Below are 115,343 nucleotides of genomic sequence, written 5' to 3'. Positions count from 1 at the left end.
ACCGCGCCACAGCCGGGCCTCGGCCGCCTGGAGGAGCTCGTCGACACCACGCGCTCCGCCGGGCTCGACGTGACGCTCAAACTCGTCGGCGACCTGGCCGGGCTCCCCACGGCGGTGAGCCTGTCCGCCTACCGGATCGCCCAGGAGTCGCTCAGCAACGCCATGCGGCACGCCCCCGGCTCGGCCGTCTCGCTGAAGATCGCCCGGTACGGCGCCGAGCTGCACGTCCAGGTGACGAACGGCGCCGGGCAACGCTCCCCCGAGGAACCGGGACACATGGGACACGGCCTGATCGGGATGCGCGAACGGGTGTCGGTGCTCGGCGGGAGACTCTGGGTCGGCCCGACCGGGACGGGCTTCGCGGTCACCGCCATACTGCCGATCACCGAGGACGCATGACCCCCTCCCCGTTCAAGGAGCTTCGATGACGATCCGGGTGCTCATCGCCGACGACCAGGGCATGGTACGAACCGGTTTCACCGTCTTCCTGAGCTCGCAGCCCGACATCGAGGTCGTCGGCGAGGCCGCCAACGGCGCCGAGGCCGTGGCGCGGGTGGCCGAGCTGCGGCCCGACGTGGTGCTGATGGACGTGCGCATGCCGGTCATGAACGGCCTCGCGGCGACACGGGAGATCGTGAAGTCCGCCGACCCCGCGCCCAGGATCCTGATCCTGACGACGTTCGACCTCGACGACTACGTGTACGAGGCGCTGCGGGCCGGGGCGAGCGGGTTCCTGCTCAAGGACGCCTCGGCGCAGCAGCTCGCCGAGGCGGTCCGGGTGGTGGCGGCCGGGGAGGCGCTGCTCGCCCCCTCGGTGACCAGGCGGCTGATCGCGGAGTTCGCCCGCATCGGCCCGAGCCGCCCGCGCGGGCGGCTGGACGACATCACCGAGCGGGAGACCGAGGTGCTCGCCCTCATCGCGCGCGGCAGGTCCAACCAGGAGATCGCCGAGGAGCTCGTCCTGTCGGAGCAGACCGTCAAGACCCACGTGGGCCGGATCCTCGCGAAACTGAACCTGCGCGACCGCGCCCAGGCGATCGTCCACGCCTACGAGACGGGGCTGGTCCGTCCGGGCGAGTAAGCCCGGGGGCGCTCGCCGCTACGGTCGCCCGAGCCGGTACAGGACGTGGGAGCGCACCGGGTGGCCTCGGGGCACCGCCGGGTGGTCGAAGTCGTCGGCCGGGTCGCGGGTCATGCCCAGCCGTTCCATCACCGCGCGCGAGCGCGTGTTGAGCCGGGTCGTCATGGAGACGATCTCGTCCACCCCGGCCACCGCGAAGCCCTCGGCGACGGCCCGTCCGGCCGCCTCTACGGCGTACCCGTGCCCCCAGGCGTGCCTGGCCAGCCGCCAGCCGACCTCCAGGGCGGGGGTGAAGGGCGCGTCGAACCGCTGCCACATCAGGCCGGTGAAGCCGATGAACCGGCCCGTCTCCCTGACCTCCAGCGCCCAGAGGCCGTAGCCCTGCTCGTCGAAGGACCGCTCGATCTTGTCGACCATCGTGTCGCTCTGCGGCCTGGTCAGCGGGGCCGGGAAGTGCTCCATCACCTCGGGGTCGGCGTTCAGGTCGGCGAACGGCTCCCGGTCGTCATCCCGCCATCTGCGCATGATCAGCCGTTCCGTCTCCATACGGCGGAGTTTATCGCCGGGTCCGTACGGGGCGGCGGCCCTCGGCCCGAGGCCGGCGCGGGACCGGCCCAGGACCGGCGCGAGAGCCGACCCGCACCGGCGCGGGAGCCGGCCCGCACCGGCGCGGGGCACCCGGGGTCGCCTTCCTCGCGCCCGGGAGGGACGGGGAAGGTGACCGCCTCGGGGTGACGCGGGTTACGGGCCGTGATTCCTAGCGTTCTGTCCGGTTCCTCAGATCGGACAGGAGACTCGCATGATCCCTCGTACGCTCGCCGTGGTCGCCGCCGCGACGCTCGCCTACGTGACGGTCCCGCCGCCCGCCGGCGACCGGGTGGTGCGGGTCTACGGGGACCTCGGCACGGCGGAGCACGTCGCGGTCGTCGTTCCCGGCTCCGACACCACGGCCGCCACCTTCGACGGCGGCAGGGCCAAGCCGTACAGCACGCCGGGGGGCGGGGCGCGGGCGCTGCTGGCCCAGGCTCGGGCGCTGGATCCGGGGGCGAGGCTGGCGGTGGTCGCCTGGCTCGGCTACGACAGCCCGGCGACGCTCAGCCTCGGTGTGCTGACCGGCGGAGCCGCGGAAAGGGGGGCCTCCGACCTGCGGCGGTACGTCACCGGGACGCTCGGGGGGAAACGGGTCAGCCTGCTGTGCCACAGCTACGGCTCGGTGGTGTGCGCCGGGGCGGTGCCCGGTTCCGGGGTGGCCGACACGGCCGTCCTCGGCAGCCCGGGGCTGGGCGTCCCGTCGGCCGCCGAGCTGGGCGGCACCCGGTTGTGGGCGGGCAGCGGCGCCCGCGACTGGATGCGCGAGGTGCCCAAGCTCAGGATCGGGCCGCTCGGATTCGGTCCCGACCCCGCCGCCCCCGCCTTCGGGGCCCGCCTGTTCGGCACCGGTTCCGCCGGGCACAGCGACTACTTCGAACCGGGTGGCGAGTCCCTGCGCAACCTGACCCTGATCGCGCTCGGCCGTGGCGGCGAGGTGTCCCGTGGCTAGCCTCGCGGCCGGGATCGAGGCGGCCACGCCGGAGAGCAGGGACCGCGGGGTGGACGCGCTGCGGGCGCTGGCGATCGTGGGCGTGGTGCTGGGGCACTGGCTGGTGACGGCGTGGGACCGGGGCGCGGCGGGGGCGGTCCATCTGTCCAGCCCGCTCGCCCACCTGCCCGGCCTCACGCCGCTGTCATGGGTGTTCCAGACGCTGGCGGTGTTCTTCCTCGTCGGCGGCTACGCGGCGGCGCGCGGCTTCCGCTCGGCGGCGACGCGCGCCTCGCGAACCCGCGAATCCTCAGAGACCCGCGAACTCTCAGAGATCCACGAACCCTCAGAGACCCGCGAACCCTCGGAAACCCGCGAACCCTCAGAGACCCGCGAACCCTCGGAAACCCGCGAGGCGGGCTCCACGGTTCCTCTCACCCTGTCGCGCGGTACGGACCTCGCGGCGGCGCCCGGTTCGCGTCTCCCCCGCCGGGAGACCGGGGGCGGCGCGAACCGGGCCGGAATCTGGGTGCGGGCCAGGATGGGAAGGCTGCTGGGACCGGTGGTGCCGTTGCTCCTGGTCTGGGCGGGGATCGCGGTGGGGATGGCGCTGCGCGGGACCCCCGCGGGAACGATCAGGGTGATGGCGCTCCCGGCGATCGGGCCGCTGTGGTTCCTGGCCGTCTTCGCCGCCCTGACCGCGGCCACCCCTCTCCTCCTGCGCGCGCACCCGGTCGTCACGGCCGCCGTGGCGTTCGCGGTCGTGCTCGGGGTGGACCTGGCCAGGTTCGGGCTCGGGGCCCCCGCCTGGACGGGGTGGGCGAACCTTGTGGCCGGTTGGCTGGTCCCGTACGCGCTGGGGATCGCCTGGGCGCGCGGGCTGCTCGGCTCGCGCCGGGTGGCGGCGGGCCTGCTGGCCGGCGGGGCGGCCGGGGCGGCGCTGCTGGTCGCCGGGTTCGGCTATCCGGCGAGCATGGTGGGCGTGACCGGGGACCCGGTCTCCAACCTCAGCCCGCCCAGCCTGGCCGTGGTCTGCTTCGGGCTCGCCCAGGTGGGACTGGCGCTGCTCGTACGCGCGCCGCTGGCCCGGCTGATGCGGCGTCCCCGGCTGTGGGCGGTGGTCGCGTCGGCCAATCTGTCGGCGATGACGCTCTTCCTGTGGCACCAGAGCGCGGTGGCCGTGCTCGCCGTCGCCGCCCTGCGCCTCGGTGACGTGCCCGGTCTGCTCGCGGAGCCGGGCGAGCCGATCTGGCTGCTGCACCGGCTGGCCTGGTTCCCGGTGTTCGCGGCCGTTCTCGCGCTCGTGTGCCTTCCGGGATCGATGCGCGGGCGATTAAATGACAGGGTGTCGTCATCGGCTTGACGAGGTGGCCCGGCTTTTGTGACACTGCGTCATAAAAGGTTTCCTCGTCGCGGAGTGATCATGAGCGAATCGCCCTTCTCCGAAGTCCTCAGGAACGCCACCTGGGGTGACCACGAGTCCGCCGAGGACGAGAGCTACCTCAAGGCGCTGATGGCGGGCAGCCTCAGCACCGAGGCCTACGGCGAGATGGTCGCCCAGCACTACTTCGCCTACGTGGCCCTGGAGAGCGCCTCCCGCTCGCTGGCCTCCGACCCCGTCGCCGCGCCGTTCGTCATCCCCGAGCTCTATCGGGAGGAGGCGCTGGTCCGCGACCTGGAGACGATCTACGGGTCCGGCTGGAAATCCAGGATCGAGCCCTCCAAGCCGACCCTGACCCTGGTGGCCCGCATCAACCAGGTGGCCACCTGGCCGGGCGGCTACATCGCCCACCACTACACCCGCTACATGGGCGACCTGTCCGGCGGGCAGTTCATCCGGATGGAGCTGCAGAAGATCTACGGCTACCAGCCGGGCGGCGGCGTCGACTTCTACCTCTTCGACGGGATCGGCAGCCTGCCCCGCTTCAAGAACGAGTACCGGGCCCGGCTGGACGCGCTCCCCCTGAACGAGGCGGAGAAGGGGCGGCTGATCCGCGAGACCAGGCTGGCGTACCTGCTCAACACCGAGGTCCTGGGTGAGCTCGGCCGGGTGGCCCGCTCCGAGTTCGCCGCCTGACCCCGCCTCACGGACACGTTCGAGAACTCTTTCACCGAAACGCGGAAACGCTCCGGCACGGGATCCCGTGCCGGAGCGTTTCCGCGTTCGGTCGCCCCGAACGCCGGAGCGCGAGGGGTGCGACAGGAGGGCGCCGTCCCCCGGGACCCTCGGCGGCCTCAGAAGGAGTAGGGACCGAAGCGGCCCCAGGCCACGAAGGCGGAGAGCACGAGAAGCACCACGTTGACCACGATCCCCGGGTACTCCTTGCGCCGGAGGTGCACGACGAGGGCGCCGATCATCGTGACCACCAGGCCCGCGGCGGCGATCGGGGTGAGGATGGGCAGGATGCCGGTGACGGCGGGCAGGATGAGGCCGATCCCGGCCAGCACCTCAAGGATCCCGATGATCTTGACCTGGCCGTCCGAGAAGTCCTCCACCCAGGGCATCTGGCCCGACAGGCTCTCGCGGGACTTGGTGGCCTTGATGAAACCGGCGCCGATGAAGGCCAAGGCGAGCAGGATCTGCACGACCCAGAGGGCGATGTTCATGGTGTTCTCCGAGGGGATAAGTGAAGGCAGCCCTTCGCTTGGGGGGCTACCGTAGCATAAACGCAGGATGGCCTTCGCTTTGTAGAATCGGCTCATGAACGCGTGCAAAGGGCGGGGACTGCGCAAGGACGCCGAGCTCAACCGGGAGCGGATCGTGGCGGCGGCGCGGATCGCGTTCCGCGAGGGCGGCCTCGACGTGCCCCTGGAGGAGATCGCCCGCCGGGCCGAGGTGAACATCGCCACGCTCTACCGGCGCTTCCCCGACCGCGAGGCGCTCATCGAGGCGATCCTGGCCGACCGCATGGCCGAGTTCGTCGAGGCCGCCGAGGCCGCGGAACTCGCCGACGACCCCTGGGAGGGGTTCGCCGGGCTGGTCGGGCACATCTGCGGCATGCAGGCCGCCGACCAGGGGGTGACCGAAGGTCTCACCTCCTGCTTCCCCGGGGCGGCGCTGGAGGCGCCGAGGGCACGGGCGCTGGCGGCGGTCGACCGGGTGATCGAGCGGGCCCGTCGCTCCGGGACGCTGCGCGCCGACTTCACCGGCCAGGACCTGATGCTGATCATGATGGCGAACGCCGGGGTGCTCGGCTCCACGCGCTGCGCCGCCCCTGAGGCGTGGCGGCGGCTGGTCGGCCTGATCCTCGACGCGTGCCGCACCGGCCGCGCCGACCGGGTCGCTCCCCCGCTCCCCCCGCCCCCCAGCGCCGAGGACATGCGCAACGCGATGCTCACGGCCCGCCTTCATCGCTGATCGCCGCCGGCCCCGTGGTCGCACGGCCACGGGCCACCTGACGGGGTGCCGGGGCTGTGCGACCATGGGGCCATGCCCCGGATTTCGGCCGCGACCATCGGCGAGCACCGCGTCCAGACCCAGGATCGCATCCTGCGCGCCGTCTCGCGTCTCTCGCGGGACCAGGGCATCGACGCCATCTCCATGACCGACGTGGCGAACGAGGCCGAGATCACCCGCACCGTCCTGTACAACTACTTCCCCGACAAGGCCGCGCTGCTGCTCGCCTTCACCGAGCGGGTGACGCACTACTTCATCGACAGCTACGAGCGGGAGCTGCCCGACCGAGCCTCGCCCGCCGAGCGGCTGCGGGTCTTCGTCAGGCTCCAGCTCGACGGGCTGCTCGCCCACCCCCACCCCGGCCCCGCCGACCTGTCGGCGGCGCTGGGCCCGGACGCCTACCAGCGCCTGGCCGACCACGTCGAGCCGATGCAGCGCATCCTGACGGGCATCATCGACAGCGGCGTGTCGTCGGGCGACTTCCAGGTCCCCGACGTGGCCGCCGCCGCCCGGATCATCCTCACCGTCATCGGCGCCGAGCGGGTGCCGCTGCTCGGCGGCGAGGTGACGCCCGAGGAGGCCGAGAGGATCGTCTCCGGCTTCGTGCTCCGCGGCCTGGGCTCCCGGAGCGTCCCGGACGGGATCTGAGCCCGGCCGGGGAAGCGGGCCGCCGGGTGAGCGGAGGCCGACGGCCAGGTGTCGCGCGGGCGCACCGTGGGCGACCATCGGGCCAACAGCCGCCCGATCGCCGTTCCCCGCTGTTACGGTCCGCCCATGTCAGCAGTCAAGCCAGTGTCAGCGGTGAAGGTAGAGATCACCCCGAAGTCGCTCGACCGGATCCCCGGCTGGTTCTGGGGCACCGACCAGCGGCTCTTCGAATGGATCCTGTCCGGGCAGGCCACGGAGGACTCCCCCGGCGACCTGCTGGAGATGGGAACCTACCTCGGCAAGAGCGCGGTCATGATCGGGGCGCACGCGCGTCCCGGCGAGGTGTTCACGGTCTGCGACCTCTTCGAGTCCGAGGCGCCCGAGGCCGCCAACGACGCCGAGACGAGCCGGTCCTACTCCGCGCTCACCCGGGACAGGTTCGAGGAGAACTACCTGACCTTCCACGACGCGCTCCCGCGGATCGTGCACGGCCCGACCTCGATCGTTCTCGACCACGTCGCGGCTGAATCGTGCAGGTTCGTCCATGTGGACGCCTCGCACCTGTACGTCCACGTACGGCAGGACGTCCTGTCGGCCAGGAAGGTCCTGCGCCCCGACGGGATCGTCGTCTTCGACGACTACCGGAGCGTGCACACGCCCGGGGTGGCGATGGCCGTCTGGGAGGCGGTGTCGAAGCTGGGCCTCGCGCCGATATGCGTCAGCACGCAGAAGCTCTACGCGACCTGGGGGGACGCGGCCCCGATCCGGGAGCGGCTGCTGCGCTGGCTGGAGTCACGCGAGGACCTGTGGCACACCACGGACGCGTTCGACGGCTGGGAGCTCGTCCGGGTCAACCAGGTCAAGAAGCCCGCGCCTCCCGCGGGCGACGCCGCCACGTTGAGGAAGCTCGGCGAGGACCTCCGGCGCACCGCGGCGGATCTGAAGAAGGCGACGGCGGAGTCACGGGCGGCGACCCAGGCCCTGAGAAAGGCCACCTCGGAGATCAGCCTGGCCGGTCCCGTGGTGCGGCGCGCCGTGCGGTGGACCCGCAGGATCACCCGGCGCGCACGCGCCTGACCCGATGACGGCCCGGGGTCCGTCCGGGCCGGGGAGGGCGGCGGGGATCCGTTCCAGGATCCCCCCGGCGAAGACGTCGTAGAGGCCGGTCGTCTCCAGGTGCACGTAGCCGATGTGGCAGTCGCACATCGCCGCCGGACACGCCGTGGCCCTGGGGCCGAACGTGCCGTCGTAGAGGTTGCCGAGCACGGCCGGGACGAAGTGGCAGCGCCGCACGGTGCCGTCGCCGTCGACGGAGACCACGCTGTTCCCCGTACGGCAGGGCAGGCCCGCGCTGCGGTGCGGCGTCCGGCTGTGGTGGAACAGCGGGTCGATCGCCGTCCAGGCGTCCGCCTCGTCGTCGGTGTAGAGAACGCCCTCCGCGGCGTTCACCCAGAGGTACACCTCCTCCGGCAGGTCGGCCCGGAGGCGGCGGGCCTGGCCGAGGTGGCCGGGCAGGCCGACGACGCCGACGCTGAAGCGGACCCCGCGCGCGACGAGGTCACGGCAACGGCCGAGGAAGCGGTCGTAGGGGACCTGGCCGGGGTGGTAGGTCACCCAGAGGGCGAGCGTGTCCAGGTCGGCCTCGGCCAGCCAGCCGGGGCGGCAGCTGAGGTTGGTCTGGATGGCGACCCGGCGCACGTGGGGCAGGTGGCTCAGCTCGACCATCGCCCGGCGGTACCAGGACCGGACGAGGCCCTCGCCCCAGGGGGTGAACAGCACCGAGACCGGATGGTCGCGCCCGGCCACCCACGCGGTGAACCGCTCCAGCGCCGCCCGGTCCCTCGCCAGCTGCTCTCGGTCGTCGCGCCGCTTGGCGAACGGGCAGTAGGGGCAGTCGTAGTCGCAGCTCGCCAGCGGCCCCCGGTAGAGGATCGTGAGGTGGCCGCGATCACGGCCACCGGCGGGTGCCGCCCCGGGGTCCTCCTGACGCGCGCCCGATTCGCCCGCCTCCCGGAGGCCGCCCGGCCCGCCCCGCGACGCCGTCACCGGTCCTCGTAACGGGCCATCAGCGCACGGACCCCGCCGGAGAACAGCGCGGGGCCGATCGCGTCGGAGCGGGCCAGGCCCTCGGCGGTGAGCCGGAGCCGTCCGGGCCCGCCGCTCCCGCCCTCGCCGCTTCCACCCTCGCCGCTTCCACCCCTGGGCGGCGGCGGGGCGTCGCGCTCCAGCAGGCCCCGCGCGGCCAGGCGCTCCAGCTCCGCGCCGAAGTGGGCCTCGGGACCGGCCCCGAAGCGGGCGCGGTAGGCCTCGGTATCGAGGCCGTCGGCCTGGAGCAGCGACTGGATGAGATGGCGGCGGCGCCGGTCGTCGTCGTCCAGCCGGAACCCCACGTTGGCGACCGCGAACTCCCCGGGGGCCAGGCGCACGTAGTCGTCGATGATCGCGCGCACCTGGCCGGCGGCGACCGCGTACTCGTAGGAGTAGTGCAGGCCGGAGGTGTAGGAGCGGGCGCCGCAGCCGAGGCCGACCATGCCGTCGCTCTGGCAGGTGTACTCGGCCGGGCTCGCGCGGCCGGGAAGCCGGAACATCCGCATCGAGACCTGCTCGTACCCGGCGGCGAGCAGGTGGTCGCGGCCCTGGCGGTAGAGGGTGAGGCGGTGGTCGTCCCAGTCGCGGGCGCGGCGCCCGAGGCCGGTGAGCGGGCGGACGTACAGGGGGTAGAGGTAGATCTCCTCGGGCTTCCAGGCGAGCGCGGCGTCCAGCGAGTGACGCCAGGACGCCTCCGTCTGCCCGTCGATGCCGTAGATCAGGTCGATGTTGAGCGCCTCGAACCCCGCCTCGCGGATCCGGCCGAGCGCCGTCTCGACCTCCCGCCGCCGCTGCGGCCTGACCGCCGCGCGGGCCTCGGCGTCGACGAAGCTCTGCACGCCGATCGAGACGCGGGTCGCGCCCCGCTCGGCGAGGACGGCGAGCCGGTCGGCCGTCGCGGTCGCCGGGGAGGTCTCCACCGACATCGGGACGGCCCGCAGGTCGGCGCCCGTGATCCGCTCGGTGAGGTCGAACATCCGGGTGAGCTCGGCGGCGCTCAGGTAGGTCGGCGTGCCGCCGCCGACGGCCGCCGCCGCGAAGCGGGGATCGCCCAGCGCCTCCCGTACGGCGCCCGCCTGGCGTTCCAGCGCGTCGAGGTAGGCCGCGACGAGCTCCTCTGGGGCACCGGTCCTGGTGAACAGGTTGCAGAATCCGCAGCGCATCTCGCAGAACGGGATGTGCAGGTAGAGGAAGAGGCGTTCGACGGGCTCCCCCGCCCACACCTCCGCCAGCGACGGCCGCGGGTCCAGCGGCCGGTAGGCCGTCTTGTGGGGGTACGCGTAGACGTAGCCCTGGTACGGGCTCTCCTCGGCCGGGGCGTCGGCGAGGGGGAGCGCGGGGCGCCCCACATCCGCCGCCCGCGGCGTCCGGCCGGAACCCGCGCTCATCGCCACTGCCCCCGCTCCATCGTGAACTCCCCGTAGGGCACGGTCCAGACGACCTCGTGACCGATCCTGTGCCCGACATATCCGTCTTCACCGTAAGCGGTGCCGTGATCGGAACAGACGATCGCGAATCCCGGCCGCCGGTCGCTCATCAGCGCGAACAGCCTGCCGATGTGCCGGTCGACGTATTCGAGCGCGGCGGCCTGGCTCCGTCGGCTGTCGCCGTGCTCGCGGGTGGCCCCGGGCAGGTGGAACCAGTTGGGCTGGTGCAGCGCCGAGACGTTGACGAACAGGAAGACCGGCCGGTCGGCTCCCGCCACCGCCCGCTCCGCGCGGGCGATCTGCGCCTCGAACGAGGCGGGGGCGGTCACCCCGAACCCCGGCTCCCAGTGGCTCTCGGCGAACATCCCCGGCAGCGCGGACCCGAGCGGGGTCAGCTTGTTGAAGAACCCGACTCCCCCGACGCAGACCGTGTGGTAACCCTCCTTCGCCAGCCCGGCGGGCAGGTCGGCGGCGTCGAACACCCAGGTGCCCGGGGCCGTGGTCTCGCTCCCCGGGAACGCGGCGGCGAACGGGCGCCGGTGCGGCCCCGGCGCGGCGGGCGTCGGCAGGAAACCGGCGAGGAACGCGGCGTGCGCGGCGTAGGTGAAGCTTCCCGGGCTGTGCCGCCGCTCCCAGCGCCCGCCGGGCAGCGCCCGCGCCAGGGTGGGCAGCCGCCCGGCCGCCATCAGCTCCTCCGCCACGTCGTAGCGGAGGGTGTCGAGCGTCACCAGCAGCAGGTCGTGGCTGCCCACCACCTCGTTCATGTCGCGCACCGGACCTCCCCCTTCACTCTCTCACCGGGGCGTACCGGGGCTTGCCGATGATCGTCGGGGTGTATCAGGCCTTGCCCTGCCATGCCCGGCCCCGCCGGGGCGTGGCGGGCGAGGATCGCGCGGACCTGGGCGTCGTAGGTGCCGAGGCCCTCGGCCCCGCCACCGGGCAGGCCCTCCAGCCGGGGGAGCAGGTCTCCGAACGCGTTGACCTCGGCCACCGCGAACTCCCGCCAGTCGACCCCGATCATCAGATCGACCCCGACGGCGAGGCTCCCGGGGAAGCGGGCCGCCGCCCGCGCGCAGATCTCCAGGGCCCGCTCCCACCCCCGGGTGCCCAGGCCGGCGATGACCGCGCTCAGATCACCCCGTACGCCACCGAGGTGGAGGTTGGTCATCGGCCCGCGGCTCGCGCGGACGACCGCGTGGGTGGGCGTGCCGTCCACGACGACCACCCTCAGGTCGATCGCGCGCCCGCCGACGCTCGCCTTGGGAAACCAGCGCTCGACGTGGAGGCCGTCCCGGGCCAGCAGGCCGACGATCGCCGCCAGGTCGGCCTCGTCCTCGTAACACCTGAGCCGCAGGGAGTTGTACAGCTCGCCTGCGGCCAGCTCCGCCGAGGTCACCGCCCTGACCCGGCGGCCCGACGCGTGCAGGGCGATGATCCCGGAGGCCGACGAGCCGTGGGCCGGTTTGACGAACACCCGGCCCCAGCGGGCCTCGCCCATCCGCTCGCGCAGCTCGGCGTAGCCGCCGACCGGCCCCGCGAGGGCCGGCGGCACCGGCACCCCGGCCGCCGACAGCCTGGCATGGCACGACCGCTTGTCGAACATCACCGAGACGTCCTCGACGTCGGCGAGCAGCACGGCCCCCGGCGTCGCGGCCACGGCCCGGCCGACCCGGGCCGCCCCGGCGACGAACCCGGCGTGCCAGCGGGCGCCGCCACCGACCCTGGACGGCTCGCCGGGGCCGCGCAGCAGCGCGTCCGCCTCGGCGTCCTCCCCGGGCGAGTCGATCCGTACCAGCGTCTCCGGCTCGATCCCGATCTCCTCGCCGCGCAGCACGGACGTCCACGGCACGACGGCGGGCTCGTCCAGCCCCTGCCGGGCGCAGGCGTCGGCGAACATGGTCACCCGCCGGTCTCCCGGCGTGCCCACGACGGCGATCGGGGGGACTCGACGGTCGCCGTCGGTGCCACCGACGGCAGTCGCGGGCACCCGCCGATCGCCCGGCCCGCCACCGGCGGCGATCGTGGTCACTCGGCGACCGCGACGTAGCGCCACTCGCCGTCGGCCTCCTTCCGGTCGGACACGTCGAGCTCGACGCCGGGGAGCGCCGCCTCGACGCGCTCGACCATGGCGTCGGTCAGGTAGTGGTGGTGCAGGTCCAGGCGCTTGAGGTGGGTCAGGGGCTGCCCCGACAGCAGGGCCTCGGCGCCCTCGTCGGTGAGCACGCCCATCGACTGGGCGAGCGACTCCAGCCGGGCCACGACGGGCGCGGTGGCGACGAGACCGGCGACCTCGTCCTGGATCTCGCTGTTCTGCAGCCCCAGGTGCCTGAGCGCGGGCAGCCGCTCGCCGGACAGGATGTTCTCCAGGTCGGCCGCGGTGGTCTCGCCGCCGTACTCGCTCGTGCCGAGCCAGGCCTCCAGGTGTTCGAGCGCGGGGAGCTCGCTCATGCCGACGCCCCTGACCACGGAGGCGGGCAGCCCGCCTGCCTCGAAGCGCAGCACCCTGAGGTGCTCGTGCCGGACCGGCCGCAGCTCCAGGCCCGTCCCGCCCCGGACCTCCAGCCGCTCCAGCAGCGGGAAGGACTCCAGCAGCGGCGTGACGTCGCTCTGCTGTATCCAGGAGATCTCGCACTCCTCCTGCGGCATCGCGGCGAAGAAGAGCGAGCGCAGGGCGGGGAAGCGCTCCGCGCTCTCCGCCAGCAGCCGGACGGGAGCCGACGCCTCCTTCTCGTAGGCGTCCTCCCAGCCTCCGATGATGAGCGCCTTGACCTCGGCGGTGTCGACGGTCTCGACGAAGCGCGCGAAGTGCTCCTCGAAGGTCTCCTTGGCGTTGTAGACGCGCACCGAGACACGCCACGCCGCCTCGCCGGCCGGGGGATGGGGGGCGCCGGGGGGACGCAGGCTCACGATGGGCAGGCCCGCGTAGTCTCCCCGGTAGAGGCCGTCGACATCGTCGTTGAACTCGGTGTGGTCCATCGGATGCTCCCCGTGATGCTCGGCTGCGACAGGAACGTCCTACCAGAGGTAAGCGACACTTTCCGGCTGTATTCCCTGGACGGCTGCCCTGCCCTTCCCAGAGCGCTTCCCGGATCCCGCGTGATCACTTATGGAAGCGCTCGCGGGATTCTTCCATGATCGTCCCCATGAGCGCTTCCGTGAGCGCTTCCGTGAGCGATCCCGGGGTCCTTCCGTGACCGCCCCCGGCCGCACTTTCAAGACCGCTCGCGCGGCCCCTTCCGCGACCGTCCCCGAAAACGCTTCCAAGACCGCTCACGGGCTCCTTTCGGGAGCACTCGGCGTCCCCTTCGCGAGCGTGGACGCCGGTCGAACGGGTGTCCGGGGTCGGCGATGATGAACGGCATGGACAACGGGCACATCCGCTTCACCTCCACGACGGGCCGCTGGGTTCTCCTGACCACCGTGCTCGGCTCCGGCATGGCCATGCTGGACGGCACGGTCGTCAACGTGGCCCTGCCCGCGCTCGGTGCCGACCTCGGCGCCGACATGGCGGGGCTGCAGTGGACGGTCAACGCCTACACCCTCACCCTGGCGGGCCTGATCCTGCTCGGCGGATCGCTCGGCGACCGGTACGGCAGGCGCAGGATCTTCCTGATCGGCGTCGTCTGGTTCGCCCTCGCGTCGGCCCTGTGCGGCCTGGCTCCCAACGTGGAGACGCTGATCGCGGCCCGCGCCCTGCAGGGCGTCGGCGGCGCGCTGCTCACCCCCGGATCCCTGGCCATTATCCAGGCCTCCTTCGACAGCGAGGACCGGCCCAGGGCGATCGGGGCGTGGTCGGGCCTGGGCGGGGTGGCCGCGGCCATCGGCCCGCTGCTCGGCGGGTGGCTGGTGGAGACGGCCGGATGGCGCTGGGTGTTCCTGATCAACCTGCCGCTCGCGGCGCTCGTCGTGGCGGTCGCCGTACGGCACGTCCCGGAGAGCAGGAACGCCTCGGCGGGCGGCCGGTTCGACGTCCTGGGCGCGGTGCTGGCGGCGCTGGCGCTGGCCGGGATCACCTACGGCCTGATCGACCTGCAGGTCGTCCCGATCACGGTGGGCGTGCTGCTGGGCGCCGCGTTCGTCTGGCTGGAGATCAGGCGCTCGCCCAATGCGCTCATACCGGTCGAGGTCTTCTCGTCGCGGGTGTTCACCGCGGTCAACGTCGTCACCTTCGTCATGTACGCCGCGATGGGCGTGGTGTTCTTCCTCCTGGTCGTCCAGCTGCAGGTGTCGGCGGGCTTCTCCCCGCTGGTGGCCGGGACCTCGATGATCCCGGTGACGGTCCTGATGCTGCTGCTGTCGTCGCGCGCGGGCGAGCTGGCCAGGCGCTTCGGGCCCCGGCTGCCGATGACGGGCGGCATCCTGGTCTGCGCCGGGGCCCTGCTGCTGATGTCGCGGATCGGCCCCGGCTCGTCGTACGTGGTGGACGTGCTGCTTCCCACGACCCTGTTCGGGCTGGGCCTGTCGGCGGCGGTCGCGCCGCTCACCGCGACGGTGCTGGCCACCGCCGCCGAGCGTCACGCCGGGGTGGCCAGCGGCGTCAACAACGCCGTCGCCAGGACCGGCGGGCTGCTCGCGGTGGCCGCGATCCCCCCGCTGGCCGGGCTGACCGGCGACGCCTTCGACTCCCCCGAGATCTTCACCGCCGGGTTCCACACGACGATGCTGATCAGCGCGGCGATGCTGGGCGCCGCGGCGCTGCTCACCTTCGTCACCATCCGGGAGAACGTCCTGATCCCGTCGGAGCCGAAGGTGGGCTGCCCGGTGACGGCCCCCCAGCCGGGCAAATGACCGTCGGGACCGTCAGAAGGTGAACGCCTGGCTGCGGACGCTGTTGTCGAAGTTGGACACCAGCAGCTCCGGCTCGCCGACCGAGCGGATCTCCGGCAGCCGGGTGAACAGCGCGCGGAACATCGCCTTGATCTCCTGCCTGGCCAGGTTCGCGCCCAGGCAGAAGTGCGGCCCGGGACCGCCGAAGCCCACGTGGGGCTTGGTGTCGCGGGTGATGTCGAACCGGTCGGCGTCGGGGAAGACCGTCTCGTCGCGGTTGGCCGAACCGTAGAAGAGCACGACCTTGTCGCCCGCCTTCAGGTGCAGGCCGCGCAGGTCGTAGTCCTCGGTGACGGTGCGGCGGAACTGCATGATGGGCGAGACGTAACGGACCATCTCCTCGATCGCGCCGCCGATGTGGGCGTCGAAGTCGCCGGCGAGCAGGCGCCGCTGGTCGGGGTTGTCGGTCAGCAGCTTGATGCCGTGCGCCATGGTGTTGCGGGCCGTCTCGTTGCCCGCCACGAGCAGCAGCGTGAAGAACGACCCCAGCTCGCGGTCGGTCAGCCTCTCGCCGTCGACGTTGGCGGTGACGAGCGCCGAGACGAGATCGTTGCGCGGCGCCTGCGCGCGCTCCTTGCCCAGGTTGATCACCAGACGCTGCAGGGCGAGCAGCGCGAGCGTGTTCTGGGCGGCCATCCTGACGGTGTGCGCCAGGCTGGGCCGTACGCCGGAGTAGGCGGTGGAGATGTCGACGTGCTGGTGGACCTTGGCCCGCACGTCGTCGGGGACGCCCATCATGTCGCAGATGACGTGGATGGGCAGCTTGGCGGCCACCTGGCCGACGAAGTCGCCGGGCCCCGAGGCCGTCACGTCGTCGACGATCCGCGCGCACGCGGCGTCGATGTCGCCCTGCAGGCCGCCCAGCATCTTCGGGCTGAACGCGCGGGAGACGATGCGGCGGAGCCGGGCGTGCCGGGGGTCGTCCATGTTGACCATGGACTCGCCGAACACGTGCTTGACCCAGCCGGGCGGCTCGGGGCTGGTCACGCCGGGCTCGCTGGAGAACACCTTGGCGTTGCGGCTGGCCTCCACCACGTCGGCGTGCCGGACCAGCGCGTAGAAACCCTTGCCCGAGCGGAGCAGCGGGACCCGCTTCTCCTCGAAGAACACCGGCTTGTCGAGATCCCGAAGCCGCGCGAACGCCTCATGCCGCTCCTTGAGCGGCCGCCGCCAGAACCCCAGGTCGGCCAGGTCGATTTCCATGGCGTCAATCCTGGCATGCTCTCTACGCGTACCGGCCACGTGGATTTCATGTCCCGGTGGGCCGCGTGTCCGAATCACCGGAAACCATCGCGGGTATGAGAGCCGCGCTCCTCACTTCCGCAGTCCTCGCCTCCCTGCTGGTCCCCGCCTCCCCCGCCTCCCCCGCCTCCGCCGTCTCCGCCGTCTCCGCCGTCTCAGCCTCCCCGGCCGCCTGCTCCGACGTGCCCTCCGACTTCGACGGCGACGGGCGGGCCGATCTCGCGGTCGCCGCGCCCTACGCCCGCTCCGGCGGCCACGCCCGCGCGGGGTCGGTCACCGTGCTGTACGGCATGCGCACCGCGAGGGAGCTGACCCAGGACGACCCCGGGGTGCCCGGCGAGGCCGAGACCGGCGACTCGTTCGGTTCGGCGCTGGCGACCGGCGACTTCGACGGCGACCGCTGCGCCGACCTGGCCGTGGGCGTCTCCGAGGAGGACCGCTCCCGGCCGGGAGAGGACGGCGACGGCGCCGTGCAGCTGTTCCACGGCTCGCCCGGCGGCCTGCGGCCCGGCAAGGTGATCGACGCCGGGGACCTGGGCCGCGAGCGCGGTCCCGGCAGGTTCGGCGCCGCGCTCGCCGCGGGGGACCTGGACGGCGACGGGGACGACGAGCTCGTGATCGGCGCCCCCGGGCTGGGCGGCGGCGCGGTCGGGGTGTACGGGCTCAAGGGGCGCGAGCCGTACATGATCACGCAGGAGACCGGCTGGGTGGGGCAGCGCGAGCGGGAGACCGACCAGTTCGGCGCGGTGCTCGCCACCGGGGACTTCGACGGGAACGGCCGGGCCGAGATCGCGGTGGGCGCGCCCGCGGACACGGTGCTGAGGAACGGCCAGGGCTCGGTCACCGTCCTCGACGTCCGGCGGCGCAGGGCGACCATGCTCACCCAGGACAGCCCCTGGATCACCGGCGTCGCCGAGGTCTGGGACTTCTTCGGCAACGCCCTGGCCAGTGGTGACTTCGACGCCGACGGCCGCGACGACCTGGCGATCGGCGTACCGGGCGAGGGGCTGAGCGCCAACCAGCGGGCGATGGACTACGGCGACGGCACCGTGCACGTCGTCTACGGCTCCCGCTCCGGGCTGCGTACGGCGACCTCCGAGGCCTGGTCGCAGCGCTCCCTGAAGGGGGAGCCGCGCTACTTCGACCGCTTCGGCGCCGCCCTCGCGGCCGGGGACCTCAACGGCGACGGCGACGACGAGCTGGCGATCGGGGTACCGGGCGAGAACGCCGTCCAGGTGCTCGCGGGAACCCGCTCCGGCGGCCTCACCAGGAACCACAACCTGCTGGTCACCGGGAAGGGCGGCGACTTCGGCGGCGCCCTGGCCGCGGTCTCGGGCCGCGGCCTGGTCGTCGCCGCCCCGGGCGACGGCAGGCTCACCCTGCTGCGCGGGAGCGTGCGGAAGGGCTCCTACCCGGGCATCCGCCCGTCGACGGCGAGGACCCTGGGCAGCGCTCCCGGCGACACCCTGTTCGGCTACACCTTCGCGGGCCCGTCCTCCACGCGGTAGAGGCTGGTAACGGCGAAGGACCGCGATGGCCAAAGAGCCGGGAGCGAGGTGCCCCGGATGCCCAGGACTACCTTGCCCGGGCGGCTCGGCGGTCCGCCCCGGACGGCCGCCGACCGTGACGGTCGGCGGAGGTGCGCGGGAAAAGGCCCGGACCAGCTTGATCGACATAAGCCTCCACCTGCGGCGGGAAATGACGGCCACTTAATTCACGCCGCTACCTAAGATGTTGGGCATGTTCGACGTACAGCAGAGGACCGTTCGCGATCTGCGCCGGGGCAATCGGGCGATCGTGCTGCGCGCCCTCTACTTCGGGGGGCCCGCCAGCCGCCAGGAGCTCAGCGAGACCATCGGGCTCAGCGCCGCCACCGTGAGCAACGTGACGGGAGACCTGCTCACGAGCGGGATCATCGTCGAGGCCGGTCTGGCGGACTCCGACGGAGGCAGGCCCCGGGTGCTGCTGCGGGTCAACACCACCCACGGCTACGCCGTCGGCGTCGACGTCGGCGAGACGCACGTGCGCGTCGAGCTCTTCGACCTGGACATGAACCGGCAGGCCAGGGCCGAGTACGCGCTGCGCCCCACCGGGCACGACGTCGACCAGGTCGTCCGCCACATCCTCGCGGGCATCGACGTGGTCCTCGGCGAGAGCGGCGTGCCCAGGGACCGGGTGCTCGGCGTGGGGGTGGGCGTCCCGGGGGTCGTCGAAACGGGGCCCGACGCCCTGATCCACGCCCCGACCTTCGGGTGGGACGCGGTCCCGCTCGGCAGGCTGCTGCGGGCGGGCACCGACCTGCCGCTCTTCGTGGACAACGGCGCCAAGTCGATGGGGCAGGCCGAGCTGTGGTTCGGCGTCGGGCGCAGGGCCAGGCACGCGGTGGTGGTGCTGATCGGCTCGGGGGTCGGCGCGAGCATCATCACCGACGGGGCCACCTACCTGGGGGCCAACAGCAGCGCCGGCGAGTGGGGCCACACGAAGATCATGGTCGGCGGGCACCGGTGCCGCTGCGGCGGGGCGGGCTGCCTGGAGGCGTACGTGGGCGCCAGGGGCATCCTGGAACGTGCCGGGGTCTGGACCGAGACCGTCGACGAGCAGGCCGAGCTGGCCGCGCTGGTGGCCGGGGGCTCCCCGGTCATCGACGAGACCGTCACCTACCTCGGCGTCGGGCTCGCCAACCTGATCAACCTGTTCAACCCCGAGCGGATCATCATCGGCGGCTGGGCCGGGGTGCTGCTCGGCGAGCACCTGCTGACGAGGATCAGGAAGGTCGTCGCGGACAACTGCCTGGCGCAGCCGTACAAGACGGTCTCCATCGGGCTGGGCCGCCTCGGCGTCGACTCGGTGGCGCTGGGCGCCGCCACCCTCGTGATCGAGGATCTCCTGCAGGCGAACCCGGCCCCGAGGACGAACGGCGCCTCCCCGCGCCCCCGGAACCGGGCCGGGATCTGATCCCCGGATCCCGGCCTGCCCCTCGACGGGTCGTCACTGGAAGATGGTGAGGACGGGGGAGATCACCAGCTGGCCGGTACGGGGATCCCAGTGCCTGATCTTGCCGAGGCAGCGCGCGGGGAAGGGGTCGTCGGGCACGTCGCGGCGCAGCCGGCCGGTCTCGCAGGTGACGGTCACCCTCGGCAGGTCGTCGGAGAACTCGGCGGGGTCGCCGTAGGGGGCCGAGAACGTGGTCGTCGTCTCGGATCTGGCGGTGACCCTGAACCGCCCCATGACCGAGACGAAGGTGAAGGGGTCGAGTTCGTGCAGCTGGGCCGCACGTACCCGCTTGGCTCGCTTGCCGTGGGTCCGCTCCAGCGCGTGGTCCAGGCCGACGCTGGGGGCGAGCGTACAGTTGAAGAGGTCGACGTACACGATGTCGTTCGCGTCGTCGAGCGCACGGGTGATGCGCCCGATGACTGTGATCGGCCCCTCGTCCTTGATGGATTTGATGAGCTGCTCTCTCTGGTTCGCGGCCGTCACCTCCGTACCCACCTGAGAGAAGCCGCCCTTCACCTTCCCGCCGAGGTTGCGGCGGATCGTCTCCTGGACCGAGCGCTGCAGGTCCGGATACTTGTCCTCCTGCAGGTAGAGGTCCATGGCGGTGTCCTCGTCGAGGTAGAAGCAGCTCCCCGGCCTGTGCCTCCTCCCCCAGGCCGACCGGTGGCGGCGTGCGGTGATCAGGTACGCCGCCCAGGACCCCACCGCGACGAGGACGGCCCCGCCGGTGATCAGTTGCCACAACGACATCCATGCCTCCAGAGCTCATCGGCAGCCACGGGTCTCCTTGAAGGCCCGGTCCAGCGAGGACGCGCCGGCGTCCACCATGCGCCCGCCGGTCGCCTTGGCCACCCGGTCCAGTTCGGCCGGGTCGGCCTCGCCGAAGCGGATGGTGTACGTACGCACGGCCTTGGTCTCCGGCGGCAGGTTCTCGTGCCGGCTGAGGAACTCCTTCAGCCCGATGCCGGCGTTGTTCAGGCCGTCGGTCATCAGCACGATGGTGACCGGCCGTCCCGGGTCGGCGCGCCTCAGTTCGCCGGCGCGCCCGTAGGCGTGGTCCAGCGCGGACCACACGGCGGTGTGCCGGTCGAACCTCTCGGTGGCGAGGAACCCGCGGATGGCGTCGACGTCGTGCGGGCCGGCGATGGTGAAGCCTCGTTCCGCCTGGACGTCCTCGCCGAAGCGCATCAGGATGAACCTCTCGCCCCGGTAGAAGCGCACGAACTTGCCGATGGACGAGCGGTCGTCACCGCCGAGCCCCTCGAAGGTGGATCGCAACGCCTTGATCCGCGTGCCCTTCATGGAGCCGGAGTAGTCGAGCACGAAGATGACCTGGCCCGCCGGCCTGGCGCCCGGTTCGTAGTCGGCCAGCAGCCGGTCGATGACCTTGGGGCGATCCGGGAAGTACAGCGCGTTGCCGATCTCCGCATCCAACCGCACGTCCCGGGTCACGGCAGGGTCGACGGGGCGGCGCAGCGTGCGCTGCATGATCTTCCGCTGCGTGTCCGCGCGGGTCAGCCACGCCACGACCCTGTCGTAGGCGGCGCGGCGCGCCGGATTGAACAGGAGCAGCGGGTACTTGGACAGCACGATGCCGTCCTCGGGATAGACGATCTCCAGCGGCTCGCGCAGCCTCCCGCTCGCGTTGAGGGACAGCAGCGTCGACTCGTACTCGATCAGCGCGTCGGCCTTGCCCTGGTCCGCGACGAACGTGTCGACGAGCCCGTCCGACGACGCCGCGGTGAGCGTCTGGCCGAAGAACAGCCCGCGCAACCGGTCGCAGGTGACGTCCTGCGGACGCAGCGCGCTGCCGGTGCCGGCGGCGGCGGTGGCCACGCCGACCAGGGCGGCCAGCCCGCTGTTGGCGTGGCGCGGGTCGGCCATGCCGAAGCGCACCAGCCCTTCGGCCGCGCCGTCCGCGATGTCCGCCCAGGACAGCTTCGGGTCCGGCGCGCTGCGGCGGAGCCGTTCCGCGGTCCGCGGCCGTACGCCGAAGACCACAGGTGACATCATGATCTCGGTGGACAGGGGTCGCAGCCGCCTGCCCGACTCCTGCAGCTTGAGCTGCAGGTAGCGGTCGTCGGACAGCCAGGCCAGGTCGTGGTCGGCGTCGCCCTTGGCGAGCGAGTCGGAGGCGTCCACGGTGCCCCGGTGGTCGAGGACGACCTCGATCCCGGTGTCGCGCCGGAGCTCGTCGAGCAGCGGGCGCATGTCGGCGAGCTCGGAGCTCGCCAGCACCCGCAGCCTCGTGTCCGGCTCGTCCGGGGCGCAGCCGGTGCCCACGATCAGCATCGCGCAGGCCACGAGACCGGCGAACGCGCGCGGACGTCGTCTCGTCATTCGCACCCGCCGACGTCTTCGAGCAGGTCCTCCAGAAGGTTCAGCTCCGGCAGTTCCGCCCGGGTGTAGTCGGTGCGCTCGTCGGGCCTGGGCACGACGCGGTTGTCGAGCAGCTGGAAGAGCCGTTTGGTCCCGGTGGTGTCGGTGTCGTCGATGACGCGGAAGCCGAGCTCCGCCATGCGCCGGCGCAGCGCGGAGTCGGTGAGCAGCAGCCAGCCGAGCCGGTCACCGGCGCCCGGTTTAAGCGAGATGTATCCCGGATCGGTCTGGAACTCCTGCTTCGGGTAGAGCAGCACCCGCTCGTTGTCCGGACGCCCGGTACGGCGCCGGTGGGCCTGCTGGTAGGCGAAGAACTGGTGCTCGTACACCACGACGATCGGCCCCTGGCTCTTGCCTTCCGGTGTGATGTAGATCAGCCAGAGGTCCGACTCCGGCATGCCGGTCGCGACGATGAGCGGCTTGACTTTCTCCGCGATCCGTTTCACCTCGGCCTTGGTCTGCGCCGGCTGGTTGTCGTTCTCCACGAAGGCGACCAGGCCGAGGTAGGTGGCACCGGAGTTGGACCGGCACACCCCGGCGGTCTGGGCGAGTACGCGGTTGCCGTTGGTGATGCTCCTGCCGTCCGGGTCCGTGTACCTGTCGATCCCGATGTCGTTCCAGGTGTTTCCGCGCTTGCCCAGCTCGACGAATTTCGCCGTGTCCAGGGTGTAGTAGAGCGCCTGGTCGGGCCCGCCCGAGTGGCGATCCGCGACGCCGTTCCCGACCAGGGTCTCGGCGTACTCGCGGTAGCTGGCGAGCACGATCGGGCTGCTGAAAAGACGCGTCGTGCGGGCGTACAGACCCTCCTTGCGGCGGTGGCTGTTTATCCGATCCGCCGCCGGCTGCCCGGACGGGAAGGCGAAGTCGTAGTACTGGATCTTTTGACTGGTTACCTCGTCCACGACTTCACTCGAGCCGCGCGCGGTGACCTCGACCCGCATGTTGTGCTTCAGCAATAATCGCTGGACTTCCTCGTCGTTGAAGAAGTCCTGCTTCGAGGCCATGATGCCGCGGACCGTGACGACCGGAGTGCCCGCGACGAGCAGATTCACCACGCCGAGCAGGGCGACGCAGGCGGCGATCACCGACAACCAGCCCAGGGGCGAATGCCAAAAGGGAAGCTGGCGGGGAACGGTGAGTGAAGGTTCTTCAAAGACGTGCGAGAAATCGGCTGTCATCGCAGCTCCTTGCACCACTTTCGCCTACATCCCAAGCATATGCGCCAACACCCGACAAAGGGGGCAATTTCAAAGGCTGTTGCCGAATTGAATGTTCAGCGGCGAAATGAAGCGGCCCGGATCCGATGAAGGCCGTATGCGGGCGGAAACAGAACCCGGGCTTCAAATCCGGCCTCCGGGTCCCGGTGACCCGCGGGTTCCGGTCCGATCCACGAATTCCGTTCCCGGTCCCCGCACCGGTCCCCGTTCCCGGCCCCTGTCCCGGTTTCCGGGACAGGGGGCGTCGGGGATGTCGGGGATGTCGGGAACAGGGTCAGCGGATGCGCGTACTGGCCTTGATCTTGCGCTTGATCTCCTTGCGGAGCTCGCGAATGCCGGCGTCCGCGTCGGACGTGGCGATCACCCCGAACGAGGCGGTGGCGGTGCCCCGGCGCGAGCCGGCCCAGGCCCGGATCCGCACGGTCGTCGAGTCCCCCTTGTCCAGGGAGGTGATCCAGCACGACAGGCTACGGCCCTTGACGGAGCACTTGACGCTGCGCGGCTTGGAGATCACCCGGATCTTGCGGAAGCGTTTCGAGAAGTCCCCGACGAGCGCCACGTAGTGCTGGCCGCGGGCCTTCCTGTTGCGGACCTTGACGGAGTAGACGAGGGATCCGCCCCGGTGGACGTGCTTGGGAAAAGTGATCACGTACCCGAAGTCGGCGAGCGCCGCGGCGGCGGGCGCGACCGCGGGTGCGGCGGATAAAGCGGATGGAGTGAATAAAGCGGATGGAGCAGATGGAGCGGATAAGGCGGATCCGGCGGCTGTGGCGGGGGTCGGGGAAAGAAGGGTGCCGCCCAGCGCCGCGGCGAGAGCCGCGGCGGTGAGCCTCGTGGCGAGGGGACTCATAAGCGGCATCATCCAATAAATCTATTGAAATTCCTCTCACGTTTCAGGTGAGTGCCGCCTGTCCTGACGGCACGTTCCAGGTCAGGGCCGCATGTCCTGACGGCATGCTTCATATCGATACCGCATGTCCTGGTCCGCACGCCTCGGATCGATGCCATCTGTCCTGACCGGCACGCATCAGGTGAGGGCCGCGTGTCCTGACCGCACGCCTCAGGTGAGGGTCGCGTGTCCTGACGGCACGCCTCAGGTGAGGGCCGCGTGTCCTGACGGCACGGTGAAGCGGGCGCCGGTCTTGGCGGGGGCGCCGCGCCTGCTGATGTAGTCGAGCGTGCGGAAGTCCGCGCGCAGTTCCTCCTGGGTGACCCGGCAGACGATGTAGCCGCGCCGCTGGTCGAGATAGGAGATGTGCGGGTTTTCTGCGACCGTCTCGGCGATCCGTCCCTCGTCCCGGTAGCCGTCGCCGTCGCTGGCGATCGAGGAGGTGACGAGTTCCACGGCCACGCGGGGCGAGTCAGGGTCGTCGAAGTCGAGCCTCAGGTCCGCCGCGTGGTGCATGTGCGCGTCGCCGGTCAGCACGACCGGATTGGCGGCGCCCGAGTCGCGGAAACCGGTCAGCAGGCGGGTGCGCTCGGCGGCGTAGCCGTCCCAGGAGTCCATGTTGACCTCGGTCCCCGGCCCGACCTTGGAGTCGCGCTGGGCCATCAGGATCTGCTGGCCGACCAGGTTCCAGTGGGCGTCCGAGCTCGCGAGGCCGTCCAGCAGCCAGCGCCGCTGGTCCTCGCCGAGCAGGGTGCGGCCGGTCGCGAGCCGGTCGTCGCAGCCGGACCGAAGCCCGTCCTCGCACGCCTGGTCGTCGCGGAACTGCCGGGTGTCAAGCAGGTGGAAACGGGCCAGCGGCCCCCAGTCGACCCGGCGGTGGACCCGCATCGCCGCCCCTCCGGGCACGCTCGTCCTGCGCAGCGGCATGTTCTCGTAGTACGCCTGGAAGGCGTTGGCCCTGCGCCGGGCGAACGCGGGGGCGCCGGAGCTGGAGACGTCCCCCGCCCAGTTGTTCTCGATCTCGTGGTCGTCGAAGGCCACCAGCCACGGCGCGACCGCGTGCGCCGCCTGCAGGTCGGGGTCGCTCTTGTACTGCGCGTGGCGCATCCGGTAGTCGGCCAGCGTGGCGCACTTGCCCCAGGTGTGCTGCCGGACGCTCCCGCCCAGCGCGGTGTACCCCTGGGGGCCGTACTCGTACATGTAGTCGCCCAGGTGCACGACCAGCTCCGGGTCCTGCTCGGCCAGCCTGCGGTACGCCGTGTAGAAGCCGTGCTCGTAGTGGGCGCAGGCGGCGACGGCGAAGGTCAGCGCGGACGACACGGACACTGCGGACGCGGCGGACGGGGCCGTACGGGTGCGGCCGGTCGGCGACAGGTGGCCCTCGGCGCGGAAGCGGTAGAAGTACTCCCGGCCGGGCTCCAGGCCGTCGACCTCGACGTGGACGCTGTGCGCCCGTTTCCAGCGCGCGCTCTCGGTTCCCTTGCGGACCACCTTGGAGAACCGCTCGTCGGTGGCGAGCTGCCATTCGACGTCCACGTCCCTGACCGGCATGCCACCCCGGCCGTTCAGGCCGAGCGGGTCGAGGGCGAGCCTGGTCCACAGCACGACGCCGTCCTGCGACGGGTCGCCGGAGGCGATGCCGAGGGTGAACGGGTCGCGGGCCAGGGCCCGGGAGGGCATCCGGGACGGGCCGAGCCCCGCCCCGGTCAGCAACAGGCCGCCCGTACCCGCGGCGGCGACGGAAAGGAACACTCTGCGTGACGGCTTCTGCTCCACGCCATCAGTGCACCCGCTCCAGCTTTCCCCGTCGTGACCTGCGAATCAAGGCGAGGTGAACAGCCGCCGCACAGACGAGTGCCTTACCCACGGTGATTGAACAACGGCCGACCTGCGGGCGACATCACGGCGAAGGACCGGCCTCCCGCCGGTGGCCGCGGCACCGGAGCGTGTGGTCGCGGAAGGTCAGCTCAGGTAGGGCTTGAGGTGGGGGGTGAGGGCTCCGCAGCCCAGGTATTTCTCCACGGTGTGGAAGTCGATCCAGTCGAGGTCGACCATGGACTCCTGGTCGATCCCGGTGAAGCAGGCCCTCAGCCCCGGCGGGATCGCCGCGATGTCGTCCTTGTCGGCGATGTTGACCCACCGCTTGACCTTGCGGGGACGCTCGCCCCAGCCGTTGACCGGGGCGGGCGCCAGCCGCTCGAAGATCACGTTGCGCATGCCGAGCGGGCTGCCGAGGGTGATCAGCAGGTCGACCTCCAGGTCGGGGTTGGCCCAGAGCGTCTCGTACGTCACCACGCTGCCCAGCGAGTGCGCGATCACCACCTTGGGGCGGTTCCGCCTGATCACCTCGGCCACGGCCGCCCGGCACCTGGCGCGCGTCTCGCCTCCCGCGGTCATGTAGGCGGCGACCTCGGGGCAGAAGAACGCGGCGAAGTCGGCGGCGTTGACCTCCAGCCGGTCCAGCAGCCAGCCGGTCATCCGGTGCAGGGCGCCGGTCAGCCCCTCCCCCACCGTGTCGAGCTGCTTGGCCCAGGCGACGAAGACCTCCTGGGCGCCGGCGTCCATGCTCCGCACCGCGCGTACGGAGTCGTCCTTGCGCTCGCCCAGCAGGTGGGCGTAGTAGGCGATCTCGGTGACGTAGCGCTCCTTGGCGTGCGGCCTGCCGCCGGTCAGGCCCTTGTGCAGGTAGCGGTCCCACTTGTCGCGCATCGCGAGGGCGGCGCCGCCGACCGAGTTGCCCGCGTCGCGGTAGTAGCGGTACTTGCCGATACCGTGCACGCCGACGATCGTGTTCATACGCCCCCGCCTCCTGCTTCGGATGCCCTGTTCTCGCGGATGTTTGGCCACATGTGCTTCCGGGCAAATGTGTGCCCCCGGGCAACTGTGGCGGAAGGGAACCCCGCGCCACAAGGCCGGGACGGCTCAGGTGGCGGCTCGAAAATCATCAATAACCACAAACTGGGCATAAAACCATTTGATCCGCGCTTGTGGCTCCTCGGTACGCTGGAAACCCGCACACCCCCGTGAGAAGGAAGTCATCGCCATGCCCGGTCCGCTCCAGATCAGCGGTTCGGTCTCGGTCCCCGAGGCCGAGCTCGGCTGGCGGTTCTCCCGTTCCTCCGGCCCCGGCGGCCAGGGGGTCAACACCACCGACAGCCGGGTCGAGCTCAGCTTCGACCTGGCCGCCACCGAGGCGCTGGGCCCGGTCTTCAAGGCCCGCGCCCTCGAACGCCTCGGCCCCCGCCTGGTGAACGGTGTGATCACCATCGCCGCCTCGGAGTTCCGCTCCCAGCTGCGCAACCGCGAGGCCGCCGAGATGCGCCTGGCCCAGATCCTGCGCGAGGCGATCGCCCCGCCGCCCAAGAAGCGCCGCCCGACCAAGCCGAGCAGGGGCGCGGTCGAGCGGCGGATCGCCGCCAAGAAGCAGCGCTCCGACCTCAAGCGCCTGCGCAGGGACCACCACTAGAGCCCGCCGCCCACCGCCTCCGCGAGGTGGCGGGCCGACAGTCCCGTACGGGAATCCCGGGGCCCGGATGCGGGTCGTGCCCCCGGGGCGGTGACACAATGGCCCCATGTCCGCCGTGCCGAGTGTCCGCGCCGTCCTCCTCGACGACGACCAGCTGGTGGTGTTCCGGCGCACGGTCCCCGGCAAGGAGCTCTACTGGTCCATTCCCGGCGGCCACGTCGAGCCCGAGGACGCCTCGCTGGAACACACCCTGCACCGCGAGGTGATGGAGGAGCTGGGCGCCGTCGTCTCCGGTGTCACCCCGCTGACCACCCTGGAGTGCCTGCGCGACGAGGGGGTCAAGACCCAGCACGTCTACGGCTGCCGCCTGGTCTCCATGGACCCAGCGCTGCGCTGCGGCCCGGAGTTCGACGACCCGGCCCGCGGTGAGTACGAGGTGGTGCGGCTCCCGCTCGACCCGGACGAGATCTCCGCCATCAACATCGTCCCCCCGGAGCTCGGCGCCTACCTCGCCGGCGCCGTCACCAGGCTGCCCGGCCTGATCGCCTGAGGGCCCCGGACCGGGATCAGCGCCGCTCGCGGACGTAGAGGCCGAACCACGAGTAGCCGAAGTCGTCGGTGGACCGCAGGGTGAAGTCCCGGTTGGCCATCAGGGCCAGATAGCGCTCGTCGTCCTCCACGAAGTCCCTGCTCTTGTGCTTCCTGCCACCGGTGACCAGCCAGACGCGCTCGACACCGTCCAGGGCGGCGGTGAACTGCGCGGCGGTCCTCGGCGCGCGCCGGCCGGGGGCGTGGGTGAGGTCGCGCAGGTTCCGGTACGCCTCCCCGTACACGGCGACGAACAGGCGCCGGTTCTCCCCCACGTAGAGCACGGCGTCACCGGGACGCTGTCTGGCCAGCAGCGTGGCCGCCATGTCGCGCAGGTTGTCGGGCCGCCTGTCCGGCTCGCGGATCGTCAGGTGCGCCGGGACGGTCAGCGCCGCGACGAGGACCAGCCCGGCCCAGCCCAGTGCCCGGGGGCGCACGGCGTTCAGGCCCGCTCCCGCCAGCAGCGCCACGGCGGGGACGGCGAAGAGCACGTATCTCGGGTTGAAGACGGGATGGACGGTGGAGATCGCCATGGACACGAACGGCAGCAGCGCCCAGGGCAGCGCGACCGCCGCCGACCTCCTCCCGGCGAACACCCCGAGGAGCGCGAGGGCCACCAGGAGCAGCGCCACCCCCACGGTGCCCGCCACCTCCTCCCCGAACCAGGCGACGTCGGTGAGCTTCGACGGCTTCAGCCACGACAGCTGCGCCTCGCGCTGACCGGCCGCCAGGAGCGCGAGCGGGGCGACCCCGGCCGCGGCCACGACCAGCCCCGCGGCGAACCACACCACGTCGGGCCGGGCCGACGACGACGGCGGCGACGACGACGGCGGCGGCGCGGACGATGACGACACGCGCCACCACAGCACCGTCACCACGTGCGCGACGACCAGGAGCAGCGCGTAGACGTGGAACCAGCCGAGCAGCATCAGGCAGGCCCCGTAGGCCACGTACCACCGGCGGCTCGATCGACGCGTCGCCTCGACCAGCACCCAGGTGGCCAGGACGGCCACCGCCGTCACGATCGCGTAGCTGCGCGCCTCCTGGGCGTACCGGCTCACCATCGGCAGCGCGACGTAGAGCAGTCCCGCGAGGAGGCCCGCCCCCTGGGTGGCGAGCTTCCTGCCCAGGACCGTGACGCCGTACGCGGCGGCGGCCGTGGCGACGACCGAGGGCAGGCGCATGGCCAGCTCGCCGGTCGAGAACGCGGCGACCGGCCGGAGCAGGAGGTAGTAGAGCGCGTGCACCCGGTCGATGCTGTCGAGCAGGTGCCACAGATCGTCGACGGGCATCGCGGCGGCCATCGCGCTGACCGACTCGTCGCGCCAGAAGGAGGGCGTGGTGATGCCCCAGAGCCCGGTCGGCAGGGCCGCCACCGCCGGGATCGCCTCCGGCAGGCGGGAGCGGACCCGGCCCTTCTCCTCGACCTCCACGACATCCGTCACATCGCGCTATTTCACACCATGAACGCGACCGACGCGATGGCCCGGCGGAATCCTCCCGGCCGGGGAGGGGGCAGGGCCGGGAGGGGCGGAAAGGGGCCGGGAGGGGTCGCCTCGGTGCGGAGCCCCTCCGGAACTCTCCTGGCCTGGACCTCGCCCGCCGGTGGTCAGTCGGGACGGGACAGGAACGTCAGGACCTCGTCCACATCCTGGTAGATGGCGTTCGACGGCAGCTTGGGGTTGGTAATCGTCTTGGACAGCATCTCGATCCGCTGCTCCAGCCCGCTGTGCCCGGGACTCTCCCTCAGCATTTCCTCCAGCCGGGTGAGCAGCGCCTCGGCCTCCCGCAGCGCGTCCGGCCGGAACAGGCCCTTGGCCTCTCCTCCGGCGAGGAAGGCGTGCTTCTCCATGGGCTGCTCCTGGTAGACGGCGAGGGCCAGCGTCTGGGTCAGGTAGGACTCACCGCCCTCTATGTATCCGTGATCCTGGTTCAGCGCGAACAGCGTGGCCTGGAAGTAGCGCGGGTCGTCCTTCTCCATCGGCGGGAGGGCGGACAGCTGGGAGATCAGCCAGTACTGGTAGTTGTGCGTGTTCTCGTGCACCAGGCTGTCGATCACTTCGTCGAAGTCCTGCCACGCGGGGCAACCTTTGTTGATGTAGATGGTGCCTTCCTGGCGTTTGAAGAAGGCCAGGGTCACGGCCCATCCGTTCGGCGTGTGCTGGTTCAACTCGTTCGCCAGGACGATCTCCGGCTTCCCGCCGGGGATGCCACGTTCGGCGCACTGGATGTCGCGGGCCTTCTTGAGGGCGGCGAGCCTCTCGTCCGAGTTCAGCGTGGACCACTTCCGGCACTCGTCCTTGAGTTCGCTTTTCAGCCTCGCCAGGATCCGGGCCCGGACCTCAAGGTCGTGCTGGGCGAACCTCGGGTCGAGATCGAGCGACAGGTACAGCTTGCACAGGGCCCTGCCGAAGGAGGCGGCGGCCTGGCCGGTCAACGCGGGGTAGTTGGCGACGATGTAAACGATCAGTTCCTGCATCCTGGCCGGGCTCAGGCCCTCGGCGCCCTCTTTCTCGATCTTCTCTACGGCACTCAGGTCGTCCTGGAAGCTGGCCACATCGTCAATGGTGAACCCGTAGGTCTGTTTGATCCTGTCGGTGAGGTCTCCGCTCGCGACGGCCTCCTGAAACTTGTCGAGGATGTCGCGCCTGCGCAGCGGATACAGCTTGAGCGCGTTCATGACGGACAGCACCAGTTCCGCGATGGATTCCTGCTCCTTCTCGAGCTTCGCCCGCGCGATCAGGTAGTCGGCGTCGCTCAGACCTTCCCGGCTGTCGAGAGCGTCCATCCCGTCTCTCAACGGTTTCAGGACGTCGCCCGCGGGAAACTTCGCGAACTCCTCAAGGACCTCGCTCAACACTTTGACCGCGACGGCCCTGTCCGTCTCGGACTGGAGGACGGGCGCCGGACCACTGCCCCGCTTGGTCTTGTTCGACAGGGACAGCAACAGCTCCTCGAAGGACTCCTCGCTGTTCTCCTCCTCGGACTGGAGGACGGGCGCCGGACCACTGCCCCGCTTGGTCCTGTTCGACAGGGACAGCAACAGCTCCTCGAAGGACTCCTCGCTGTTCTCCTCCGCCGTGTCGCGCGGGCTTCCCGGCGGGCTTTCCGGAATCTGGGGCACGTCGCCGAAGGAAGGGGGCCGCCCGGGGGAGCCGTCGACGGACGTCTCGGGCTTCGTGCCGGTCGATTCGGGCTGGGGCCGGGGCAGCCCCGAGGGGCCGTTGGGCGAGTTGCGGCGGATCGACTTCTGCGGCGGTTGCAACGTGTCGGTTCCTTCGTGTGCGACGCGGTGATCCGACGCCCCGGTCACGGCGGGTGTCGGCTCGGTGGGCCGATCGGTTTCGGGGCGGCGTCGCGCGGAGCCCGCTCGTCACCCTCGGCGCCGAGGTGGCCGTCGAGGACCAGGTGGTCGTACGGCTCGGCCCGCCCGGCGAGGGCCGGTCGACGCGAACCGGCCGCGCGGGGTTTCGAGATGGGGCGACTCGGTGGAAGCGGTGACCGCGTTCCCTGGAACGTTCCGGATCCCGGGCCGACGGGAGGTGCCGTCGATACGTGCGTACCCCTGTCAGCGGTTGGATCAACAGGAAAGAAGCGTGATGCCATTTGTATGACTATGAGCGGCAGTAGCGTATCAACTGCAAATAAATCCGACCATAGAACTGGGCCGAACACGAAAGGGCTCAACGCCCGGCGCCCAAAGGGACCGAGGCGTCAGTCGATCATCCCGATCAGGTCCGCGACCGAGTCGACCACCATGGACGGGCGGAACGGGTAGCGATCGACCTGGTCCCTGCTGACGACCCCGCTGAGCACCAGGATCGTGTGCAGCCCGGCCTCCATGCCGGAGACGATGTCGGTGTCCATCCGGTCACCGATCATGGCGGTGCTCTCGCTGTGGCCGTCGATGGCCCGCAGCGCGCTGCGCATCATCATCGGGTTGGGCTTGCCCACGAAGTAGGGCTCCACCCCGGTCGCCTTGGTGATCATCGCGGCGACCGCGCCGCAGGCGGGCAGGGACCCCTCGTTCGACGGGCCGACCGGGTCGGGGTTGGTGGCGATGAACCGGGCACCGCCCTCGATCAGCCTGATCGCCCGGGTGATCTGCGTGAAGCTGTACGTGCGGGTCTCGCCGAGGACCACGTAGTCGGGGGCGATGTCGGTCAGGACGTAGCCGATCTCGTGCAGGGCGGTGGTCAGACCCGCCTCCCCCACCACGTACGCCGAGCCGCCGGGGCGCTGGCCGTCCAGGAACTTCGCCGTGGCCAGCGCGGAGGTCCAGATCGACTCCGGCGGGATCTCCAGACCGGCCGCGCGCAGCCGTACGGCCAGGTCGCGCGGGGTGTATATCGAGTTGTTGGTCAGCACCAGGAACCGTTTGCCCGACTCGCGCAGGCGCCGGATGAACTCGTCCGCACCTGGCACGGGGTGCCCCTCGTGAACGAGGACACCGTCCATGTCCGACAGCCAGCACTCGATCGGCTTGCGCTCGTCCACCGTTCTCCTCTGTTCCGGCCGGGTACGTACCGAAACAAGGATGACAGGGCCGGACGGTTCGCGCGTCACCAGACCCGCACATCGGGACGTCGCGGAGGTGAACGGTCGCGCGCGCGGGGGCCCCGGGTCCACCTCGCGGCCCGCCGGCCGGTTCGCCGCGTGCCGCGGCCCGGGTGCCGGTCAGGGGGCGAGACCCTCCAGCGCCGCCTCCGCCCGGCGCATCGACTCCTCGGGGTCGGCGTCGGGCGACCCGATCTCCGGGTCGAAGTTGAGGTCGTGGAAGACGTCGGTGACCCCCCTGGCCGCGAGCTCGCCGACGTCGCGCCGGATCTCCTCGAACGAGCCGGTCAGCGGGGTGCGCCCGGCCGCGCCCGGGGCCCGGACGCGGGTGACGCCCCGGGTGACGAAGCGCAGCGCCTCGGGGTCGCGCCCGGCGGCACGGGCCGCCTCCTTCACGATGGAGATCCTCTCTCCGATGCCGTCGAGGTCCTCGCGGCTCGAACTGATCCAGCCGTCCGCCAGCCGCCCCGCGCGCCTCAGCGCCACCTCGGCGGAACCGCCCAGCAGGATCGGCGGCACGACCCTCGGCTTGGGATCCTGGTGCACGGGGGGCAGCTCGTAGAACTCGCCCTTGTGTTCCACGGTCTCCTCCGTCCACAGGCGCCGCAGCAGCGGGACGTACTCCTCAGCGCGCCGCCCGCGCCGCTCGAACGACACCCCGGAGGCGGTGAACTCCTCGGGCAGCCACCCCAGGCCGAGCCCCACGTCCAGCCGCCCGCCGGAGACCTCCTGCAGGCTCGCCAGCTGCTTGGCCATCAGCGCGGGCGAGGCGAACGGCATGTTGAGCACCGCCACCCCCAGCCGGACGCGGCTCGTCAGGCCCGCCAGGTAGGCGAGCGTGACCACCGGGTCGTGCACGCTGCGGTAGGTCGGGCCCATGGCGTGCCCCTGCGGGTAGAGCAGGCGCTGGAAGGTCCACAGCCCGTGGTAGCCGAGCTCCTCGGCCCTCCGGGCGACCCGCGCCATGTTCTCCGGCGTCGCCCAGGACCCCGACACCGGCACCGCGAAACCGATCCTCATGCCTCGCACTTTATGCCTCCGGTCGGCCGGGGCCGCGGCCGGTGGTTCACTTACCGGATGGACAGCGAGGACCTGATCGACGAACTGCGCCGGATCGGCGCCCGGTACGGCGGCGCGCCCGGCACGGTGCTGCCGACCAGGCCGGACGTGATCATCGTGCGGGCCGGTTCCGTCGTGGTCAAGGCGCACGCGCCGGGGGCGGAGCGGGAACCGCTGGTGGAGCGGATGCGGGCCACCGCGCACCCGGCGCTGCGCGGGATCATGCTCGAACCGGTGACCGAGGAGGTCATGACCGCCGGGGACCGGCTGGTCACCGTCTGGCCGGCCGGGACTCCGGTGGACCACGCGGACCCGGACGCGGCGCCCTGGGAGGCCGCCGCCCGGCTGCTGGCACGGCTGCACGCCGTGCCGGCGCGGGCGCTGCCCCCACTGCGGGCCGCGGGGGGACCCGCACGGGTGGCCGCGACCGTCGCCCGCCTGGGCGACCGCTCCGCCGCCGAGCTGGCGGTACGCCGGGCCTTCACCTGCCTGCCCTCCTCCCCTCCCCCTTTCCCCTCCCCTCCCCCCTCCCCCGGCACGAATCCCGGTGACTCCTCCGGTACGGCTCCCGGCGGCGCTTCCGGCGGTGCTTCCGGCGGCACTTTCGGCAGTGCTTCCGGCGGTGCTTCCGGTGGCGTGACGCACGGCGACTGGCACATGGGACAGATGGTCCGCGCGCCCGGCGAGTGGATCCTCATCGACATCGACGACCTGGGCGTCGGCGACCAGGCCTGGGATCTGTCCAGGCCCGCCGCCTGGTTCGCGGCCGGGCTGCTGGAGCCCGAGGTGTGGCACCGCTTCCTGGGGGCCTACCGCGCCGCGGGCGGGGTCGCCGTCCCGCCGGACGGTGACCCGTGGGGACGGCTGGAGGTTCCCGCGCAGGCGATGACCGTGCAGCTCGCGGCGGCGGCGGTGGCCGCGGCGGGGCGGGAGGGGCGCCCGCTGGACGAGGTGGAGGAGGTCCTCGTCGAGTCCTGCCTCAGGATTGTCCGGCATCGAAGCGCCTGCCATAGTGTGCCCACGCAGTAGGTTGTGGTTACTCGGTTACCACGCCAGAACAAGGAGACCAGCCAGATGCAGTGCCCCAAGTGTCGGGGCGCCATGCGCACCTATGAGCGCAACGGCGTCCACATCGACCAGTGTGAGAGCTGTCGCGGAATCTTCCTGGACTACGGCGAGCTCGAGACGCTGACCCGCATGGAGAGCCAGTGGTCGCAGCAGTCCCACGCAGCTCCGCCCCCGCCCCCGCCGCCGCCCGTGCACGGCGCTCCCGGCTACGGCGCTCCCGCCTGGGGTGCACAGCACCACGGTGGCCACTACGGGCACCACCGCCAGCGCAGCTGGGTCGGAATGCTCTTCTCGACCTGATCCGCCGGGCGAACACCGAGACCGCGACCTCGTCACGAGGTCGCGGTCTTCGCGTTCACGGAGCCGACGGAGCTCACGAAGCCTTCCGGGACGCGTTCGAGGCGCTTTCAGGACGCGTCGGCGGCGTCTTCGGACCACGTGCGCGGGCGCTTTCACGGAGGCTCCGGGACGCCTTCGCGGCCCGTTCCGCGCGTTCCGCGGGTCAGGTGGGGAAGTCGCCCGGCTTGACCTTCTTCGGCTTCACGGTGCCTCCGGTCACGGCGTGCAGGGTGATCGTCCAGTCGGTCCAGCGGATCTGGGTCGCGGTGTGGACGGTCCTGAACCGCACGGTCTTGCCGAACTGCTCGAAGGCGCACGACCGGGTGAAGGTGCGCGCCTTCTTGTCCCAGTCCTGCCCGAGGGTGTAGTAGATCTTGTAGCTGCCGTCCCGCACACCCCGGATCTTGAACTTCGACTTCTTGCGGACGTACACGGTGACGGCCTTCTTCTTGCCGCGCACCAGGACGACGACGGCGTCCTGCCTGGTGCCGTTGCGCAGTTCGAGGTAGGCGCGGCCCGTTCGTCCCTCGGAGGCGATGAAACTGCCGTTGGACAGCCGGCGGTCGCGCTTCTTGGCCGCCTTGACTGGGATGACGCTCGCCGGATACCCGCTCAGCGTCTTGGCGACGTCTTCCACGTCGGACAGCTGGTCGGCCTCGGCCATGCCGGTCAGCACGGCCGGGCCGGTGCACACCCGCTGCTCCTCGGCGTCCTGGCGGGCGGTGTCGAAGGAGGTCCGCAGCCGGCCCAGAGCCTCGACGTAGCTGTCGTGCTGGGTCTTCACCTCGGCGGGCGGTGCCAGGGCGGACAGCCGGGTCACCGCGCCCTCCACCGCGCCGGAGGTCTTCTTCAGCTGCTTGTCCAGGGTCTTCAGCCCGCCGGTCGAGGCCAGCTTCTTCACCGCGTCGCGCACCGGGCCGCGCGCCTCCTCCAGCTCCGCCCGGTACTCGTCGGGCGTCAGCGTCACGGCGGCGGGCGAGCTGACGGGGGGCGAGGAGGGCGGGCCGCCGGATCCCTGTCCCACTCCCACCGTGCCGCCCGCGGTGGCCGGGCCGACCACGGGGTCACTCGGAGACGGGGTGCAGGCGGTCAGGGCCACCAGGGTGACCACGGCACAGGCGAGCGAACGGGGGGTAGTCACCTGAACAACTATCGCCGGATCGATCACTGGGCGTCAAACAACGCCCGGTAATCGGCAATCTCTGACAGGGCGGCCGGACAGCGGGGCCGGGACTCCCCCGCAGCTCAGCCCGCGGGCCGGATCACGAGGAGCGACCTCGGGCGCTTGGTGAACTCCACCTCGCCCGTGACCGTGAACGTCTCGCCGTCGCGCGCCAGCGACAGCCTTCCCGAGGGCGCCGAGACGCGCAGTGTGTCGGCCTGCCACTGCTGGTAGTGACGCGACAGCTTCATCCGTCCCGCCAGGAGGCTGAGGAACACCCGCAGCCGGGGCAGCCGGTCGGCGGCGGCGAGCACGCGGATGTCCAGCAGGCCGTCCTCCAGGCGCTGCCGTCTGGAGGGGGCTCCGCCGCGCGCCTCGTAGCGGCAGTTGCCGACGAACACCATCCAGACGCGCCGGGGCACCCCGTCCACGACGAGGTCGACGGGTTGCGCGCCTCCGGGGCCGAGCACCTCGGCCATGGCCCAGAACAGCGCGGGCCACTTGCCGATCCGGCCCTGCCTGCGCTCCCTGCGTTCCACCAGCGCCGGGTAGACGCCCACGCTGGCGGTGTTGACGAACGTCCGGCCCGCGACCTCGCCGACGTCGACGGCCACGAGGTCGCCGCTGTGGTAGGCCGTCACGGCCTCCTCCGGTGTCTCCATCCCGAGCGCGCGGGCGAACTGGCCGTGGACGCTCGCGGGGACGACCAGCAGCGGGGTCGCCCCGCCCGCCGTCTCCTGGGCCGCCAGGTTGACCACCGCGTCTCCCCCGGCCACCGCGAGCACCTTGGCCCGCTCGGCGGCGTCCCGTACGGCGGCCCCGAGGTCGGCGCCCGGCGCCACCTCGACGACCTCGGCCCGGGGCAGGGCCTCGCGCAGCGCCTCGACCGTTCCCGCGACGGTGTCGGCGGAGCCGTCGACCACGGCGACCGTTCCCTCGCCCTCCGGGTCGAGCCGCACGGACGGCGCCGTGAGGGCGGCGCGCGCCTGCCCCGCCTCACCGGCGTCGGGCCAGATGCGACGGGTGATCAGCCCCGCCGCCACGCCGATCCCGGCTCCGGCGAGCACGTCGCCGGGATAGTGCACGCCGGTGTAGACGCGGGAGAAGCAGACGGCCGCCGCCAGGAGCGCGACGGGGACCGCGACCGCCCGGGGCGCCTCCAGCGCCACGGCCGCGGCGAACGCGCCGGCCGAGGCGGAGTGGCCCGAGGGGAACGACGCCGACGCGGGCATCTTGATCAGCCGGGCGAGCGGGAGCCCCTCGGCCGACGGCCTGTTCCTGCGGAAGGCCTGCTTGCCGACCAGGTTGACCAGCGGGCTGGCGAGGCTGACCGCGAGCAGCCCCCTGGTCGCGGCCCGGCGCAGCGGCCGCCGGCCGCTGACCGCCAGCGCCCCGGCCACCCCGGCCCACAGGAGCGAGTTGTCGGCCGCGCGCGACAGCGCGGGTACGACGCGTTCGAGACCGGGCAACCTCGCGCCCGCCACCATGGCGAACACCCGCCGGTCCAGCCTGCTCAGCCGCGACCCCAACCGCATGCGCCGCACCCTCCTGCGATGAAGAAAAGCAATGACGAACCGCCCACGACGAACGGACGGCGATTCGATTCTGCCGCGTGTCCGGGGGCCCGGGGCGTTTCCGCCGCTCCCGTACTTCTCACCGGAACGAACGGACGGCACCGGACGGCACCGGCCAGTACCGCCGGCGCCGGCCGGAGTCGCCCCGGTCCGGCGGCGGGCGCCGGGCCACCGTCCTTTCGCCCCGGTCACCCGCGCGAGGGCCCGGTCCTCGGCGGCCCGGGACGGCGAGGCCGCCGAGTCGCCGGGTTCGACCAGCACGAAGCCCGCTAAACCAGCCGCAGCACCTGCGACAGCTCGCGGCGGGGCTTCTGCCGCCAGTTCCCCGGGGCGGCGAAACCGATCGCGAGAAGCATCACCGGGAACTCGTCCGCGGCCAGCTCGAACTCCTCGGCGACGGCCTCCACGTCGAAACCGCTCATCGGCCCGGAGGCCAGGCCCATCGCGTGGGCCGCGAACATCAGCGTGCTCGCGCCGAAGGTCGCCGACCGGACCGCCTCGTCGCGCTGACGCTGCGGCTGCTCGAAGTAGAGCGCCTTCGCCCCGCCCTCCCACGCCGCGGCGACGTCGGCCGGCATGATCCCGGCGTCGACCGCCGGGCGCAACCGATCGGCCACCGACTCGTGGTCGGCCGGCCGTCCGACCACGACGAAGGTCACCGCCGCATCGGTGATCTTGGGCTGGTCCCAGCCGATCGCGCGCAGCCGCGCTTTCGCCTCGGGCGTCCTGACGGCGATGAAGCGCCAGTTCTGCAGGTTGAAGGACGACGGCGCCTTCGTCGCCAGACGGACCAGCTCGTTGATCGACTCGTCGCTGAGGCCTCGCGTGGGGTCGAAGAGGTTGACGGTCCGGCGCTCTTCGATCGCCTCGATGATCGGATGCATTGCGTGTTTTCCCTTCCAACTGGCACGCACGGTCCTCCGCCGGCGGTCACCGGCGGTGGGTTCGAGATTTCGGGAGGCCCGGAATGCCCGGGCACGGCCGGGCACGGCCATGCACGGCCGGACATGACTTGACACGACCGGACAGACCGGGCACGGCCGGGCACGGCCGTCAGGCGATGGTGTCGACCACGCCGCCGTCGACCCGCAGGGCCGCACCGGTGGTCGCCGAGGCCTGCTCCGAGCTGACATAGATGATCATGTTTGCCACCTCGTCGACGGTGGCGGCCCGGCGGATGATCGACGAACCGCGGTGCGCGGCGACGAAGTCCGCCGCCACCTTCTCCGGGCTGTCACCGGTGCGGTCCACGTCGGCCTGGAGCATGCCTGCCACCCCCTCGGAGAGGGTGGGCCCCGGCAGCACGGCGTTGACGGTCACGCCCGTTCCGGCGAGACGCTTGGCCAGCCCTCGCGATATCGCGAGCTGGGCCGTCTTCGTGAAGCCGTAGTGGATCATGTCCGCGGGGATGTTGAGAGCCGACTCCGAGGAGACGAAGACGACACGCCCCCAGCCTCGTTCGGCCATGGCCGGCGCGTAGGCCCTCGCCAGGCGGACCCCGGACATGACGTTGGTGCGGAAGAACCGGTCCCACTCGCCGTCGGGGATGTCGAAGAAGTCCCGCGGCTCGTAGACCCCCAGATTGTTGACGACGATGTCGAAACTCGGATGCTCGGCGACCAGCCGTGAGCAGGCGGGCTCCGTGCCCAGATCGCCGGCGAAACCCGCGACCCCCGCCCGGGGGCCGCCCAGCCTCGCCACCGCGGCGGCGACGCCCTCCTCGCTGCGGCCGTTGACGACGACGTCGGCGCCCGCGGCCAGGAACCCCTGAGCGGCGGCGAATCCGATGCCGTTGGTGGACCCGGTGACGAGGACCCGGCGGCCGGTGAAATCGATGATCACGTTGAGACCCTGCTTGTCGGTGGACGCGCGGCTCACGTCGTCTCGGAGCGGTACGGCTCCGGAGGCGGCGTCGGCGGCGTCGGCGGTCTGGTCATCGCTCCGCTCGAAGGGCGGAGCGGGGGACGGGACCGAGGCGCGCGGCCGCGGCGCGCAGGCCTGCGACCAGGTCCCGCGAGTCCTCTGTCGAGGCACCGTCGCGCACCACGGCGCGGCCGGCCCGGTAGACCCTGTCGATATGGCGGCGGTCCATCTGCAGCACGACCGCGCCGGCCGGGTCGAGCGCCGGCGAGACGTCGAGATCGTCGGCCCGCAGAACGACCAGGTCCGCGTCCTTCCCGGGCGTCAGGGAGCCCGTTCGCGCGTCGAGACCCAGCACCGCGGCGCCCTCCCGGGTGGCCAGCGCGAGGACGTCGGCCGCGGTCAGCTCCCGCCCGGAGTGGGCCCCGCGGCCGAACGCGCGGCCGATCTGCAGTGCCGCGCGCATCTGGGTGAAGAAGTCGGCGGCCACGGTGACCTCGGCGGAGGTGCTCAGGCTCAGCGGCAGGCCGGGTGGGGTCCGGCCCAGCATCGGCACGCCGTGCCCCATCATGAGCTCGATCGCCGGCGCGACGGACAGGGTGCCGCCGCTGTCGGCGATGATCTGCAACTCGTCGGGCGGCAGGCCGTTGCCGTGGATGAACGTCGTGCCCGCGCTCAGCACCCCGAGATCACGCAACCGCGAGATGGGGGTCGAGGCGCCGATGTGGCGCGCGGTGCGCAGCGCGAGATTCCTGGCCAGCGAGGCGTTGTGCCTCTCGCCGTCGTCGTCGCCCCACTCGGTGAGGAGGGCCATCGTCACATCGGTCTCGTCGTCGAACAGCAACTTCGACCGGACGCGAAGGACGTCGTCGTCCAGCCCGCTGCCTCCGCGCACCATCATCGGGTACGGCTTCCCGTACGCGAACACGGCCCGGATCCCGGACTCGCGCAGCGCGGCGACCGAGGCGTCGGTGTGCGCCGGGCCGTGCTGGATGTTGGAGATGTCCTGGACGGTGGTGATGCCGGCCATGAGGGCGCTGCGGGCGCTGGCGAGCGTTCCGAGGTGCACGTCCTCCGGGCGCACACCGGACCCGACCGCTCCGAGCACGTCCACGTAGTACTGCTCCAGGGTGTGGTGCGGCGCGCCGCCGCGCACCAGGACCTCCCACATGTGGCGATGCGTGTCCACGAAGCCGGGGATCACGATGCGCCCGGTCGCGTCGACGACCTCCACGTCGGGCCGGACGTCCTCGTCGAAGCCGATCGTCGCCGCCACGGCGCTGATCAGGCCGTTCTCGATGAGCAGATCACCGCGGTCGAGGTCGCCGACGGCCGGATCCATGGTCAGGATCGTCGCGCCGCGAAGCAGGGTCGCACGGCTGTTCGTCATCCCGGGAATCCCTCCGCGGCGCGGCGGGCCGGAGACCGGCGTGCACCGGCCCGCGACGCCCGCCCGGCGGAGGCGGTCTCGTCGACGGCCCGGCCGACACCGCGGGAGGCTCCGGTCACCGGCGCGATTTTGCCCTTGAGAGGAGACGCCATTCTTTTCCTTCCGGGAGAGAATTGACAGATTTCCGGGAACGCGATCGGGGAAAGGCGAAAACGCCGATCGCGGCCATGAGATCGAGCGCGAGTGCGGGCGCCGCGCCGATCGCGCGGACGACCCGCCCGGCCCGCCGCCCGTGGCCGCCCGCCTCGACCGTGTCGCCGGGCCTGTCCCGGTGACCTGGTCGGACGGACGCCCGAACCGGGCCTTGCGAGACTCGGGCCTCGGGATCGAAACGGCGTGACGACATGACCGGTGAATTCCGGTCAGGCGATGCCGGGCGAGTTAAGGCTCCATACGAAATGCCTTACCCCGGGCATCGGTATCGGCCGTGGCCACTCGCCGCCGCCGTTTTCCTTTCACGCCATCCAGAATGGCAGCATGACCGAAACGCGTCCAATACGGAATAACTCTCACACTGAGAGCGGAGCGTTCATAATCCCGGGGGTCATGACTCCGGGGGCGGTGTCGGCAGCTCCCGCTCGCCGGCCGCGAGGACCGCACGCAGAGCCGCCGACGGGTTGTCCGCGCGCCACGCCAGCGCCGCCTGCAGCCAGACGGTGCGGCCCGCCAGCGGCAGGTAGACCAGACCGCCCTGGCAGACGTGCTCCACCGACTTCAACGTCAAGGTCACCCCGACACCGGCGGAGACCAGGGCCAGGACCGTGTTCGAGTCCGGCGCCTCCTGCGCCACCTTGGGCGTGAAGCCCGCCTCCTCGCAGGTGCGTGTCATCGCGTCCCGCAACGTCGACCCCGAGTGCGCCGGAAGGCTGACGAACGGGTCGTGGGCCAGATCCGTCAGGTCGATCTCGTCCTTGCCCGCCAGCGGATGGTCCGTCGGGAGCGCGCAGACGAGCCGGTCGTTCTCGATGATCCGGGCCCTCAGGCCGGGCCGGTCCACCGGCATCCGGACGAAACCCAGGTCGAGCGTGCCGTCCGCGACCCCCTCCAGCACCACGTTGGCGTAGGTCTGCACCTTCATCACCAGCTCCACCCCGGGGTGCTCGGCGCGGACCGCCCGGGCCAGCCGGGGCAGCGCCGCGTGGCTCGACGCCCCGCCGAACCCGATCGTGACCCGCCCGTACTCTCCGGTCCCGGCCGATCTGGCGGCCCGCTTCGCCAGGTCCACATCGTCGAGCACCCGGCGGGCGGGCTCGAGGAACGTCTCGCCCGCGCTGGTCAGCCGCACGCTGCGGGTGCTGCGCTCGAACAGCTGCACGCCGAGTTCCTTCTCCAGCTGGCGGATCAACTGGCTCAGCGGCGGCTGCGCCATCTGCAGACGACGGGCGGCCCGGCCGAAATGCAATTCCTCGGCTACGGCCACGAACGCGGCCAGGTATCGCAGTTCCATGATCATCCTAATCGATTATGTGATGATATGTCTTAGTTTAGACTCGATTAGGAATCACAAGATGATCAATCGGCCGGGCGTCCGGCGTCGTCGGTGCCGCCGCGGCCGGGCCGTGACAGTACCGCGATCATCGCTTCGGCCTCAGCGGTCGGCGTCGCGCAGGCTGTGGCCGCGTTCGGTGAGAGCGGTTTCGACGGTGTGGCAGACGTGCTCCAGGACGGCGACGCGGGCGTAGGGCTTGCTGTCGCCGGCGACGATCTTCCAGGGGGCTCGTTTTCTGTCGGTTTTGGCGATCATGTCTTCGACGGCGTCCTCGTAGTCCTCGCGGCGCTCACGGTTTCGCCAGTCCTCGTCGGTGAGCTTCCAGGAGCGCAGGGGGTCCTGGGCGCGGTCCTGGAAACGGCGGAGTTGCTCGCCGGGGGAGACGTGCATCCAGAATTTGACGAGGATGGCGCCTTCGGCGGTGAGGCTTCGCTCGAACTCGACGATCTCGTCGTAGGCGCGGGTCCACTGCTCCGTGGTGGCGAAGCCTTCGACGCGTTCGACGAGGACGCGGCCGTACCAGGAGCGGTCGAGGACGGTCATGCCTCCCCAGCCGGGCAGGACGGCCCAGAACCTTTGCAGGAAGTGGTGTCTTTTCTCGTCGTAGGTGGGCGCGGCGAACTGGGAGACGCGGACGTGCCGGGGGTCGAGGGGTGAGACGAGGCGTTTGATGGCGCCGCCTTTGCCGGAGGCGTCCCAGCCTTCGAAGAGCACGCAGAGAGGCGGGCCGAGCTTGTGGTCGCCGAGCTGGCCTCCCAGGAGGAGCCGGAGCCGCAGGAGACGCCGCTGGGCGGCCTCGAGCCGCTCGAGGCCCTCCTTCTTCGGTAGCTTGGCCGACAGGTCGACCTGGGAGAGGCGGTTCATGCCGACAAGCCTCGCATGTCCCGGCCCGCGAGCGGTCCAGGTGTGCGGCCAGATGGGCGGCCAGGTGTGCGGCCGGGTGAGCGATCCGCGTTCCGCCGCCGCGCCGTCAGGTCAGGCGGTCCCGGTAGACCTTCCTGGCCCGGCCGATCAGGGCGAGGTGGTCGGCGAGCTGCCCGGTGGTCTCGAAGATGCCCTCCTCCCGCAGCAGCGACTCCAGGGCGTCCAGCCATTCCAGGCACCAGCCGACGTCCTCGGCCCTGGCCACGTGACGGCCGCCGACGTCGAGGTAGACCGGGCTGGTGTGGGCGTACACCTCGCCGGTGAAGGACCGCTCGTGCGGGCCGCCGGTGGCCAGGGCGACGACGTAGGTGGGGTCGCCGGCGACCAGTTCGGCGGTGAGCTCGCCGGGCGGCCCCTCGGCCAGCACGCCGTCCGCGGTGCGCAGCTCCAGGCGTTCCACCTCCGGGCCGGTCGACCGCGCGGTGATCGTGATCCGCTCCCCCGGCGACAGGTCCAGGGTGGCACCGGGGCCGTGGCCCGCGACCGACAGCTCCAGCCAGGGGCCCGTGGTGCCGAAGGTACGGCCCCGCCTGACCGCCTCGGCGAACGACGTGGCGGTCAGCGGCCCGTCCACCCGGGCGTAGACGCGCGCCCAGCCGGGCGGGTTGGACTGGTTCCCCCGCCGGGCGAAGGAGACCATCGCGTCGGTGCCCGCGGTGACCGCGATGCGGTTGCCCGCCCCGATCAGGCGCCGGTAGACGGCGGCGGTCGCGGTGATCGAGGTCTGGCTGAGCACGTCCAGGGTGTCGACGAGGCCGAGCGCCGCGTCGGCGACGATCTCCCGGGAGGAGCAGTTGCGCCCCCACCGCAGCGCCTTGTCCGGGGCGTCGGTGTCGGCGAACGGCGTGTGGAAGGGGTGGCTGTAGCCGGTGACGGCCCCCAGGCCGCGGAGTTCCTCGCAGGCGACGCTGTTGGGCGGCCAGTCGACGGTGCCGAGGAAACCGGTGTGGAAGCGCGAGGGCGGGGCCGAGACGCCGAAGGCGTAGAGGTGGCCGAGCAGGTCGTTGCGGTACTCGACGCCGATCCTGGCCAGGTGGGAGGCGTCGGACCAGGGCAGGTCCCGCCCGGCCCAGTGTTCGAGCGCCTCGGAGTCGTAGACCCGCTCGGAGGAGACGTTCCCGGCGACCAGGTTGAGGACGTGCAGGTCCTCGCCGTGCTGCATGATGCCCGCGAGCTCGGGGGTGCCGACCATGTCGCCGGCCCAGTTGAGGTGGACGTGCATGTCCCCGCCGTACCAGCCCAGGGCGGCCGCGTCGTAGAGCCGCTCGGGGGTCAGTTCGACGAGGGTCTCCCCGCCCGGCTCCGGGGTGACCATGACCTGCGCGGAGCCGTACTCCATGCCCCTGGACACCCGCACGGTCAGCGTCTCGGCCGGGACGTCCAGCACCAGGTCGTCGCCGTGGAAGTAGGGCGTCACGTGGTAGTCGTGCCGGTCGGGGGCGCCCTCGGGGTACCAGCCCTGGCCGTGCTCGCCGTACACGCTCCACTTGCACGGGAGGCCCGCGCGCACCCGCAGGCGGGCGGCGGGGGCGAGGCGGATCAGGGGCGCCAGGTCGACCGGTACGCCGTCGGCCGCCACCTCGCTCCGACTCGTGATCTTGATGAGCCGGGCGCCGCCGGGGCCGACCACGTGCGCCCGCCCGTCCACCAGCACGGTCGCCGGTTCGGGCCTGATGGAGTCGACCAGCAACGTCGTGCGCAGGGGCCTGCCGTCCAGCACGGTCTGCGCCCGCGCCCGCAGCGCGGTCCCCTCGTCGGTGAGGCGGAGCGCGGCGAGGTTGCCGAGCACCCTGCCCGCGAGGACGCCGCGGACGACCTCGTCCATGTCCAGCTCGTCGAGACGGTCCCTGAGCTCTTCGAACGGCGCCCCGGGGTAGCGGGTGCCGAGCATGCCGTAACAGACTTCCCAGAAGCCGGTCGTGCCCATCAGGTAGGCGTCGGTGGCCATGGACTTGACGTAGAAGATGGGATCCTCGCCCCAGGTGACCCCGTGCTCGTCCAGCAGCGCCCGGTACTCCCCGAGCGCCCGCGCGACGGTGAGAGGAAGGTTCGGGTCGTCACACATAGGTCTCCCCCACACGGTAGGACGCCAGGTGATCGCCGCTATCGTGACACGGCGCACATGGGGGGTCGCGGCATGACGTCCATCGGTGAGGGATTCATCCCTATCGGAGGGGGAAAAGCGCTCCCGGGGCGGTGATGATCCGCCCTGGAAGGCCCCATCGTGCCGACGGCTCGCCCCCTGCCGCGCGGGGAACGTGTCAGCGGGCCGGGGCCGGCCCGTGGGGACGTGTCAGCGGGTCGCGGCCTGGCCCGTGGGGGGTTCGGCGCCCGACGGCTGGGCCATCGTGCCCAGTCGCATCCGCATCGCGTGCTCGACGAGGGTGATGAGCACCTCCTTGCCCGACTCCCGCTGCCTGGCGTCGCACAGCACGATCGGGATGTCCTCGTGCAGGGTGAGCCCGAGCCTGACCTCGTCGAGCTCGTAGCGGCGGGCACCGTCGAAGCAGTTGACCGCGACGATGAAGGGCGTCTCGCGCCGCTCGAAGTAGTCGAGCGAGGGGAAGCAGTCGGCCAGCCTGCGGGTGTCGGCGAGGACGACCGCGCCGAGCGCGCCCAGCGCCAGCTCGTCCCAGAGGAACCAGAAGCGCTCCTGGCCGGGCGTGCCGAACAGGTAGAGGCGGTAGTCGTCGCCGATGGTGATGCGGCCGAAGTCCATGGCGACCGTGGTGGTCCGCTTGGTCTCCACGCCCGACAGGTCGTCGACACCGATACCCCGGTCGCTCAGGGTCTCCTCGGTGCGCAGCGGCTCTATCTCGGAGACCGCGCCGACCAGCGTGGTCTTGCCCGCACCGAATCCGCCGGCGACCAGGATCTTGATCGCCTTGGGCAGCTTCACGCGCCCGGCGTCCCGGCTAGAGCGCACGGAGTCCATCGAGCACCGCCCTGTACAGCCTCTCGTCGTGCATGTCCGTCTCCGAATGCGGTTCTTGCATGGCGATGTATCCCTGGTCGAGCAGGTCGCTGAGCAGGACACGGACCGTGCCTGCCGGAAGGTTCGTATGGGCCGCGATCTCCGCGACCGACTGGGCCTGCAGGCAGAGCCGGACGATGGCCTGACACTCCGGGTCCAGACCCGGTTCCCTCGACGAGACCTGCCGGATGGTCACCACCAGGGTGATGAGGTCGAACCGGCCGCGGCTCGGTTCGGTCCTGCCCCGCGTCAGGACGTACGGCCTGACGATGGGCCCCGCCTCGTCGCCGACCCACTGGGTCTCTGGCTGCTCGTCGAAGATGCTCATCGTGTGCCGTCGCCTCTGAGGGAGTCGGCCCTGAAGGAGGACTCGGGCGTCCTGGTGGGCGAGGTGAGGTACTGCCCCACGCGGGTGACGAGCATGGCCATCTCGTAGGCCACCAGGCCGACGTCGGCCTCGGCGCCGCAGAACACCGCCAGGCAGGCTCCCTGCCCGGCGGCGGTGACGATGAGGTACGCCGTCCGCATCTCGATGATGGTCTGGCGCATCGGCCCGCCACCGACCCTGTCGCTGACCCCGCGGCCCAGGCTCTGGATCGCCGACCCGACGGCGGCCAGATGCTCGGCGTCGGCCGGGGAGAACCCCGCCGACGCGGCCAGCAGCAGGCCGTCGGTGGAGAACACGATTCCGTGCTGAGCTTCCTCCACCCGCGAGACCAGGTCGTCCAGCAACCAGGCCAGGTCCGTGAAGGATCCTGTTCCCTGCACCACTCGTTGTCCTCTCCTTCTGCCTGCCGACTGTCACGTCGCCGGTTCCCAGCGGCTCATCGGCGCCTGCCTGGCACGTACGACTTGAGATCATCCACCGGGGATCACACCGCGGGCCCGCCCTCGTCCGCCGGATCTCCGTCGTGGTCGAGCAACTGGGCGGCGTCGTCGCGGCCCCGGCGCGTACCGGCCTGGAAGGACGACATGGCCGCGCGGATCATCTCCGGCGAGCGCTCGTCGGTGTCCTCGACCGGGGGCGGGGCCACGGGCTCGTCCTCCTGCAGGGGGGCGGCGAGGTGGGTCTGCGGGACGCGCCTCGGCAGGCCACCCGGGGTGTGACTGCTGTCGGGCGGGGGCAGCACGGGCGGCAGCGACGTCCCGGAGCCGCCCGGACGCCCGTGGGCGCCGGAGTCGTCGAGGCCGCCGCCGGGAGCGCCCGGCGAGGCGGGAGAGCCGGGGTTCGTGAAGTCGGGCAGCCGTCCGCGGGTTCCGGTCTCGGGCATCTGCCTGAGCGCCGAGGGGTCGGCGAAACGGCCGGGGAACGTCGGGTCGGGGAAACCCTCGTCGGGCGCGGGGCCCGCGGAATGCCGTCCGGAGGGCGCCGGGCCGGCGAGACCGGCGGGAAGGCCCGCATCCGCGGAACGGCCGGAGTCCGGCGGGGGGACGAGGCGGCCGGGGTCGGCGAAGCCACCGGAGGAGGCCGGGTCGGCGAAACCACCGAGGGGAGCCGGATCGGCGGAACCCGCGGAGGACGCCGGGTCGGGGAAGCCGGCGGAGGAGGCCTGGTCAGGGAGGAGGCCGGAGGGCGCGGGGCCCGCCGGGTGCGACCGGCCGTTGGCGGGCGGCGCGGGCTCCCACACATCGGACCCTCGGCCGGGAACGTGCTGCTCGCCGATGACCTCTCCCTCCGCCCCGGCGACCCGCCCGGGGCCGCCGGTGATGCCCAGCGGGTCGCCCGCCCTGCCGCGGACCGCGGTGGTCGCGGAGGTGCCGCCGTTCATCTCCGCGCTGCTCGCCGGGCGCGCCTGCGGCACGCCGACCCCGACGGAGGGGCCCGGGTCCTCCTCGTTGACCAGTTCCTGCGGGATGAGGACGATGACGGTCGTGCCGCCGTACGGGGAGGACTTGAAGGTCACCCGGATGTCGTGCCGCTCGGCCAGGCGGCTGACGACGTACAGGCCGAGGCGGGCGTTGCCGGAGAGCTTGAGCTCCGGGGGGTTGGCGATCCGCTCGTTGGCGTCCGCGATGTCCGCGGGGCTCATGCCCAGGCCGCGGTCCTCGATCTCCAGCGCGTAGCCGTGGGCCACCAGGTATCCGCCGACCTGCACCGTCGTGTAGGGCGGGGAGAAGGAGGCGGCGTTCTCGACGAGCTCGGCGATCAGGTGGATCACGTCGCTCACCGCCCGGCCGTCCAGCGAGACCTCCCCCAGGGGCATCACGTCGACCCGGGTGTAGTCCTCGATCTCGGCGAGGGAGCCGCGGACCACGTCGATCATCGGGACCGCGTCGCGCCAGGCGCGGCCCGGCGCCGCGCCGGAGAGCACGAGGAGGTTCTCCGCGTAGCGCCGCATGCGGGTCGCCAGGTGGTCGAGCCTGAACAGGTCGCGCAGCTCCTGCGGGTCGTTCTCGCGCCGCTCCATGACGTCGAGCACGCTCAGCTGGCGGTGCACGAGCGACTGGGTACGGCGGGCGAGGTTGCGCAGGATGTCGGCGATGTCGCGGCGCAGCTGGGCCTGCTCGGCGGCGACCTTGATGGCGGTCCGCTGCACGGCGTTGAACGCCTGGCCGACCTGCCCGATCTGGTCGTCCCCGAACTTGAGGGGAGGCGCCTCCGCCGCGACGTCCACCACCTGCCCGTGGCCGATCCGCTCGACCACGGCGGGCAGCCGCTCGTTGGCGAGCTCCCAGGCGGCGGCCCGCAGCTTCTCCAGCTGCTGGACCAGGGCGCGGGCCGTGGTGATGGCCAGGACGACCGAGGCGATGACGGCCACGAGACCCAGTCCGCCGGCCAGCGCGAGCCGTACGATGACGCCGGCGGCCACCGGACCGGACCGCTCGACCACTCCGCTGCCGGCCGTGAGCACGGCCTGCGTGAACTTGGTCTGCGCGGGCAGGGCGTCGGAGCTCCACCTCGTGACGTCGATCAGCCCGGCCTGCACCGCGTCCGGGTCCTGGATCAGCTGGTCCTCCATGGCGCGCAGCCGGGTGAACTGCACCTCGGCGACCAGCCGCCGGTGGGCCTCCTGGTCGGCGGCGGGCAGCTCGGCCACCGCCTGCTCGGTGATGAAGCGCCGCGTGCCGACCATCTGCGTGAACCTGATCTGCTCGCCCTCGGCGAACCGGCCGGCCGTCAGGGCGCCCATCACCAGGGCGTCCTCCTGGGCCAGCATGTCCCGGGCCCGGTTCATCCCGATGAGCGTGCGGGTGTCCTTGGCGAGTTCCTCGTCGTCCAGCGTCGCCAGCGAGTCGTAGACGCGGAAGATCGAGTCGATGATGGCGGTGAACTCCGCGGCCGTCCAGGTCCGGTTGACCCGGCCGGCGTCGATCGCCTTGCGCGCGGCGGTCAGGCCGTCCAGCAGCTCGCCGGTCTCGTCGATGCGGCGCTCCAGGGCGGGGGTGCCCAGCAGGCTCACCGCGTTGCCGCCGGTGAGCTTGCGGAAGTGCGCGTCGGCGGCGTCGGTGCGCTTGCGCTGGGAGGCCAGCGCCTCGCGCCGCCGGCTCTCGGTGCCGACCGCCCCCAGGGTGATCGCGGTCAGCCGCCGCTCGGCCTGCAGCTCGACGATGAGCCGCTCGCTCGGGTCGGCGACCTCGGTGTTGAGGGTCGCCACGCCCAGCATGTTCAGACCGTCACGGATCGTTACCCATGCCGTGAACGCCCAGAGCGCGGTGAGCGACACCAGAAGTGCCGTGACCTTGGTCCGCAAGCTCGCGTTACGCAAGCGCATGGTATCCACCCCGGGAAGGAGAAAGAAAATAGACGGCATTTTTCGTGGCGGTTGACACATACTGGTCAAGCAGGTCAAACGGTCGCCACATCGCTGGGATCAGCGGGACACCCCACATCACACCCGCCGAACCCTAGCAATGTCACTAAAAACCCTCAAGACGGACAGAGTAAATGCGCCCTTCTGTCCTATTTTTAATTCACGGTCAATTCTCAATACGCGTCATCCCCGGTAATGACGAGCGCACGTCGCGCCAGGTGAAGCGCGCCCAGAACGGCCGCCCTGACGATCGCCACCGGCAGATACAGGTCCTTGTCCACCCACAGCGGCGGCGCCTCGCCGTCACGGGCGGCCAGCAGGTGGCGGTACCCGCGCTCCACGGCCTCCCGCCACCGCTCCTCCCGGGCCGTGCCGGCCAGCAGCAGGGTCTGCAGCGCGTAGGCGGTCTCCTCGGCGGTGCCTTCCCGCCGGCCCCACGACCCGTCCGCGCGCTGGGTGGCGAGCACCCAGTCCACGGCACCGGCCACCGCGCCCGCCGACCTCCGGCCGCCGAACTCGCGCAGCGCGATCGCGCAGCAGGCCGTGGCGTAGTACGGCGAGACGTGCCAGCGGTCCGTCCAGCTGCCGTCCACCCCCTGGCGGTCACGCAACCACGCCGCCAGCTTGGCGACGACGGCCCCGTGGCGGGGCTCTCCCCCGCATCGGCGCAGGTACTCGCCGAAGGCGTCGAGCACGTGCGCGTTGGTCGTCGGGGACATCCCCTCCTCCCCGCGCCAGGTGCAGAAGTGGGTCTCCAGCTCGAACGGCCACAGCCCCTCCGGCTCGCGCGGATCGCCGAGCAGCGCCAGCGCGTACAGGGCGACGGAGGTGGTGTCGGCGTCGGCGGGCAGGCCCGGCCCCGTGGCGACCCCGTCGGGGCCGAGCCCGTCCCGCAGGCTCGCGACCAGCTCCGGCGGGGGGTCCACCGCGATTCCCGCGCGCCGCAGCCAGCTCAGCGTCCAGCCGCGCTCGAACACGGTGATGGGGAGGGTGCACGGCACCGGCCCGCCCGTGGAGGCCACCACGGCCTCCAGGTACCGCCGTACGGCCGCCTCGTCCCCGCCCTCCGGCGCGTCGACCTCGGAGACGGCTCCGGGACGGGACCCGGGGGGCGCGGGGGGCGCGACCAGCCAGGCGGCGCTCGCTCCGGGCGAGGCCCCGACGGCCGCCATCCCGCCGGGCATCGGCGTGGGGAGGACGCCGGAGGCGGCCGTCGCCTCCGGGCCCGCGACCTCGAGGGCGTGGAGCAGCTTCTGCGGGATCGCCGCGCCCGACAACAGCCACGCCCTGACGGCCACCAGCTTGGCACCGCCCATGCCCGGGGGCGGCTTCGGCCCCTCCCCTCCGAGGTGCCCGTCGATCAGGGCGAGCAGGGACGACACGATGAGCTCGATCGCGGGCGTGTCCGGCGGCCAGGTGTCCTGGAAGGACCAGTTCCGGACGGCCTCCAGCCCGCGGTCGGCGGCCTTGGCGAGGAGGTCGCGGCCGGCGGTGGTGTCGCGGCCGAGCTCGGCCAGGAGTGCCTCCAGCGCGCTCAGGGTGGGGACGAAGGCGTGGTCGCCGGACGAGGACCAGCCGCCGTCCGGCCGCTGGGTGGCGAGCAGGAACTCGACCCGCTCGGCGTGCCCGGCCAGCCAGGGCGCCAGGCTCACCACCCGGCCGGTCTCGTACGGAGAGGCCGACACCTGCCCCCAGGGCTCGGCCAGCAGCCCGGCGACCAGCTCGCGCGCCTCGGCGACCGCGTCGATCCCGGCGCCGTTCCCCGCACCGTTTCGCGCGCGGTCCTCCGTTCCGGTCCCCGCGCGGTTTCCCAGGCCGGTCCCGGTGCCGATCCTCGTGGCGAACTTCATGGTGGCCAGCAGGCCGTCGACGCTCACAAGGCCCCCCAGTAGTCGCCGACCTGGTAGAAACCCGCGCAGAAGTCCATCTGCCGTTCCATGTAGCCCGCCAGCTCCGGATGGGTGATCCGCAGCGGGGCGGCCAACTCCCGGCTCCGGGCCGCGAGCGCGGCGATCCGCCGCTCCACCTCGGTGCGGTCCACGCCGAGCAGCAGGACGTTGAGATCTCCCCAGGCGACGTCCCGCTCGTAGGTGCCCAGGTCGTTGAGGAGGCGGATGACCCGTTGCACCGCCCAGCCCGCCTCGCGCAACGCGTCGACGTCCGCGACCGCGCCGGAGCCCGTGACATGGATCCAGTGGGCGGCGAACACGTAGGAGAAGCCGAGGTTGTCGGCGTTGGCGAGATACTCCTCGTAGGTGGGCGTGACCTTGTCGGTCTTCCAGCGCCACTCCGTGAGCATCCCGCCCAGCATGCGCTCCAGCTCGTCGCGCCAGACCGGCCCGAGCTCGGGGAACGCGGGCGAGGAGGCGAGCTCGTCGCGGATGTCGGCGAGCATGCGGGTGAGGTCGTCACCGGGGACCGGCGGGGCGCCCGCGGCCACGTCCAGGCAGCGCCGGGCGATCCCCTCCACCTCGGACCGCGAGGTGGCCACGTAGTCGACGAGCCAGTCCAGGCCGAACGCCCACAGGGAGACCTTGTTCGCCGTACGCAGCTGCCCGGCGTCGAACCAGGGGCCGCCGAAGGCCATGGCGAGCGAGAGCGTGCTGTACAGGGCCGCGTCGAACGGCTTGGCGGAGAACAGGCCGGGATAGGTCTCCGCCCACTCGCGCATGTCCCGCTGGGACCGCCCGGCGCGGGCGCAGATCGCCCCCGCCTCCCGGGCGTCCGACCTCACGCCGAAACCGGGCAGAACCTCCGGACCGGGCCGAACCTTCGAGCTGGGCCGAACCTCCGAGCCGGGCGGAGATTCCGAGCCGGGCAGAGGATCCGAGCCGGGCGGAACCTCCGGACCGGACCGGACACCCGGATCGGGACGGACACGCGAATCCGGCCGGGCGCCCGAATCCGACCGGGCGCCCGGATCGGGCCGGGGCGTCATCGCAGGGCCCCGCTCCGGTCGTGGCCGTTGAAGGACACACCCAGCGCGACCTTCTGCCGGGGACGCAGCGAGGCGGCCCAGCCGGTGTCGAACGGTCCGGGGGTGCGCACCGACATCCGGAACCGGCTGAGGATGCTCGCGACCACGAGCGGCGCCTCGACGTAGAACAGGGGCTCGCCCAGGCAGCGGTGCGGGCCGCCGCCGAAGGGGAAGTAGGAGTAGCGGTGCCTGCGCTCCTCCCCCTCCCCCCTCCCCGGCGCGAACCGCTCGGGGTCGAAGGTGTCCGGGCGCTCCCAGAACTCGGGAAGCCGCTGGGTGGCGTACGGGGTGACCAGCACCGACGATCCGGCCTTGATCCGCACGCCGCCGATCTCCGTGTCCTCCATGACCTTGCGGGGCAGGAACCAGCCCGCGGGGTACAGGCGGAGGGTCTCCTGCAGGACCATGCGCGTGTAGACGAGGCGGGGGATGTCCTCGGGCACGGCCGGTCCCTCGCCGACCACCTCGTCGATCTCCGCCTGGAGCCTGGCCGCCACGTCCGGGTGCTCCTCCAGCAGCAGCCACAGCCAGGTGAGGACCATCGCGGTGGTCTCCGAGGACGCCGCGTACACGCTGACCAGCGCGTCGCGGATCTGCTTCTCGGTGAGCCTGTCACCGTTCTCGTCGACGGACCGGCAGAGCACGGAGATGACGTCGACGTTGTCGTCGGGATTCGCCATCGCCTTTCTCACGATGGGGAACACCACGTCGTCGATCGATTCCACGGCCTTCAGAAAGGTCCGGTCGCCGGGGATGCGCATGAAATACGGCATGAACGGCATGAGAATCCGGTAAACGAGTGAATAGGACGCCTGTTCGAAAGCGGGGATGATGCGTTCCCCGTCCTCCCGGCTGAGCTTGTCGCCGAACAGCACCCGGTTGACGATGTAGCTGAGAATCCTGGACATCTCCGTGGCCGCGTCGAAGTCGCGTCCCGACCGGACGTACCCGTCCCATTCCTCGACCCGCCCGGCGACGCGCCTGGACACCTCGTCGGCGATCGTGGCGACGTACCGCGCGGTGAACAGCGGTTGCAGCACCTTCCGGCTGTTCTGCCAGTGCTCGCCGTCGCTCATGACGCTGTGCCCGAAGAGCCGCTCCAGGGGGCGCCAGAACATTCCCAGGCGCTGGTGTTTCGTCCATTCGAGGCGCATCACCTTCTGGACGTGGTCGGGATGGGTGACCAGGTAGGGACGGAAAGGCCCCAGTTCCAGCCGGACGACCTCCCCCCGGGACTCGCGGGCGAACCCGGCGAGCGCGCCCGCCGGCTCGCGAAGCAACTTCGGCAGGGCCCGGTGCATCGGAACGGATCTCGCCCGGCGGCCGGTACGGGCGTGCACGTCCATGGACATAGGTAAACGTCTCCCACCTCGCGTGACGTGAATTCGCGCAGCACGAGACAACCGCCCGCACAGGTGTCGTGCGGCGGTGTGCGGAAACGGGACATCCCACCTGTCCCGCGTCCTCCCCGGAACGTGGATAAGGACTGGTCAACCTGCGAATCGGGGACCGCTCGGCCGGCAATCCTGGAACGCTCCGGGCCTCCTCGCCTGTCTCATTCTGCGTTTTACACGATAAAGTGCATCACATCACAACATTAGTTAATCTTCGCACGAAGTATCACATGAACCGCTAGAAGTGATCAAGCTCGTATAGAATATAAATCTTGCCACTTTCGGACACGAGCCTTGTTAACATGCGCTTAACGTGAACGCTTTAATGGCGGATCAGGACGCTAATCGAGCGATGACCTGGCGTGACCCACAGTGACGGCGGGCTCGCGCCCGGGGCCGTCAGCCGCCCTTGGCGAAGGCCGCGAGGATGCGCTCGGCGGCCAGCGACGGGGTCAGCGTGCCCTCCCGGACCTCGCCCTCCACCTCGGCGACGATCGCCGCGACCCCGGGGTGCTCGCGCAGCCGGGTGAGCAGCCTGTCGGTGATCAGGGCCCAGGTCCAGCGGACCCGCTGGAGGCGTCGGCGCTCGGCGAGCTCCCCCGAGGCCTCCAGGCCGTCGCGGTGCCTGACGACCTGCCGCCAGAGCTCGTCCAGCCCGTTGCCGGTGAGCCCGCTGCAGGTCAGCACCGGGGGCGTCCGCTCCGCGCCCAGCAGGCGCAGCGCTCCGGCGAGCTCCCTGGCGGCCTTGCGCGCGTCCAGCTCGTGGGGGCTGCCCTCGGAGCCGTCGGCCTTGTTGATCGCGATCACGTCGGCCAGCTCCAGCACCCCCTTCTTGATGCCCTGGAGCTGGTCGCCCGTCCTGGCCAGGGTGAGCAGCAGGAAGGTGTCGACCATGTCGGCCACCGCGGTCTCGGACTGGCCGACGCCGACGGTCTCCACGAGGACGACGTCGTAGCCGGCCGCCTCCACCACGACCATCGCCTCGCGGGTCGCCCTGGTGACCCCGCCCAGGGTGCCCGAGGTGGGCGAGGGGCGGATGAAGGCGGCCGGATCGACCGCCAGGCGCGACATCCTGGTCTTGTCGCCCAGGATGCTCCCGCCCGTACGCGTCGAGGACGGGTCGACGGCCAGCACCGCCACCCGGTGGCCCTCCCCGGTCAGCCGGGTGCCGAGGGCGTCGATGAACGTGGACTTGCCGACGCCGGGCACGCCGGTGACGCCGACCCTGCGCGCCGCGCCGCCGAGGGGGGTCAGCTCGGTCAGCAGCCGCTGGGCCAGGTCCCTGTGGTCGGCCCTGGAGGACTCCACCAGCGTGATCGCCCGTGCGATCCACGCCCTGGACCCCTCCTTCACCCCCTGGACGTAGTCGTCAAGACTGCGCGTCATGGCCCAGCCGGGTCAGCAGGTCCGCCAGCAGCCCCCGGGCGGCGTCGGCGATCACGGTGCCGGGCGGGAAGATCGCGCTCGCGCCCGCCGCGCGCAGCGCGTCGAAGTCGCCCGGCGGGATGACCCCGCCGACCACGATCATGATGTCGTCCGCGCCCAGCCCGGCCAGCGCCTCGCGGAGGGCGGGCACGAGCGTGAGGTGCCCGGCGGCCAGCGAGTTCACGCCGACCACGTGCACGTCGGCCTCGACCGCCTGGCGGGCGACCTCCTCGGGCGTCTGGAACAGCGGGCCGACGTCCACGTCGAAACCGAGGTCGGCGAACGCCGTCGCGATCACCTTCTGCCCCCGGTCGTGGCCGTCCTGGCCCATCTTCGCCACCAGGATGCGGGGACGGCGGCCCTCCAGGCGCTCGAACTCGGCGCAGGCCGCGCGGACTCCGTCCACGCCCGATCCCACCTCCTCGCGGTAGACCCCGGTGATCGTACGGATCTGCGCCGCGTGCCGCCCGAAGACCCGCTCCAGCGCGTCGGAGATCTCCCCGACCGTGGCCATCGCGCGGGCCGCCTCGATCGACAGCTCAAGGAGGTTCCCGTCGCTCGCGGCGCCCTTCGTGAGCGCCTCCAGCGCCTGGGTCACCCGGTCGGGGTCGCGCTCCTCGCGCAGGCGGCGCAGCTTCTCCAGCTGCTGGGCGCGTACCGAGGTGTTGTCGACCTTCAGCACGTCGATGGGCTCGTCGGTGTCCAGCCGGTACTTGTTGACGCCGATGACCGGCTGGCGCCCGGAGTCGATGCGCGCCTGGGTGCGGGCGGCGGCCTCCTCGATGCGCAGCTTCGGCAGTCCCTGGTCGATCGCCCTGGCCATGCCCCCGGCGGCCTCGACCTCCTCGATGTGGCCCCAGGCTCTGGTGGCCAGCTCGTGGGTGAGCCGCTCTACGTAGTAGGAGCCGCCCCAGGGGTCGATCACCCGGCAGGTGCCCGACTCCTGCTGGAGCAGCAGCTGGGTGTTGCGGGCGATCCGCGCGGAGAAGTCGGTGGGCAGGGCCAGGGCCTCGTCGAGGGCGTTGGTGTGCAGCGACTGGGTGTGGCCCTGGGTGGCGGCCATCGCCTCGACGCAGGTGCGGACGACGTTGTTGTAGACGTCCTGGGCGGTGAGCGACCAGCCGGAGGTCTGCGAGTGGGTCCGCAGCGAGAGCGACTTGGGGTTCCTCGCCCCGAACCCGGACACCAGCCTCGCCCACAGCAGCCGCGCCGCCCGCAGCTTGGCGACCTCCATGAAGAAGTTCATGCCGATGCACCAGAAGAACGACAGGCGCGGCGCGAAGGCGTCGATGTCCAGGCCCGTCCCGACGCCCGCCCGCAGGTACTCCACCCCGTCGGCGAGGGTGTAGGCGAGCTCCAGGTCGCAGGTGGCCCCGGCCTCCTGGATGTGGTACCCGGAGATCGAGATCGAGTTGAACTTCGGCATCCTCCGGCTGGTGTACGAGAAGATGTCGGAGATGATCCGCATCGAGGGGCCCGGCGGGTAGATGTAGGTGTTGCGGACCATGAACTCCTTGAGGATGTCGTTCTGGATGGTCCCGGCGAGCTGCTCGGGGGCCACCCCCTGCTCCTCGGCGGCGACGACGTAGAGCGCGAGCACCGGGAGCACCGCGCCGTTCATGGTCATCGACACGCTCATCCTGTCGAGGGGGATCCCGTCGAACAGCTGCCGCATGTCGTAGATGGAGTCGATGGCCACGCCCGCCATGCCGACGTCCCCGGCCACCCTCGGGTGGTCGGAGTCGTAGCCCCGGTGGGTGGCCAGGTCGAAGGCGACCGACAGGCCCTTCTGCCCGGCGGCCAGGTTGCGCCGGTAGAAGGCGTTGGACTCAGCTGCGGTGGAGAACCCGGCGTACTGGCGGATGGTCCAGGGCTGGTTGACGTACATGGTCGCGTACGGGCCGCGCAGGAAGGGGGCCGCGCCGGGGTAGGTGTCCAGGGAGTCGAGCCCGGCCAGGTCGCCGGCGGTGTAGAGCGGCTTGACGTCGATCCCCTCGGGGGTCTCCCACACCAGCTCCCCGGGGTCGCTGCCGGTGGCCTCCCGCACCGATCGCGCCCAGGCCGCCAGGCCGGGCTCCGGGGCGTTCGCGCCGGAGCCCGGGGCCGCCGGGCCGGGCTCAGGGACGTTCGCAGCGGAGTCCGGGGCGGCCGGCCGGGGGCCGAGCTCGATGCCGGAGAAGTCGGGAATCATCGAGCCACCCCCAGGTCCTCGAAGGTCGTCCGGAGCACGCCGAGCGCGTCGCAGCCCGCGTAGAGGTTGGCGTCCACGCCCTCGAACTCTCCCTTACCCGCCAGCCAGACCTTTACCGCCCCCGCGCCCCGCAGCGCGGCGGCCACCGCCTCGGCGTGCCCGGCGTACAGCCGGTCGCTGGAGCACAGGCAGGCGACCTTCGCGCCGCCCGCGGTGAACGCGGCGGCGATCTCGCCGGGATCGGTAACGGCGCCGCCGGTCACGGTGGCGATGCCGCCCGCCTGGAACAGGTTCGCCGCGAACGACGCCCTGGCGGTGTGCGCGGCCACCGGGCCGATGGTGGCCAGGAAGACCTTCGGGCGGGTCTTCTGGGCGTCGGCCAGGTCGCGCAGCGCCTCGAACTCCTGCGCGTAGTGCACCCCGGAGCTCCCGGCGGCCCCCTCGGCGGGCCTGGCCCGCCTGCTCAGGGGCTTCTCGGCCAGGTCGGGGAACTCGCTGACGCCGGTGATCGGGTCGCGGCGCCTGGCGATCGCGGCCGAGCGCCGCTCCCAGGTGGCGGCGAGCCGTCTCGTGACGAACCCGGAGGCCAGGGCGTCGGCCATTCCCCCGGCGCGCTCGATCTCCTGGAACCACGTCCAGGCGCTGCCCGCCAGGTCCTCGGTGAGCCGCTCCACGTAGAAGGACCCTCCGGCCGGGTCGATCACCCGGGCCACCCCGGCCTCCTCCACGAGCAGCGACTGGGTGTTGCGCGCGATGCGGCGGGCGAAGGCGTCCGGCAGGCCGATCCGGGCGTCGAAGGGCTGCACGGTCACCGCGTCGGCCCCGCCGGCCCCGGCCGCGAAGCAGGCGAGCGTGGTGCGGAGCATGTTCACCCACGGGTCGCGGGCGGTCATCATGGCCGAGCTGGTCACCACGTGCTGCCGCTGCGCCGCGCCGGGGTCTCCGGAGACGCCGCACACCTCGGCGACGCGCGCCCACAGCCTGCGGGCGGCCCGGAGCTTGGCGATGGTGAGGAACTGGTCGGCGGTGGCGGCGTACCGGAACTCCAGCTGCCCGAACGCCTGCTCCATCGTCAGGCCGGCGCCGACCAGGGTCCGCAGCGCGGCGACCCCGGCGGCGACCGAGCAGCCGAGCTCCTCCACGTCGCCGCCGCCCGCCTCGTGGTACGGGGTGGCGTCCACGACGACCGCCCTGAGGCCCGGGTGGTCCCTGACGCAGCGGCGGGCCAGCTCGGCCGCGGTCCGCGCGTCGTCGAGGGCGTCGGCGCCCAGGCTCCCGGTGAGCCTCACCGTCCCGCCGCCGGAAACCGTCCCACCGCCCCCGGAAACCGTCCCACCGCCGCCGGGAACCGTCCCCGCCCCGCCGGGGAGCGCCGAGGCCTCCCGCCGCCCGGCCAGGGCGAAGAGCGCCTCGGCCGCCTCGCGGGTCCGCTTGCCCGCGTCGAGCGTGATCGAGATCAGGTCCAGGTAGACCCGTTCCAGGGCGCGGGGCAGGTCCTCGGGGGCGAGGGTGAGCCACAGCGAGGTGACGCCGTTCTCCAGGTCGGCGAGGATCGCCTCCGGATCGGGCACCTCGTGGCGCTGCCGCACCTCCCAGCCGCCCTCGGGGCGGGAGCCGCGCACGTAGGGGGCGGCTCCGGGAAGGCCCGGATCACCGGGCAGGTCGGACGCGTCGTAGATCGGCGCGATCGTCACGCCGTCGTGGGTGGTGGAGGCCAGCGCCTCCTCGGGGGAGCCGGTCTCGACACCGGACTTGCGCAACACCCCGAGCGCCAGCTCCCGCCACCGGTCACGGGTGACCGGTGGGAACTCGGCGGCCGATCGAGGCTCCTCAGGCGGCACCGTCATGCACCGGATCCTAAGCGCCGTCCCGCCGGGTGCCTCCCCCGGGTTCGTGGCGGATGCCAATACCGGGGTCGTCAGGGGGGATTCGTGGATCGTTCCGAAACGGGCCACGGGGGAAGGGGGGATCGGCGGGCGAGGCCGGGGAGTCCTTGCGGAGCAGCCTGAGGTATCCGTACGAGAAGGCGACGAGCACGTCGACCACCTCCTCCAGGTCGGGGTAGCGCCCGTCGATGTGGCCGATCGCCATCGCGTCGCTCAGCGCGCCGATCCCGTCGGCGACCATCTCCAGGCGGCGCCGGTCGCTCTCCCCGCCGGTCGGGAAGCCGAACGAGGCCAGGTCCGCGACCAGGTGCGCCCGGTAGGCGCCCGCGCTCTCGACGGCGAACTCGTGGAACGGCGACGAGGGGTCGTGCCGGGCGCGCAGGCCCAGGCGGAACAGCGCGGGGTGCCGGCAGATGGCCTCCAGCGGTATCCGGAAGGTCTCGCGGTGGCGTTCCCTGTCGCTGGGGGCCTCGCGCGCCCGGCGCCGCGCCTCGCGCATCGCCCCCCGCAGGCGCTCCCCCACCCGGTCGCCGAGCGCCCGCAGCAGCTCCTGCCGGTCCTTGAAGTGCACGTAGAAGCTGGACTGGGCGATTCCCGCCGCCCGGGCGACCTTGACCGTGGTCAGGCCCGCCTCCCCCTCCTCGTCGAGGATGGTGAACGCGGCGCGCATGAGGCGGCGCCTGGTCAGGTCCTTGGCCTCGCTCCTGGTCAGAGGGGTGCTCATCACTGCCGCCTCACTTTCCGTTCACCGATGATCCTACCGGCGGGGTTTCGCGAGCATCCGGCGCAAACAATCGCCCCGAAAGGCTTGTGCGATTTTTCGCCGATAGTACTATCGGTGAAATTGCTCTCGGGGGGATCTACCGGGAGGAGACATACGTGAAGCGTCTGACGGTTTCCACGGCGTTGCTCACCGCGCTGGCGCTGGGGCTCTCGCCGGCGCTGGCCGCGTGCAGCGGCGAGCGGCCCGTCGCGCCCTCGGACCGGGCGGCGGCCCCCGCGGGGGCCTCGCCGGCGCGGGGCGGGCGCCTGGTCTACGGCCTGGGCGCCGACGCGGCGGGCTTCAACCCCGTCACCGACCAGTTCGCGGCCGTGAGCTACAGCATGGCCGGGACGATCATCGAAACCCTGGTCGGCGTGAGCGCCTCCGGCGAGTGGAAACCCGTGCTGGCCGAGTCTCTGACCCCCAGCAGGAACGCCGACGAGTGGACGATCAAGGTGCGCCCCGGGATCACCTTCTCCACCGGCGAGCCCCTGGACGGCAAGACGGTCAAGGCCAACCTCGAGGCGCAGAAGGCGTCCCCGCTGACCAGCGCGGCGCTCACGCCGGTCGGCTCCTTCGAGCTGGTCGACCCCATGACCGTGAAGGTGAAGCTGACGGGCCCCTGGGTGGCCTTCCCCTACCACCTCGCCACGCAGATCGGGATGGTGGTCCCCGCCTCCTCCCTGGCCGATCCCGAGGCGGCCAGCCGCAAACCAGTGGGGACCGGGGCGTTCGTCTTCAAGGAGTACACGCCGGGCAGCCGCATGGTCGTCACCAGGAACCCCTCCTACTGGCGCAAGGGACTTCCCTACCTCGACGAGGTCGAGTTCCGCGTCCTGCCCGACACCCAGACCCGGGCGCAGACCCTGGAGGCGGGCGGGATCGACGCGATGGGCACCACCCGAGACGACGACATCCTCAAGTTCGGCGCGCTCAAGGACACGTACACGGTCAAGCGGGCCGCGGGCATGTCGGTGCCCGAGTACATGTTCATGCTGAACACCGCCGCGCCGCCCTTCGACGACCTGCGCCTGCGCCGGGCGCTGGCCCACGCCACCGACCGGGCGGCGGTCATCTCCACCCTGCGCGGCGGGCTCACCGAGGAGGCCGACGGCCCTTGGACGAAGGACTCCGGCTGGTACGCCCCCGGAGGCGACTACCCCGCCTACGACCTTGAGAAGGCGAAGGCCCTGGTCGGCGAGGTCGAGGCCGAGAAGGGGCAGATCTCCTTCGAGGTGATCACACCGCCCGACCCCAACACCATGCAGGGCATCGAGCTGGCGCAGGACATGTGGCGCAAGGCCGGGGTGGAGGTGCGGATCAGGCAGGTCGACCAGGCCGACCTGGTGAACCGGGCCGTGACCGGCGACTTCCAGGCCACCGTGTGGACGCAGTTCTCCGCCTCCGACCCCGACGGCGAGTACGTCTGGATGCACCAGAACTACGCCCGGCCCGTCGGGAGCGTCTCGCTGAACTTCAGCCGCCTCAAGGACCTGCGGCTCAGCCAGGCCCTCGACACCGGCCGGAGCAACCCCCAGGACGACGTCCGCAAGCAGGCCTACGCCACCGTCCAGCAGCGATTGCGCGAGCTCGTCCCGTACGTCTTCGTCGACCACCTCAGCACCGGAGCGGTCATCGCGAAGAACAGGGTCGGCGGGATCGGCGAACATCTCCTGCCCGACGGCGACAAGGGCGTGCCGCTGACCGGCGCGCCCATCCCCTACCACCCGTTCTCGCAGGTCTGGGTCGGCAACCCGTGATCCTGGTACGGGCGGCCCGGCTGGCGCTGGTACTGCTCGTCGTCACCTTCCTGTCGTACGCGCTGCTCAACCTGCTGCCGGGCGACCCGACCACGCAGATCCTGGGCCTGTCGGCGAGCGAGGAGGCCCGGGAGCGGCTCCGCGCGGAGCTGAACCTCGACGACCCGCTGATGGTCCGCTACCTGGACTGGCTCGGCGGCCTGGTCACCGGCGACATGGGGACCTCCCCCATCACGAGCGTCCCGGTCGCCGAGGCCCTCGCCGAGCGGCTGCCCGTCACCCTGGAACTGCTGGTGGCCGCGCAGCTGATCGCGCTCGGGCTCGCCGTGCCCGTCGGGGTCGCGGCGGCCCGCCGGGCGGGCCGGGCGCTCGACCAGGCGCTCACCACGCTGAGCTTCGCCCTGCTGTCGACACCGGTGTTCGTCCTGGGCGTGGTGCTGATCCTGGTGTTCGCCGTCGAGCTGCGGCTGCTTCCCGCGACCGGCTGGACCCCGATCTCGCTCGACCTGGGCTGGAACCTCACCTCGGTGCTGCTGCCCGCCGTCACCCTGGGCTGCGGGCAGATGGCCGTCTACGCGCGGCTGCTGCGGACCGACCTCATCGCCACCCTCCAGGAGGACTACATCACCCTGGCCCGCGCGCGGGGCCTGTCGCCCCGGCGCATCCTGTGGCGGCACGCGCTGCGGCCGTCCGCGATCTCCCTGGTCACCGCCGTCGGGCTCAACCTCGGCGCGCTCATCGGCGGAACGGTGATCATCGAGACGCTCTTCGGGCTGCCCGGCGTCGGGCGGCTCATCGTCGAGTCCATCTTCTCCCGCGACTACCTGACAGTGCAGGGAGGCGTCGTGCTCATCTCCATCGGCTACGTGCTGGTCAACTTCGCGGTCGACCTGGTCTACGTGGCCGTCGACCCCAGGATCCGGCGTGCCTAGGCGGCTGGGCCGGGGGTTCTGGATCTCGGCGGCCTGGATCGCCCTGGTGCTCGCCGCGGCCCTCGCCGCCGACGTGCTGCCGCTGCCGCGCTACGACGCGACCCTGGCGGGCCCGCCCCAGGCGGGACCGAGCGCCGCGCACCCGTTCGGCACCGACGGGCTGGGCCGCGACGTGCTCAGCAGGGTCGTGTACGGCGCGCGGGTCTCGCTCGGCGTCGGCGTCGGCGCGGTGCTGCTCGGCCTGCTGGTCGGCGCGCCGCTCGGCATCGTCGCCGGGTACCGCAGGCGGGCGACGGACGCCGTGATCATGGCGGTCAACGACGTCGCGCTCGCCTTCCCCGCGCTGGTGTTCGCGCTGGCCGTGGTCGCCTTCGCCGGGGCGAGCCTGACCAACGTGCTGATCGTGCTGGGCGTGCTGGGGGTGCCCGCCTGGACCAGGCTGATCCGCGGCGCCACCCTGTCGTTCTCCGGGCGGGAGTTCGTGCTCGCGGCCCGCGCCCTGGGCGCGCGGGACCGGCGGATCCTGCTGCGGGAGATCACCCCCAACGTGGCCGTGCCGGCCGCCTCCTACGCCTTCATCGGCATGGCGATCGCCGTGGTGGCCGAGGGCAGCCTCGCCTTCCTCGGGCTGTCGGTCCAGGCGCCCACCCCGACCTGGGGCGGGCTGATCAACGAGGGCCGCGCGGTGATGGACGGCGCCCCGCACGTCGTGCTCGCCCCCTCGCTCGTCATGTTCCTGACCGTGCTGTCGTTCAACCTCGTCGGCGACCGGCTCAGGGCGCTGACCGACGTACGGCAGAGCGGCCTGGAGCCCGCGCGGCGCGGCACCGCGGTCATCGGGGATCCGCCCGTCGCGGAGGACGCCTCAGGCGGTGCCGACGACGAGGGAGCGCTGCTGCGGGTCCGCGACCTGCGCACGCACTTCGTGACCGGGCGGGGCGTCGTGCGGGCGGTCGACGGCGTCTCCTTCACCCTGGAGCGCGGTCGCACGCTCGCCGTGGTGGGCGAGTCGGGCTCCGGCAAGACCATGCTGATCCGCTCGGTGCTGGGCCTGCTGCCCGGCGCGGGCGTGCTGCGCGGCGGGGAGGTGCGCCTGGAGGGCCGCGACCTCACCACCCTGTCCCCGAAGGAGCTGCGCGCGGTGCTCGGCACCCGGCTGGGAGCCGTCTTCCAGGACCCGATGACGGCGCTCAACCCGGTCAGGACCGTGGGCACCCAGGTGATGGAGCCGCTCAGGGTGCACCTGGGCCTGAGCCGCGGGCGGGCCAGGGAGGCGGCCGTCGAGCTGCTCGCCTCGGTCGGCATCCCCGAGCCCGCGCGGGCGCTGCGCCGCTACCCCCACCAGCTCTCCGGCGGCATGCGGCAGCGGGTGACGATCGCGATGGCGCTGTCCTGCGGCCCCGACGTGCTGTTCGCCGACGAGCCGACCACCGCCCTCGACGTCACCGTCCAGGACCAGGTGCTGCGGCTGATCCACCGCCAGCGCGAGGAACGCGACATGGCCATGGTGCTGGTCAGCCACGACCTGGCCGTGGTGGCGCGCTGGGCGGACGAGGTCGTCGTCATGTACGCGGGCAAGGTGGTCGAGCGCGGGCCCGCGGAGGCGCTGTTCGAGCGCACCCGCATGCCCTACACCGAGGCCCTGCTGCGGGCGGTGCCCCGGCTCACCGACCCCGCCCACCACCCGCTCCACCTCATCCCCGGCCGCCCGCCGGACCTGGCGGACCTGCCGCCGGGGTGCGCGTTCCACCCCCGGTGCCCGTACGCGCGGGAGCGGTGCGCGGCCGAGGCGCCTCCGCTGGCCGAGGCCGAGACCCCGGGCCACCTGTACGCCTGCTGGTACCCGGAGCGGGTGGGTTCCCAGGACACGAGCATCGAAAGGGTGGACACCCGTGGCAGGTAGCGGAAGCGCCCATCTCCGTCCCCCCGAGGAGGTGTTGCTGCGCGTCGAGGACCTCGTCGTGGAGTTCCCCGCCGGGCGCGGGCGCCGCGTGCACGCGGTCTCCGGGGTGAGCTTCGACGTGGCCAGGGGGGAGACGCTCGGCATCGTGGGCGAGTCGGGCTGCGGGAAGTCCACCGCCGCGCGGGCGCTGATGCAGCTGCCCGCGCCCCTCGGCGGATCGGTCAGGCTGGACGGCGTGGAGCTCACCGGCCTGCGCGGCGAGACGCTGCGCAGGACCCGCAGGCGACTCCAGATGATCTTCCAGGACCCGATCTCGTCGCTCAACCCCCGGCGGCGGGTCCGCGACATCGTCGCGGAGGGGCCGCGCGTCTGGGGGACGGGCCGCGACAGGGTCGACGAGATGCTGGAGGCGGTGGGGCTCGACCCGGCCACCGCCGCGACCCGGCGCCCGCACGAGTTCTCCGGCGGGCAGTGCCAGCGCATCTCCATCGCACGGGCCCTCGTGCTCGACCCCGAGGTGGTGATCTGCGACGAGCCGGTCTCCGCGCTCGACGTTTCGGTGCAGGCCCAGATCCTGAGCCTGCTGGAGGACCTCAAGAGGCGCTACCGGCTGACGCTGGTGTTCATCGCCCACGACCTGGCCGTGGTCAAGAACATCAGCGACCGCGTCCTGGTGATGTATCTCGGCAAGACCTGCGAGCTGGCCTCGGGCGACACCCTGGTCGGGCGGCCCGCCCACCCCTACACGCGGGCGCTGCTCGCCTCCGTGCCGCGCGGCGGCCTGGACCTCCCCCCCGCCGACCGGCTGATCAGCGGGGAGCCCCCGTCGCCGGTCACCCCGCCCAGCGGGTGCCGCTTCAGGACCCGCTGCCCGGTGGCGACGCCGAGGTGCGCCGCCGAGGAGCCGGTCATGCGGCGGATCGGCCCCGACCAGTGGGTGGCCTGCCACCACCCGCAGGGGGCGGCGGCCGGCTGAGGGGTTCCTGCCGGGGGACCTGTCGAGTGGCGGGCCTGTCACGGGCGGCGGCTGACGGGTTCCCGCCGGACGGCGTCCCGGACGGGTGGTCCGCCGGCGGTCAGCTGACGGGCTCCTGCCAGGCGGCGTCCCAGGTGGCGCGGTCGACGGCGCCGGTGACGGGCAGGCCCTTCTCCTTCTGGAACTTCTTGCAGACGTCGGCTGAGCCGGGGCCGTACAGGCCGTCGACGTCGATCGCCCAGCCCCGGTCGCGCATCTGGCGCTGCCAGGTGCGGACGTCCTCGCCCTTCATGACCGGCGGCTGCTTGAGCGTGCGGCCGGGGAAGGAGGGGTGCGGCTCCGGCGGGTTCGGGGCGCCGCCGGGGCGGGGGGCGCCCCGCTTGACCCACGCGTACAGAGGCTCGCCGGGGCAGCTGGTCGAGTAGCCGTCGCGGTGTCCCTTGATCTCCTTGCCCGCGCCGCCCTTGTCCCTGAGGTATTCGATGGCGTCCAGGATGCCGTGCAGGACGCCGTCGGTCGGCTTGGTGAAGCCCGAGGAGCCGACCAGGCCGAGCACCGCGTAGTGGCCGCTGTTGAGCCCGGCGCCGTTGGCGGCCGGGACGTGGTGCGCGCCCCGGCCCTCGAAGACCTTCCGATGCGGACAAACCAGCATTGAATACCCCACATCGATCCAGCCATTGCCGTCCATGTGGTGGTTCTGGATGGACCTCACCAGCGCGACACACTTGGCGTGGTCGTTCACGATGTCCGGGCTGACCTGGCCGCCCGTGTAGTGGACCTTCACTCCCTTGGTGGAGTTGAGCTTGCCGTAGGAACCGCGCGGCTGGCGGGCACCCCACTCACGGCGAGTAACGAGATCGATGGCCACGAACGTCTCCACTGTCTGAGTGATATTGCCCTACCGGAGCGTAATGGCTGGCACGACACCATATGAGGCCGTTGAACCAACTGGTCCCCTGGCACACTGTGGCGGGAAAGCGCTCCTGATGATCGTCGGGCAGCGAAACAGCCGTTCTCCTAACCTTTGCCGGACGCCCTAAACCGTTCGCCCATGAGCCCCCTCATCACGGACAAGACGGATAGCCTTGCCTCCATGGTCGCGACCCCCCTGACCCCTGGCGACCCGGTCCGGCTCGGCGCGTTCCAGCTGACCGGGAGGCTCGGCGAGGGCGGCCAGGGCGTCGTCTACCTCGCGCACGCGCCCAGCGGCGAGCGGGTGGCGGTGAAGGTGCTGTTCCGCGGCGACACCGCGTCGCGGGCGCGGCTCGCCCGCGAGCTGTCCGCCCTGGAGAGCGTCGCCCCCTTCTGCACCGCACGCGTGCTGACCGCCTCCGTGGACGGCCCTCTCCCGTACGTGGTCAGCGAGTTCGTCGACGGCCCCTCGCTGGAGGAGCGGATCCGCGAGCGGGGCCCGCTGCGGGGCGGCGAGCTGGAGCGCCTGGTGGTCGGTACGGCGACCGCGCTGGCGGCCATCCACGCCGCCGGGGTGGTGCACCGCGACTTCAAGCCCGCCAACGTGCTGCTCGGCCCCGACGGCCCCCGGGTGGTCGACTTCGGCATCGCCAGGGCGGAGAGCGCGGCCACGACCGCCTCGGGCCTGATCGGCACCCCCGCCTACCTGTCCCCCGAGCAGATCAACGGGGCTCCCGCCTCGCCCGCCTCCGACGTGTTCGGCTGGGCGGCCACCATGCTCTGCGCGGCGAGCGGCAGGTCCCCCTTCGGCGCCGACACCGTGCCGGCCGTGCTGAACCGGATCGTCAGCCACCAGCCGGACCTGTCGGCCCTGCCGCCCGCGTTCAGGGGGCTGATCGCCTCCTGCCTGGACAAGGATCCCGCCCGCCGCCCGACGGCCCGCGCGCTGATGATCGGCCTCGTCGACCCGCGCGCGGCCGGAGAGCCCGGTGCCCCTTCCACCGAGGACCTGGCCAGGATCGGCAGCCGGATCGCCGCCCCTCCGGGACGGTCGGCGCTCACCACCCAGGAGCCTCGGCGCGGCTCCCGGGGGGTCGTCGTCGGCGCGGTCCTCGTCACGGTCTCCCTGCTGGTCGCCGGGGGGATCGCCGCCTGGCTCGTGCTGGGCACCCCCGAGACCGTCGTCGGCGACACCGACCGCCCGACACCTTCGCCCTCGCCTTCGTCACCCTCGTCGTCCTCGTCGGCGTCGCCGCCGTCGCCGTCCGGGAGCGACGCCCCCTCCACTCCGAAGCCTTCCGACACGGAGGGAGGCGGGGAGGAGATCCCCGCCTCCTTCGCGGGAGCGTGGGCCGGCGACGGCGTCACCTCCACCAACCCGCTCTCCTCGGGCGCGAAGCGGATCGAGGTCACCCTCAAAAAGGGCGACGACGGAGCCGAGTGGGCGGAACCGGACAGCGGCTGCAGGGGACGGATCGCCCTGACCGAGGTCACCGCCGACGAGCTGACCTTCACCCTCGGCTCCGGCACCGGCTGCGTCCCCGGCACCGTGTGGCTCAGGCGCAAGGGCGAGGCCCTGACCTACACCTGGAAGGACGTCCCCGGCCCCGAACTGGTCACCGAGACCGGCGACCTGACCAGGAACCGATGACGCCCTGCCCGGTCATGATGCCGACGACGACGATCACCGCCCCCAGGGGCTGGTTCCACGTCAGTGCCTCGCCCAGGACGACCACCCCGAGCACGACCCCCACCAGCGGGGTCAGATAGGTCACCGTCGAGGCGGTCGCCGCCCCCCAGCGGGCGATGACCGAGGTGTTCCACACGTAGGCCAGACCCGTGCCGAAGACGCCCAGGACGGCCATGCTCGCCACGACGGGAGGATCCAGGCGTACCGGACCGGCGGCCAGCAGCGGGCTCAGCGCGAGCATGATCAGGGCGGCGACGCCGACCTGGGCGGCGGCGATGGTGGGGGCGTCGTGGCCGTACGCCAGGACGAAGCGCCGCGTGTAGGCGAAGGAGAGCCCGTAGCAGAACGTCGCCCCCAGGCAGGCGGCCTGCGCCCACCACGGGCCGGTCTGCGCGCCCAGGTTCCACGGGGCCAGCACGACGACGACACCGGCGGCGCCCAGCAGCAGGCCGGACACCCCCGCCGCGCCCAGGCGCTCCTGCCGGAGCGCGGCCAGGGTCACGAGCATCGTCATCAGGGGCGTGGTCGCGTTCAGGATGCTGGAGAGCCCCGAGGGGATGTACTGCCCGGCCCAGGCGAACAGCAGGAACGGCACCACGCACAACATCAGGGCGATCACCGCCATGTGCGCCCAGAACACCGGATGCCTCGGCCACCTCCGGCGGGTGACCAGCATGATCACGGTGAGGGCGAGCGCCCCCAGCACGAGGCGTCCCAGCACCGTCTGGGCGGGCGACAGGCCGGTGAGCGCCACCTTGATGAACAGGAAGCTGGCTCCCCACGTCAGGGCCAGGGCGAGGTACTGGGCGAGGACGGAGCGGCCCGCGGAGTACGGCGCGGCGCCGGTCGCCGGCGGGGACGGGGAGACGGTTGCTTCACGGGTCACGGGGACAGTCTCGTCACCGCCCAGATCATGCGTCCAATGAGTTGCCCGTCGGATGTGATGAGATGTCCTCATGAGTGCGACGGTCGCGCAACTCCGGGTCTTCACCGCCGTGATCGCGAACGGCGGCTTCGGGGTGGCCGCCGAGGAGCTGGGCATGTCCCAGTCGGCGGTCTCCCACGCGCTCGCCGCCCTGGAGCGCGCCCTCGGCGCCCCGCTGGTGCTGCGGCACGGGAGCGTGCGCCCCACCGCGCTGGGCGCGGCGATCCTGCCGCACGCCCAGGCCGCGCTCGCCTCGGTCACGGCCATCGACGAGGTCGTCTCCGCGCACCTGGGACAGCACTCGGGGACGGTCCGGGTCGCCGCCCCGCCCACGGTCTGCTGCGGGCTGCTGCCCCAGCTCATGCGGACGTGGCGGGCCGAGCTCCCCGGCGTCGAGGTGCAGGTCTTCGAGGGTGACGACGACGAGCTGTCGCCCTGGCTGGAGACGGGGGTCGTCGACGCCGCGATCCTCGTCGACCCGGTCCCCCCGCCCCCGGCGCACGTGGTGGTGGGCCGCGACGCCTTCCACGCGGTGGTCCGCGCCGACCACCCGCTGGCCGGTCAGGCGCACATCACGATGGCCGAGCTGGTGGAGGATCCGCTGCTGGTCTCCAAGGGGGGCTGCGAGCCCCAGACCCGCGCCCTGTGCTCCATGGCGGGCGTCCCCTACACACCCGCCCAGCACGTACGCGAGCTCGGCACGCTCATCGGGATGATCGCCGCGGGCATCGGCGTCTCGACGGTTCCCGACCTCGGCCGCGGCCTGCTGCCTCCGGGGCTCGTCATGGTCCCGCTGAGGCCGTCCCTGGAACGCGCCCTCGTCCTCACCGGCCCGCTGACCCGCCCGCCGAGCCCTCTGGTCGACGCCCTGCTCCGCGCCACCCCCGAGGCCCCCGAGGTTTCCAAGGCTTCCTTGGTTTCCGAGGCCCCTGGGGTCCTTGAAGCCCCCGCGCCGCTCCCGCTTCCCTGAGCCCTGCCGCTCCCGTTCCCCCGAGCCACGCCACCCTGGATTTCCCGAACCTCCGAGCCCGCCGCCCCGGAGGGCCCAGGCCCGCCTGCCCGGGCTAAAACCCTTCGACCGGCGGGCGTCACGCGAGGATCATTGGCGCCATGTCCGTACTCAAGGAGGTCCACTTCCAGCCGGAGCCGCGCCCGGTGGAGCTGCCGATGAAGATCTGGCTCGATGACGGCGACGCGGCGGTGGACGTGATCGACGCGCTCGCGCTGTCGCCGTTCGCCACCGGGGCCCAGCCCTGGTCGCGCACCGCGAGCCTGGAGCGGGTCCGTCCCGACGCCCCTCTCGCCCCCGCCTCGGGGACGCTCGTCCGGGCCGCCTCGGAGAAGGACGGCCGCGACTCGCGGCTGCTGTGCGGGGAGGGCTGGACGCTGCGCGTGGTCCGCTACCGCAACCGCGCCGCCACGATCAGCGTGACCGCGGTCGACGAGGAGCTGGCCCGCTCGGTGATCGAGGAGGCCACCAGAAACGCCGAGGAGCCCGCCCCCGAGAGCGACCACGTCGAGATGGGCTTCTGGTGGCAGAGCCCCCGGGGCAGCCGCCGCTCGGAGAAGCCGATCACCGCCTCCCCCTGGGCGGAGATCTCCGGAAACTACGCCAGGGCGGTCAGCGAGCCGCTGTCGCGGCTGATGTCCGTCACCCCCGCCGAGGCGCACGGCCGGCTGATCCTGCTGCACGGCCCGCCGGGCACCGGCAAGACGACGCTGCTGCGCACGCTCGCCCACGAGTGGCGGTCGTGGTGCCAGGTCGACTGCGTGCTGGATCCCGAGCAGCTGTTCCAGTCCCCCGGCTACCTGATGGAGGTCGCGGTCGGCTCCGACGACCACGAGGGCGACGGGGGCGGTGAGCGGTGGCGGCTCCTGGTGCTGGAGGACTGCGACGAGCTGATCGGGTCCGGCGCCAAGGCGGCCACCGGGCAGGGCCTGTCGCGCCTGCTCAACCTGACCGACGGCCTCCTGGGGCAGGGCCGTGACGTCCTGGTGGCCATCACCACCAACGAGGCCCTCGCCCACCTCCACCCCGCCGTCACCCGCCCCGGCCGCTGCCTCGCCCAGATCGAGGTCGGCCCCTTCCCCCACGACGAGGCCGCCCGCTGGCTCGGCACCGCCGAGGGGCTCTCCCCCTCGGGCGCGACCCTCGCCGAGCTCTTCGCCCTCCGCGACGGCGTCCTCAGCGGCACTCCGGCCGCGCCGGAGAACACCGGCCTCTACCTCTGACCACCTCGGACAGGACCACACCGGCACGGCACGGGCACTGCGCGGGCACTGCGCGGGCACTGCGCGGGCACTGCGCGGGCACTGCGCGGACCGCGCGACGCCCGGCGGGCGCATGGGCGGGAGGTCACCGGGTAACAGCAGCGCATGCCCGATCTTCTACCGGAGGAGACCCTCCGGCAGCTCGTCGACCTCCTGGTCCGCCTCGTCGAGGCGGCCGGGGCCGCCGTCATCTTCGTCGGCGCCGCGATCGCGTTCGTGCGGTTCGTGCTGGTGGCCGTACGGCGGCACGACGACGGGTTCATCGCCGTACGGCTGTTCCTGGGGCGGTTCCTCGCCCTCGGCCTGGAGTTCCAGCTGGCCAGTGACGTGCTGCGCACGGCCATCGCGCCGAGCTTCACGCAGATCGGGCAGCTCGCGGCGATCGCGGCCATCCGCACCGCCCTGAACTTCTTTCTGAACAGGGAGATCGAGCGGGAGGGGCGCACGATGAACGCCGCGAACGGAGACGACTCGCCGCCGGCCCCGGGCGGGAATGGATGACCTCGTCCGGGCGCTCGTCCCCCTGATCGTCGTCATGGGACTGGCCGCCGCGCTCGCCGTCCTGCTCTCCGGCGGCGGTCCCGGCGGCGCCCTGGCGGTGCTGCTCGACTTCCTCCTCGCGGCCGGGCTCCTGCGCCTCTCCCAGGCCCAGACCTGGGCGGCGATCATCACAGCGGCGCTCACGGTGCTGATCCGCAAGATCGCCGTCGCCGGGTTCTCCCAGCACGGGTTCTCCCGGCACGGGTTCTCCCGGCACGGAACCTTCTGGCACGGAACCTTCTGGCACGGGTTCTCCCGGCACGCGGCGGGACGGCGCCCGCCCGGCCGCCGCCCCGCCTCCACCCCGGACGGGCCGGATCAGGACCGTACGAGATAGTCGTGCAGGCGGCGGCACTGGCGGCCGAACCCCGACGAGGAGCGGCGTGACGACGGGGCGAGGCCGGGGATCTCCCCGCGCGCCCCGACCCAGCGGGCCACCTCGACGCCCAGGGTGACGAGGTCGGTCGCGCCCGGACGCGGCCTCTCCCCCTTCCCCGGCAGCACGTGCGGCAGTGCCGCCCGGATCACCTCCCAGACCTCCCGGTGGGCGCCCTGCCTGGCCGCCTCTTCGAGCCCGGCCACCGCGTGCGGCAGCTTCACCCAGGTCCGCTCCGTGAGCAGGGCGAGCTGCGCGCCGAGCGCTTCCGCGGGCAGGTCCCCGCGCGCCGCCATCCGTACGGTGAGCCGCACGCCGTCCACCGGGTTCCGCTGGGCCAGGAAGAAGGCGAGCAGCAGCGCGGTGTGCTCGCCGGCCGGCCCGTCGCAGGCGGCGAGCGCCTCGGCGTGTTCCGGCTGGACCGTGGGCCGGTAGTAGATGTGGAGCAGGTGCGGGAGGTAGTGGGCGGCGACCACCTCCCGGTGCGAGGGCAGGACGGCCGGCCACCAGCCCATGTACCAGCCGTGCCCGTCCCAGTCGTGGTACGGCACCTCGCCGATCAGCTCGTCGACGAGGGGCAGGCCGGTCGGGTCGGCCCGCACCCAGGGGACGGGGGTCAGGCCGGCGCCCGGGGGCGGTTCGCCCTCGTCGGTGTGGCGCGGGTTCCCGTTCTCGGTGAACCTCCAGCGGACGCGCGCCTCCGGCTCGACCGGCCCCTCCGCCAGCCATCGCGCCGCGCGGCGCCCGGCCTCGGAGGTGAGCCGCCCGGCCCGGGCGACCACCTCGGGATCCGCGGTTCCCGGCAGCCGCAGCAGCGCCTGCTGGAAGTCGGCGGGCAACGGCTCGGTCCCGGTGGCCTCGACCGCCTCCAGGCGGGCGAGGAACGCGGCGGGGTCGAGGTGGCCGGTGGCGGCGGTCGGGGTCGCGAGCAGGACCGGCGGCAGCGTGCCCGCCTTGAGCGCGGCGAGCAACTCCGCGCACCGCCGGAGCACGAACCGGTGCGGCACGGAGAGCTTGTACTCGCCGGGGAGCCGGTCGGGCCTGGTCCCCCCGGAAGCGCCGTGCCCGGCCGACCCGCTGTGCCCGGTCAACCCATCGTGTCCAACCGACCCACCGTGGCCGACCGACCCACCGTGGCCGACCGACCCGCCGTGGCCGACCGACCCGCCGTGCCCGGCCGACCCATCGTGCCCGGACCACCCGCCGTGGCCGGACCACCCGAAGAAGCCCGCCGGCCCCGTTTCGCCGGAATCCCCCGTCTCCAGGATCGTCACGACCTCCTCGCCCTCGCCACCGCCCGGATCCGTGAGCCCCCTCCCGGTCCTGAACGGCGGGTGAGCGTTCTCGAACCCGACGGCGTCCGACCGGCCCACCGCCGGCACGCTCGGCTCGGACGTCCAGCCGCCCCTGTCGTATCCGACGATGAGACGCATGAAGTGGTCGCGAGCCCCGGCGAGAAACGCGCCGAAGGACATCTCCCCGTTGTCCTCCTCCCTCGCCTCGATCCTGATGCTCCCCGAAGCCCACCCCTCCGAGAACTCCGGAGCCTTTTTGACCGCCGGTCCGGGGTCGGAGCCCGGGAAGAGGAGTTCCGCGGCCATCGCGGCGAACCAGTCGTGGGGCGCGTGCCACTCCTGGCTCTCGTAGAGGCCGTGGGCCCGGTGGTCGCTCCTGGCGAGCGCGGCGCGCAGCGCCTCGCGGTCCTCCGCCGCGAACCGGACGAAGCCCGCGAGCCACCGCTCGGCCTCCTGCCAGTCGCGGGACGAGAACGCGCGGACCAGCTCGTCGACCGTGCCCGGCGGGTCGGGGAAGGCCCCGGCGGGATCGGGCGGGGTGAGCGGCGGCGGGACGGGGACCTCCGGCTCCTCCCACTCGGGCCCCGCCTCCCCGCCGACCGCCGCGGCCAGGAGACGCCCCAGATCCGGCGGGAGCACGCCAAGCGCCGCGCGCAGCGTCTCGGCGCCGAGCGGGGTGAGGTGCGCCGCGTGCTTGACCGCGAGACGCACGGAACGTTCCCGCACGGCGTACGTCTCGTGGCCGAACGCGGAGGCGAGGGCCGGGGCCAGCTCGTCGGCCCGTTCCGGCGACTGCCGCAGGGTCTGGTCGAGCCAGGTCAGTCCGGTGCGCACCAGCCCGCTCTCGGCGCGAAACAGCAGGCCCTCCAGCGCCTCGGCCACGTCGGCCGGGTCGAGGTGGCCGAGGCGGCGCAGGTGCCTGAGCGCCAGCTCCGCGACCGGCCCCGGCGCGGCCGGCAGCAGGCGCAGGTAGTCGCGGGCACGGGCCTCCACCTCCGCGTACGTGGGTTCGAGCAGCTCGTGGAGGCGGACGAAGAACCGCAGGTCGGTGGCGTCCCCTCCGCGCAGGAACCGGCTGACGCAGCCGTTCACGAGCATCTCGCGGCTCACCCCGCTCCCGGCGCCCTCGCCGCTCAGCACCGCCAGGACGCCGAGCCAGGAATCGGCGCGCGGCGGGTCGCTCCGCTCCTCGCGCAGGGCGCGGCCCACGCCCTGCGCCTCGAAGATCCTCGGCAGCAGGGTGTCGAGGAGCGGGTCCCGCCGGAGCCCGTCCACGCCGGGCGGCGTGGCGAGCCAGCCCAGCACGAGCGGGTCGTGCTCGGGAGGGGTCACGCCGGTGCCGCGGAGCAGGGTCAGCACCAGCGGAAGGTCCGGCGAGGTCGCGGTGCGGATCCTGAGCACGAGCCGGGCGACCAGGTCGGCCTGCCACGCGGGCTCCCGCGCGGAGATCACCTTGATGAGGGCGTCGGTGTCGGCCGGCGTCTCCCACGGGGAGATGGCGAGCTCGCGGCGGTTCAGCCAGGTGACCGCGGCCGCCGCGCCGCCGAGCGAGCCGGCGCCCGCCACCCGCAGGTGCTCGGCCCGTACGCCCCGCCACTGCCACGAGTCGAAGGCCCCCGCCTCGCGCCGCGCCGGCCTGAGGTAGCCGGGCAGTTCCCTGGCGACCTCCCTGCGCTCCGCGTCGCCGAGACCCGCAACCCGGGTCGCGAGCTCGTCGAGGCCGCCGTTCTCGATGAGGTGGCGGACCTCGTCCCAGACCGTCATCGGGAGTCCTCCCGGGTGAGGGGGGCCGGTGCCGCCGGGGAGCCGGCGGGGGCGTCGGCGGCGCCGGCGGCCATCCGGGCGGCGAGCACGTGCTTGCAGGGGCCGCGCGAGCCCCGGTGGTCGTACCACCACGGGCAGTCGCACGACCCCTCCGCCATCCGCACCAGGCGTACGCCGCCGTCGGTGGTCACCTCGGCCGAATCGGGGCCGGTCAGCCGTACGGCACCCGAGGCGATCAGGGCGCGGGCGGAGCCGAGCCTGGGGTTGAGCGCCGCGACGTGGTCGCGGTGGTAGGGCAGCTCTCGGTGGAAGTGCGCGGCCTCGAAGAGGTCGTAGCCGACCCGGCCCGCCGTGCCCAGCTGGGTGAGCGAGGCCCGGACCCGCTCCGGCGCGAGCCCGGAGCGCTCGGCGAGCACGCCGAGTTCCAGGGTGGGCTCGAAGTCGAGCAGGATGCCGACCAGGTCGGCGTCACCGGCCACCACGTCCGAGGAGAGGTCCGCCAGGACGGCGCCCTCCCCGGAGAAACCGCGCCAGGCCTGCGGGGACAGGACCAGCGTGTAGCGCATGCCCGGCAGTTCCAGCTCCCAGGCGCTCGACCCCGAGCCGTCCGCCGGCCCGTACACGCGCAGGGCCTTGGCGAAGCGCAGCGACGGCATCATCGTCGCCAGCCTGCCGACCCCGGCCAGATGGACCCCGCCCGGCACGGCCCGGTCCGAGAGCCGCAGCTCCCTGCCCGCGGGGACCGCCCACACCTCGGCCGCCGCCCGCTTCGGCAGGCCGCGCAGGAACCTGACGGCCTGCGGCCCGGCGAGCTCGGCGCGCAGGTCGAACCCGGAGGCGATCACCTGGACCTCCGCGAAACCGCGCAGCCACCGGTCGGGCAGCGGCACCTTCTTCTCCACGACCGCGCCGTCCAGGGTGGTCACGGTGAGCTCGTCGGGACCGACCCCGACGTGCAGCGGGTCACGGCCGCCGACCCTGGCCAGCGCCTCGCGCAGCGGGTTGTTGACGTCCACGTTGGTGGTGCCCCGGTCGAAGACCTCGCCGTCGAGGGCGGGGCCCAGCACGTCCAGCCGGGCGTAGACGCCGCCGCAGGCGGAGAACGACTCGAACCTGAGGCGGTCGCCGCCGCAGGTCACCACCGGGTCGCGGGTGAACCCCGGCTGCGGCCGGTGGTAGCGGGCCAGCGCCACGTCGGCGACCGCGAGCAGTCCGGTCGCGGCCGGCGCGGCCTGGGTGAGCAGCCCGCTGAAGAACCGGGGATGGTCGAGGAAGCCCGTCGTGGTCCGGCCTCCGGACGTCGACAGTCCCAGGTGTCCGTCGGAGAGCGTGGAGGGGCCGGCGTAGGAGTAGGCCTGCACTGCACTTGTCATGGGCCGGACGGTAGAGATCACGACCGACAAATCCGATCACGACCGCACGGCCGGCGTACGACCACCGGCTTTCGAGGGCTCCGGAAGCGGTGGCCGCCGGGGCTGGCGGGCGGATCCGGGAACGCGGGATCCGGGGACGCCGGAGCCCGGGAGAGCCGGGTTCAGGGGCCCAGGAAGCCTGGTGGCCCGGGTCCGGGGCCGGGGTGGACGCCCGATCCGGTCAATACTCCTATCCGATGCCTCCCGGCGGCTCGCGAACAATTCGGGGAACGCCGGTTGATTGATCCGGGCGGACGATGGAACGGGCCAATGGCGGTCCCGGGCCAAACGGCACCCCGCCGCCCGCCCTCCTCCACAATGCGGGACGCCCGGAATCATACGGTCCGCAAGGCGAGTCTTGCCTTACCTCGGAGTGTCGAGACCGCACCCATTGTGATCGGCCGCCTACCGCCGGGCCCCTTCGAAGACGCCCGGCGCCGGGCACCGGCAAACCCGTGGGCCGGTGACACGCATTCCGGGGCGGAGAAGTCATTTGTCCGCCGGAATCCCGGAACGTGTTCGGTGGCGGACATCCGGCATGCGCGAATTGTCCGCCGAGCGCCAGGGGCGACGCGCCCGGAACCGCCCCGCCCCGCCTCTCCGGCCCCGGCGCCCCTCCGCCCTCCCACCTCGGCGAACACCGTGAGCAGCGAAAACGGAACGAAGGACACGCCCGGCTCTCCGGAGGGACGGCGGCGGGAGGGCACCGCGCCCGGCGCGACGGCGCCCGGGAAACGAACGGCAGTGGGGCGACGGACCGGAGTGACCCCAAGTGGCGTAAGTCGATTTTTTTCCGGGCGGCGAGGCCGGAAACCACCCGGAGGTCATGAAACTCCAAAGCACTCTGATACCCCTTCAGGAAAACCCGCCGGGGCAACCGACAGATCTCGGCATACAAGGCGCCTAGGAACATCGGCGTCACCGTCGTTTTTAATCCCTCGTGAGCGGGAAGCATTTCCCAATGACGTGGAGACGTCGGAGTTCGGCCTTGAGTAATTAACCAGAGAGGGTGGATCTCCGACGGGCAGGGTTTCCCGAGCGCGACGGCGAAAGGAGGGACTAGAGTTTTGCGCGCGGGGAAGAGACGCGGGAACCATCGTCGGCCGGGTTCACAGCCGCACGCTCCGGCGCCAAGATTAAGGAGTCACACAATGGCACGTCAGCAAGTCGTCACGTTCACCGACGACATCACCGGCAAGAAGGCGGACGAGACCGTCTCGTTCGGTCTGGACGGCACCGCCTACGAGATCGACCTGAGCTCGAAGAACGCCACGAAGCTTCGCGAGGCTCTCAAGCCGTTCCAGTCCGCGGCCCGCAAGGCGAGCACCTCCCTGAGCCGCAAGAGCAGGGCGAAGGGGTCCGGCGGCAACCGTGAGCGGAGCGCCGAGATCCGGGCGTGGGCGAAGTCCCACGGGATCGAGGTGAGCGAGCGCGGGCGCATCGGGGGAAAGGTCGCCGAGGCGTTCGCCGCCGGCGACCCCAGCGTGGCCAAGGGATCGGCCAAGAAGACCACGCAGAGCGCGCTCAGCGATTGAGACAGGCTCCCGGACCCTTGGAGGGGTAGCGGCGTCGCAGCCGGCCGGGAGTGCTCGACACGACGAACCGAGGTGCTATTCCCACCCGGAGGGGTATGCACCTTTGATCTAGACCTTTAGTCCAGATTTGAGGTCTTTTCTCCGGGGGCGTTCGTCGATGAGCGAGGTAGTGCAGATCTGCTCGGACCTGATCAGGTTCGACACCACCAACCCCGGCTCCGGCGAGCGTCCGGCGGCCGAGCACGTCGCCGCCCTGCTGTCCGAGGCCGGGATCGAGCCGGTGGTCTTCGAGTCGGCCAGCCGCAGGACCAGCGTGGTCGCCAGGATTCCCGGCGACTCGCCCGAGGCCCTGCTGATCCACGGCCACCTCGACGTGGTCCCCGCCCGCCCCTCCGACTGGCGGATCCACCCGTTCTCCGGCGAGGTCTCCGGCGGATGTGTCTGGGGCCGGGGCGCGGTCGACATGAAGGGCACCCTCGCCATGACACTCGCCCTGGTCCGCGACTGGTCCCGGCGCGGGGTGCGGCCGGACCGGGACGTCGTGCTGGCCTTCCTCGCCGACGAGGAGGCCACCGGCGAGTACGGCGCGCGCCACGCGGTGCGCCACCACCGCGAGCTGTTCGACGGCTGCGTCGACGCGATCAGCGAGTCCGGCGGCTACAGCGTCGAGGCGCCGGGCGCGCGGATCTACCCGATCGCGGTGGGCGAGCGCGGCACCGCCTGGATGCGGCTCACCGCGACCGGCGTCGCGGGCCACGGCTCCCGCCCGCCGGCGGACAACGCGGTGGCCGAGCTCTGCCACGCCATGTCCAGGATCGCCTCCCACTCCTGGCCGGTACGGCTGACGCCCGGGGTGGCCGCGCTGATCGAGAACCTGTCGGCCATCCTCGGCGAGCGCGTCGACCTCGACCGGCTGGAGGAGGAGGCGAGGCGGCTCGGCCGGATCGGCGACCTGTTCGGCGCGCAGATCCGCAACTCGGCGAACCCGACGATGCTCCAGGCGGGCTACAAGGTCAACGTGGTCCCCGGCACCGCCGAGGGCCATGTGGACGGGCGTTTCCTGCCGGGCCACCGGGAGGAGTTCCTGGAGACGATCGACCGCCTGCTCGGCCCCCGGGTGACCCGGGAGTTCGTCAACATCGAGGACGCCACCTCCGCCCCGATGGACTCGCCGTTCTTCGACCGGCTGGGTGCCGCCCTGGTCGCCGAGGACCCGGCGGCGCGGCCGGTGCCGTACGTGATGTCGGGCGGCACGGACGCCAAGTCCTTCGCGGCGCTCGGCATCAGGGGCTACGGCTTCGCCCCGCTGATGCTCACCCCGGACCTCGACTACTTCGGCATGTTCCACGGCGTGGACGAGCGCGTCCCCGTCGAGGGCCTGGAGTTCGGCGTCCGCGTCCTGAACCGTCTCCTGACCTCCTGACCTCCCGAACCCCCTGAACCTCCCGGCCCCGGTGACTTCAGTGACCTCGGCCACTCTCGCCCCGTACCCCCAACCCCGTGAAAGCAGGGCAGTCTCCATCACAATCGGGCCCTGCCGGGGACTTCCGGATACATGCCGGACACGGCTCGCTTGAAACTGGGGCATCATGACTCACGTGCCGATTCTCATGTATCCCTCGGTGACCGGCAGGTCTCGTGACGAGACGCGGACACCGGTGACGTGCCCTTCGGGGCCCGCCGGTGAGGCCACCGGTCCACCCCACCCGAGCGATCCGCGGCCCTCCCGCAACGTCTCGGGGAACGGCGCGGACCGGGAGCACCGGGGTGAGTGAGCACGGCACCGGACGAGGCCGGCACGCCAGGCCCGGTGGCGTCCCCGCGCCGGGCACCCGGCCGGAGGGCCCCGAGCCCCCGGCGAACGCGGCCACCGGTCTCCGTACAGCGGGCGGCAAGGTCGATGCAAGCGGCCCGGCCGACGATGGCGGCGTGACGCGCGACGGGAGCGACCAGGCGGCGGGCCGGCCGGCGACCGAGGAGCGCGGGGCCAGCCTGATGGACCGCCTGCGCAAGGACCTGAGGAACCCCCTGTTCCTGCAGGGCTACGCGCTGATGATCAATACCGGGATCACCGCCGTGCTGGGGCTCGGCTACTGGTTCCTCGCGACGCACCTGTACACCGCCGCCGCGTTCGGCGAGGGCCAGGCCCAGATCAGCGCGATGCGGCTGTTCTCCTCGCTGACCGGGCTCGCCTTCGCGGGCGCCCTGGCCAGGTTCATCCCGGTGGCCGGGCGCCGCACCGCCGAGTTCGTCCTGCGCGGCTACGCGATCGCCGGGGCCGCCGGCCTGGTCGCGGCGCTGGGTTTCCTGCTGACGTTGCCGATCTGGGGAGAGGTCTACGCCGACCTCGGCGGGCTCGGGCCGGGGCTGTTCTTCCTCGCCTCGGTGCTCGTGTGGACCATCTTCACCCTCCAGGACGTGACACTGGCCGGGCTGCGCAACGCCGTCTGGGTGCCGGTCAACAGCCTGGCGTTCGGCCTGGTCAAGATGGGCCTGCTCGTCGCGCTGGCGTACGCGCTGCCGCAGGGCGGCGTCTTCGGCGGGATCTTCGTCTCGTGGATCGTGCCGACGGCCATAGCGCTGATCCCGATCAGCTGGCTCATCTTCGGCGTGATCATCCCCAAGCACGTCAAGAACACCGAGGTGAGCGCCGCGAACCCGCCGCGCCTGCGCGAGGTGGGCCGCTTCCTCGCCGGAGACTTCCCCGGCGCGTTCTCCATCCTGCTGATCCTCTATCTCGTCCCGGTCATCGTCGCGGGCTGGCTCGACGACGCGCCGACGTTCGGCTACTTCTCGATAGCCCACACGCTGGGCTCCATGGTCGGGCTGCTGGCGGCCAACATGGCGGTCTCGCTGACCGTCGAGGGGTCCTTCAACGCCGCCCAGCTGGCGCAGAGCGTGCGCAACGCGCTGCGGCGCACCTTCCTGATCGTCGGCCCGGTCGTCGCGGTGGTCGTGATCGGCGCGCCGCTGATCCTGAGCGTGTTCGGCCCGGGGTTCGCCGAGGCGGGCTCGCCGCTGCTGCGCCTGATGGCGATCGCCGTGCTCCCCCAGACGGTGATCGAGATCTGCCTCAGCATGCTGCGCGCCCAGAGCGAGGCGCGCAAGCTCGCCCTCGTCCAGATCGGGATGGCCGTCCTGGTCCTCACCTCAATCGCGGTGCTCTTCCCCCACTTCGGGATCGCCGCCGTCGGCTACGCCATGCTCGGCAGCCAGCTCCTGGTGGCGCTGCTGATCTTCCCGAACATGCGCAGGGTGATGAACCACAGCAAAACATCCCAGGTGAGGCCTGGTTAGGACGACACGCGGTTCCCGGTTTGCGGTCTCAATGTCGTACGTGATAGACGGTCTCCAGTGACTCCTGAGCACATTGTGGCGAAGCGGACACATCGCCTCTGCCTCCTGCTGCCCTCCAACCGCCTGGGCCTGTATTTGGCCCTGCGGCACTGGTGCCGTCCCGGCCAGCGGCTACTGATGTCACCGCTGTCCGCGGACGAGATCCTCTTCCTCGTGCTCGCGGCGGGCCTGCGCCCGGTCATCGCCCCGCTCTCCCTGGACGACGGCAACATCGACGTCGACCGCGTCGACCTCGACACGGTCGACGCGGTGCTGACCACCAACCTGTACGGCCTGCCGGACCGGGTGGCCGCCTTCGGCGGCAAGATCCTGATCGAGGACGTCGCGCACGCCATCGAGACGAGCGTGAACGGCAGGCCGATCGGCACCTTCGGGGTGGCCGGCGTGTTCAGCCTGTCCAAGCACGCGGGGGCGGGCTCCGGCGGGGTGATCGCGGTCGAGCACCTCTCCGACCTGCGCGCCCTGGAGCGCGACCGCGACCGGCTGCTGCAGCCGGGCGTCTTCAGGAAGGAGATCCACAGCGTGCTGACCTCCGCGGGCCGGCACGCCGCGCTGCGCCTGAACATGGTCCGCCCGGCGCTGAAGGCCATGCGCGCGCTCGGCATGGAGGAGGAGCGCGACGGATACCGCATCGCCCCGCGCCCCGCGGAACTGCTCAGGGCGCTGGAGTACGCACCGCAGCAGCTGCCGGCGTTCGACTCCTGGGTCCAGGCCGACCTGCACGACTACCGGGCCAGGCGGGGCCACCTCTCGCGCTGGTACCAATCGAGGCGCCTGCACGCGCTGCCCCGGCAGCGGTCGCGGCGGATCGCCGGCGTCTCGGCGCTGGCCGCGCTGCCCACCGTGGCCCCGGCCGTCCGCTGCCACCTGGACCAGCCGCTGTTCCGGGTCCCGCTGCTGGTCTACGGCCGCGACGGGGCCATCGCCGAGCTGGAGCGGCACGGGGTCGCCACCGGATACCTCTACGACCCGCCGTACGACGGCTACCTGCCGGAGTTCACCGACCCCTCCCCCGAGCCCGAGGTGGCGCGCTGGTGGGGCCGGCACGTGCTGCCGATCGACCCGCTGTACGCCCACCGCGCCCTGCCGGTCATCGAGCGGCTCGTCCCCGCGGTCCCCCCGCTGTCCCCCAGGGTGCCCCCGGGGCCGACGACCTTCGGTGTCGCATAGCGAACTTGGTTCGTAACTAAGCGAATAGGGTGATACCCCGCTAGGTTTTACTCATTGATTGCCGGTCGGCGGTTCGGGGGATCGCCGTCCGGCTCCGGTTGGTCTCCGCGTGCCGTGGCACTCCCCCAACCCCCCGCACCAGCTGGATCTCGTCCCTCGCGCGGCGATGTCCAGCGCCTGGGAACAGGCTTCGAGAAAGGACCACCGTCCCGTGAACGGTAGGTTTGCGCACACCGCCGATCGTCCCCGCCCGGCGGGGGGCCGCGTATGAGGATCAGCGTCATCCGGCCCGCCGAGCTGGGCCCGGCGGAGATCGAGGCGTGGCGGGGGATGCAACGTTCCAGCCCGCATCTCGACAACCCCTTCCTCAGCCCGGACTTCACGATCGCGATGGGCGAGGTCAGCACGGAGGCGCGGGTCGCGGTGCTCACCGAGACGGACGGGCCCGTGGGGTTCTTCCCCTTCGAGCGGCACGGCGGCGGGGTGGGCGCCGCTCTGGGCGGGTGGGTCTCGCTCTCCCAGGGGGTCGTCCACCGGCCGGGCGCCGAGCTCGACTCCGACGCCCTGCTCAAGGCGTGCGGGCTGAGCGTGTGGGAGTTCGGCTGCATGGTCGACCACCAGTCGTGGTTCCAGCCGTTCGAGACGCTCAGGCAGGAGGCCGTGGTCCTCGACTTCGGCGGCGGCTACTCCGCCTTCGTCGACGAGCTGCGCGAGCGCTCCCCGAAGTTCCTCAAGACCACCCTGTACAAGGAGCGCAAGCTGGGCCGCGACGCGGGCGAGGTCACCGCCGAGTTCTCGGTGCGCGACCCGGAGCGGTTCCGGCTGCTGCGCGAGTGGAAGTCCGCCCAGTACCAGCGGATGGGCCGCCCCGACCGCTTCGGCAAGGCGTGGGTCGTGGAGCTGGTCGAGCGCCTGCACGCCGTCGACACCGACGACTTCGCGGGGCCGCTGTCGATGCTGTACGCCGGCGGCAGGCCGGTCGCGGGCCACTTCGGGCTGCGCACCGGCACGTCGATGATCGGCTGGTTCCCCGCCTACGATCCCGAGTACGCCAAGTACTCCCCCGGCCTGATCCAGCACCTGCGCATGGCCGAGGCCGCGGCGAAGCTCGGGGTCGGCTCGCTGGACCTGGGCATCAGCAACGGCTCGGAGTACAAGGACGCGCTGTGCAGCAGGACCGTTCCCGTCACCGAGGGCATCGTGCGCCGCCGGTCGGCGGGCGCGGCGGCGCACTGGCTGCGCACCGAGCCGGTCCGCCGGGTGCGGCGCTTCATCCTCGACAGCCCTGCCCTGTACGGCGCCGCCGACAGGGCCATGAAGCGGTACGGTCGGCTGCGCACCCGGAGGAAGACCCGGTGAGCAGCCGACCGAAGGAGGGTCCGATGAGCGGGCACCCCGCCACTCCCGGCCGCGCGGACGACCGTCCCGCGGATGACCGTCCCGCAGACGGCCATCACACGGACGGCCGCCGCATGGACGGTCATGGCACGGATGAGCGCCACACGAACGGCCGTGGCGCGGACGGGCGCCGCGCGCTTGAGGCGGCCATGCGCGACCGGATCGGCCAGGAGTGCCTCCACGTGCCGTCCGCCAGGTTCGGCCTGCTCCTGGCGCTGCGCCACTGGTTCGGGCGTGGCGACAGGGTGCTGATCTCGCCGACCAACTGCGAGACGGTGCTGTTCGTCGTGCTGGCCGCCGGGCTGGAGCCGGTGATGGCACCGGTCTCCTGGCGCGACGGCAACATCGACGTCCCGGCCGTCGACTGGACCGGCCTCGCCGGTGTCGTCACCACGCACCTGTACGGCCAGCCCGACCGGGTGGCCGAGCTGCGGGCCGAGTGCGACCGGCGCGGCGTGATCCTCCTCGACGACGCGGCGCACGCCATGCAGACGGTCGTGGACGGCCGCCCCGCGGGCACGTTCGGCACCGCCGGGGTGTTCAGCCTCGCCAAGCACGGGCGGGCGATGTCCGGCGGGTTCCTCACCGCGGAGGACCCGTCCGCGCTGCCCGAGCTGGCGCGGGCCAGGGACGAGCTGCTGCTCCCCGGCGGGGCGCGGGCCCAGCTGCTCGGCACGCTGCGGCCCGTGCTGCGCGAGACGATCTACCGCACCGGGCTGGTCAGGCCGATGTGGCACGCCCTCAAGGCGCTCGGGCTCGTGCGCTGGACCGGCCACCGCTGCCCGCCCCGCGAGGAGGAGCTGCGCGCGGTCGTCGCCGCCGATCCGGTCGACCCGCGCGCCATGGACCACTGGCTGCGGATCGACCTCGACGACTGGCGGATGCGCCAGGGCTCGCTGCTGCGCGGCTACCACCGCTCCCGGTTCCGGGTGATCGACCGCGAGCGGGAGCGCCGGGTGGCCGGGGTGGAGCTGCTGCGCACCCTGCCCTGGGCGGCCGAGGGCGTCCGCGACGCGCCGCCGCAGCCGCTGCTGCGGGTGCCCCTGCTGGTCGAGGACCGCGATGAGGTCGTCGCCCGGCTGGAGAGCAAGGGCGTGGTGCCCGGTTTCATCTACGATCCGCCGCTGGACGACTACCTGGACCTGGTTCCCCCGGGGCCGACCCCGGAGATCGCCCGCTGGTGGACCGGCCACGTCCTGCCCGTCGACCCGCTCCGCGCCGCCCGCATGGCCGGCCTGCTGGCCGAGCTGGGCGTCCGACCGGCCACGCGGCCCTCCACGGCGTCGCGGCAGCCCGGCTGAGCGCGCGGGGCGCCGTGGCGCGCCCCACCGCTCACTCCGTCCGGCTTCGCCTCTCGTCCCGTCCGGCCTCGCCCCTCGCTCCGTTCGGGCCCGCCCCGCCGGCCCGTACGGTGGCCGGGGTCCGGACGGAGCCCGGCTCTCGCGTCCCCGTGCCCGGACATGCCGGGGCAGGTGGCAGAGTGGCTGCGTGCGCGTGAGCATTCTGGGGCCGCTACGGGTCGCGGCCACCGGCGAGGCCGACAAGGCCGACGAGGCCGTCGAGATCGGGGGGACGCGGCTTCGCGTGCTGCTGGTCAGGCTGGCCCTCGGTGCCGGGCGCGTCGTCACGGTCGAGGAGCTGTCGGACGCGCTCTGGCCCGACGGCAGGCCCGGGGATCCGGTGAACGCGGTCCAGTCGCTGGTGTCCCGGCTGCGCCGGATCCTGCCCGACGCGTCGGCGCTGCGCTCCGGCCACGGGGGCTACCTGCTCGACGTGCCGCCGGACGCCGTCGACTCCCACCGGTTCGAACGGCTGGCGCGCGAGGGGCGGCGGGCCCTGGGGAGCGGGGATCCGGTGGCCGCCGCGGACCTGCTGCGCGAGGCGCTCGGGCTCTGGCGAGGTCCCGCCCTGGGCGAGGTCGCCACGGCCCCGTTCGCCGTGTCGTACGCGGCCGGGCTGGAGGAGGCCCGGCTCGCCGCGACCGAGGACCGGGTGGAGGCGGAACTGGACTGCGGCCGGTACTCCCCGCCGGTGACCGAGCTCCAGGAGCTCACGACCCGCCACCCGCTGCGGGAGCGGCTGCACGGCCTGCGGGTCAGGGCGCTCTACGCCGCCGGGCGCCAGGCGGAGGCGCTGGCCGCGTACGAGGAGTTCCGCCGCCGCCTCGCCGACGAGCTGGGCGCCGACCCGGGACCGGAGCTGCGGGAGATCCACCTCGCCGTGCTCCGCGCCGACCCCGCCCTGCGCGCCGTCCGCGACGAGACGCCGCCGGTCCGTACGGGCACGCGCGGCAACCTGAGGGCCGCGTTGACCACCTTCGTCGGCCGGACCTCGGAGATCGGGCTGATCGGCGCGCGGCTGGACCAGGGGCGGCTGGTCACGCTGGTCGGCCCCGGGGGCGTGGGCAAGACACGGATCGCGACGACCGTCGCCGCCGGGATCTCCGACCGGATGCCCGGCGGGGCGTGGCTGGTGGAGCTCGCGCCCGTGACCGACCCCGCCGACGTGGCGCAGGCCGTGCTCGGGGCGCTCGGCTTCCCCGCCCCGGCCGACGGGCGGGCCGGGACGTCCGACACGGTGGCCCGCCTGGCGGAGCTGCTGTCGTCCGCCGAGACGCTGGTGGTGCTCGACAACTGCGAGCACCTGGTCGACGCCGCCGCGCGCCTGGCCGACGACCTCCTGGGGCGCTGCCCGGGGCTGCGGATCCTCGCCACGAGCAGGGAGCCGCTCGGGATCGCCGGGGAGGCCCTGTGCCCGGTGCCGCCGCTCGGCCTGCCCGAGCCCGGCGCCACGGCCGAGGAGGCGCTGACCGGCTCCGCGGTGCGGCTCTTCGCCGACCGGGTGGCCGCCGTGCGCCCGGGGTTCGCCGTCACCGACGGCAACGTGGAGCTGGTGACGGAGATCTGCCGGAGGCTGGACGGGCTGCCGCTCGCGATCGAGCTGGCCGCCGCCCGGCTGCGCTCCCTCACCGTCGAGCAGCTCGCCGCGCGGCTGGACGACCGCTTCCGCCTGCTCACCGGGGGCAACAGGGCCGCGCTGCCCCGGCACAGGACGCTGCGCGCGGTCGTCGCCTGGAGCTGGGACCTGCTCGACGACGACGAGCGCCGCTTCGCGGAGCGGCTCGCGGTGTTCCCCGCGGGCGTCACGCCCGAGGCCGCCGAACGGGTGTGCGCTCCCCCGGAACCGTCCGCCGCCTCCGCCACCGGTACCGCCCCGGAACCCGGCGCCGCTCCCGGCTTCGGCGCAGCGTCGGAACCCCGCACAGCATCGGAACCCCACGCCGCCTCCGCCCCCGGCATGCCCCCCGCGCCCCGGGCCGCTCCGGAGTCCGGCGCCGGGAGGGCTCCCGCGTGGCGGGAACCGGTCGTGGACCGGCTCGCGGCCCTGCTGGACAAGTCCCTGCTGCAGTTCGCCGAGGGTCCCCGCTACCGCATGCTGGAGACGATCAGGGAGTACGCCCTGGAGCGCCTGACCGAGGCCGGGGAGGTCACCCGGTTCAGGAGGGCGCACGCCGCCTACTTCCTCGAACTCACCGAGACGGCGGAGCCGCACCTGCGGGGCCCCGACCAGCTGGTCTGGATCGGCAGGCTCGTGGCGGAACGGGACAACGTCCTCGCCGCGCTCCACTTCGCCGCGGACTCGGGGGACGCCGACACCGCGATGCGGCTGGCCGCCGCCATGAGCATCTTCTGGACGATCATCGGCAACGGCGCGGAGTCCATCGGGTGGCTGCGCCTCGCGCTCGACGTCCCCGGCGAGTCACCGGAGGTGGCCCGGGGGATCGTGTCGGCCATGTACCTGCTCAACCGGGCCACCACCGGCGGCTACGCCAAGCTGGAGGACGGCATCGAGCAGATGGAGGAGATCGCCCGCGCGACCGCCGGTCACGCCGAGCACCCGCTGCTCGTGCTCCTCGAACCCGCCCTCGCGCTCTTCACCGACGACACCGAGGCGGGCCTGGCCTCGATCGGGCGGCGCCTGTCGCACCCGGACCCGTGGACGCGGGCGATGCTGCGGTCGATCCGCGCCTTCATCCGGGAGAACGACGGCGACATGGCCGGCATGCACGAGGATCTCACCGTCGCCGTCACCGCGTTCCGGGAGATCGGCGACCGGTGGGGGCTGGCCACCGCGCTGAGCCCGCTGGCGGAGGCGAACCTGGCCTTCGGGGACTTCGACGGCGCCGTGGCGGCGCTGGAGGAGTCGATCCGGCTCCTGCGCGAGCTGAACCCCCACGACGACGTCGGTCACCAGCGGGTCTGGCTCGCCATGGCGCGCATGAGGCAGGGCGACACGGAGCGGGCGCGGGCCGAGCTGTGGGAGATGACCGCGCCGGAGTCCTACGACTGGGCCGGACGCAATGTCGCGTTCGCCCGGCTCAACCTGGGCGACCTGGCGCGTCACGAGGGTGACCTGGAGGAGGCCGCGCTGCAGTACGACGCGGCCGGGGTCGCCCTGGAGGGGATGCCGTTCGTCGCGCCGCAGTTCCGTGCCCTCTTCCTCTCCGCGATGGCGTACCTGGCGATCGAGCTGGGCGATCCCGCGACCGCCGGGCAGCGGATACGGCGGGCGTTCGCCGACGCGCTCGAAGCGAAGGACATGCCGATCGTGGCCAGGGTCGGGGTCGCCGCCGCCACCCTGCGGGCCCATCGCGGCGACGCGGCGGGGGCCGCGGAGTCCCTCGGCGCCGCCGAGGTCCTGCGGGGAGCCCCGGACCATCACCCCGACGCCACCCGGCTCGCCCTGCGGCTGCGCGGGGAGCTGGGCGACGCCGGGTACGAGGCCCGCCACGGCCACGGCCGCGGGCTGAATCGCGAGGCCGCCCTCGACCGCGTACGGATCCGTTAGGGCCGGTGGGGGCGGGCCGACCCGCGACAAGCGGTCCCGGGCCACGGGCCGCCGGGCAGGCCCGTGGTCCGGAAACGATACGGGCCCTCAGGCGCGGCGGCGGTAGGCGCGGACGGCCAGGGGGGCGAGCACCGCGAGGAGGCCGGCCGACCACAGCAGCGTCCTGAGGACCGGCCCCGCCACCGGCCCGCCCAGCATCAGGCCGCGCGCCGCGTCCATCATGCCCGCGACGGGGTTGACCCTCACCCAGGCCTGCAGCCAGCCGGGCAGCGTCTCCAGCGGCGTGATCATGCTGGTGCCGAAGGTCAGCGGGAACAGCACGAGGAACGAGGCGCCCTGCACCGCCCCCGGGCTCCGCATGAGCATGCCGATCAGCACGAACCCCCAGCTCGCGCAGAAGGCGAACACGATCGTGAGCAGGCACGCGGCCAGCGCCGACAGCGGGTCGGTCTGGACGCGGAAGCCCAGCAGGTAGCCGAACCCGAGCAGGACGACGATCGCCAGCACGTAGCGGATGAGGTCACCGAGCACCGAGCCGACCAGCGGGGCCGAGCGGCCGATCGGCAGGCTGCGGAACCTGTCGAAGACGCCCTTGTCGATGTCGGTGTTGAGGTTGACCCCGGTGGCCATCCCGGCGAACATCACCGTCTGCACCAGGATCGCCGGGAGCAGGAACTGCAGGTAGTCATGGGTGGAACCGGCCACCGCGCCGCCGAGCAGGTAGACGTACATCACGACGAAGACGATCGGCTGGAGTGTCACGTCGAGCAGTTGCTCGGGGGTGCGGAGTGTCTTGACGACGCTTCTCCTGGCCAGGGCGAGGCTGTGCCGCAGCAGGGCGAAGGGCCGCTCGGCGGTGCGCGCGGGGATCAGGGCGGGGCTGTCGGTGAGGGTCATGCCGCGCTCTCCTCGGTGGTGTGGCGCCCGGTCAGGGTGAAGAAGACCTCGTCGAGGCTGGGCAGGCGCAGGGAGAGCTCGGTCACGCCGATGCCCTCGCGCTCCAGCCGTCGTACCACCTCGGTGAAGGCCGCGTCGCCGTCGACCGGCACCGTCAGCACGCCGCGGGCGGGTGACTCCGGGACGCGCCCGGCGACCGCGCCGACGATGGCGGCGGCGTCGGCGAGCCGGTCCTGGTCCGCGGGTCTCACCATGACCGTCTGCCCGCCCACGACGCGCTTCAGCTCGGCCGGGGTGCCGTGCGCGATGATCCGGCCGTGGTCGACGACCGAGATGTCGTCGGCGAGGGCGTCGGCCTCCTCCAGGTACTGCGTGGTGAGCAGTACGGTGACGCCGCCCGCGACGAGGGAGCGGACGATGTTCCACACGTCGTCGCGCTTGGCCGGGTCGAGCCCGGTCGTCGGCTCGTCGAGGTAGATGACGTCGGGACGCCCGACGAGGCTGGCGGCCAGGTCGAGGCGGCGGCGCATCCCTCCCGAGTACGTCTTGGCCGGGCGCCCCGCGGCCTCCGCGAGGCCGAACTCCTCCAGCAGCCGCGCCGCGCGAGCCCCGGCCTCGGCCCTGCGCAGGTCGAGCAGCTGCCCGATCAGGACGAGGTTCTCGGTGCCGGTGAGGTCCTCGTCGACCGAGGCGTACTGGCCGGTCAGCCCGATCATCCTGCGGACCTTGGCGGCGTCCCGTACGACGTCGAGCCCGCCGACGCGGGCGCTGCCCTCGTCCGGGCGCAGCAGCGTGGCCAGGACGCGCACGGCGGTGGTCTTTCCGGCCCCGTTCGGCCCGAGGACCGCGAGCACGGTGCCGGGCCGGGCGGCCAGGTCGATCCCGGCGAGCGCGGTGGTCCTGCCGAAACGTTTGACGAGCCCCTCGGCCTCGAAGGCGTGAAGCACTGGTTCCTCCTCGATGGTGGTGACCCGTGCACACTGCCTGTGGCCGCTGTCAGACGGCGCACATATCGCTGTCACCGCGACGTGGTGATCCACGCGCCGCCCCGGGAGCGAGCCCGCTGTCACGGCGCTCCTCGTCCTGCGGAATAGCGCGATCCGCGCCAATAATTGCCCAAAACAATAGAGAAACAGCTGTCAGCCCTTTTTTGTGAGGAACAACACTCAGAGGGAATGGCTGTTCATATCAGGATTCTTTACTGTTCTTGGTGACCGGGTGTCTCGCCGGTGACCAGCCGGTCACCGGCGATCGAGGGGGAACACCTCTCACTCCCGGATGCCCTGACATCGAACCCGATAAAACGATCTGCTGAGGTTGCAATGCGTCCGATCGCCGACGAGCCCATGGCCGATGTCCGCGACATGTATATGGCACATACCGCGATGCGCCGCGAATTCAGGCTGCTTCCGAAACTCGTCTCCGACGTCGTGCCGGGCGACGTCCGGCGCGCCGGGGTCGTCGGAGCCCACGCCGAGCTGATGTGCCGCGTCCTGCACCTGCACCACGAGGGCGAGGACCACCTGTTGTGGCCGACGCTCCTTGAGCGCGGCGGCGAGGAGACCGCGGCCATCGTGCCCGTGATGGAGGAGCAGCACCACGCCATCGAGAGGGCCCACGCGCGGGTGACGGGGCTCCTTCCCCGCTGGCGTTCCACCGGGCGGGGCGGTGCCGAACTCGCGGAGGCCTGCGACCGGCTGCTGACCGCGCTCCTGGAGCACATGAGGATGGAGGAGGAGCGGATCCTGCCGCTGGCCGAGAAGTACGTCACCGCCGCGGAGTGGAACCGGCTCGGCGAGCACGGGCTGACCAGGACCCCGAAGAGGGAACTGCCGCTCGCCCTCGGCATGGTGATGTACGAGGGCGACCCCGAGGTGGTCAAGAGGGTGCTCGGGGAGGCCCCGGCGTCGGTCCGCCTGGTCATGCCGATCGTCGGGCGCCGCCTCTACGCACGCCACGCCAGGCGCGTCCACGGAACCGCCACGCCGCCCCGCGTCGGCGGCTGAGGCCGGGCGGGGGCCCGTCCTCATCGGGGCGGGGGGCGGTCGCGGAGCTCGGATTTGCGGATCTTGCCCGACCCCGTCCTCGGCAGCGCGTCGACGATCTCGAAGGAGACGGGGATCTTGTACTTCGCGAGCCGGGGACGGAGGAAGTCCGTCAGCTCGCCGGGGGTGACGGTGGCGCCGGGGCGGAGCACGGCGAAGGCGCGGCCCACCTCGCCCCACCTCCGGTCCGACATCCCCACCACGGCGACCTCCGCCACCGCCGGGTGCGCGAAGAGCGCGTTCTCGACCTCCGCCGGGTAGACGTTCTCCCCGCCGGAGATGTACATGTCCTTGACCCGGTCGACGATGGTCAGGTGGCCCTCCTCGTCCACGACCGCGATGTCGCCGGAACGGAACCAGCCGTCCTCGACCAGCGCGGCGGCGGTCGCCTCCGGGTCGCGCCAGTAGCCGGGGGTGACGTTCGGCCCCCGGACGAGGACCTCGCCGGGCTCCCCGACCGGCGCCGGGGTGAGATCGGGGCGGACCACACGCACCTCGGAGAAGAAGACCGGGACCCCGGCCGAGCCCACCTTGCGCACGCTCTCGCCCGCCTCCAGGAAGGTCGCGCCGGGTGCGGTCTCGGTCAGCCCGTAGCCCTGGCAGAAGACCAGCCCCCTCTCCTGGTACGCGCGGATCAGCGCCACGGGGACGGCGGCGCCGCCGGACATGAGGGTGCGCAGCGACGACAGGTCGGCGCCGGCCCAGCGCGGCGACCGGGCGAGGTCGGCGAACATCGTGGTGACGCCGAACATCCACGTCACGCGGTGCCTCTCGATGAGGTCGTAACAGAACTCGACGTCCCAGGACGGCATGATCACCGAGGTGCCGCCCTTGAGGAAGGTCGGCAGCATCGTCTGGTTCAGGGCCGCGACGTGGAAGAGCGGCGCGCTGATCAGCGTCACCTCGGTGCTCGTCACGTCCACGCCGACCATCATGTTGAAGCAGTTCCACACCAGGTTGGCGTGGCTGAGCGTCGCGCCCTTGGGACGGCCGGTCGTGCCGGAGGTGTAGAGGATCAGGGCGACGTCGTCGAGCGCCACCGGGACGTCGACGGGATCGGGGTCGCCCCGCGAGGCCCAGGTCTCGAAGTCGTGCTCCCCCGGGGCGGGCGACCGCAGGGCCACGACCGTGTACGGGCCGGGCAGGGCGCGTACCGTCTCCGCGCAGCCGGGGTCGTACACGAGGAGCGACGCGTCCGAGTGCCGGAGCATGTAGGCGATCTCGGGCGCGGCCAGCCGGAAGTTCAGCGGGACGAAGACGCCACCCAGCATGTGGGCGGCGAACATGGTCTCGGCGAAGGCGACGTGGTTGGGGCCGAGGTAGGCGACCCGGTCCCCCGCCCGGACCCCCGCCTCGCGCATCCGCGACGCCAGGCGGGTCGCCCGATCGTGGACGTCGGCGTAGCTGACCGACCGGTCCGCGAGGACGAACGCGGTGCGGCCGGGACTCATCAGGGCCCGGCGGGCGGGCCAGCCTCCGAGCCCGGCGTTACGCATCGGTGGCGGCACGGACCGCCGGGGCGTCCGAGGCGAGGTCGTCGCCGCTGGTCTCACGCAGGGCCAGCACGCACACCACGGTCAGCAGGCAGCAGACGGCGATGATCACCGAGATCGTCGTCGTGCTGCCGCCCCCGGACGACGCGTCCAGCTGCGCGAAGAGCAACGGGCCCAGGCCGGCGCCGAGCCCGGCGACCTGGTAGCCGAGCGAGGCGCCGGTGTAGCGGTTCCTGGTGGGGAAGAGCTCGGCGTACAGCGCCGCGAGCGGGCCGAACATCAGCGGGTGGATGACCGCCTGGCCCAGCACCAGCGCGACGACGAGCACGGCGACGCTGCCGGTGTTCACCATCGGGAACAGGGCGAAGCCGAACGCGGCCATGAGCAGCGCTCCCGCCAGCACGACCGGGCGGCGTCCGACCCGGTCCGAGAGCGCCGCGCAGGCGACGATGCCCACCACGGCCAGCGCGGAGGAGAGCGTGAGACCGTTCAGCACGGCCTGCCGGGTGAAACCGGTCCGCACGCCGTAGGCGATGAGATAGGTGGTCAGCGTGCCCTGGGCCACGAACGCGGACAGCCCGACGCCCACCCCGAGCGCCAGCGCCCTCGGATGGTGGCCGAACACCTCCAGCAGCGGCATCCGTGTGGCGCGGCCGGACGCCGCCTCGAACACGGGGGTCTCCTCGACCCGCAGCCGGACGAACAGGCCGACCGCCAGGAGGAGGATGCTGAGCAGGAACGGCACCCGCCAGCCCCAGCTCAGGAACGCCTCCTCGCCCAGGGCGGCCGCGGTGCCGCTGAGCACCCCGGTGGAGAGCACCATGCCGAACGGGGCTCCGGCGTTGGTGAAGCCCGCCCACAGCCCGCGGCGGCTGGTCGCGTGCTCGGCGGACATCAGCACGGCGCCTCCCCATTCGCCGCCGATGGCGACGCCCTGCAGCACGCGAAGGACGACGAGGGCGACGGGGGCGAGGGCGCCGATCTGCTCGTAGGTGGGGAGCAGGCCGATGAGGAAGCTGGCGAGGCCCATCAGGGTCATGGTCAGGACCAGCATGCGCTTGCGGCCGAGCCGGTCGCCGAAGTGACCGAAGATCACTCCGCCGAGCGGCCTGGCGAGGTAGCCCGTGGCGAAGGTGCCGAAGCTGGCGACCGTGGCCGTGAGCGGGTCGAGCGAGGAGAAGAAGATCTTGCTGAAGACCACCGCCGAGGCCGTGGCGTACAGCAGGAAGTCGTAGTACTCGATGACGCTGCCCAGGAAGCTGGAGGCCACCGCGCGACGGAGCTGAACCTGGTTGGGGGGAAGGGCAGACGGGGTCGTCATGACCGAGCTCCTCAGTCCGAGGGCGAACTGCTGCGCTTGCTTGCCCGGAGGTTAGGCAGATTCATGACGAACGTCAATACTCTGCCCGGTATTAGGGAGCGCCGAGCCCGAGCAGGCGCGCGGCGTTCTCCTTGAGGATCTTCGGGCGGACCTCGGGCTTGATGTCGAGGGCGTCGAAGTCGGCGAGCCACCGGTCCGGCGTGATCATCGGGTAGTCGGACCCGAAGAGCACCTTGTCCTTCAGCAGCGTGTTGGCGTACCGGACGAGCAGCGGCGGGAAGTACTTCGGCGACCATCCGGACAGGTCGATGTACACGTACGGCTTGTGCGTGGCGACCGCCAGGGCCTCGTCCTGCCAGGGGAAGGACGGATGGGCGAGGATGATCCGCAGTTCGGGGAAGTCCACGGCGACGTCGTCGACCAGCATCGGGTTGGAGTACTTCAGCCGGACCCCGCCCCCGCCGGGCAGGCCGGCGCCGATGCCGGTCTGCCCGGTGTGGAACAGCGCGGGCACGCCCATCTCCTCGATCGCCTCGTAGAGGGGGTAGGCCGCCCGGTCGTCGGGCGCCATGCCCTGGAGGCTCGGGTGGAACTTGAAACCGCGCACGCCGTGCTCGGCCACGAGCCGGCGCGCCTCGCGGACACCGGCCCTGCCCTTCCACGGGTCGACGCTGGCGAAGGGGATCAGCACGTCGGCGTGGGCGGCGCAGCTCTCCGCGACCTCCTCGTTCGAGATGCGCGGATGCCCGGTGGCGTGCTCGGCGTCGACGGTGAACACCACCGCCGCCATCCCGCGCTCGCGGTAGTAGGCGGCCATCTCGGGAACGGTCGGCCGGGAGTTCCCCTTGAAGTACTTCGCCGAGGCGTCTGCCAGCTCGTCACCGAGCGAGGCGTGCCCGCCGGCGGAGACCTCCGCGTGCGTGTGCACGTCTATGGCGACGAGTTCGTCGACGTTCATGCGCTCTCCTCGGGCATATATCTGACTTCCGTCAATTATGTGCCTGACATCCGGCCCGTCTACGCTTTCGGTGTGAGCATCGGCGGCGAAGACGACCCGGCGGCGCCGACAGTGCCGACAGTGCCGGCAGTGCCGACGGTGCCGGCAGTGCGCCCGCAGTCCCTGATATTCAGCTTCCTCGGCATCTACGCGCTGGACCGTGACACCCCCATCTCCTCGGGCAGCGTCATCGAGGTGTTCGCCCGCCTCGGCGTCTCCGAGGAGGCCGTCCGGTCCACGCTCGCCCGCATGGTGAAGCGCGACCTCGTGACCCGCTACCGGGTGGGACGCAGGGCGTACATCGAGCTCACCCCGTACGCCGTGACGGTGCTCAGGGACGGGCGCCGGCGGATCTGGGAGACCGGCGCGGTGAACCGCGACTGGGACGGCACCTGGACGGTCGTCGGGTTCTCCCTGCCGGACAGCCGGCGCAGCACCCGCCACGACCTGCGCTCCCGGCTCGTCTGGGCCGGGTTCGGCCCGCTGCAGAGCGGGCTGTGGATCGCGCCGGGCACCAAGGAGGTCACCGGCGTGTTCGACTCGCTGGACGTGGACGACCACGTCACGGTGCTGACCGCCAGGGCGTTCAGCCCCACCGAGGCCGCCGACCTGGTCGCGAAGGCCTTCGACATCGAGCAGATCGCCCGGCGCTATCGGGCGTTCCTCACCAGGTGGGACGTCACCCGGCCACTTCCCGACGCGCCGGACGATCTCGTACGGCAGCTGTTGCTGCACACCGACTGGCTGCAGCTCGTCCGGCAGGATCCTCACCTGCCGGCCGAACACCTCCCCGCGAACTGGCCGGCGATCCGGGCCGAGCAGGTCTTCCACGCCCGTGCCGAGGAGTACGAACGGCCCGCACTCAAGGTGGCCGGCGATCTCCTGGAGGGTCTCACCCCATAACGCAGGGTGTCCCGTTCAGCGCGAACGCGGCCGGAGCCGGGTTCGTGCCGCTGTAGGTGCCCTGGAACCCGAAACCGGTCCGGGCCTGCGGGGCGATGGTCCCGTTGTAGGAGAGGTTGCGCGCGCTGACCTGGGAGCCCGACTGGGTCACCGTGGCGTTCCAGGCACCGGTGACCCGCTGGTTCCCCGGCCACGTCCAGGTCACGGTCCAGCCGTTGACGGGGGTCGCGCCGGTGTTCGTCACGCTGACGTCGGCGGTGAAGCCGTTGTTCCAGGTGCTGGGAACGTAGGTGACCCTGCACCCGGTGCCCGGGCCGGGCGTCGGGGTAGGGGTCGGGGTAGGGGTCGGAGTGGGCGTGGGGGTGGGAGTGGGGGTCGGCGTAGGGGTGGGGGTCGGCGTGGGGGTCGGAGTGGGGGTCGGCGACGGGCTCGGCCCGCCGGTGAGGCCGAAGAACTGGATCGCGGCGGCGGCCATCCCGCTCATCGGCAGGCTGTGGCCGGCCCCCTGGATGCTGTACGCCTCGACCCGCACCGTGCCGGAACCGTCGGCGTAGCGGCGGCGGTTCCAGTTCGGCTGCGGCGTGTCCGAGCCGGTGGGCGTCTGGCTCAGACCGAACACGTTGGTCCACTGGTCGATCGCCTGCTGGTGGGTGGCGTAGTAGACGAGGTTGTCCGTGGTGCCGTGCCAGAGCTGGACGCGCGGCCGGGGGCCGCTGTATCCGGGGTAGGCGGCGCGGACCAGGTCGCCCCACTGCTGGGGCGTCTTGCCGATCCGCCCGGAGGCGCAGTCGCTCGCGCCCGGCGAGGGGATGTAGTCGGCCTCGCTCGCGAAGCAGCCGAACGGCACCCCCATGAACGCCGCCCCGGCCTTGAAGACGTCGGGATAGTTGCCGAGCATGATGTTGGTCTCCATGCCGCCGGCGGAGCTGCCGGTGACATAGATGCGGCCGGCGTCACCGTTGTGGCGCTGCCGCGTGTAGGTGATCATGGACATCAGCGAGACCGGGTCGCTGCCCCCGTCGCGCACCTGCGACGCCGCGGACCAGGAGTCGAAGCAGTTGCCCTTCTTGGACGCCGACGGGTAGATGACGATGAAACCGTGCTGGTCGGCGAGGGACCGGAACTCCGAACCCGAGTAGAAGCCGGGCCCCGAACCGCCGCAGCCGTGCATGGCGAGCACGATCGCGGGGCTGGACCGCACGGTGTCCGGCACGTAGAGGTGCATCCGCAGGTTGCCGGGGTTGGCGCCGAAGCCGGTCACCTCGGTCAGGGTGGCCGCGGCGGCGGACTGCCCTCCGACCAGAACCGTGGCGGCGTACAGCACCGCGGCACCGGCGCCCGCGAGCACGGCGGTCAATCGTCTCATCGGCTCTCCTCTGCTTGGTCTTCGCTCGACGCACGAGACCGCGGCGCCGCTGACTCGTCCTGACATCAGCCGGTATAGGGACGGGATCGACGAGTGGTCAAGCCGCGCCCGTACGGGATCATGTTCCTCGATCCACGGAAAAACGCTGCTTGCGCTGGTTATCAAGTGATTTGTTATCAATTAGCTTGATATAGAGGGCGCGAAACTTACATCGCCGGTTATGGTCATCCGGTGACCTCGCGCCGCACCCCCGCAGCCGACGAGCCGGTCAAACCGGCACCCCGCCTGAGCTACCTGGTCTACCGGCTGGAACGGCGCATCCGCGCCCGGCTCGACGAGGCGCTCGTCAGGTACGGCATCACGACGACCGAGTACATGGCGCTCAGCGAGCTGCGCATGCGCGCCGGGCTCTCCTCGGCCGAACTGGCCCGCATCGCCTTCGTCACGCCACAGGCGATGAACCTGGTCGTCCGCGAGCTGGAACAACGCGGCCTGATCCGGCGTGACGCGCACCCGGACGGCGGCCGGGTGCTGCGCGCCCGTCTCACCCGTGAGGGACAGGCGGCGCTGCGGCACTGCGACCGCTCGCTCGACGGCATCGAGGAGGACATGCTCGCCGGCGTCGACGACACCACGCGCACCACGCTGATGGAGGGTCTCACCCTCTGCACCCGTGCCCTGCGCCCTCCCATCGCCGGCCCTTGAGGCGGGCGGTGGGGCGGGCCGTGAAGCGGGCCTGAAGCGGGCCGTGAAGCGGGCCGTGAAGCGGGCCGTGAAGCGGGCCGGCCCCGGTGGTCAGACCGGGACCGGCGCCGGCGGTCAGAGGGCGCCGGCCAGGCTGCCCGCGCGCAGCCCGGCCATCTCCAGCACCAGCTCGAACCACACCTTGTTGGATCCGGCCTCCCTGACCACGCCCCAGCGGTGGGCCAGCGTCTCCATCAGGGGCAGGCCGCGGCCCCCTGTCGCGTCGGGCGAGGCACGGCATACGCAGGGGGCCTCGGAGGAGCCCTCGTCCTGGACCGAGACCCGCACCCCCGTCGCCGAGCAGGCCACCGTGACGGTGAACGCCCCGCCGTCCCCCGACCGGGAGTGGATCACCGCGTTGGTGGCGATCTCGCTGGTCAGCAGGACGCAGTCGTCGTGGAGGGGGTGGTCTCGCCCCAGGGTCATCGAGACCAGGCGGCGGGCTCTGACCACCTGGTCCGGGGAACCCGCCAGGCGGAGAACCCATTCACTGCCGTCGTACTCCGACGAGTCCATACCGCCCCCTCCGATACCGTTTCACTGATGGGAAGACGCGGAGCTCGGCGGGGAAGATGTCTCGGAAAAGTAGGAATGCGATCACTTACCGGATAGACAGGTGAGGCTTGCCAGAGCCCGCCTCACCTGCGTGTCCGCACCTGGCGTACCGTGCGGTTCCATCCGTCACACGCGGTGCCAGCGAGCCTCGAAGAAACAGTAGGCCGCGAAGAGCAGCAGACCGATCGCGACGACGCCGAGCAGCCACGGACCGGCCGGGGTGTCGGCCAGCGAGCGCAGCGTCGAGTCGATGCCCTTGGCCTTGTCGGGGTCGTAGGTGACCGCGGCCTGGATGACGAAGACGCCTGCGACCGCGGCGATCACGCCACGGGCGATGTATCCGGCCATGCCGAACTTCTCGGCGAGGTCCCGCGCCCTCGCGGGCATCTCGCCGGTGCGCAGGTCCTTGAGGAACTCCTTCTTCCAGCCCTGGCGGATCCAGTAGGCACCCAGGCCGATCAGGCCCAGGCCCACCAGGCCCACGATGAACTGCCCGAGGGGCAGGTCCATCAGCATGGCCGTGATGTCCTTGGACTGGCTGTCCATCGAGGCACCGGAGTCGCCACGCAGCAGCACGCCGAGCAGCGTGGCCACGATCAGCGAGTAGACCGCCACCCGAGCGCCCGACTCCACCCGGTCCTTGGTCCGCCCGCGGCCCATGATGGCCTCGAAAAGCTGCCAGACGACCAGCGCGACGAACCCGACGACCATGAGCCAGAGCAGGAACGTGCCGAACGGCTGCTCGGCCACCGTCTCGATGGCGCCGGTCTTGTCGGCCTCCTTGCCGCCGCTTCCCCCGCCGAAGGCGATCTGCAGGGCGAGGAAACCGATCAAACCGTAGAGGACACCCCGGCAGGCCAAGCCGACCCGCGCCAGCCTGTCGAGCGTCTGACTGTTGGCCGCTCTGCGAGCGGCGCCTTCCACGTGAGCCTGAGGGCTGTTCATAACTAACCGCTCTTACCTGCTGACGCCCTGGTAAACCTCAACGTTCCGGCATCGCGTCCAGCCGCCGCAGGATCACGCCCTCGCGCAGCGCCCAGGGGCAGACCTCCAGCTGGGCCACCCCGAACAGGTCCATCGCGGCGTCGGCGACGATCGCCCCGGCCGGCAGCTGCGGCGCCCGCCCCTCGGAGACCCCGGGCAGCGCGGCCCGCTCCCTCGTGCTCATCTTGATCAGCCGGTCGGTCCACCCGACCAGGTCCGCGTGCCTGAGCACCCGGCGCACGGACGGACCCTCGTGCGAGGGCGCCGCCCCGGCGATCCTGGCGAGCTGCCTGAACGTCTTGGACGTCGCCACCGCGTGGTCGGCCTGGCCGTACCGGGACACGTTTCCCACCGTGCGGGCGATCTCGGTCCGTACGTGCCTGCGCAGCGCCCGCACCTCGTCGGCGGGCGGCGGGTCGGCGGTGAAGCAGTCGCGGGTGAGGCGGCCCGCCCCCAGCGGGATCGACACCGCCGCGTCGGGCTGCTCGTCGATGCCCGAGGCGATCTCCAGCGACCCGCCCCCTATGTCGAGGACCAGCAGCCGCCCGGACGACCACCCGAACCAGCGGCGCACGGCCAGGAACGTCAGCCTCGCCTCGTCCTGGCCCGACAGCACCTCGATGTCGACCTGCGTGTCGGCCTTGATCCCGGCGAGGACCTCCTCGCCGTTCACCGACTCCCGCACCGCCGACGTCGCGAAGGCCATCAGGTCCTCGACGCCCTTGTCCTCGGCGAGCCGCAGCGCCTCCTCGACGAACTCCCGCAGCCGCGCGGCGCCCCGCGCGGACAGGCGGTTGCCGTCGTCCATGTGCTCGGAGAGCCTCAGGTCCACCTTGTGGGAGTACGCCGGCAGCGGCCGGGCACCACGGTGCGCGTCCATCACCAGCAGATGGACCGTGTTGGAACCGATGTCGAGAACGCCCAGTCGCATGGGATGAAGTTACTACTCCCGCGATCCCCGTCAGCCCGCGGTGCGCGCGTGGACGCTCACCGCGTATCCGCCGCCGTCGTAGGGGGCGCCGTCCCAGGTCGCCAGGCGCCGCAGCGGGACGAGCCCCGACGTCCGGCACCAGTCGTCGTAGTCGGCCAGGGTGACCGTCGCCGAGGCGAGCGGGAGGTGCGCGGCGTCCAGCCCGAACCCGCTCACCAGCAGCCCGCCGGGCCGCAGCAGCGCCGCGAGCCCCGCGACGGTCCGCGCCTCGGTCCCGGGGGCGAGCAGGGGGACGACGTTGCCCGCGGCGACGACCATGTCGAAGGATCCCCCCGCCCGCACGGCGTGATCCCCGGGGTCACCGAGATCGCCCAGGTCGCCGAGATCGCCGAGATCGCTCAGGTCGGCCAGGATCCAGGGCAGCCGCGGCGCGGCCCGCCGGGCGACGTCGAGCATGGACGCGTCGAGATCGACGCCCACGCAGTCGTATCCCAGCTCGGCCAGCCGGATCGCCACCCGCCCGGTGCCGCATCCGGCGTCCAGCACCCGCGCGCCCGGCGGCAGCAGCTCCGCGCACAACCGCGCCTCGCCGTGCGTGTCGGCCCCCGACGCGGCCAGCCGGGCGAACCTCTCGGCGTACCGCTCCCCGGCGTCGTCCCCCGCGATGTCCGCCCAGCGGCTCCTCGGTTCTCTCACCGCCCCAGGGTCTCATCTTCGGCGGGAGCCGCTCGCGGCGGCCGGGCGCGAGGGCGTCCGGCACGGCTCACGCCCGGCGAACGGCAGGGCGAACGGCAGAGCGGGCGGCGGGGCGAACAGCGGGGTGAACGGCAGGGCGACCCGGCCGCCGGACCTCGGGAAAGGTAGCGTGATCCACACCGCCCTCACGGGTGGCGGCGTCCGTGTGAAGAGCGGGAAGAACGGCGAGAGATCGGGGAGAACCATCGTGGCCCTTATGCGAGCGATCAGTCAGGACACCTTCGGCGGGCCCGAGGTGCTGCGCCCGGTCCACGTGGAGCGCCCGGAGCCGCTGCCCACCGAGGTGCTGGTACGGGTCGTCTCGGCGGGGGTGAACCCGGTGGACCTCAAGACCAGGGCGGGCACGGGCATGGCCAAGGTCCTGGGAGACCCGCCCTTCGTCCTGGGGTGGGACGTCTCCGGTGTCGTCGAGGAGACCGGCTTCGGGGTGAGCTCCCTGGAGGTGGGGGACGAGGTCTACGGCATGCCGTGGTTCCCGCGCCAGGCCGGGGCCTACGCCGAGTTCGTGACCGCGCCGTCGAGGCAGTTCGCCCGCAAGCCCCCCTCCCTGGGGCACGACGAGGCCGCCGCCCTGCCGCTGGCCGCGCTGACCGCCTGGCAGGTCCTGGTGGACACCGCCAAGGTCGCCCCGGGACAGCGCGTCCTCGTCCACGCCGCCGCGGGCGGCGTCGGGCACCTCGCCGTCCAGATCGCCAAGCACCTCGGCGCGTACGTGATCGGCACCGCCCGCGAGGGCAAGCACGAGTGGCTGCGCGGCCTGGGGGCCGACGAGCTCGTCGACTACACGGCCGTCCGCTTCGAGGACGTGGTGCGCGACGTGGACGTGGTCGTCGACCTGGTCGGGGACGGGCACGACGCGACGAGCACGCGCTCCCTCGACGTCCTGCGTCCCGGCGGGCTGCTCGTCCCGGTGCCCTCCGGCTTCTCTCCCGACCTGCTGAGCACCGCCGAGGCGCGGGGGATCCGCGCCCGCGCGTTCCTGGTGGAGCCGGACGGGGCCGCCCTGGCCCAGATCGCCGAGCTGATCGCCGGGGGGCGGATCGCCCCCGAGATCGAGGAGGTGTTCCCGCTCGAGGAGGCCGCCGCGGCCCACGAGCGGCTCGCCGGAGGCCGCGCCAAGGGCAAGATCGTGTTGCGCGTGGCCCCCTGAATTTCGCCGTTCTCCCGGTTTTCCGATGTGCGTACGAAGGCGGTGCGCCGTCCGCCACGGGCATGTCCGGGCGGGCCCGGATCCCGGGTGAGCCGCGCCGAATTCGCCAACACCACCGCTCGGCCTCTGTCCAGGGGTTTGTCCGGATCCGGCCACGATAAGAAATAGATCTTGTCAGTATGGGCGATTACTGCGAATACTGGCAATTTGTTATTATTCGTGAGGAAGGCCGATAATGAAGCGCGTCATTGTTCACAAGCCTGGCACCATCGCACTCAGTGGCACCGCGAGCCCTAAGCACGTCGGCTGAGACGGAATCGCAGATCCGGCGTCCAGTGATGGGCGCCGGCCCCGGGCATAGCCATATCATCAAATATCAGCTAATCGAGTTAAAGGAGTCCGGTGAGTCGGGGATCGAACCCGCAACCGCCGCCACCCGTGGTGGACGCGGACCGGCGCCTGCGCGGGCCGTACACCGCCGGGGGCGCGATCGTCTCCGCCCTGCTGCCCGCCGCCCGCCCCGAGCTCGTCGCCCGCTACGACATCGAGCTGCGCGCCGTCGCCCCCGACCTGCGCGATCTGATCCCGGCCCGGCGCCGGTCGGTGGCCGCGACCCTGCCCGGCGCGGAACGGATCCTGGTGCACGCGCCGCGCCGCACGTTGCGCCTGGCTAACGGCCTGGCCGAGTTCATCCGTGAGCACCTGTCCGAAACCGGCCCCCGCACGTTCGTCGTCGAGAACACCGACCTGGCCGACCCCACCGATCTGGAGCTCCTGACGGTGTTGCGGCGCCGCGTCCCCGGGGATCTGCTCACCGTGGAGACCCGCGAGCGGAGCGCGCCCGAGGAGCCGCTCGACGCGGAACGGCACGACGTCCTCGCCGACGAGCTGGAGCGGGAGGGGACGGTCGGCGCGCGGCTCGGCGCGATCCCGTACCACCGCGAGCGCGGCGGCGACCCGTCGAAGGCGGTGGAGGCGTTCCTGTTCGCGGTGCAGTGGTGCCTGGACGAGGGCTTCCACGACGCCGTGGCGGACCTCGGCGGGCGCGCCCTGCGCCTCACCGATCCCGACACCGATCCCGTGACCTGGTGGCGGCTCCTGCACAGCACCGCGACCGCGCTGGCCGCGCTGGGCCGCGAGGAGGAGTCGGAGGCGCTGTTCGACCTGGCCAGGCGCGAGAGCGTCTCCCCCGCCGTGCACGCCTCGGCCGCCTACGCCACCGGGATGCTGAAGGTGCGCCACCGCGACCGGGCCCGGCGCGACCCCGACGCCGCGCTGGCGCTGGTGAACCAGGCGATCGCCATCTCCTCGCTGCTGCCCGACCCGCGCGAGCGGGCGTTCAAGCTGGGGTTCGACCTCAACGGCCGGGCCCTGGTGGAGGTGCGCCGCGACCGTCCGGCCAAGGCCCTGGAGCTGGTCGAGGAGGCCGTCGCCCTGGCCGATCGCGACCTGCGGCCCGGCGAGCACCCGATACACCGGCTGGTGCTGCTGGCCAACAGGGCGCAGCTCGCCGTGATGCTGGGCCGCCCCGAGAACGCGCTGGAGGACCTGGACGCGGTGATCGCGGCCGACCCCGGCTACCCCGACTACTACATCGACCGGGGCAACCTGCTGCACCGGCTGGGCCGGATGGACGCGGCGGTCGCCGACTACGAGACGTCCATGCGGGTCGGCCCGCCCTTCCCCGAGCCCTACTACAACCGGGCCGAGATCCGCTTCTCCGCGGGTGACCACCGGGGCGCGCTCACCGATCTGGACCACGCGCTGGAGCTGGACCCGGGGTTCGTGGACGGCCTGGCCAACCGGGCCGGGCTGCTGGCCGCGCTCGGCGAGTACGCCGCGGCCAGGACGGACGCGGAGACCGGGCTCGCGATCGATCCCGCCAACCCGTACCTGCTGTGCGCGCTGGGCCAGGTGGAGACCGCGGAGGGCGGGTTCGACAGGGCGCGCGCCGCCTTCGACCGGGCCCTGGAGCTCGCGCCCTCGCTCGCGGCGGCCTGGGCGAACCGGGGTCTCCTGGCGTTCGAGACCGGCGACCCCGAGGGTGCCGTCGCGGACTTCACGCGGGCCCTCGACGCCGGGGACGACCCCGCCCTGCTGTTCAACCGGGCGATGGCGCTGCGCGCCGCCGGACGCGACGGGGAGGCGGTCGCCGACCTCACCCGCGCGCTGGAGCTGGCCCCGGACGACGAGGACATCAGGCGCGAGCTGAAGTCCTGACCTCGCGGGGCCCCACGGCGGGGGCAGGCGGGGCCGGGACGCCGGAAAACATCGGGCATTCGGAGGGCCGCGGGGAAATCGCGACCGGTAAGTCGGCGGCCCCCGTCCGGAAAACCCCGTTGGCCGAATATCCGTTATGCACACGGTGACGCGAGCGGCATCTCGTATTCGCCCTTCCGTATCCCCGGGACCGGAGGCGGATAGGAGCGATTTCCCGATGCGCGGTCACCGTGCGCCCACGCCGCCGGGCACCCCGTACGCCGATATCGTGCCCGCGCGTGACGGGTGAAGACGGGCGACGGGCGGTGCCGGGCGGCGGGCGAGGTCAGCGCGGTGGGCCGGCGAGGTAGCGTTCGGCCAGCTCGCAGGTGCCCTCGGTGTAGCCGGAGCCGAGTTCGGCGGCGATGTCGGCGCCGGTGTGGGTGCCGATCCAGGCGACCAGCAGCAGGCGGCGGAACATGACGAACGTCCAGATCTCGGCCTCGTCCTCGGCCGGGAGGTCGAGGACGGCCCGGTAGCCCCGCACCCACGCGTCGAGCAGCTCGGGAACCTCAGGGCGGTGCTCGACGAAGCTGACCGCCGCCGCCAGGTCGTAGAGGTGCCAGCCGAAGCCGCAGTCGTCGAAGTCGATGACGCCTGGCGGGTCCTCACCCTCCACGAGCAGGTTGGCCGCGCGCAGGTCGGCGTGGATGAGGCCGTATCGTTCCGGGCCGCGGCCGAAGCGGTGGAGCCGCTCGCGCAGCTCCTTGTCCAGCCGCCCCAGCACGCCCCGCGCCTCGGCGTCCACCCCCAGGCCGTCCTGCCAGCGGCCCCATCGCGACTCGGCGCCGAGGGCGGCCTCGTGGTCCCAGTGGAAGCGGGTGAACCCTCCGGGCCGCGACCACCCGCGCGCGTGCCGGTGCATGCGCGCCGTGAGGGCGCCGAGCCGTTCGAAGCCGGGCACCTGGTCGCCGTGGGACGGCTCGGCCCCGGGCAGGAACTCGAACATCACGCAGTCGCGCGGCTCGGGGCCCGGGACGGTCAGCACCCGGGAGCCGCCGGGAGCCGGGATCACCCGGGGGGTGCGGATCCCGGCCTGCTCGCGCAACGCCTCCAGCCAGGCCAGCTCGGACAGGATCGCCGGGGTGGAGTGGTAGCCGAGCCGGTGCACCCGCAGGATGGACCGCGTCCCCGCGGCCGGGTCGTCCACCCGGTAGGTGGCGTTCTCGGACACGTTGACCAGGGTGACCTCGGCGTCGGTCAGGCCGTGGATCCGGGTCGCCTCGCGGGCCACGTCGTGCACGCGGGACAGCACGTCGCCCCCGGCGGACAGGTCGTGGACCCGCATCGGTGGTTCCTCCAGATCAGTCGCGCGAGGCGCCAGATCATATCCGAGATCCCTCAGCGGGATCCGGCACCCCCCGCCCGGCCTCGCCACCGGGACGCTCCTCGCTCCCCGCTCCGAGCCGGACGTGGTCCGGCACGGCCCCGATCCGCTCCACGGCGTGCTCCTCGGAGGTCTCCGGCCCGGGGAAGGTGATGCGGATCTTGGACTGCCGGTGGGGAAGCCGCTCCCAGTCGTCCATGAGGGTCGCCCGGAGCCCGTACGTGGCGGCCAGGTCGATCAGGGTCTCGGCGCGGTAGTAGAAGTCCTCGCGCAGGACGTGGTGCTCCCTGCCCTCGGTGCGGTCGAAGGTGAAGTCGAACCAGCCTCCCGGCCTCACGACCCGGCCGACGTTCTGGAAGCACTCCTCGATCACGTGGAGCGGGGAGTGGGAGAAGACGCTGTGGGCGTGGACGACGTCGAACGCCTGGTCGGGCAGGGCGGCGAAGCGCAGGTCCTTGACCGGCAGGAGGTGGGGGAACCTCTCGCGCAGGTCGTAGGAGACCAGGGTCTCCTGGGCCGCGATCAGGATGTCCGGGGAGATGTCGAGGCCGTAGTAGTTTCCGGGGTCGAGGTAGCCGATGAACAGCCGCCCGGCCCGCAGGTTGCCGCAGCCGATCTCCAGCATGCGGTGCTCGGGCCTCAGCCCGTGCCGTACGAGATAGTCGAACTGCATCTTCCCCAGGGCGACCCAGCGCCGGTAGGACCTGCTGCCCACGGCCGCGTGGGGGCTGCGCGCGGTGTCGGACCTCATGACCGCCCGGTAGTAGGCGACGTGGTCGCGGTTGCCCACGCGCAGCCACAGGTTCCTGGCCAGCCGCCTCAGGTGCCGGGGAACCCGGCCCGGATGGCCGAGGGCGTACCTGAGCCGGTGAACGACGCTCGCGCGGTTGTGCCTGTGCATGCCTCTCCCCACGTCGGGACGACACCTCGACGGTCCCATCCGGTGACGAGATCGTAGCCGTAAGCATGCGGGACATCACTCTTGGTGAGCGGCACCGGAATGTCGCCTCGCGGTGCGACTTCCCTCTCGGGACGACGATCCCGGCTCGCGCCGGTCCTCCGAAGGGCCCGCGCGGGCGTCGCATCGTTATGACGTCCCACATCACCCGAACGGCGGCGCACGCGTCCCCGGCCGCCCGTGCCGAGGAGCGTCGGAACGGCTTCGAGACGGTGAGGAGATCGGTGAACCTGGAACTCGCGCTGCGCATGTGTGAGGCCGCGGTGCGGCAGGCCGCGCGGGAGGGCGCGCTCATCTCGGTCGCCGTGGTCGACGCGGGCGGGCATCTGGTCGCGTTCCAGCGGATGGACGGCGCGCGGATCACCGGGCCCGTCCTGGCCCCCGGCAAGGCCTTCACGGCGGTGGCCCACCGCATGCCGACCGCCGACCTCGCGGAGCTGGTCCTGCCCGGGGGCGAGCTGTACGGCCTGGCCGGTGACCGGTACGTGTGCCTCGGCGGCGGCGTCCCGCTCGGGGGGCCCGGCGACGGGCGCGGGACGGGCGGGGGAACGGGCGCGGTGGCGGGCGCGGTGATGGACGCGGTGATGGGCGCGGTGGGGGTCAGCGGCGGCACCGTCGCCCAGGACGTCGCCTGCGCCGAGGCCGCCGCGGCCCTCTGGGAAAGCGCATAGGCGGATATATCGCCGTAAAGAGGGGCGGCGGAATCATCCTCCCGATGAAACCCGATGAAACAGGAGTGCGGCGTGTTACCTCCGATGGACGCGGGGCAGTGAGGGCTTGCCCCAGACGATGATCGTCTGGGGGTGACCCCTTGGAGGATTCTCGTGGACGTTATCGTGCTTCTCGCGCTGATCTGTTTCCTGGCCGCCACGATCTGGTCCGCCATCAGCCGGTCCTGGCCGATCGCGCTGCTCTCCGCCGGAGCCTTCCTGCTCACGCTGTCGGAGACGTCCCTGCTCAACGGCTAGACGACCCCCGCCTCCCGGCGCGCCGACGCCCCCCGGGCGAGGGGCGTCGCGGCCGCCCGCGAGCGGGCCCGCGAACCACCGGCGCGCCCGGGCGCGCCGAGGTCAGGCACCGGCTCTGGGGAGGCTCCGGTCGATCTCCGCCCGGGTGGGCATCGAGGTGCTGGCACCCGCGCGCTGGACGGACAGGCCCGCGGCCGCGGTGGCGAAGCGGACGGCCCGGTCGGCGGCCTGCCGCTCGACGCGGGCCGCGGCCAGGGCGCCCACGAAGGTGTCGCCCGCGGCCGTGGTGTCCACCACCGGCACCTCGGGCGCCTCGACGCGCACGACGGGCCCGTCGCCCTCGGCGCTGAGCGCGCCCCGCGACCCCAGGGTGATGATCACCCACCCGACCGTGCCCCTCAGCTCCTCCAGGGCGCGCTCGTGGTCGGCCTGGCCGGTGATCGCGGCGGCCTCGTGCTCGTTTGCCACCAGGACGTCCACGGCCTCCAGCAGCTCGGCGGGGAGCGGCTGGACGGGCGCGGGGGTGAGGACCACGGTGGTCCCGGCCGCGCGGGCGGCCCTGGCCGCGACGGTGACGGCCCCGATGGGGAGCTCCAGCTGGAGCAGGAGCACGTCGGACCGGGAGATGACCTCGATCTCGGCATCGGAGGGGGCGGTCACCGTCCCGTTGGCGCCGGGGACCACGATGATCGAGTTGCCGCCCTCGCCGTCCACCACGATCTGGGCGATGCCCGAGGGGCCGGGAGCCGTGCGCAGGCGCGTCACGTCGACCCCGGCCTCGGCCAGGGTGCGTCGCAGCTCGGCGCCGAAGGCGTCGTCGCCCACGGCCCCGAGGAAGGCCACCTCGGCGCCCGCCCGCGCGGCGGCGATCGCCTGGTTGGCGCCCTTGCCGCCGGGAACGGTGCCGAAGGCGCGCCCGGTCACGGTCTCGCCGAGCGCGGGGGCGACGTCGACGTAGGCCACGAGATCCATGTTGGCACTGCCGAAGACCGAGATCACTGTTCCTCCTCGCGGACGCGGAGACGGGAGTGCGGGAAGCGGGTGTGAGGGCGCGGACGCGGAAGCGTGAGAACGGTCAGGAACGCAGGTAGGCCAGGACCGCGAGGACGCGCCGGTGCTGGTCGCCGTCCTCGGCGTACAGGCCGAGCTTGGCGAAGATGCTGCGGATGTGCTTCTCCACGGCCCCGTCGCTGACCACCAGCTGGCGGCCGATGGCCGGGTTGGACCTGCCCTCGGCCATCAGGCCGAGCACCTCGCGCTCTCGCGGGGTGAGCTGGGCGAGGGGGTCGTCACGGCGGCGTCGCACCATCAGCTGTGCCACCACCTGGGGGTCGAAGACCGTGCCTCCGGCCGCGACCGTGCGCAGGCCACCCATGAAGTCGTCCACGTCCACGACGCGGTCCTTGAGCAGGTATCCCACCGCGCCCCTGGCGTCGGCGAGCAGATCGTCGGCATAGGACACCTCCACGTACTGGGACAGGATCAGCACCGGCGTGCCGGGAACCCTCCGGCGCGCCTCCACCGCCGCCCGCAACCCCTCGTCGGTGAAGTTGGGCGGCATCCGTACGTCCACCACCGAGACGTCGGGACGGTGCTCGGCGACGGCCTCCACCAGCCCGTCGCCGTCGCCCACCGCCGCGACCACCTGGCAGCCGAACTCCTCCAGGAGCCTGATCAGGCCTTCCCTGATGAGCACCGCGTCGTCGGCCACAACTACCCGCACGGAACCTCCGCCACTATGACCGTCGGCCCTCCGACGGGTGAGTCGACCGCCAGCTCACCGTCGACCGCCTTCAGGCGATCGCCGAGACCCGACAGGCCGTGTCCCTTGGCGACATGGGCGCCGCCGACCCCATCATCCCCGATCGTGAGCATGAGGAAGTCACCCGTCCGGCTCAGCGCCACCGTGCAGATCGTGGCGTGGCTGTGCTTGGCGACGTTGGTGAGCGACTCGGCGACGACGAAGTAGACGGTGTTCTCCACGGCGGCGGCGAAGCGTCCCTCGACCTGGACGTCCAGCTCGACGGGGATGGTGCAGCGCCCGGCGAGGGCGGCGAGCGCGGGGGCCAGGCCGCGGTCGCTGAGGATCGGCGGGGCGATGCCGCGCGAGAGGGCGCGCAGCTCGTCCAGGGTCTCGCGGGTGGAGGTGATCGCCTGGCCGAGCAGCTGCTCGACGCCCGCCGGGTCGCGCCTGAGCTGGCGCTGGGCCCGCGACAGGTCCATGGCCAGGGAGACCAGGCGCTGCTGCGGCCCGTCGTGGATGTCACGCTCCAGCCGGCGCAGCGCGTTGGCCTCGGCCGACACCGCGGCGGCCCGGCCCTCGGCCAGGTCGTCGATGCGGTCGTGCAGCTCGCCGACCCCCGTCAGCATGGCCCTGCCGAGCCCGGCCTGGACGAGCGCGGCGCCCCGCACGATCACCGGGAGGGTGAGGGCGAAGAGCACGCCGATGGTGGTGTTGATGATCACTTCGACCCACAGGCTGCCGCCCAGGCCGAGGAGCATGCCCAGTCCCCCGTCGTTGCCGGGGATGGCGTAGACGATCCACCCGTAGAGCGGGTAGGTGAGGCCGGCGATCGACCCGACCCACCAGACCACCGCCAGCACGAAGGTGACGACGGAGATCGGGAAGGCCACGATGCCGTAGAGCAGGTCGAGCCACGACTGGCCGTTGGTGAGCGGGTTGATCATCCTGCGGAACCATCCGGCGCTCTCCGGGGCGGGCCGGTACCTCGGCCGGGCGACGGGACGGCCGAGCACCTCGGGCAGCCAGCGCCGCTCGACGTCCGCGAAGCCCCGGGCGACCAGGAGGGTCGTCGCGAGGACGGGCAGCCCCACGAACGCGACGGCCGAGCCGACCCCCGCGGCGAATCCGGCCACCATCAGGACGAACCAGATGATGGACAGGGGGAAACCCACGACCAGGTAACGGGTGTCGGTGCCGATGCGGCGCAGGAGGGTTCTCATGCCGCCAACGCTACGAGGACCGGCCCCGTCGATCGACCCTGCGCGCCCGCTTACGGGGGTGGGGCCAGCACTACCCGGGACGGTAAGGGGATCCGGCGAGAAGACTGCTGCGTGCGCCACTGCGCCGCGGGGCTCCCGGGAGGAGGCTTCTGCCATCGCCTTTTCCGAGTTCCTCCCTCCCCTCCGCGAGCCCCCTCCGAGCCTCTCCCGGAAATCCGGGCCTCTCTCGGAAACCCCTCGCCGAGCCCCTTCCGAGAACCCTCCCTGAGAATCGAGCTCCCCTTGACCGCCGTGATCCCCGGCCCGGCAGCGCGTCCGGCAGCGACCAGGACGATGCCCCGGACATCGCCCCCGACCACCCGCACCGCGCCGGCGCCCGCCGGGCGCGACCCGTTCATCGACGTGCTCCGGGTGTTCGGCATGGCCTTGGTGGTGCTCCAGCACTGGAGCATGCCGCTGCTGTCCTTCGCCGACGGGCGGATCACCACCGGCAACGCGCTGGCCGCAGGGAACGGGTGGATGATCACCTGGATCAGCCAGGTGATGCCCCTGGTGTTCTTCGCGGGCGGCGCGGCCAACGCGATCAGCCGGCGGAACGCGGCGCGGCGCGGTGAGGCGCCCCCCGCGTGGCTGGCCGGGCGCCTGCGCCGCCTGGCCTGGCCGGTGGTCCCGCTGGCGGCGGTCTGGCTGCCCCTGCCCCACCTGCTCCTCGCGCTCGGCGTGCCGGAGCAGCCGGTCATGACCGCCTCGCGGCTGGCCGGGCAGCTGCTCTGGTTCCTGGCGATCTATCTCGTCGCGGTGGTGGCGACCCCGCCGATGCTCAGGCTCAACATGGTGTACGGCTGGCGGGTGCCGGCCGCCCTGGCGGCGGGGGCCGTGGCGGTGGACGTCCTGCGCTTCGCCGGCGGCCTGGACGTCGCCGGTCTCCCCAACATCGCGCTGGTCTGGCTCGCCGTGCACCAGCTCGGCTTCCTGTACGCCGACGGCCGCCTGGGCCGCCCCTGGGTCCTGGCCCTGGGTGGGTACGGCCTGGGCGCGGCGCTGACGGCCTTCGGCCCCTACCCGCTCAGCATGATCGGGATGCCGGGGGCCGTCTCCAACATGGCGCCCCCCACGGTCGCGCTGCTCGCGGTCGGGGTGGGCCAGATCGGGCTGGCGCTCGCGCTGCGCCGGTCGATCGTCTCCCTCGCGGGGTGGCCGGGGGTCTCGCGGGCGCTCGTCTGGGCCGGCGACCGGATGATGACCCTGTACCTGTGGCACATGAGCGCGCTGTTCGTCATCGTCTCGGTGGTCGTGGTGGGCCTGGGGATCTCCACCCCCGAGCCCGGCACCTCCGCCTGGCTGTCGGGCTGGCCGCACTGGCTGCTCATGCTCGCCCTGGCGATGTGGCCGCTGCTGCGGGGGTTCGCCCGGTTCGAGACGCCCCCCGCGGGCGGGCCGTACACCGGCGGGACGGTCAGGGTGCTGGTGGCCGCCGCGCTGGTGGGCCTGGGCCTGCTCACCCTCACGGTGGCCGGTTTCGTCCCGGGGACGGCCCCCATGCTCGGGGCGGGCGCGATCGTGGCGGGCCTGGCGCTCACCCGCTCCCGTCCCGCCTCCCCCACCGCGCCGGGCCTGCCGGTCCCGCGGCCGGGCGAGCGCTCCGGAGGGCTCCGCGTCCCGTCCGCCCGGTGACGGACATCCGCCTCCCTCCTGGATATGTGGACAGTATGCTCATATCCGTGTATATGTACATAGTGTACACAAATTCGTGAGGGAGAAGATCATGAGCAACGCACCGGCTCGCGTCGCCGTCGTCACCGGAGGCTCCCGAGGCATCGGCCGCCAGGTCGTGGAGCGGCTCGCCTCCGACGGCTACGCCGTCGTGGTCAACTACGCGAGCAACGACGCCGAGGGGCAGGCCGCGGCCAAGGAGGCCTCCGCGGCCGGGGGCCAGGGCCTCGCCGTGCGGGCCGACGTCAGCGACCCCGCCGCGGTCTCCGCGCTCTTCGACACGGCCGAGGAGGCCTTCGGCGGCGTCGACGTCGTCGTCAACGCCGCCGGGATCATGGGCCCGCCCGTCCCGCTCGTCGACCTCGGCTTCGAGACGCTGGACCGCATCCTGAACGTCAACGTACGCGGCACCTTCGCCGTCGCCCAGCAGGCCGCCAGGAGGCTGCGCCCGGGCGGCGCCCTGATCACCTTCTCCACCTCGGTCGTCGGGCTGGCCTTCCCCGGCTACGGCGCCTACGTCGCCTCCAAGAGCGCCGTCGAGGGCCTCACCCTCATCCTGGCCCGCGAGCTGCGCGGCAGGGACGTCACCGTCAACACCGTCGCCCCCGGGCCCACCGCCACCGCGCTCTTCCTGGACGGCAAGGACGAGGAGACCGTCGCCAGGCTGGCCGCCCAGCCGCCGCTCGAACGGCTCGGACAGCCCTCGGACATCGCCGAGACCGTGGCGTTCCTCGCCGGTCCCGCCCGCTGGGTCAACGGGCAGGTACTTCGCGTCAACGGCGGAATCATCTGATTTGATCAACATTTATGCCGAGAAAATCAGCCATAACTACACAAAGTCACGCACTTTACCGGGAATGTAAGGTGATCCACGACCTCCTCCGGTCCGACCACCTCAAGTTCTTCGGCAGTATTGAACCGTGAGCCTCGTAGACCGCCTGCCAGAAGAGATCGACGCCGACCCCGACGCCATCTTCGACGCCTTCGTCGAATGGAACTCCGAGCGGGGGCTGACCCTCTATCCGGCGCAGGAGGAGGCTCTTATCGAGGTGGTGTCGGGAAACAACCTGATCCTGGCCACCCCGACCGGCTCGGGCAAGAGCCTGGTCGCCGCCGGAGCCCACTTCACCGCGCTGACCAGGGACGTGCGCACCTTCTACACCGCGCCGATCAAGGCGCTGGTGTCGGAGAAGTTCTTCGACCTGTGCGCGGTGTTCGGCACCGAGAACGTCGGGATGATGACCGGCGACGCGAGCGTGAACCCCGGGGCGCCGATCATCTGCTGCACCGCGGAGATCCTCGCCAACGTCGCGCTGCGCGACGGCGCCGCCGCCGACATCGG

The 115,343-nt window shown here is 72.2% G+C and carries 97 protein-coding genes (2 of these 97 cut by a window edge); 41 read left to right on the top strand and 56 right to left on the bottom strand.

Features of this window, described 5'->3' with window-relative positions; translation table 11 throughout:
* Together AC5L38_RS03835 and AC5L38_RS03830 are read left to right on the top strand one after the other, a co-directional pair.
* Positions 1-399: the final stretch of a sensor histidine kinase gene (locus tag AC5L38_RS03835; RefSeq protein ID WP_495241332.1), read on the top strand. 915 nt of this gene lie to the left of the window's left edge; only the last 399 of its 1,314 coding nucleotides appear in the window; its start codon lies beyond the left edge, outside the window; it ends in the stop codon at positions 397-399.
* A gap of 25 nt (positions 400-424) precedes the next feature.
* Entirely contained in the window at positions 425-1,081 is a 657-nt protein-coding gene (locus AC5L38_RS03830) for a response regulator (RefSeq protein WP_495241331.1), read from the top strand.
* Between the two features lie 18 nt (positions 1,082-1,099).
* Here the strand turns inward: AC5L38_RS03830 and AC5L38_RS03825 are convergent, their stop codons facing one another.
* Positions 1,100-1,627, bottom strand: a complete 528-nt coding sequence (locus AC5L38_RS03825; protein WP_495241330.1) for a GNAT family N-acetyltransferase — start codon at positions 1,625-1,627, stop codon at positions 1,100-1,102.
* A gap of 253 nt (positions 1,628-1,880) precedes the next feature.
* On the opposite strand from AC5L38_RS03825, the gene AC5L38_RS03820 reads away from it, so the two are divergent.
* From AC5L38_RS03820 to AC5L38_RS03810, 3 genes are read left to right on the top strand one after another with little or no spacing between them, the layout of a single operon-like run.
* A complete protein-coding gene (locus AC5L38_RS03820; RefSeq protein ID WP_495241329.1) occupies positions 1,881-2,621 on the top strand; it encodes an alpha/beta hydrolase in 741 nt (246 codons plus the stop codon).
* A complete protein-coding gene (locus AC5L38_RS03815) occupies positions 2,614-3,963 on the top strand; it encodes an acyltransferase family protein (protein WP_495241328.1) in 1,350 nt (449 codons plus the stop codon). Before AC5L38_RS03820 ends, AC5L38_RS03815 begins: the two co-directional genes overlap by 8 nt.
* Before the next feature lie 60 nt (positions 3,964-4,023).
* Positions 4,024-4,677 (top strand): biliverdin-producing heme oxygenase, encoded by a 654-nt coding sequence (locus AC5L38_RS03810; protein WP_495241327.1) that lies wholly within the window; start codon positions 4,024-4,026, stop codon positions 4,675-4,677.
* Between the two features lie 158 nt (positions 4,678-4,835).
* Here the strand turns inward: AC5L38_RS03810 and AC5L38_RS03805 are convergent, their stop codons facing one another.
* On the bottom strand, positions 4,836-5,207 hold the full coding sequence (locus AC5L38_RS03805) for a DoxX family protein (protein WP_495241326.1): 372 nt from the start codon (positions 5,205-5,207) through the stop codon (positions 4,836-4,838).
* Positions 5,208-5,301: 94 nt separating this feature from the next.
* On the opposite strand from AC5L38_RS03805, the gene AC5L38_RS03800 reads away from it, so the two are divergent.
* The 3 genes from AC5L38_RS03800 (at position 5,302) to AC5L38_RS03790 (ending at position 7,722) form a co-directional block, all read left to right on the top strand.
* Positions 5,302-5,958 carry a TetR/AcrR family transcriptional regulator gene (locus tag AC5L38_RS03800; protein WP_495241325.1) on the top strand — a complete coding sequence of 219 codons (657 nt, stop codon included), beginning with the start codon at positions 5,302-5,304 and terminating at the stop codon, positions 5,956-5,958.
* A gap of 72 nt (positions 5,959-6,030) precedes the next feature.
* Positions 6,031-6,645 carry a TetR/AcrR family transcriptional regulator gene (locus AC5L38_RS03795; RefSeq protein ID WP_495241324.1) on the top strand — a complete coding sequence of 205 codons (615 nt, stop codon included), beginning with the start codon at positions 6,031-6,033 and terminating at the stop codon, positions 6,643-6,645.
* A gap of 126 nt (positions 6,646-6,771) precedes the next feature.
* Positions 6,772-7,722: a class I SAM-dependent methyltransferase gene (locus AC5L38_RS03790; protein ID WP_495241323.1), complete on the top strand. Its 951-nt coding sequence runs from the start codon at positions 6,772-6,774 to the stop codon at positions 7,720-7,722.
* On the opposite strand, the gene AC5L38_RS03785 is transcribed toward AC5L38_RS03790, so the two are convergent.
* From AC5L38_RS03785 to AC5L38_RS03765, 5 genes are all read right to left on the bottom strand, one after another.
* Complete coding sequence (locus tag AC5L38_RS03785; protein WP_495241545.1) at positions 7,606-8,577, bottom strand: STM4011 family radical SAM protein; 972 nt, start codon at positions 8,575-8,577, stop codon at positions 7,606-7,608. The genes AC5L38_RS03790 and AC5L38_RS03785 overlap by 117 nt on opposite strands.
* Before the next feature lie 110 nt (positions 8,578-8,687).
* Positions 8,688-10,121, bottom strand: a complete 1,434-nt coding sequence (locus AC5L38_RS03780) for an STM4012 family radical SAM protein (RefSeq protein WP_495241322.1) — start codon at positions 10,119-10,121, stop codon at positions 8,688-8,690.
* Entirely contained in the window at positions 10,118-10,924 is an 807-nt protein-coding gene (locus AC5L38_RS03775; RefSeq protein ID WP_495241544.1) for an STM4013/SEN3800 family hydrolase, read from the bottom strand. The genes AC5L38_RS03780 and AC5L38_RS03775 overlap by 4 nt, the downstream gene beginning before the upstream one ends.
* On the bottom strand, positions 10,921-12,147 hold the full coding sequence (locus AC5L38_RS03770) for an STM4014 family protein (protein WP_495241543.1): 1,227 nt from the start codon (positions 12,145-12,147) through the stop codon (positions 10,921-10,923). Before AC5L38_RS03770 ends, AC5L38_RS03775 begins: the two co-directional genes overlap by 4 nt.
* A gap of 38 nt (positions 12,148-12,185) precedes the next feature.
* Positions 12,186-13,136: an STM4015 family protein gene (locus tag AC5L38_RS03765; RefSeq protein ID WP_495241321.1), complete on the bottom strand. Its 951-nt coding sequence runs from the start codon at positions 13,134-13,136 to the stop codon at positions 12,186-12,188.
* A 384-nt stretch (positions 13,137-13,520) separates the two neighbouring features.
* Here AC5L38_RS03765 and AC5L38_RS03760 point away from each other — a divergent pair, with 384 nt between their 5' ends.
* Entirely contained in the window at positions 13,521-14,948 is a 1,428-nt protein-coding gene (locus tag AC5L38_RS03760; protein WP_495241320.1) for an MFS transporter, read from the top strand.
* 12 nt (positions 14,949-14,960) lie between these two features.
* Here AC5L38_RS03760 and AC5L38_RS03755 read toward each other — a convergent pair whose 3' ends face one another.
* Positions 14,961-16,190 carry a cytochrome P450 gene (locus AC5L38_RS03755; protein ID WP_495241319.1) on the bottom strand — a complete coding sequence of 410 codons (1,230 nt, stop codon included), beginning with the start codon at positions 16,188-16,190 and terminating at the stop codon, positions 14,961-14,963.
* Between the two features lie 95 nt (positions 16,191-16,285).
* Between AC5L38_RS03755 and AC5L38_RS03750 the strand changes: the two genes are divergently transcribed.
* Positions 16,286-17,737 carry an FG-GAP repeat protein gene (locus AC5L38_RS03750; protein WP_495241318.1) on the top strand — a complete coding sequence of 484 codons (1,452 nt, stop codon included), beginning with the start codon at positions 16,286-16,288 and terminating at the stop codon, positions 17,735-17,737.
* A 232-nt stretch (positions 17,738-17,969) separates the two neighbouring features.
* Entirely contained in the window at positions 17,970-19,184 is a 1,215-nt protein-coding gene (locus AC5L38_RS03745) for an ROK family protein (protein WP_495241317.1), read from the top strand.
* 33 nt (positions 19,185-19,217) lie between these two features.
* Here AC5L38_RS03745 and AC5L38_RS03740 read toward each other — a convergent pair whose 3' ends face one another.
* The 6 genes from AC5L38_RS03740 to AC5L38_RS03715 form a co-directional block, all read right to left on the bottom strand.
* Positions 19,218-19,973, bottom strand: a complete 756-nt coding sequence (locus AC5L38_RS03740; RefSeq protein ID WP_495241316.1) for a hypothetical protein — start codon at positions 19,971-19,973, stop codon at positions 19,218-19,220.
* Between the two features lie 15 nt (positions 19,974-19,988).
* Positions 19,989-21,563: a substrate-binding and vWA domain-containing protein gene (locus AC5L38_RS03735; protein WP_495241315.1), complete on the bottom strand. Its 1,575-nt coding sequence runs from the start codon at positions 21,561-21,563 to the stop codon at positions 19,989-19,991.
* Entirely contained in the window at positions 21,560-22,780 is a 1,221-nt protein-coding gene (locus tag AC5L38_RS03730) for a hypothetical protein (RefSeq protein WP_495241314.1), read from the bottom strand. Before AC5L38_RS03730 ends, AC5L38_RS03735 begins: the two co-directional genes overlap by 4 nt.
* A gap of 313 nt (positions 22,781-23,093) precedes the next feature.
* Positions 23,094-23,468 (bottom strand): hypothetical protein, encoded by a 375-nt coding sequence (locus AC5L38_RS03725; RefSeq protein ID WP_495241313.1) that lies wholly within the window; start codon positions 23,466-23,468, stop codon positions 23,094-23,096.
* Between the two features lie 444 nt (positions 23,469-23,912).
* The gene (locus AC5L38_RS03720; RefSeq protein WP_495241312.1) at positions 23,913-25,460 is read right to left on the bottom strand and encodes an alkaline phosphatase D family protein; all 1,548 of its coding nucleotides are present in this window, start codon (positions 25,458-25,460) and stop codon (positions 23,913-23,915) included.
* 210 nt (positions 25,461-25,670) lie between these two features.
* Entirely contained in the window at positions 25,671-26,504 is an 834-nt protein-coding gene (locus AC5L38_RS03715; RefSeq protein ID WP_495241311.1) for a hypothetical protein, read from the bottom strand.
* Positions 26,505-26,751: 247 nt separating this feature from the next.
* On the opposite strand from AC5L38_RS03715, the gene arfB reads away from it, so the two are divergent.
* Together arfB and AC5L38_RS03705 are read left to right on the top strand one after the other, a co-directional pair.
* On the top strand, positions 26,752-27,174 hold the full coding sequence (gene arfB, locus AC5L38_RS03710) for an alternative ribosome rescue aminoacyl-tRNA hydrolase ArfB (protein ID WP_495241310.1): 423 nt from the start codon (positions 26,752-26,754) through the stop codon (positions 27,172-27,174).
* A 106-nt stretch (positions 27,175-27,280) separates the two neighbouring features.
* The gene (locus tag AC5L38_RS03705) at positions 27,281-27,724 is read left to right on the top strand and encodes an NUDIX hydrolase (RefSeq protein ID WP_495241309.1); all 444 of its coding nucleotides are present in this window, start codon (positions 27,281-27,283) and stop codon (positions 27,722-27,724) included.
* A 16-nt stretch (positions 27,725-27,740) separates the two neighbouring features.
* On the opposite strand, the gene AC5L38_RS03700 is transcribed toward AC5L38_RS03705, so the two are convergent.
* The 4 genes from AC5L38_RS03700 to AC5L38_RS03685 form a co-directional block, all read right to left on the bottom strand.
* Positions 27,741-29,207 (bottom strand): glycosyltransferase family 39 protein, encoded by a 1,467-nt coding sequence (locus AC5L38_RS03700; protein WP_495241308.1) that lies wholly within the window; start codon positions 29,205-29,207, stop codon positions 27,741-27,743.
* A gap of 164 nt (positions 29,208-29,371) precedes the next feature.
* A complete protein-coding gene (locus tag AC5L38_RS03695; RefSeq protein ID WP_495241307.1) occupies positions 29,372-31,027 on the bottom strand; it encodes a hypothetical protein in 1,656 nt (551 codons plus the stop codon).
* Between the two features lie 449 nt (positions 31,028-31,476).
* The gene (locus tag AC5L38_RS03690; RefSeq protein ID WP_495241306.1) at positions 31,477-32,259 is read right to left on the bottom strand and encodes an HAD-IIA family hydrolase; all 783 of its coding nucleotides are present in this window, start codon (positions 32,257-32,259) and stop codon (positions 31,477-31,479) included.
* Between the two features lie 180 nt (positions 32,260-32,439).
* Positions 32,440-33,339, bottom strand: a complete 900-nt coding sequence (locus AC5L38_RS03685) for a TIGR03619 family F420-dependent LLM class oxidoreductase (RefSeq protein ID WP_495241305.1) — start codon at positions 33,337-33,339, stop codon at positions 32,440-32,442.
* 57 nt (positions 33,340-33,396) lie between these two features.
* Here AC5L38_RS03685 and AC5L38_RS03680 point away from each other — a divergent pair, with 57 nt between their 5' ends.
* A complete protein-coding gene (locus tag AC5L38_RS03680; RefSeq protein WP_495241304.1) occupies positions 33,397-34,407 on the top strand; it encodes an aminoglycoside phosphotransferase family protein in 1,011 nt (336 codons plus the stop codon).
* A 45-nt stretch (positions 34,408-34,452) separates the two neighbouring features.
* Positions 34,453-34,746 carry a TFIIB-type zinc ribbon-containing protein gene (locus AC5L38_RS03675; protein ID WP_362683315.1) on the top strand — a complete coding sequence of 98 codons (294 nt, stop codon included), beginning with the start codon at positions 34,453-34,455 and terminating at the stop codon, positions 34,744-34,746.
* A 202-nt stretch (positions 34,747-34,948) separates the two neighbouring features.
* Here AC5L38_RS03675 and AC5L38_RS03670 read toward each other — a convergent pair whose 3' ends face one another.
* The 19 genes from AC5L38_RS03670 to AC5L38_RS03580 all read right to left on the bottom strand — a co-directional run bounded on the left by AC5L38_RS03670 (position 34,949) and on the right by AC5L38_RS03580 (position 60,567).
* Entirely contained in the window at positions 34,949-35,926 is a 978-nt protein-coding gene (locus AC5L38_RS03670; protein ID WP_495241303.1) for a hypothetical protein, read from the bottom strand.
* Between the two features lie 104 nt (positions 35,927-36,030).
* On the bottom strand, positions 36,031-37,482 hold the full coding sequence (locus AC5L38_RS03665) for a bifunctional phosphatase PAP2/diacylglycerol kinase family protein (RefSeq protein WP_495241302.1): 1,452 nt from the start codon (positions 37,480-37,482) through the stop codon (positions 36,031-36,033).
* A gap of 308 nt (positions 37,483-37,790) precedes the next feature.
* On the bottom strand, positions 37,791-38,405 hold the full coding sequence (locus AC5L38_RS03660; RefSeq protein ID WP_495241301.1) for a nitroreductase family protein: 615 nt from the start codon (positions 38,403-38,405) through the stop codon (positions 37,791-37,793).
* 169 nt (positions 38,406-38,574) lie between these two features.
* Entirely contained in the window at positions 38,575-39,363 is a 789-nt protein-coding gene (locus tag AC5L38_RS03655) for an SDR family NAD(P)-dependent oxidoreductase (protein WP_495241300.1), read from the bottom strand.
* Between the two features lie 91 nt (positions 39,364-39,454).
* Positions 39,455-40,771 (bottom strand): amidohydrolase family protein, encoded by a 1,317-nt coding sequence (locus AC5L38_RS03650; RefSeq protein WP_495241299.1) that lies wholly within the window; start codon positions 40,769-40,771, stop codon positions 39,455-39,457.
* Between the two features lie 604 nt (positions 40,772-41,375).
* Complete coding sequence (locus AC5L38_RS03645; protein WP_495241298.1) at positions 41,376-42,278, bottom strand: LysR family transcriptional regulator; 903 nt, start codon at positions 42,276-42,278, stop codon at positions 41,376-41,378.
* 141 nt (positions 42,279-42,419) lie between these two features.
* Entirely contained in the window at positions 42,420-43,184 is a 765-nt protein-coding gene (locus AC5L38_RS03640) for a polyphosphate kinase 2 family protein (protein ID WP_495241297.1), read from the bottom strand.
* A gap of 106 nt (positions 43,185-43,290) precedes the next feature.
* Complete coding sequence (locus AC5L38_RS03635; RefSeq protein ID WP_495241296.1) at positions 43,291-45,309, bottom strand: CehA/McbA family metallohydrolase; 2,019 nt, start codon at positions 45,307-45,309, stop codon at positions 43,291-43,293.
* Between the two features lie 228 nt (positions 45,310-45,537).
* Positions 45,538-46,179 carry a GTP-binding protein gene (locus AC5L38_RS03630; protein WP_495241295.1) on the bottom strand — a complete coding sequence of 214 codons (642 nt, stop codon included), beginning with the start codon at positions 46,177-46,179 and terminating at the stop codon, positions 45,538-45,540.
* Positions 46,160-46,546: a DUF742 domain-containing protein gene (locus tag AC5L38_RS03625; RefSeq protein ID WP_495241294.1), complete on the bottom strand. Its 387-nt coding sequence runs from the start codon at positions 46,544-46,546 to the stop codon at positions 46,160-46,162. The genes AC5L38_RS03630 and AC5L38_RS03625 overlap by 20 nt, the downstream gene beginning before the upstream one ends.
* A complete protein-coding gene (locus tag AC5L38_RS03620) occupies positions 46,543-46,989 on the bottom strand; it encodes a roadblock/LC7 domain-containing protein (protein WP_389907814.1) in 447 nt (148 codons plus the stop codon). The genes AC5L38_RS03625 and AC5L38_RS03620 overlap by 4 nt, the downstream gene beginning before the upstream one ends.
* 101 nt (positions 46,990-47,090) lie before the next feature.
* Positions 47,091-49,931: a sensor histidine kinase gene (locus AC5L38_RS03615; protein WP_495241293.1), complete on the bottom strand. Its 2,841-nt coding sequence runs from the start codon at positions 49,929-49,931 to the stop codon at positions 47,091-47,093.
* Positions 49,932-50,143: 212 nt separating this feature from the next.
* Positions 50,144-51,847: a prenyltransferase/squalene oxidase repeat-containing protein gene (locus tag AC5L38_RS03610; RefSeq protein WP_495241292.1), complete on the bottom strand. Its 1,704-nt coding sequence runs from the start codon at positions 51,845-51,847 to the stop codon at positions 50,144-50,146.
* Positions 51,844-52,704 (bottom strand): terpene synthase family protein, encoded by an 861-nt coding sequence (locus tag AC5L38_RS03605; RefSeq protein WP_495241291.1) that lies wholly within the window; start codon positions 52,702-52,704, stop codon positions 51,844-51,846. The genes AC5L38_RS03610 and AC5L38_RS03605 overlap by 4 nt, the downstream gene beginning before the upstream one ends.
* A 200-nt stretch (positions 52,705-52,904) precedes the next feature.
* The gene (locus tag AC5L38_RS03600) at positions 52,905-54,293 is read right to left on the bottom strand and encodes a cytochrome P450 (RefSeq protein ID WP_495241290.1); all 1,389 of its coding nucleotides are present in this window, start codon (positions 54,291-54,293) and stop codon (positions 52,905-52,907) included.
* Positions 54,294-54,740: 447 nt separating this feature from the next.
* Entirely contained in the window at positions 54,741-55,727 is a 987-nt protein-coding gene (gene meaB, locus AC5L38_RS03595; RefSeq protein ID WP_495241289.1) for a methylmalonyl Co-A mutase-associated GTPase MeaB, read from the bottom strand.
* Positions 55,711-57,957 (bottom strand): methylmalonyl-CoA mutase, encoded by a 2,247-nt coding sequence (scpA, locus tag AC5L38_RS03590; protein ID WP_495241288.1) that lies wholly within the window; start codon positions 57,955-57,957, stop codon positions 55,711-55,713. The genes meaB and scpA overlap by 17 nt, the downstream gene beginning before the upstream one ends.
* Positions 57,954-59,804: a methylmalonyl-CoA mutase family protein gene (locus AC5L38_RS03585; protein ID WP_495241287.1), complete on the bottom strand. Its 1,851-nt coding sequence runs from the start codon at positions 59,802-59,804 to the stop codon at positions 57,954-57,956. The genes scpA and AC5L38_RS03585 overlap by 4 nt, the downstream gene beginning before the upstream one ends.
* 10 nt (positions 59,805-59,814) lie before the next feature.
* Complete coding sequence (locus tag AC5L38_RS03580; RefSeq protein ID WP_495241286.1) at positions 59,815-60,567, bottom strand: TetR family transcriptional regulator; 753 nt, start codon at positions 60,565-60,567, stop codon at positions 59,815-59,817.
* Positions 60,568-60,722: 155 nt separating this feature from the next.
* Here AC5L38_RS03580 and AC5L38_RS03575 point away from each other — a divergent pair, with 155 nt between their 5' ends.
* The 4 genes from AC5L38_RS03575 to AC5L38_RS03560 are packed head-to-tail and all read left to right on the top strand — an operon-like array spanning position 60,723 to position 66,177.
* On the top strand, positions 60,723-62,366 hold the full coding sequence (locus tag AC5L38_RS03575; protein ID WP_495241285.1) for an ABC transporter substrate-binding protein: 1,644 nt from the start codon (positions 60,723-60,725) through the stop codon (positions 62,364-62,366).
* Complete coding sequence (locus tag AC5L38_RS03570; protein WP_495241284.1) at positions 62,363-63,298, top strand: ABC transporter permease; 936 nt, start codon at positions 62,363-62,365, stop codon at positions 63,296-63,298. The genes AC5L38_RS03575 and AC5L38_RS03570 overlap by 4 nt, the downstream gene beginning before the upstream one ends.
* Complete coding sequence (locus AC5L38_RS03565; protein WP_495241283.1) at positions 63,291-65,201, top strand: dipeptide/oligopeptide/nickel ABC transporter permease/ATP-binding protein; 1,911 nt, start codon at positions 63,291-63,293, stop codon at positions 65,199-65,201. The genes AC5L38_RS03570 and AC5L38_RS03565 overlap by 8 nt, the downstream gene beginning before the upstream one ends.
* Positions 65,191-66,177 carry an ABC transporter ATP-binding protein gene (locus AC5L38_RS03560; RefSeq protein WP_495241282.1) on the top strand — a complete coding sequence of 329 codons (987 nt, stop codon included), beginning with the start codon at positions 65,191-65,193 and terminating at the stop codon, positions 66,175-66,177. Before AC5L38_RS03565 ends, AC5L38_RS03560 begins: the two co-directional genes overlap by 11 nt.
* A gap of 100 nt (positions 66,178-66,277) precedes the next feature.
* Here the strand turns inward: AC5L38_RS03560 and AC5L38_RS03555 are convergent, their stop codons facing one another.
* Positions 66,278-67,045: a peptidoglycan recognition protein family protein gene (locus AC5L38_RS03555; RefSeq protein WP_495241281.1), complete on the bottom strand. Its 768-nt coding sequence runs from the start codon at positions 67,043-67,045 to the stop codon at positions 66,278-66,280.
* A gap of 225 nt (positions 67,046-67,270) precedes the next feature.
* Between AC5L38_RS03555 and AC5L38_RS03550 the strand changes: the two genes are divergently transcribed.
* Entirely contained in the window at positions 67,271-68,740 is a 1,470-nt protein-coding gene (locus AC5L38_RS03550; protein WP_495241280.1) for a serine/threonine-protein kinase, read from the top strand.
* Here the strand turns inward: AC5L38_RS03550 and AC5L38_RS03545 are convergent.
* Positions 68,706-69,665, bottom strand: a complete 960-nt coding sequence (locus tag AC5L38_RS03545; RefSeq protein ID WP_495241279.1) for a DMT family transporter — start codon at positions 69,663-69,665, stop codon at positions 68,706-68,708. The two genes, AC5L38_RS03550 and AC5L38_RS03545, sit on opposite strands and share 35 nt — an antisense overlap.
* A gap of 70 nt (positions 69,666-69,735) precedes the next feature.
* On the opposite strand from AC5L38_RS03545, the gene AC5L38_RS03540 reads away from it, so the two are divergent.
* From AC5L38_RS03540 to AC5L38_RS03525, 4 genes are all read left to right on the top strand, one after another.
* A complete protein-coding gene (locus tag AC5L38_RS03540; RefSeq protein ID WP_495241278.1) occupies positions 69,736-70,674 on the top strand; it encodes a LysR family transcriptional regulator in 939 nt (312 codons plus the stop codon).
* Positions 70,675-70,814: 140 nt separating this feature from the next.
* A complete protein-coding gene (locus tag AC5L38_RS03535) occupies positions 70,815-71,936 on the top strand; it encodes a DUF5925 domain-containing protein (RefSeq protein WP_495241277.1) in 1,122 nt (373 codons plus the stop codon).
* Between the two features lie 144 nt (positions 71,937-72,080).
* On the top strand, positions 72,081-72,476 hold the full coding sequence (locus AC5L38_RS03530; RefSeq protein WP_495241276.1) for a DUF1622 domain-containing protein: 396 nt from the start codon (positions 72,081-72,083) through the stop codon (positions 72,474-72,476).
* Entirely contained in the window at positions 72,469-72,852 is a 384-nt protein-coding gene (locus tag AC5L38_RS03525) for a hypothetical protein (protein WP_495241275.1), read from the top strand. Before AC5L38_RS03530 ends, AC5L38_RS03525 begins: the two co-directional genes overlap by 8 nt.
* Here AC5L38_RS03525 and AC5L38_RS03520 read toward each other — a convergent pair.
* Both AC5L38_RS03520 and AC5L38_RS03515 read right to left on the bottom strand, forming a co-directional pair.
* Positions 72,834-75,950 (bottom strand): hypothetical protein, encoded by a 3,117-nt coding sequence (locus AC5L38_RS03520; protein ID WP_495241274.1) that lies wholly within the window; start codon positions 75,948-75,950, stop codon positions 72,834-72,836. The two genes, AC5L38_RS03525 and AC5L38_RS03520, sit on opposite strands and share 19 nt — an antisense overlap.
* Positions 75,947-77,323: an SWIM zinc finger family protein gene (locus tag AC5L38_RS03515; RefSeq protein ID WP_495241273.1), complete on the bottom strand. Its 1,377-nt coding sequence runs from the start codon at positions 77,321-77,323 to the stop codon at positions 75,947-75,949. Before AC5L38_RS03515 ends, AC5L38_RS03520 begins: the two co-directional genes overlap by 4 nt.
* Before the next feature lie 1,190 nt (positions 77,324-78,513).
* Here AC5L38_RS03515 and AC5L38_RS03510 point away from each other — a divergent pair.
* From AC5L38_RS03510 to AC5L38_RS03480, 7 genes are all read left to right on the top strand, one after another.
* Positions 78,514-78,897, top strand: a complete 384-nt coding sequence (locus tag AC5L38_RS03510) for a histone-like nucleoid-structuring protein Lsr2 (protein WP_495241272.1) — start codon at positions 78,514-78,516, stop codon at positions 78,895-78,897.
* A 157-nt stretch (positions 78,898-79,054) separates the two neighbouring features.
* Positions 79,055-80,320 carry a M20/M25/M40 family metallo-hydrolase gene (locus AC5L38_RS03505; protein ID WP_495241271.1) on the top strand — a complete coding sequence of 422 codons (1,266 nt, stop codon included), beginning with the start codon at positions 79,055-79,057 and terminating at the stop codon, positions 80,318-80,320.
* Between the two features lie 344 nt (positions 80,321-80,664).
* Entirely contained in the window at positions 80,665-82,194 is a 1,530-nt protein-coding gene (locus AC5L38_RS03500) for a lipopolysaccharide biosynthesis protein (protein ID WP_495241270.1), read from the top strand.
* A 57-nt stretch (positions 82,195-82,251) separates the two neighbouring features.
* Positions 82,252-83,424, top strand: a complete 1,173-nt coding sequence (locus tag AC5L38_RS03495; protein ID WP_495241269.1) for a DegT/DnrJ/EryC1/StrS family aminotransferase — start codon at positions 82,252-82,254, stop codon at positions 83,422-83,424.
* 267 nt (positions 83,425-83,691) lie between these two features.
* The gene (locus AC5L38_RS03490) at positions 83,692-84,783 is read left to right on the top strand and encodes a GNAT family N-acetyltransferase (protein WP_495241268.1); all 1,092 of its coding nucleotides are present in this window, start codon (positions 83,692-83,694) and stop codon (positions 84,781-84,783) included.
* A 23-nt stretch (positions 84,784-84,806) separates the two neighbouring features.
* Complete coding sequence (locus tag AC5L38_RS03485; RefSeq protein ID WP_495241267.1) at positions 84,807-86,123, top strand: DegT/DnrJ/EryC1/StrS family aminotransferase; 1,317 nt, start codon at positions 84,807-84,809, stop codon at positions 86,121-86,123.
* A 187-nt stretch (positions 86,124-86,310) separates the two neighbouring features.
* On the top strand, positions 86,311-89,670 hold the full coding sequence (locus AC5L38_RS03480; RefSeq protein ID WP_495241266.1) for an AfsR/SARP family transcriptional regulator: 3,360 nt from the start codon (positions 86,311-86,313) through the stop codon (positions 89,668-89,670).
* 87 nt (positions 89,671-89,757) lie between these two features.
* On the opposite strand, the gene AC5L38_RS03475 is transcribed toward AC5L38_RS03480, so the two are convergent.
* Positions 89,758-90,567: an ABC transporter permease gene (locus tag AC5L38_RS03475; protein ID WP_495241265.1), complete on the bottom strand. Its 810-nt coding sequence runs from the start codon at positions 90,565-90,567 to the stop codon at positions 89,758-89,760.
* Positions 90,564-91,514 carry an ATP-binding cassette domain-containing protein gene (locus tag AC5L38_RS03470; RefSeq protein ID WP_495241264.1) on the bottom strand — a complete coding sequence of 317 codons (951 nt, stop codon included), beginning with the start codon at positions 91,512-91,514 and terminating at the stop codon, positions 90,564-90,566. The genes AC5L38_RS03475 and AC5L38_RS03470 overlap by 4 nt, the downstream gene beginning before the upstream one ends.
* A 375-nt stretch (positions 91,515-91,889) precedes the next feature.
* On the opposite strand from AC5L38_RS03470, the gene AC5L38_RS03465 reads away from it, so the two are divergent.
* Positions 91,890-92,573: a hemerythrin domain-containing protein gene (locus tag AC5L38_RS03465; protein ID WP_495241263.1), complete on the top strand. Its 684-nt coding sequence runs from the start codon at positions 91,890-91,892 to the stop codon at positions 92,571-92,573.
* A 20-nt stretch (positions 92,574-92,593) separates the two neighbouring features.
* Here AC5L38_RS03465 and AC5L38_RS03460 read toward each other — a convergent pair whose 3' ends face one another.
* From AC5L38_RS03460 to AC5L38_RS03450, 3 genes are all read right to left on the bottom strand, one after another.
* A complete protein-coding gene (locus tag AC5L38_RS03460; RefSeq protein WP_495241262.1) occupies positions 92,594-94,108 on the bottom strand; it encodes an acyl-CoA synthetase in 1,515 nt (504 codons plus the stop codon).
* A complete protein-coding gene (locus AC5L38_RS03455; protein WP_495241261.1) occupies positions 94,101-95,426 on the bottom strand; it encodes an MFS transporter in 1,326 nt (441 codons plus the stop codon). The genes AC5L38_RS03460 and AC5L38_RS03455 overlap by 8 nt, the downstream gene beginning before the upstream one ends.
* A 91-nt stretch (positions 95,427-95,517) precedes the next feature.
* The gene (locus AC5L38_RS03450; RefSeq protein WP_495241260.1) at positions 95,518-96,384 is read right to left on the bottom strand and encodes an amidohydrolase family protein; all 867 of its coding nucleotides are present in this window, start codon (positions 96,382-96,384) and stop codon (positions 95,518-95,520) included.
* 147 nt (positions 96,385-96,531) lie between these two features.
* On the opposite strand from AC5L38_RS03450, the gene AC5L38_RS03445 reads away from it, so the two are divergent.
* A complete protein-coding gene (locus tag AC5L38_RS03445) occupies positions 96,532-97,326 on the top strand; it encodes a PaaX family transcriptional regulator (protein WP_495241259.1) in 795 nt (264 codons plus the stop codon).
* On the opposite strand, the gene AC5L38_RS03440 is transcribed toward AC5L38_RS03445, so the two are convergent.
* Entirely contained in the window at positions 97,316-98,692 is a 1,377-nt protein-coding gene (locus AC5L38_RS03440; protein WP_495241258.1) for an extracellular catalytic domain type 1 short-chain-length polyhydroxyalkanoate depolymerase, read from the bottom strand. The two genes, AC5L38_RS03445 and AC5L38_RS03440, sit on opposite strands and share 11 nt — an antisense overlap.
* Positions 98,693-98,923: 231 nt before the next feature.
* On the opposite strand from AC5L38_RS03440, the gene AC5L38_RS03435 reads away from it, so the two are divergent.
* The gene (locus AC5L38_RS03435) at positions 98,924-99,397 is read left to right on the top strand and encodes a MarR family winged helix-turn-helix transcriptional regulator (RefSeq protein WP_495241257.1); all 474 of its coding nucleotides are present in this window, start codon (positions 98,924-98,926) and stop codon (positions 99,395-99,397) included.
* A gap of 114 nt (positions 99,398-99,511) precedes the next feature.
* On the opposite strand, the gene AC5L38_RS03430 is transcribed toward AC5L38_RS03435, so the two are convergent.
* From AC5L38_RS03430 to AC5L38_RS03415, 4 genes are all read right to left on the bottom strand, one after another.
* Complete coding sequence (locus AC5L38_RS03430) at positions 99,512-99,952, bottom strand: ATP-binding protein (RefSeq protein WP_495241256.1); 441 nt, start codon at positions 99,950-99,952, stop codon at positions 99,512-99,514.
* Positions 99,953-100,117: 165 nt separating this feature from the next.
* A complete protein-coding gene (locus AC5L38_RS03425; RefSeq protein WP_495241255.1) occupies positions 100,118-100,936 on the bottom strand; it encodes a DUF1206 domain-containing protein in 819 nt (272 codons plus the stop codon).
* A 37-nt stretch (positions 100,937-100,973) separates the two neighbouring features.
* Complete coding sequence (locus AC5L38_RS03420) at positions 100,974-101,906, bottom strand: Ppx/GppA phosphatase family protein (RefSeq protein ID WP_495241254.1); 933 nt, start codon at positions 101,904-101,906, stop codon at positions 100,974-100,976.
* A gap of 30 nt (positions 101,907-101,936) precedes the next feature.
* Positions 101,937-102,602 carry a class I SAM-dependent methyltransferase gene (locus tag AC5L38_RS03415; protein ID WP_495241253.1) on the bottom strand — a complete coding sequence of 222 codons (666 nt, stop codon included), beginning with the start codon at positions 102,600-102,602 and terminating at the stop codon, positions 101,937-101,939.
* A gap of 256 nt (positions 102,603-102,858) precedes the next feature.
* On the opposite strand from AC5L38_RS03415, the gene AC5L38_RS03410 reads away from it, so the two are divergent.
* Entirely contained in the window at positions 102,859-103,812 is a 954-nt protein-coding gene (locus AC5L38_RS03410; protein ID WP_495241252.1) for an NADP-dependent oxidoreductase, read from the top strand.
* A gap of 402 nt (positions 103,813-104,214) precedes the next feature.
* A complete protein-coding gene (locus AC5L38_RS03405) occupies positions 104,215-106,032 on the top strand; it encodes a tetratricopeptide repeat protein (protein ID WP_495241251.1) in 1,818 nt (605 codons plus the stop codon).
* A gap of 325 nt (positions 106,033-106,357) precedes the next feature.
* On the opposite strand, the gene AC5L38_RS03400 is transcribed toward AC5L38_RS03405, so the two are convergent.
* Both AC5L38_RS03400 and AC5L38_RS03395 read right to left on the bottom strand, forming a co-directional pair.
* Positions 106,358-107,359 carry a phosphotransferase enzyme family protein gene (locus tag AC5L38_RS03400; RefSeq protein ID WP_495241250.1) on the bottom strand — a complete coding sequence of 334 codons (1,002 nt, stop codon included), beginning with the start codon at positions 107,357-107,359 and terminating at the stop codon, positions 106,358-106,360.
* A gap of 37 nt (positions 107,360-107,396) precedes the next feature.
* Entirely contained in the window at positions 107,397-108,299 is a 903-nt protein-coding gene (locus AC5L38_RS03395; RefSeq protein WP_495241249.1) for a class I SAM-dependent DNA methyltransferase, read from the bottom strand.
* Positions 108,300-108,580: 281 nt separating this feature from the next.
* Between AC5L38_RS03395 and AC5L38_RS03390 the strand changes: the two genes are divergently transcribed.
* Together AC5L38_RS03390 and AC5L38_RS03385 are read left to right on the top strand one after the other, a co-directional pair.
* The gene (locus AC5L38_RS03390; protein WP_495241248.1) at positions 108,581-109,027 is read left to right on the top strand and encodes a GlcG/HbpS family heme-binding protein; all 447 of its coding nucleotides are present in this window, start codon (positions 108,581-108,583) and stop codon (positions 109,025-109,027) included.
* Between the two features lie 153 nt (positions 109,028-109,180).
* Positions 109,181-109,324, top strand: a complete 144-nt coding sequence (locus AC5L38_RS03385; protein ID WP_495241247.1) for a hypothetical protein — start codon at positions 109,181-109,183, stop codon at positions 109,322-109,324.
* 102 nt (positions 109,325-109,426) lie between these two features.
* Here AC5L38_RS03385 and AC5L38_RS03380 read toward each other — a convergent pair whose 3' ends face one another.
* The 3 genes from AC5L38_RS03380 to AC5L38_RS03370 form a co-directional block, all read right to left on the bottom strand.
* Positions 109,427-110,323: a ribokinase gene (locus AC5L38_RS03380; protein ID WP_495241246.1), complete on the bottom strand. Its 897-nt coding sequence runs from the start codon at positions 110,321-110,323 to the stop codon at positions 109,427-109,429.
* Positions 110,324-110,399: 76 nt separating this feature from the next.
* Positions 110,400-111,047, bottom strand: coding sequence for a response regulator transcription factor (locus tag AC5L38_RS03375; RefSeq protein ID WP_389907732.1), 648 nt, complete (start codon positions 111,045-111,047; stop codon positions 110,400-110,402).
* Positions 111,038-112,288, bottom strand: coding sequence for a sensor histidine kinase (locus AC5L38_RS03370; protein ID WP_495241245.1), 1,251 nt, complete (start codon positions 112,286-112,288; stop codon positions 111,038-111,040). Before AC5L38_RS03370 ends, AC5L38_RS03375 begins: the two co-directional genes overlap by 10 nt.
* Positions 112,289-112,621: 333 nt before the next feature.
* On the opposite strand from AC5L38_RS03370, the gene AC5L38_RS03365 reads away from it, so the two are divergent.
* The 3 genes from AC5L38_RS03365 to AC5L38_RS03355 form a co-directional block, all read left to right on the top strand.
* Positions 112,622-113,962: an acyltransferase family protein gene (locus tag AC5L38_RS03365; RefSeq protein ID WP_495241244.1), complete on the top strand. Its 1,341-nt coding sequence runs from the start codon at positions 112,622-112,624 to the stop codon at positions 113,960-113,962.
* Positions 113,963-114,053: 91 nt separating this feature from the next.
* Positions 114,054-114,794, top strand: a complete 741-nt coding sequence (locus AC5L38_RS03360) for an SDR family oxidoreductase (RefSeq protein ID WP_495241243.1) — start codon at positions 114,054-114,056, stop codon at positions 114,792-114,794.
* A 127-nt stretch (positions 114,795-114,921) separates the two neighbouring features.
* Positions 114,922-115,343 carry the start of a DEAD/DEAH box helicase gene (locus AC5L38_RS03355; protein WP_495241242.1) on the top strand. Its footprint extends 2,071 nt past the window's final position, so the window shows 422 of its 2,493 coding nt (coding positions 1-422); it begins with the start codon at positions 114,922-114,924; its stop codon lies beyond the right edge, outside the window.

The organism is Streptosporangium nanhuense (assembly GCF_059358815.1).
Note: the sequence above shows the minus strand (reverse complement) of the source record. Positions and strands in the feature narration are given on the sequence as shown.

Coding starts and splice junctions, on each gene's coding strand:
- AC5L38_RS03645 (WP_495241298.1), bottom strand. CDS start 42,278: ATGGAACTGCGATACCTGGCCGCGTTCGTGGCCGTAGCCGAGGAATTG.
- AC5L38_RS03660 (WP_495241301.1), bottom strand. CDS start 38,405: ATGCATCCGATCATCGAGGCGATCGAAGAGCGCCGGACCGTCAACCTC.
- AC5L38_RS03505 (WP_495241271.1), top strand. CDS start 79,055: ATGAGCGAGGTAGTGCAGATCTGCTCGGACCTGATCAGGTTCGACACC.
- AC5L38_RS03630 (WP_495241295.1), bottom strand. CDS start 46,179: ATGGACTCCGTGCGCTCTAGCCGGGACGCCGGGCGCGTGAAGCTGCCC.
- AC5L38_RS03745 (WP_495241317.1), top strand. CDS start 17,970: ATGTTCGACGTACAGCAGAGGACCGTTCGCGATCTGCGCCGGGGCAAT.
- AC5L38_RS03440 (WP_495241258.1), bottom strand. CDS start 98,692: ATGAGACGATTGACCGCCGTGCTCGCGGGCGCCGGTGCCGCGGTGCTG.
- AC5L38_RS03425 (WP_495241255.1), bottom strand. CDS start 100,936: ATGAACAGCCCTCAGGCTCACGTGGAAGGCGCCGCTCGCAGAGCGGCC.
- AC5L38_RS03730 (WP_495241314.1), bottom strand. CDS start 22,780: ATGACAGCCGATTTCTCGCACGTCTTTGAAGAACCTTCACTCACCGTT.
- AC5L38_RS03635 (WP_495241296.1), bottom strand. CDS start 45,309: ATGTGTGACGACCCGAACCTTCCTCTCACCGTCGCGCGGGCGCTCGGG.
- AC5L38_RS03750 (WP_495241318.1), top strand. CDS start 16,286: ATGAGAGCCGCGCTCCTCACTTCCGCAGTCCTCGCCTCCCTGCTGGTC.
- AC5L38_RS03715 (WP_495241311.1), bottom strand. CDS start 26,504: ATGAACACGATCGTCGGCGTGCACGGTATCGGCAAGTACCGCTACTAC.
- AC5L38_RS03580 (WP_495241286.1), bottom strand. CDS start 60,567: ATGAGCACCCCTCTGACCAGGAGCGAGGCCAAGGACCTGACCAGGCGC.
- AC5L38_RS03780 (WP_495241322.1), bottom strand. CDS start 10,121: ATGAGCGCGGGTTCCGGCCGGACGCCGCGGGCGGCGGATGTGGGGCGC.
- AC5L38_RS03540 (WP_495241278.1), top strand. CDS start 69,736: ATGAGTGCGACGGTCGCGCAACTCCGGGTCTTCACCGCCGTGATCGCG.
- AC5L38_RS03460 (WP_495241262.1), bottom strand. CDS start 94,108: ATGCGTAACGCCGGGCTCGGAGGCTGGCCCGCCCGCCGGGCCCTGATG.
- AC5L38_RS03735 (WP_495241315.1), bottom strand. CDS start 21,563: ATGACGAGACGACGTCCGCGCGCGTTCGCCGGTCTCGTGGCCTGCGCG.
- AC5L38_RS03775 (WP_495241544.1), bottom strand. CDS start 10,924: ATGAACGAGGTGGTGGGCAGCCACGACCTGCTGCTGGTGACGCTCGAC.
- AC5L38_RS03680 (WP_495241304.1), top strand. CDS start 33,397: ATGGACAGCGAGGACCTGATCGACGAACTGCGCCGGATCGGCGCCCGG.
- AC5L38_RS03755 (WP_495241319.1), bottom strand. CDS start 16,190: ATGGAAATCGACCTGGCCGACCTGGGGTTCTGGCGGCGGCCGCTCAAG.
- AC5L38_RS03455 (WP_495241261.1), bottom strand. CDS start 95,426: ATGACGACCCCGTCTGCCCTTCCCCCCAACCAGGTTCAGCTCCGTCGC.
- AC5L38_RS03530 (WP_495241276.1), top strand. CDS start 72,081: ATGCCCGATCTTCTACCGGAGGAGACCCTCCGGCAGCTCGTCGACCTC.
- AC5L38_RS03760 (WP_495241320.1), top strand. CDS start 13,521: ATGGACAACGGGCACATCCGCTTCACCTCCACGACGGGCCGCTGGGTT.
- AC5L38_RS03485 (WP_495241267.1), top strand. CDS start 84,807: ATGAGCGGGCACCCCGCCACTCCCGGCCGCGCGGACGACCGTCCCGCG.
- AC5L38_RS03810 (WP_495241327.1), top strand. CDS start 4,024: ATGAGCGAATCGCCCTTCTCCGAAGTCCTCAGGAACGCCACCTGGGGT.
- AC5L38_RS03420 (WP_495241254.1), bottom strand. CDS start 101,906: ATGCGACTGGGCGTTCTCGACATCGGTTCCAACACGGTCCATCTGCTG.
- AC5L38_RS03795 (WP_495241324.1), top strand. CDS start 6,031: ATGCCCCGGATTTCGGCCGCGACCATCGGCGAGCACCGCGTCCAGACC.
- AC5L38_RS03665 (WP_495241302.1), bottom strand. CDS start 37,482: ATGCGGTTGGGGTCGCGGCTGAGCAGGCTGGACCGGCGGGTGTTCGCC.
- AC5L38_RS03450 (WP_495241260.1), bottom strand. CDS start 96,384: ATGAACGTCGACGAACTCGTCGCCATAGACGTGCACACGCACGCGGAG.
- AC5L38_RS03640 (WP_495241297.1), bottom strand. CDS start 43,184: ATGAACCGCCTCTCCCAGGTCGACCTGTCGGCCAAGCTACCGAAGAAG.
- AC5L38_RS03475 (WP_495241265.1), bottom strand. CDS start 90,567: ATGACCCTCACCGACAGCCCCGCCCTGATCCCCGCGCGCACCGCCGAG.
- AC5L38_RS03825 (WP_495241330.1), bottom strand. CDS start 1,627: ATGGAGACGGAACGGCTGATCATGCGCAGATGGCGGGATGACGACCGG.
- AC5L38_RS03585 (WP_495241287.1), bottom strand. CDS start 59,804: ATGACGGTGCCGCCTGAGGAGCCTCGATCGGCCGCCGAGTTCCCACCG.
- AC5L38_RS03395 (WP_495241249.1), bottom strand. CDS start 108,299: ATGCACAGGCACAACCGCGCGAGCGTCGTTCACCGGCTCAGGTACGCC.
- AC5L38_RS03525 (WP_495241275.1), top strand. CDS start 72,469: ATGGATGACCTCGTCCGGGCGCTCGTCCCCCTGATCGTCGTCATGGGA.
- AC5L38_RS03535 (WP_495241277.1), top strand. CDS start 70,815: ATGTCCGTACTCAAGGAGGTCCACTTCCAGCCGGAGCCGCGCCCGGTG.
- AC5L38_RS03515 (WP_495241273.1), bottom strand. CDS start 77,323: ATGACAAGTGCAGTGCAGGCCTACTCCTACGCCGGCCCCTCCACGCTC.
- meaB (WP_495241289.1), bottom strand. CDS start 55,727: ATGACGCGCAGTCTTGACGACTACGTCCAGGGGGTGAAGGAGGGGTCC.
- AC5L38_RS03650 (WP_495241299.1), bottom strand. CDS start 40,771: ATGACGAACAGCCGTGCGACCCTGCTTCGCGGCGCGACGATCCTGACC.
- AC5L38_RS03600 (WP_495241290.1), bottom strand. CDS start 54,293: ATGGACGTGCACGCCCGTACCGGCCGCCGGGCGAGATCCGTTCCGATG.
- AC5L38_RS03400 (WP_495241250.1), bottom strand. CDS start 107,359: ATGCGGGTCCACGACCTGTCCGCCGGGGGCGACGTGCTGTCCCGCGTG.
- AC5L38_RS03365 (WP_495241244.1), top strand. CDS start 112,622: ATGCCCCGGACATCGCCCCCGACCACCCGCACCGCGCCGGCGCCCGCC.
- AC5L38_RS03465 (WP_495241263.1), top strand. CDS start 91,890: ATGCGTCCGATCGCCGACGAGCCCATGGCCGATGTCCGCGACATGTAT.
- AC5L38_RS03550 (WP_495241280.1), top strand. CDS start 67,271: ATGGTCGCGACCCCCCTGACCCCTGGCGACCCGGTCCGGCTCGGCGCG.
- AC5L38_RS03740 (WP_495241316.1), bottom strand. CDS start 19,973: ATGTCGTTGTGGCAACTGATCACCGGCGGGGCCGTCCTCGTCGCGGTG.
- AC5L38_RS03830 (WP_495241331.1), top strand. CDS start 425: ATGACGATCCGGGTGCTCATCGCCGACGACCAGGGCATGGTACGAACC.
- AC5L38_RS03410 (WP_495241252.1), top strand. CDS start 102,859: ATGCGAGCGATCAGTCAGGACACCTTCGGCGGGCCCGAGGTGCTGCGC.
- AC5L38_RS03510 (WP_495241272.1), top strand. CDS start 78,514: ATGGCACGTCAGCAAGTCGTCACGTTCACCGACGACATCACCGGCAAG.
- AC5L38_RS03705 (WP_495241309.1), top strand. CDS start 27,281: ATGTCCGCCGTGCCGAGTGTCCGCGCCGTCCTCCTCGACGACGACCAG.
- AC5L38_RS03360 (WP_495241243.1), top strand. CDS start 114,054: ATGAGCAACGCACCGGCTCGCGTCGCCGTCGTCACCGGAGGCTCCCGA.
- AC5L38_RS03820 (WP_495241329.1), top strand. CDS start 1,881: ATGATCCCTCGTACGCTCGCCGTGGTCGCCGCCGCGACGCTCGCCTAC.
- AC5L38_RS03520 (WP_495241274.1), bottom strand. CDS start 75,950: ATGACGGTCTGGGACGAGGTCCGCCACCTCATCGAGAACGGCGGCCTC.
- AC5L38_RS03615 (WP_495241293.1), bottom strand. CDS start 49,931: ATGCGCTTGCGTAACGCGAGCTTGCGGACCAAGGTCACGGCACTTCTG.
- AC5L38_RS03685 (WP_495241305.1), bottom strand. CDS start 33,339: ATGAGGATCGGTTTCGCGGTGCCGGTGTCGGGGTCCTGGGCGACGCCG.
- AC5L38_RS03805 (WP_495241326.1), bottom strand. CDS start 5,207: ATGAACATCGCCCTCTGGGTCGTGCAGATCCTGCTCGCCTTGGCCTTC.
- AC5L38_RS03800 (WP_495241325.1), top strand. CDS start 5,302: ATGAACGCGTGCAAAGGGCGGGGACTGCGCAAGGACGCCGAGCTCAAC.
- AC5L38_RS03675 (WP_362683315.1), top strand. CDS start 34,453: ATGCAGTGCCCCAAGTGTCGGGGCGCCATGCGCACCTATGAGCGCAAC.
- AC5L38_RS03790 (WP_495241323.1), top strand. CDS start 6,772: ATGTCAGCAGTCAAGCCAGTGTCAGCGGTGAAGGTAGAGATCACCCCG.
- scpA (WP_495241288.1), bottom strand. CDS start 57,957: ATGATTCCCGACTTCTCCGGCATCGAGCTCGGCCCCCGGCCGGCCGCC.
- AC5L38_RS03370 (WP_495241245.1), bottom strand. CDS start 112,288: ATGAGAACCCTCCTGCGCCGCATCGGCACCGACACCCGTTACCTGGTC.
- AC5L38_RS03625 (WP_495241294.1), bottom strand. CDS start 46,546: ATGAGCATCTTCGACGAGCAGCCAGAGACCCAGTGGGTCGGCGACGAG.
- arfB (WP_495241310.1), top strand. CDS start 26,752: ATGCCCGGTCCGCTCCAGATCAGCGGTTCGGTCTCGGTCCCCGAGGCC.
- AC5L38_RS03490 (WP_495241268.1), top strand. CDS start 83,692: ATGAGGATCAGCGTCATCCGGCCCGCCGAGCTGGGCCCGGCGGAGATC.
- AC5L38_RS03765 (WP_495241321.1), bottom strand. CDS start 13,136: ATGGACCACACCGAGTTCAACGACGATGTCGACGGCCTCTACCGGGGA.
- AC5L38_RS03430 (WP_495241256.1), bottom strand. CDS start 99,952: ATGGACTCGTCGGAGTACGACGGCAGTGAATGGGTTCTCCGCCTGGCG.